Annotated in this window: 57 protein-coding genes; 21 read left to right on the top strand and 36 right to left on the bottom strand. The window is 40.1% G+C overall.

The features are described from left to right. Window positions 1-28: 28 nt before the first annotated feature. From H6G79_RS21440 to H6G79_RS21515, 16 genes are all read right to left on the bottom strand, one after another. Window positions 29-1504, bottom strand: a complete 1476-nt coding sequence (locus H6G79_RS21440) for an MBL fold metallo-hydrolase (RefSeq protein WP_190593127.1) — start codon at window positions 1502-1504, stop codon at window positions 29-31. A gap of 76 nt (window positions 1505-1580) precedes the next feature. Then, on the bottom strand, window positions 1581-4490 hold the full coding sequence (locus tag H6G79_RS21445) for an NHLP bacteriocin export ABC transporter permease/ATPase subunit (RefSeq protein ID WP_190593126.1): 2910 nt from the start codon (window positions 4488-4490) through the stop codon (window positions 1581-1583). Window positions 4491-4492: 2 nt separating this feature from the next. Beyond that, the gene (locus H6G79_RS21450; RefSeq protein ID WP_190593125.1) at window positions 4493-6889 is read right to left on the bottom strand and encodes an NHLP family bacteriocin export ABC transporter peptidase/permease/ATPase subunit; all 2397 of its coding nucleotides are present in this window, start codon (window positions 6887-6889) and stop codon (window positions 4493-4495) included. After that, the gene (locus H6G79_RS21455; protein ID WP_190593124.1) at window positions 6876-8324 is read right to left on the bottom strand and encodes an NHLP bacteriocin system secretion protein; all 1449 of its coding nucleotides are present in this window, start codon (window positions 8322-8324) and stop codon (window positions 6876-6878) included. The genes H6G79_RS21450 and H6G79_RS21455 overlap by 14 nt, the downstream gene beginning before the upstream one ends. A gap of 345 nt (window positions 8325-8669) precedes the next feature. Further along, complete coding sequence (locus H6G79_RS21460) at window positions 8670-8852, bottom strand: hypothetical protein (protein WP_190593151.1); 183 nt, start codon at window positions 8850-8852, stop codon at window positions 8670-8672. Then, entirely contained in the window at window positions 8849-10138 is a 1290-nt protein-coding gene (locus H6G79_RS21465) for a nif11-class peptide radical SAM maturase 3 (protein WP_190593123.1), read from the bottom strand. Before H6G79_RS21465 ends, H6G79_RS21460 begins: the two co-directional genes overlap by 4 nt. A gap of 105 nt (window positions 10139-10243) precedes the next feature. Beyond that, window positions 10244-10537, bottom strand: coding sequence for a Nif11-like leader peptide family natural product precursor (locus H6G79_RS21470; protein WP_190593122.1), 294 nt, complete (start codon window positions 10535-10537; stop codon window positions 10244-10246). A gap of 235 nt (window positions 10538-10772) precedes the next feature. Then, window positions 10773-11078: a Nif11-like leader peptide family natural product precursor gene (locus tag H6G79_RS21475; protein ID WP_190593121.1), complete on the bottom strand. Its 306-nt coding sequence runs from the start codon at window positions 11076-11078 to the stop codon at window positions 10773-10775. 370 nt (window positions 11079-11448) lie between these two features. Further along, on the bottom strand, window positions 11449-12543 hold the full coding sequence (locus H6G79_RS21480; protein WP_190593120.1) for a cyclic nucleotide-binding domain-containing protein: 1095 nt from the start codon (window positions 12541-12543) through the stop codon (window positions 11449-11451). A gap of 46 nt (window positions 12544-12589) precedes the next feature. Beyond that, a complete protein-coding gene (locus H6G79_RS21485; RefSeq protein ID WP_190593119.1) occupies window positions 12590-13741 on the bottom strand; it encodes a DUF7005 family protein in 1152 nt (383 codons plus the stop codon). A 6-nt stretch (window positions 13742-13747) separates the two neighbouring features. Further along, on the bottom strand, window positions 13748-14530 hold the full coding sequence (locus H6G79_RS21490) for a MinD/ParA family protein (RefSeq protein WP_190593118.1): 783 nt from the start codon (window positions 14528-14530) through the stop codon (window positions 13748-13750). 68 nt (window positions 14531-14598) lie between these two features. Next, the gene (locus tag H6G79_RS21495) at window positions 14599-17202 is read right to left on the bottom strand and encodes a hypothetical protein (protein WP_190593117.1); all 2604 of its coding nucleotides are present in this window, start codon (window positions 17200-17202) and stop codon (window positions 14599-14601) included. Window positions 17203-17267: 65 nt separating this feature from the next. Continuing rightward, window positions 17268-18713: a cache and HAMP domain-containing protein gene (locus H6G79_RS21500; RefSeq protein ID WP_242048495.1), complete on the bottom strand. Its 1446-nt coding sequence runs from the start codon at window positions 18711-18713 to the stop codon at window positions 17268-17270. Between the two features lie 704 nt (window positions 18714-19417). Beyond that, window positions 19418-20230, bottom strand: a complete 813-nt coding sequence (locus tag H6G79_RS21505; RefSeq protein ID WP_242048497.1) for a DUF928 domain-containing protein — start codon at window positions 20228-20230, stop codon at window positions 19418-19420. A 32-nt stretch (window positions 20231-20262) separates the two neighbouring features. Then, window positions 20263-22467 carry a CHASE2 domain-containing protein gene (locus H6G79_RS21510; protein WP_190593116.1) on the bottom strand — a complete coding sequence of 735 codons (2205 nt, stop codon included), beginning with the start codon at window positions 22465-22467 and terminating at the stop codon, window positions 20263-20265. Between the two features lie 45 nt (window positions 22468-22512). Next, the gene (locus H6G79_RS21515; protein ID WP_190593115.1) at window positions 22513-24186 is read right to left on the bottom strand and encodes an NB-ARC domain-containing protein; all 1674 of its coding nucleotides are present in this window, start codon (window positions 24184-24186) and stop codon (window positions 22513-22515) included. A gap of 715 nt (window positions 24187-24901) precedes the next feature. Here H6G79_RS21515 and H6G79_RS21520 point away from each other — a divergent pair. The 4 genes from H6G79_RS21520 (at window position 24902) to H6G79_RS21535 (ending at window position 34204) form a co-directional block, all read left to right on the top strand. Continuing rightward, entirely contained in the window at window positions 24902-25765 is an 864-nt protein-coding gene (locus H6G79_RS21520; protein ID WP_190593114.1) for an AraC family transcriptional regulator, read from the top strand. A 269-nt stretch (window positions 25766-26034) separates the two neighbouring features. Further along, a complete protein-coding gene (locus H6G79_RS21525) occupies window positions 26035-29103 on the top strand; it encodes an S-layer family protein (RefSeq protein WP_242048499.1) in 3069 nt (1022 codons plus the stop codon). A gap of 66 nt (window positions 29104-29169) precedes the next feature. After that, on the top strand, window positions 29170-31701 hold the full coding sequence (locus H6G79_RS21530) for a filamentous hemagglutinin N-terminal domain-containing protein (RefSeq protein ID WP_190593112.1): 2532 nt from the start codon (window positions 29170-29172) through the stop codon (window positions 31699-31701). Beyond that, window positions 31682-34204 (top strand): CHAT domain-containing protein, encoded by a 2523-nt coding sequence (locus H6G79_RS21535; protein ID WP_190593111.1) that lies wholly within the window; start codon window positions 31682-31684, stop codon window positions 34202-34204. Before H6G79_RS21530 ends, H6G79_RS21535 begins: the two co-directional genes overlap by 20 nt. A gap of 311 nt (window positions 34205-34515) precedes the next feature. Here H6G79_RS21535 and H6G79_RS21540 read toward each other — a convergent pair whose 3' ends face one another. From H6G79_RS21540 to H6G79_RS21570, 7 genes are all read right to left on the bottom strand, one after another. Then, on the bottom strand, window positions 34516-36114 hold the full coding sequence (locus H6G79_RS21540) for an Hsp70 family protein (protein WP_190593110.1): 1599 nt from the start codon (window positions 36112-36114) through the stop codon (window positions 34516-34518). A gap of 58 nt (window positions 36115-36172) precedes the next feature. Then, on the bottom strand, window positions 36173-37120 hold the full coding sequence (gene uvsE / locus H6G79_RS21545; protein WP_191049369.1) for a UV DNA damage repair endonuclease UvsE: 948 nt from the start codon (window positions 37118-37120) through the stop codon (window positions 36173-36175). Between the two features lie 523 nt (window positions 37121-37643). Further along, window positions 37644-38471, bottom strand: coding sequence for a type I methionyl aminopeptidase (map, locus tag H6G79_RS21550; RefSeq protein ID WP_190593962.1), 828 nt, complete (start codon window positions 38469-38471; stop codon window positions 37644-37646). Window positions 38472-38784: 313 nt separating this feature from the next. Next, complete coding sequence (locus tag H6G79_RS21555) at window positions 38785-39276, bottom strand: plastocyanin/azurin family copper-binding protein (protein WP_190593964.1); 492 nt, start codon at window positions 39274-39276, stop codon at window positions 38785-38787. A 127-nt stretch (window positions 39277-39403) separates the two neighbouring features. Continuing rightward, window positions 39404-42271 (bottom strand): pitrilysin family protein, encoded by a 2868-nt coding sequence (locus H6G79_RS21560; RefSeq protein ID WP_190593966.1) that lies wholly within the window; start codon window positions 42269-42271, stop codon window positions 39404-39406. Window positions 42272-42420: 149 nt separating this feature from the next. After that, window positions 42421-42864 carry a VOC family protein gene (locus H6G79_RS21565; RefSeq protein ID WP_190593968.1) on the bottom strand — a complete coding sequence of 148 codons (444 nt, stop codon included), beginning with the start codon at window positions 42862-42864 and terminating at the stop codon, window positions 42421-42423. Between the two features lie 78 nt (window positions 42865-42942). After that, window positions 42943-43455: a TIGR02652 family protein gene (locus tag H6G79_RS21570; RefSeq protein ID WP_199331560.1), complete on the bottom strand. Its 513-nt coding sequence runs from the start codon at window positions 43453-43455 to the stop codon at window positions 42943-42945. A gap of 241 nt (window positions 43456-43696) precedes the next feature. Between H6G79_RS21570 and H6G79_RS21575 the strand changes: the two genes are divergently transcribed. The 3 genes from H6G79_RS21575 to H6G79_RS21585 all read left to right on the top strand — a co-directional run bounded on the left by H6G79_RS21575 (window position 43697) and on the right by H6G79_RS21585 (window position 45934). Further along, on the top strand, window positions 43697-44224 hold the full coding sequence (locus H6G79_RS21575) for a gamma carbonic anhydrase family protein (protein WP_190593970.1): 528 nt from the start codon (window positions 43697-43699) through the stop codon (window positions 44222-44224). 176 nt (window positions 44225-44400) lie between these two features. Beyond that, window positions 44401-44526: a photosystem II protein Y gene (locus H6G79_RS21580; protein ID WP_096581838.1), complete on the top strand. Its 126-nt coding sequence runs from the start codon at window positions 44401-44403 to the stop codon at window positions 44524-44526. Window positions 44527-44671: 145 nt separating this feature from the next. After that, on the top strand, window positions 44672-45934 hold the full coding sequence (locus H6G79_RS21585; RefSeq protein ID WP_190593972.1) for a glutamate ligase domain-containing protein: 1263 nt from the start codon (window positions 44672-44674) through the stop codon (window positions 45932-45934). Between the two features lie 235 nt (window positions 45935-46169). On the opposite strand, the gene H6G79_RS21590 is transcribed toward H6G79_RS21585, so the two are convergent. Then, a complete protein-coding gene (locus H6G79_RS21590; RefSeq protein ID WP_190593974.1) occupies window positions 46170-47468 on the bottom strand; it encodes a sugar ABC transporter substrate-binding protein in 1299 nt (432 codons plus the stop codon). A 139-nt stretch (window positions 47469-47607) separates the two neighbouring features. Between H6G79_RS21590 and pilM the strand changes: the two genes are divergently transcribed. From pilM to H6G79_RS21610, 4 genes are read left to right on the top strand one after another with little or no spacing between them, the layout of a single operon-like run. Next, a complete protein-coding gene (gene pilM / locus H6G79_RS21595; RefSeq protein ID WP_190593976.1) occupies window positions 47608-48714 on the top strand; it encodes a type IV pilus assembly protein PilM in 1107 nt (368 codons plus the stop codon). Window positions 48715-48718: 4 nt separating this feature from the next. Next, a complete protein-coding gene (locus H6G79_RS21600) occupies window positions 48719-49483 on the top strand; it encodes a PilN domain-containing protein (protein ID WP_190593978.1) in 765 nt (254 codons plus the stop codon). After that, entirely contained in the window at window positions 49480-50241 is a 762-nt protein-coding gene (locus H6G79_RS21605) for a GspMb/PilO family protein (protein ID WP_190593980.1), read from the top strand. The genes H6G79_RS21600 and H6G79_RS21605 overlap by 4 nt, the downstream gene beginning before the upstream one ends. 57 nt (window positions 50242-50298) lie before the next feature. Continuing rightward, the gene (locus H6G79_RS21610; protein WP_190593982.1) at window positions 50299-52719 is read left to right on the top strand and encodes an AMIN domain-containing protein; all 2421 of its coding nucleotides are present in this window, start codon (window positions 50299-50301) and stop codon (window positions 52717-52719) included. Between the two features lie 352 nt (window positions 52720-53071). Here the strand turns inward: H6G79_RS21610 and H6G79_RS21615 are convergent, their stop codons facing one another. Genes H6G79_RS21615 through H6G79_RS21625 form a run of 3 tightly spaced genes read right to left on the bottom strand, consistent with a single transcriptional unit; the run spans window position 53072 to window position 56928 of the window. Next, complete coding sequence (locus tag H6G79_RS21615; RefSeq protein ID WP_190593984.1) at window positions 53072-53782, bottom strand: hypothetical protein; 711 nt, start codon at window positions 53780-53782, stop codon at window positions 53072-53074. Window positions 53783-53789: 7 nt separating this feature from the next. After that, window positions 53790-55103, bottom strand: coding sequence for a cytochrome P450 (locus tag H6G79_RS21620; RefSeq protein ID WP_190593986.1), 1314 nt, complete (start codon window positions 55101-55103; stop codon window positions 53790-53792). A 49-nt stretch (window positions 55104-55152) separates the two neighbouring features. Further along, window positions 55153-56928 carry a DUF3685 domain-containing protein gene (locus tag H6G79_RS21625; protein ID WP_190594026.1) on the bottom strand — a complete coding sequence of 592 codons (1776 nt, stop codon included), beginning with the start codon at window positions 56926-56928 and terminating at the stop codon, window positions 55153-55155. 103 nt (window positions 56929-57031) lie between these two features. On the opposite strand from H6G79_RS21625, the gene H6G79_RS21630 reads away from it, so the two are divergent. Then, window positions 57032-60133: a pentapeptide repeat-containing protein gene (locus H6G79_RS21630; protein WP_190593988.1), complete on the top strand. Its 3102-nt coding sequence runs from the start codon at window positions 57032-57034 to the stop codon at window positions 60131-60133. 254 nt (window positions 60134-60387) lie between these two features. On the opposite strand, the gene H6G79_RS21635 is transcribed toward H6G79_RS21630, so the two are convergent. Next, entirely contained in the window at window positions 60388-60837 is a 450-nt protein-coding gene (locus H6G79_RS21635) for a Fur family transcriptional regulator (RefSeq protein WP_190593990.1), read from the bottom strand. Between the two features lie 434 nt (window positions 60838-61271). Here H6G79_RS21635 and H6G79_RS21640 point away from each other — a divergent pair, with 434 nt between their 5' ends. Next, window positions 61272-61574, top strand: coding sequence for a hypothetical protein (locus H6G79_RS21640; protein WP_242048500.1), 303 nt, complete (start codon window positions 61272-61274; stop codon window positions 61572-61574). Between the two features lie 158 nt (window positions 61575-61732). Here H6G79_RS21640 and H6G79_RS21645 read toward each other — a convergent pair whose 3' ends face one another. Next, window positions 61733-62356, bottom strand: a complete 624-nt coding sequence (locus H6G79_RS21645; RefSeq protein ID WP_190593994.1) for an FMN-dependent NADH-azoreductase — start codon at window positions 62354-62356, stop codon at window positions 61733-61735. A gap of 23 nt (window positions 62357-62379) precedes the next feature. Here H6G79_RS21645 and H6G79_RS21650 point away from each other — a divergent pair, with 23 nt between their 5' ends. Beyond that, a complete protein-coding gene (locus H6G79_RS21650; RefSeq protein WP_190593996.1) occupies window positions 62380-62616 on the top strand; it encodes a hypothetical protein in 237 nt (78 codons plus the stop codon). A gap of 272 nt (window positions 62617-62888) precedes the next feature. Beyond that, window positions 62889-64580: a dihydroxy-acid dehydratase gene (gene ilvD / locus H6G79_RS21655; RefSeq protein ID WP_190593998.1), complete on the top strand. Its 1692-nt coding sequence runs from the start codon at window positions 62889-62891 to the stop codon at window positions 64578-64580. A 98-nt stretch (window positions 64581-64678) separates the two neighbouring features. Here ilvD and H6G79_RS21660 read toward each other — a convergent pair whose 3' ends face one another. Together H6G79_RS21660 and H6G79_RS21665 are read right to left on the bottom strand one after the other, a co-directional pair. Then, the gene (locus H6G79_RS21660) at window positions 64679-65113 is read right to left on the bottom strand and encodes a hypothetical protein (protein ID WP_190594000.1); all 435 of its coding nucleotides are present in this window, start codon (window positions 65111-65113) and stop codon (window positions 64679-64681) included. A gap of 782 nt (window positions 65114-65895) precedes the next feature. Next, on the bottom strand, window positions 65896-67230 hold the full coding sequence (locus tag H6G79_RS21665; RefSeq protein ID WP_190594002.1) for a phenylacetate--CoA ligase family protein: 1335 nt from the start codon (window positions 67228-67230) through the stop codon (window positions 65896-65898). A 336-nt stretch (window positions 67231-67566) separates the two neighbouring features. Between H6G79_RS21665 and H6G79_RS21670 the strand changes: the two genes are divergently transcribed. After that, a complete protein-coding gene (locus H6G79_RS21670; RefSeq protein ID WP_190594004.1) occupies window positions 67567-68595 on the top strand; it encodes a tRNA-dihydrouridine synthase in 1029 nt (342 codons plus the stop codon). A gap of 112 nt (window positions 68596-68707) precedes the next feature. Here the strand turns inward: H6G79_RS21670 and H6G79_RS21675 are convergent, their stop codons facing one another. Together H6G79_RS21675 and H6G79_RS21680 are read right to left on the bottom strand one after the other, a co-directional pair. After that, window positions 68708-69517 (bottom strand): SDR family oxidoreductase, encoded by an 810-nt coding sequence (locus tag H6G79_RS21675; RefSeq protein WP_190594006.1) that lies wholly within the window; start codon window positions 69515-69517, stop codon window positions 68708-68710. A gap of 99 nt (window positions 69518-69616) precedes the next feature. Next, the gene (locus H6G79_RS21680; RefSeq protein ID WP_190594008.1) at window positions 69617-70999 is read right to left on the bottom strand and encodes an ATP-binding protein; all 1383 of its coding nucleotides are present in this window, start codon (window positions 70997-70999) and stop codon (window positions 69617-69619) included. 86 nt (window positions 71000-71085) lie between these two features. Between H6G79_RS21680 and H6G79_RS21685 the strand changes: the two genes are divergently transcribed. The 3 genes from H6G79_RS21685 (at window position 71086) to H6G79_RS37425 (ending at window position 78603) form a co-directional block, all read left to right on the top strand. Next, a complete protein-coding gene (locus H6G79_RS21685) occupies window positions 71086-71778 on the top strand; it encodes a response regulator transcription factor (RefSeq protein ID WP_190594010.1) in 693 nt (230 codons plus the stop codon). A gap of 774 nt (window positions 71779-72552) precedes the next feature. Then, window positions 72553-74136: a heme peroxidase family protein gene (locus H6G79_RS21690; RefSeq protein WP_190594012.1), complete on the top strand. Its 1584-nt coding sequence runs from the start codon at window positions 72553-72555 to the stop codon at window positions 74134-74136. A 510-nt stretch (window positions 74137-74646) separates the two neighbouring features. Further along, window positions 74647-78603, top strand: coding sequence for an Ig-like domain-containing protein (locus H6G79_RS37425; protein ID WP_190594014.1), 3957 nt, complete (start codon window positions 74647-74649; stop codon window positions 78601-78603). Between the two features lie 88 nt (window positions 78604-78691). On the opposite strand, the gene H6G79_RS21700 is transcribed toward H6G79_RS37425, so the two are convergent. From H6G79_RS21700 to H6G79_RS21710, 3 genes are all read right to left on the bottom strand, one after another. After that, window positions 78692-79093 (bottom strand): DUF2809 domain-containing protein, encoded by a 402-nt coding sequence (locus H6G79_RS21700; RefSeq protein WP_190594016.1) that lies wholly within the window; start codon window positions 79091-79093, stop codon window positions 78692-78694. Between the two features lie 186 nt (window positions 79094-79279). Then, window positions 79280-80530, bottom strand: coding sequence for an FGGY-family carbohydrate kinase (locus tag H6G79_RS21705; protein WP_190594018.1), 1251 nt, complete (start codon window positions 80528-80530; stop codon window positions 79280-79282). Window positions 80531-80585: 55 nt separating this feature from the next. Continuing rightward, the gene (locus H6G79_RS21710; protein ID WP_190594020.1) at window positions 80586-80723 is read right to left on the bottom strand and encodes a hypothetical protein; all 138 of its coding nucleotides are present in this window, start codon (window positions 80721-80723) and stop codon (window positions 80586-80588) included. A gap of 283 nt (window positions 80724-81006) precedes the next feature. Here H6G79_RS21710 and psaM point away from each other — a divergent pair, with 283 nt between their 5' ends. Further along, the gene (psaM, locus tag H6G79_RS21715; protein ID WP_062295108.1) at window positions 81007-81102 is read left to right on the top strand and encodes a photosystem I reaction center subunit XII; all 96 of its coding nucleotides are present in this window, start codon (window positions 81007-81009) and stop codon (window positions 81100-81102) included. A 579-nt stretch (window positions 81103-81681) separates the two neighbouring features. After that, window positions 81682-81906, top strand: a complete 225-nt coding sequence (locus H6G79_RS21720) for a DUF3134 family protein (protein WP_190594022.1) — start codon at window positions 81682-81684, stop codon at window positions 81904-81906. The last annotated feature ends 225 nt before the right edge of the window (window positions 81907-82131 follow it).

Here is an 82131-nt window from a genome sequence, read left to right on the forward strand (position 1 = left end):
TTAGCTTAAAAATATTTCAAGATGCTATCTACACACTAGTTGTTATCAATTGTTGGTTATTGATATTTTTTGGATACATTCTAATAAAAGAATTACCTAGTTTCATGATTTTTGATTGATTTTCTCCAATAACTTGATTGTGTTGAGATTGTTTTGACCATTTTTCCACTTCTTTATCCAACACTTTTTTGAAAACTTCCTCATAAGGAAACTTTAAAGCTAAAGGAGAAATATTCAGTGATTTAATATCGGGACGTATAGCACCGTGAGTGCTGGCTATATATATTTTTTCAAATGCACGTAAATATCCGCTAGCAGCAGGATAATCCCAGGTTTTATAAGATTTTAAAACTGCATATAAGCTGGAGGCTGTGATGAAATTAAACACGTTAGCTAAAGCACTAGATCCTGTTCTGCACTGAATAGGATCTTCCGTAAAGTCAAAATACCATGTTTGAGAACCATCTGGAAATATTACTTCTAGTTGGTATCTGACTTCCCAATGGAAATATTGGGCAAATAAATCTTGTTTATGTTCCATGAAGAACTTAGGTAAGTTAACACAAACCTCTTCTTCAATTATTTTTTTCATTTCATGAATATCATAGTTGTTTGGGTTACTGTCAATCATTTCGCCATTTACTGTCACAGGCGAAAAAGATAAAATATCTCTATCATCTTTAACTGTTTTGACAAATTGTGATTGAGCAGGTAGATAGGTAGATGTGCCATTTTCAATTTCACAAATATCTCCTGGCTGAAGAGCAAAGATATTTTCTGTTGCTGGGCAAACTTTTTTTATGTCTTGACAAAATTGCTCTTGAGTGACTGGGAAGACAACTTTATTTAACCAAGCTGAACCATCTATAAACTTGAAGCCATTCGCACCAGGAGAAATAGCTCTTGGTTGAGTCAAGCCCATCAATTGGAGAGTATTACTATAACCAGAAAATGGGAATGAAAAGCTTTGATTATATTGATACTCAGTTTCTAACATTGGTTGCCAGCTTGCCAACAAAAAGTCTATTGTTGGGTATTGAGATTTGACAAAATTAATTGTATTTGCATTTACTAATGAGTCTACTTGATTCCAAAAAACTCCCGATGGGTCGGCAAATAATATCCCATATTCAGGTACGCGATTTTCTGAACGTGTAGCTAGGAGGTTAGTAGAACCAATCTTGACTTCACTAAAGTCACTTAAAGTATAGATGTGAGAATATCCTAATTGACGCAGACAATTTTCTACTAACTTATCTTTGGGAATAAAAACATCAATATTTTTAGGCAGATAAGCAAGAGAACGAATATCAAAGTGATCTAAATGTCTATGGGAAATTACTAGTACATCATACTCAGGAATTTGGTCGTAAATAACTTCTCGCTCAGGGCATATACTTGTTGTCACTTCACAAAATTTATCCCAAAGCACTGGGTCCATCATTACTTTGCAATCTTGTGTTTCTACAAATATGGAAGCATGACCAATCATTTGAATTTTCATTTTGCACCTCTATGTTTATTATTTATTAATTGTGTTTTTGAGCAAAACTTGTATCTGTCAGTGAATTAGCTTATTACTAAGCCATTTGGCGAGCCATTAATTGAGCAAATAGTCCTTCAATTGAAGCGAGTTCCTGAAAACTGCCTTGCTGTACAATTCGTCCTGCTTGGAGTACATAGATGCGATGAGCATTGCGAATTGTGCTGAGTCGGTGAGCAATAACTATTCTCGTCACCTGCATTTTGTCTAAGCTTTCACTCACAATTGCTTGGGTTCGGTTATCGAGTGCGCTAGTGGCTTCATCAAATAGCAGAATGCGAGGTTTTAATACTAAAGCGCGGGCTATGAGTAAGCGTTGGCGTTGTCCTCCAGAAAGATTACCACCGCCTTCACTTACTACGGTGTGCATTTCCATTGGCATAGCGGCTACATCGTCAGCGAAGCCAGACATCTTCGCAGCTTCCCAAGCTTCATCAAAGGTGATATTTGCACCACCGGCGATATTTTCAAAAATAGATCCTGCATTCAAACGGCCGTTTTGTAAGACAACACCTAATTGTCGGCGGACTGCTTCGACATCCAAGCCAGATAAGTCTTGTCCATCGTAGTAAATACCTCCACTTTCTGGAGTTTCAAACCCAAGCAATAATCGGAAGATTGTTGATTTACCACTTCCAGAACCTCCAACGAGGGCAATAAATTCTCCTGATTGTGCAGAGATACTTACATCATCTAAGATTAATGGCCCATCTGGACGATAACGAAACATTACATGGTCTACAACAATTTTGCCTACTAATTTTCCTGGGTCAGCTTTGCTTAAATCTACTTCGGGGACAGCTTGCAAAATGGGTTGAGTACGTTGCCAATGGGGAGTAATTTGGACAATTTCAGTGACTACATTACTGAGATTGGTAGTACCGTTCACAAATTGATCAAAAGCCGTGTTGAAGGCTAAGAAAGTGCCTATGGTAATAGCCATAGTGCCGGAAGTCTGCGCCGTTTTAAATTGGTTGATGGTTAACCAAAACAGGACTCCAGATGTAAATATGGGCATGACTGTATTAAAAAGAACTACAGCATCTTCTAACTGTTGTGTACTGAGAGTTAGCTTGAGTTGACGAGTGTAGTGTTTACTCCAAGAAGCAAAGGCGCGTTCTTCGGCTCCTGCAATATGTAGTTTAGAAATGCCATTAATGATTTGTACTGTTTGTCCAAAAATATTGCCCTGTAATTCTAGTAAAGGATGCACTTTACCAACGAGGAGGATACCAGAAAGGATGGTGACTGCGCTGGTAATGACGGCAACCGCAACCGCAAGTAAGGCTAACTGAAAGTTATAGTTAAATAATTGCCCTAAATAAAATAATGCAAAGAAACTGGTAATTAGTTTGATAATTGTATTAGCACTGAGTTGACGACTGATTTCACCAACAGATGAGGCTCTTGAATGTAGATCCCCTGTTGTATATTTGCGGAAAAAAGATACTGGTAAGTTCATCAGTCGATCCCATACAGCCACCTCTGTAGCGGTGGCGGCGGTGGTTTCAATGCGTAAAAGTGCAAAATTCTGAGTTATTTGAAATAAGACTGTGCCTAATGTTGCAACCAGTAGCCCCATTCCGACTTGGAGTAACAAACCGCGATCGCTATCGGGAATGGCATTATCCATAATAATAGCAGTGGCTTGGGGTGTGAGCATCCCTAACAGCGTCACAGCCACCCCTGTGAGTACGGTCAGGAAAACATCAAGCTTCCGTCCTTTCAGGGCAAACAAAATCACATTGTAGGTGTTGAGTACCTGATCGGGGAAAGAACGATAAAACATATAGGCGACAGGCGCAAGTGTCATCGCTATAGGTTCATCTACCTTGGTACGGGTATGGTTAACCGGATCAAATAATTCATAGCTAGTAGTAGAGACTGGTAATAAAGCTACTGGGCGATTATCTACCTCTGTATAGGCGACTAACGCCCCACAGTCCTTTTCCCACCAGTTGTCTCTTAATAAAACTCGGCGCATCCGAATCCGAGAAGCGCGGACAATAGCTTCTAAAGGTTCTTTGACTCGTTTGAGATTCTCGGAACGGGCGGGAGGCGAAATTTTTACACCGATCGCTTTCCCAACAGCCCCAGCCGCCACTAACAAGGGTGTACCTTCTAAGAAAAAGTCGCCATCTTGAGGATTGATAGTTGATGCTAACTCTCCTAATGCTTGAGAAGTTACTTGACGATTTAGACGCTGGCGATCGCGCAATCGCATCATTTCTGCTTCTGCTTCTTGTCGGTCAAAAAACTCCACACATTGCAGTAATTGAATGTGCATTGCTGACAAAGCAGCTAAGAGTTGGTCAGCATTCAAAAATTCATGGGTTTTCAGCGTGGTGAGTTGAACTTCCTCCACGGCTTCTAACCACATTTTGTCAGTCAGGGGAAAATAACCCATTGCAGGTGTCAGCGTGACTTCTGACAAACCTAATAAGCGAATAGTCCCTTGCTGAATCTTTACCCAACAGATAGCCCCGGCTTCCCCTTGGAAAGTTTGACCATCCAACAAAGAAAACCGCGTTTCTCCCTGAGATACCACCTCAATGACTGGGAGAGTTACCCCAGATAACACGCTACTAAGTTCCCACAGCCAAGATTCTACCCAGTCAAATGCTCTAGTATCGCCATGAGCAACTAATTCGGGAAAACCTTCTGGATGTAGTTGCAGTAATTCCACCTCTCCAATCGGTACAGCTAAAATTTGCTGTTGACCGTTCATGGCTTTAGTACCGAATAAGGCTTGTCCCTGAGAGAGACTAAATAAATAACGGCGAGTTCCTGCGATCACACCATCTTGAAGTGCGATCGCAAATAAGGCCATAGAGCCAGATTGAATTACCCAAACTCTAGCAGGATCATCTAATAGTATGGGTTCATTACCTTGCAATATATAGGTTTGACCATGTACGGCAAATTGATCGACTCTTTTTTGCTGCATCTTTATTCCTCCTCCAAGGCTTCCCCTTCTGTGCGGATTAACCGTGAGTACACACCTTCGGTTTGCCACAATTGCTGATGAGTACCTCGTTGCACTACCTTGCCTCGTTCTAGGACGATAATTTCATCGCAGTCTCGAATCGTACTTAATCGGTGTGCCACAATAATGCAGGTGCATCCCCGTCGCCGCAGATTTTCGTCAATAATCCGTTCTGTCTCTGCATCTAAGGCACTGGTGGCTTCATCCATAATCAGGATTGAGGGATTATTCACCAAAGCACGGGCAATTTCTAGGCGTTGGCGTTGACCACCGCTTAAATTCGCCGCACCTTCCATCAGTTCGGCATCGTATCCACCATTGAGAGCCAAAATCACATCATCAATGGCAGCATCTTGACAAGCTCGTTTTAAGTTTTTATCGGATATAGTATTGTCCCAAAGCGTTAAATTATCCCTAACTGTTCCACCAAATAACAAAATATCCTGTTCTACCATCGCCACAGAATTAGTTAATAATTGGTGGGGAATTTCTTCTGTTAATTGTTCGTCAAACAGAATTTCTCCCGCCCAAGGTTGGTAAAGTCCACTGACGAGTTTGGCAATGGTAGACTTACCCGAACCACTACCACCAACTAAAGCCACTCTTTGTCCTGGTTGGAGAGAAAGATTAAAATTTTCGATTAAAGGCGGTTCTAGGCGACTATAGCCAAAGGTGAGGTTGCGTAATTCTACATATCCTTGCAATCTGGGTGAGGCTGAAAAATAAGATGATGGTTCGATAACTTGAGAAGAGGCTGGGGGCTGGGGGCTGGGGGCTGGGGGAAATAAAGAGAGAAACCTAAGTAAGTTCCACTTTGGTAACACCCTTTGTGGGTGAAAGCTCCCTTGCTCCCTTGCTCCCTGCTCCCCTGCTTCTTCATGAGCTAAGTTTCTTTGGGCGATCGCTTTATCAGTCGGGTTATCTAAAACATCATCTAAACGAACCAAATTGCCTTCTAATTCTTGTAAGGTGCTACCAAAATTCAATAGGCTGGCGACTGGTGCTTGAAAACTCCCTACTAAGCCTTGAAAAGCTACCAGCATCCCAATACTGAGATGTCCATCCATGACTCGCAAACCACCAATTACTAACAATAACAAGCTAGAAATAGCCTCTAAAAGCGTAGGTAGAATGGAAAATAATTGGTTGGTGACATCCATTTGTTGTTGGCTATTGATGGCCTTGGTGTAATAGCCTGACCAGCGAGAAAAGAAATCAGATTCTAAGCCTGATGCTTTCAGGGTTTCGATGCCTTGGAGAGCCGCAATTGAAACCCCTTCAGCCTTGCCAAAATCTAGCATTAATTTTTGATTGAGGTCTACCCGTTGACGAGAGACTAAGCGCAGAGTGAAAATGTTGGCGATCGCTAAACTGATGACAATCAAAGTTAATAGCCAATCATATTGCAACATAATCAAGGCATAGAAAACCACCATCACAGCATCAATAATTGTGGTGGTCAACTGTCCCGAAAGCACATTAGCCACTTGGTCATTAAGACTCATCCGACTGGTAATTTCTCCGGCAAAACGTTGGGCATAAAACCCTACTGGTAGGCGTAACAAATGCCAGAGAAACCGGCTAGACATTCCCACGGACAATTTAATTTTTAAACGGCGTAAATATTGCAGGCGCAGTAATGTGAGAAAGCCTTGCAGAACAGCAGCCACAGCCATTCCCAAAAGCAAGGGATTAAGCCAATCTAATCTTTGTTCTACAAGAATTTCATCGACAAATATTTGGCTAAATACGGGTACAGCCATCCCCACTAAAGTTAAGAAAAATCCTGCCATTAAGCAGTAAAGTAAGGCACTGGTTGAACTCTGTAGCCTCTCCCACAAAGACCCAATCATACTAGGTTTACGTCCACCCTTTTGGAACTCACTTCCTGGTTCCATCACCAAGACTACACCCGTATAACCTTCGTCAAATTCTTGCAAAGATACAGTACGGGGGCCTGTAGCGGGGTCATTCAGATACACTCTCTGGTTGCGAAATCCTTCTACTACCAAAAAGTGATTAAAGTCCCAAAAGATAATATAAGGGGGATTTAAGTCTAGGAGTTTATCTAGTTCCTTTCGTAGACCCTTAGCCTCCAGACCATAATTTCTAGCAGCTTTCAACACATTTGATGCTTTACTACCATCGCGGGAAACACCACACTCTCGTCGCAATTCTGGCAACGGCACAATCCGACCAAAGTAACCTAAGATAATTCCTAAAGCCGCAGCACCACATTCAACTGCTTCCATTTGCAAAAGAGTTGGTGTTTTTACCCGCTTGCTTCTTTGAGGCAGTAGTTTTTGTAGATACCGCCAAAAATTCGTAGGTAGACCTATAGTTGGGTTAGTAGATGCCACTGAACGACCTCAAAATAGGTAATACAAACGTAATGGGAGCGCGTTCTTCGACCTGAACCCGCACAATGGTAGTAGTTCCAGAAGAAATCTTCATCTGTGGCCCTTTAGATGAAGACCATTTGTAACCACTGAAGGTTTGAGCATCATTTTGTATCTCAGAAAATACTTGGATGAATCCTTCGTTTTTTTGTGATACTAAACCTTCAACAACTTCGGAATTACCTATTTCATTAATTGCCGCTTCTTTGGTAGTGGGGAAATTGGAAATATTAATCACCTTCCCGACAATACCGCCAAATCTTTCTCGCTTCACCGTTTCAGGAGTGATTTGAATTGGCATTCCTGATTGAATTTTCTTGCCCTCTGCCACTGAAAAATAAGCTAAACTTACTAACTTGCTATCAGGGTTTTCCACTTCTATATTTGCTAAACGAGTACCAGCATTAATTACTTGTCCCTGCACCACTGTAGTTTCTAAAACTCGCCCATTATATTGGCTAATAATTTTGCTATTATCACCTACTTGTAGTTGCAGTTTAGCTATCTCTCGTTTAACTTCTTGAATTTCTTTTTTGCGATTATTAGTATTTTCTAGGTCTTGTTGTGCTTGAGAAGCTTGTTCACTATCTAGTTTCTTTAATTGGGCTTGTAAATCGGAAATAGTTGATATATTTTCACCATATTCTTTTTGTTTTTGAGTTTCTGTGACATCGAGTGCTTTTAATTGGGTTTCGATGTCAGAAATATTTTGCAAATTCTCTAGATATTCCTGTTCTGCTTGCAAAGCTTCATCGGCTGAAAATACGCCTTCTTGTTGAAATAACTTTTGGCGGATTTCCATTCTGCGCCGGAAAACTGGACTCAAGGCTTGGAAGCGTTGGAGGTTTTGTTTTAAACTTTTGCGCTGCTGTTCAAGAGAGGTATTATCTCTAGTTTTGAGAACAGGTGTAAGGGTTTGAAGTTCCTGAATGCGTTGTTGAAGATACTGACGTTGTTGTTGAATTGACTGTGCGTCCTGTGCTAAACGTTGTTTAAATATGGAGTTAGCTGCTTGGTCTTGTGATTCTAGTTGTGCTAGTTTAGCTTTCTGTTGTTCGAGTTGCTGACGTAGATCAGATTGGTCAATGATTGCTAATACCTGTCCTTTTTTAATCGAGTCACCAACTTTGAAGTTGACATTTGTTAATTGTCCTGAATTTTTCGATTGTAGAGGTACTACTTTACGCGGATAAATTAATACTCCTCGCCCTTCAATTGTGATCGGAATACGTCCATAAATACTCCAAACAATAGCTACTCCCACCAAAGAGCTTAAAGCTATCAGAGGTAGCCAACTTTTAGGGCTGACTACTTGCATAAGTTGGTCTAATCTTTCAGGAGAAGATAGACGCTCTACAGATTCTTGGCGAAATATGCGACGCTTCTGCTCTAACATTGGTATTTTTGTTAATCGAGAGATTTGGAACTAAAAATTATGATGTATTTTTTTAATGAAAAGACAGAATTTAGTTGGTATAGACCCAAGAATATAAAAAAGTCTTGCCTGAGCAAATGCACAATATTTAGATAGAACTCGCCATTTTTGTGAAGTCTTAGGAAAACAGATGTTACTGAATCAGAAAATGAAATTTGATGTGCTGAAACTTCAAACTCTTTATCCTCTCTGCGTCTCTGCGCCTCTGCGTGATACAAATCATGCCGCATTTATGCAATACCGCACAACAAATGGGTAACAGAAAAAACTCAGTTACCCATATTGCAATGACTTTTTTTGAGTCGTTCAATCAAATAAGCTACTGAATTCAGCAATATCTAACATTTTTTTAGTTTTCAGTAATAATCTTGCAAATACTTCGGTATTTTGCCAAGCAGAACGAGGTAACAAGGGAGACTCTACTAGGGTTTCTGTTGGTGAAACTATGGGAGTTAATAAGTTAACTGGATTTGACTCTGTAGTATTCATCTGAATGAAGCAAAACGCTGTGGGTATACTTGCCAACTATCTGACCACTGAATCGACTCAGGGGTAAAATGTAGAGGATCATTCTCTGGCCAAGGTGCATCTAGAGGCTCTTCAATCAAAGCAAATTCACCGTTATCAAAGGGTATTCCTGCGGCTTTGACTTTTAAATAAAATCTTTCCCGTAGCCCACGCTTGGCCATTTCCAAGGCGCGATGGTGACAGTAAGGATTATTACCGCGTTTATCGAAGAAAACGTGTGCTGTCCAATTACAGCCACCCCGACAGAGTTCTGCATACTGACAACTTTTGCAGAAACCCCACAGATGAGCTGTACCTTGGGGAGTGTCTGCGCCTAGATTAAAGCGTAACTGTTCTGATGTGGCAATGATTTCTTTGAGGGAGCGATCGCGGATATTCCCACCAGTATAAGCTGCTGTGGGTAATGAGGGACAGCCTTTGATTGCCCCGTCAGCTTCTAACCCAATGGAATTTAACCCAGCACTACAACCTTGCCAAAATGAATATGATGGATCTTCGTCAAAGTCAGCACGCAGAAGCCGTTCATAAGGGCCATAATAACCAATGTTATTTCCCGTTGCTAGTTGGACTTTACCTTCACGACGGGCGCGTTGAGCAACCCTAGCCAACATCGGATAAAGTGCTAACAACTCATAAGGTTGCAGTAATATCTCTGCGTTGTCTGCCGCATTACCCATCGGTACAGTCAACTGAATTTGCCAAGATATCGCCCCTAAATCCCGGATATGCTCATAAATCAGTGGAAATTCTGGGGCAGAAAGGCGGTTAATTTGGGTGTTACAACCAAAGGGAATACCCTCTTCTTTTAAAAAACCCATTGTGCGTGCGCCTGACTCCCAAGAGCCTTGGCGACCACGCAGACGGTCATGGGTGGCTTGTAAACCATCGGTAGAGACGGAAACAAAAGCAATATCGGCCGCTTTCATTTTTTTGACCATCTCACGGGAAATACCATAGCCCCCAGTAGTCATAGTGCAGAGCATACCAGCTTGGTTAATAGCGGCGGCAATTTCCAACCAATCAGCACGCATAAAGGCTTCTCCGCCAATCAGCGTCACCTCTTTGATTCCTACTTCTGCTAATTGTCGCACCAAGTCCAGAGCTTCTGCTGTTGAAAGTTCTTTTACGCGCTCTTCTCCTGCTCTTGAACCACAATGACTACAAGCAAGATTACATTTAAGAGTAATTTCCCATACAGCGTAAGTAATACGCCGATATTCTTCATATTCTTCGTGTAAATCTGGCATTGTTCTCCTGAAATATCAATGCAAAATTAGGATTTTCCAGCCTATTTTCTAGCAGGACTTAAACATTTACTTTTTATTTAAGTCCCACTAATTTCACATTTAAATCTATTTACGAGGTCTCCAAAATTTTTTGGGTGGTAAACTAGCACCGTAATGAAGGACAAGGCTATTACTACGTCCACCACTAACTTGTAATAGCTCTTCTTCATTCAATTCAATATCTTCTGTTCGAGAATTTTGAGCTAAGACTGTATTAAATTCTTCTGCACTAAAATCATAACCAGCAGCTAGAATAATTTCATAACGCTCTTCAGGACTAGCTGCATTCTCTACTTGTTCAAGAAAAGCATCATCTGTTTTCATTCTTGAGTAAAAAGCTTGCGCGTTTTCAATAGACATAATTATCTCCTTATGGAATCGTTTGAAAGGTCTTTTAATGCCATGATATTGGTGCGTTACGCCTAGATATCTTTGCTCACAAGCTTGAATCTTTACACAGCCGTAACACACCCTACTGGCGTGGCAAGGCTAAAGTAGTGCATTAGATTTGGATAAAAACGCAGATAAACGCTGATGAACACAGATAAAATCTATTTTTTAATGCAACATTTAAGGCTTGCCACGCCACTACTGGTTATTTACGTGGTCTCCAATAATTTCTGGGTGGTATACCAACGCCATAAAGAGGGCGAACAAGACCTGGACTTGCAAAACGAATTCCGCCACTAACTTGTAACAGTTCTGCTTCACTCAATTCACCAGCTTCTGGTTGAGCATTTTGAGCTAAGACTGTGTTAAATTCTTCTGCACTAAAATCATAACCAGCAGACTGAATAATTTCCAGACGATTTTCAGGACTAGCTGCATTTTCTACTTGATCAAGAAAAGCATCATCTGTTTTCATTCTTGAGTAAAAAGCTTGAGCATCTTGAATAGACATAATAATCTCCTTCTAGACTTGTGTTAGAGGTTTTCGATGCTAACAATAAATTTGTTTAGGACAATATTTATTGCTGGCTTATGTAATTATTTAAATGCTAATAAAGACGTAAAACAATATGTAATTGTTATTTCTCACTAGCTTATTTTTATATTTTATTTGTATGTGATTTCATTTTTTTAATTTATTGGAAGCGAAAATATGAGGTGATAAGATTTAAGAATATACAGATATAAATAGACTATGCTAGGATTTATAACTGTTCAAACCCTAGCAAAATTATTATGTATTGATTAAATTCACCTGGGATTAAATGAATACTGATAACCTAGTAGCTACCACGACTAAACATCCAAGTAGCAGGAGATATTTAAGCTATGCTCATACGCGAAATCATCCAATCAAACCTTTTACTAGCTATAGCCATTTTATCTAAGATGCTAATATTGATTTCATCCTCATATTCAACATTATTGCTGAGTGGAAGACCTGCGCTATAAACTCTCCTGCCGTAGCCGATTCTACTCAAAATTTCCTGTAATCTGTTGGCTGATAAAATAGAAATGACGCGGTAAAAGCGAGAGGAGAATCCTATATCTTGTTGTAATTTTACTGCTAATTGCTGTTTGGGGATTGCCAAAATTAGAGAATCTTCAATTACTTTCACTGTCGCCCAAGGGAGGCGACCATCAATAAACGGTGTTTCTCCTAATATTTCCCCTTTGGATAATTTGGCTATCTCTCGCCCAATGAGTTCTTTACCTTCAATCGCAGAAAAAGCACGTAATAAAGGATTGCGATCATCTTCCGAGACAGACATAGACATTTTTCCCCTCAAAATAATATATAGCGCATCGACAGGACTATTTTCATAAATGAGTGTTTGACCTGCTGCAACTTTTTGGGTGATACCACAAGCCATTAACCAATCAATGTCACTATCGTGTAATTCAGCTAAAACAAATAGTACGTCTTTTAAAGACTTGGCTTGTGTTAATTTGCGCCGACCAAGTTGAGTGATTAGTTTTTGCAGTCTGTCTGCATACATAATAGCGATCGCTCGATAAAAGCGAGCCGCAAAACTAGCATCTTGCTGCAATTTTGCGGCTAATTTTTCTTGAGGAATTGACATCACTAATGATTTTTCTAGAGCCTTAATTGTAGTGATGTTAGAACTTTGGCTTACAAAGGGAACTTCCCCGACTACTTCACCCCTAGATACTCTAAAAATTTCCCAATCTGAGTTGATATCACTATCAATAGCCGCAAAAGCTCGATGCAAAGGATTATTCTCAGATTGCGTAACGTTAACTGTCAATGTACCATCTAATAAGATATACAAAGAATCAACAGTCTTTCCCTGTGAAGTTAATAAACTATCAGGTAATAATTCCTGGCGATCGCTATTGGCAACTATCCAATTAATATCACTATTGCTCAACTCTTTTAGTAAAACTTCTGTCATAATTCAATTATCCTCTTGTGAAAAAAACAATCGGCAATTTTAAAAACTAGACTTTTTGTAACAGTTGTTTAATGAATGAATTAAATCCTGGATCAGCTAACTCTTCTAAAGTCAAACAAAATAATGAACATAACAGTTGTATTTGACATTCAGGCGTTTCTAAATCATTGATATATTCTGCATCAAAACGCTGTAAATTAAAGGCTGCTGCTTGCAACAATGACTGGAGAACTTTGAAAGCACCATCAGAAAGAGGCGGTTGTCCTCGATAGTTTTGCAGTCTACCTCCTTCTCGATATTCAGGAAATGATTCTAAGCCCATAAAATGTAAAAACCAGTCGGCTCGATAATATCCTATGGCAGCTACAATACCTCTATAATCAGCAATTAGTTCATCAAAGGCATTGTTTCGCATGGATTTAAATAAACGATTTGTTAAATAATGAGTACATTCGTGTTCCAAGCGAATTTTTAGAGATATATTTTGCCAAGTAGTTTCCTCTGCACCGATTTCTTGGGCTGTAATGTTGCTGTAAGGACTGTTACTCAAAATAATGAATCTATCTTGATACAGTTCTTTTTGGGGAATTAGGCGTTGAAACTCTAATGTCCAATCATGTTTTGAGCATTGATGAGGATTTTGCTGTTCCCATTTTTGGCGATAGCGGTGAATCCTATCCCAATTGTTAAACCCACCGACAATACAAGCTCCCATTGATGCAGGAATTTCTGTGGGTTCATTACGATGTGTTAAAGCTTGGACTAAAGTAACAAAATCCTCCCGATTTCCCGGTAGTAAAACAGGAATTTTCCCAGCCAAACTAGGATATATTTCTAAGCGCAGTTTTTCTGGTTGAGTCAACACTAAACCAGTCGCCTCTGCAAGATTATCGACAGATGTACCTTTACGGGTGGCATCTCTATATGCTGGAGTTGTGCTGATACCTTCAAGAATGGGGAATTGTAACTGCACTAATCGTTGCTGGAGAACTGCAAATACGCCAAGAGTTTTGGCTGCTGTTGCGTATTCTTCCCAAGTATTGATATGAGCTTCAGATGGTAAAGGAAATGTAAGAGGATGCTTTAATTTAGTTTGACAAAATACATTATGGTTGTATGCTAGTAACTCATCTATTTCTGAGCTACTAGCACCATAGGCAGCCAGTACATCGGCACGAAATTGCGTTTGGTTATTCATATTTAATTAAGCCGCAACATCAGCAATTTGGGCAGCAATTTTCTGCACAGTTTGACTAATAGGATGCTCAGGATACTGCACAGTGAAAATATCTTTACTCCCTAATTCCGCCATATCTTCAGAAAGAGGTAAAATCCCAGCTACGGAAACATTATAGATGCTCTCTACTTGCTGCTGTAAGTCTGGGAAATTCAAACTTGATAATGCTTTATTAATCACAAGTAACATTTTGGGGACGCGCAACTTACGAGCTACATCTACGGTGACAGCAGTACCTTGAAAATCTTGTTGATCTGGACGCAGGACAACGATCAATACATGAGAAATGCCGATAGAAATTAAGGTTTCTTCGTTCAATCCGGGATGGGTATCAATAAAAAGATAGTCTAAATTGAGACTGACGATAAGTTCTTGAAAGCCATCATTGAGTCTGACTACATCATATCCTTCACGGATAATCCTGGAAATTTCACCAGCTTTAATACTAGAAGGAACTAAGTATAAATTACCCTTGATTTGATTGGAAGATTGTTGTCTATTGATGAGAGTATGAGTCACATCATAGGCAGCATCTTTCATCTCACAGCGTCCCCATAAATAGTCATTGAGAGAATATTCAATTTTGTGTTCGTTGAGTCCGAATATGATGTGAACTCCAGGAGATTGGATATCTGTATCGATGATTGCTACCCGTTTTCCCTGGATGGCCATAGTAGCGGCGATATTAGCAATAGTATTTGATTTGCCTGTACCGCCACGGAAGGAATGAATTGATATAATCTTGGACATAATTTACCTTTTTTGTTTGTTTGGGAAGGGAACAGGGAATGAAATTAAAATATGAGTTGTATCGTTTGTTAAGATGGCGATCGCTCTGGGAATGTAAATTTCAACCAGCATTGATCGCTAATTAGCGGTAGCAAGACTTTGCCATTAGATAATTTCCAGTCAAACTGCATTTTTTTGTTACCACTCTCGACTTCTACAAATTTAGGCAAGTGCTGAGATTTATGTTCATCGTTATTTCCATCTGTCCAGACTTTCATTTCTTTTTCTCCCTTGGTGGAAAAGCAAAAGATGGCGTAGCGTAAAGATGAGAGTGAGGGAATATCGATTTTGGTGGCTTGTTGGTGTACTTCACCCTCTGCATATCCTAAAAGTACGTCTGCTATTTTTGGCTTACCACCAGCCGTAATCGTAAAGACTGAATTTCCTTGTGGTTGCTGTTCCTGTCGCAGTTCTACAACTACGCGGGAAGCAAAAGCACCATACAGTTGCATCACAATCGTTGCACCCAGTGATAGTAAGGCGATGCTGAATGCGCTGATTCGTGCCAGGGGATGTTGCCAGATGAATAAGCCGTGAATCAACAAAATACCCAGAAAAATGCTATATATGCTGACATTGAATAGGGGATGATTGAGAATCTTAAAGACTACAGCAGGTATCAGTTCTCCTTTTTTTCTGCTAGAAATCAACAACAAAATCGGGAAAATTCCACCAACAAGAGAGTTACCCAGTACGCCAGCAAAAGCGAGTATATTTGTGAAAGATTGCGTACCAGCGAGAAATAGCCACTCAGTCAAGACAAAAACTAAAATTAATGGACTGATGGATAATAACAAACGACGCTGGTTGAGGAGGTGTAACCAAAAGTGAGTTTTTGGTTTTCTGGCTATAGCTGTTGTGAGGTTGTGTTTCACATCCAAACTAGCTTCGTAGTTGAGGAGCATTGGCGAAGTAATTTGCAGATATACACGATCATGGTTAGCTGATTGGATATCAAACATCAGGCGAATATTTGACTGGTTGAGGTCTGGATATTGAGTAAATAACTCTTTGATGTCCCAATGCTCATTGACTGCAATTTCTACATGATAGATGTGGCCTTGTAACTGGATATCTATTTGAAACTTGGGTTGATTGTCTACAATTCCCAAATAGGTAATACCTATACAAGAAACTTCCGTAGAATTACCAGGAGGCTGGAATTTTAACATTCCTCCTTGGCGGGCTAACATCAAGACGGGAAGAGATGGGGTAGGTATCCATTCTTTGGCTAGGTTAACTAAAAGGCTGGAACTACGTAGCCAAGCCATTCCCAACAACAAGGTCACTAAAATTGCTCCCAAGATAGGAACAATGGAGCCGACTTGAATAGCTAGGGCTTCTAGAGCCGTTCCTGACTGTTGGGCTAACAATTCCGGTGCGATCGCGCCATTGACAACCAGCACCCAAAGGCAAAAAATTACAGTTAGAAATGCCGTTCCCCACACACTACCCCAAATTAACGATGAGGCACTAGGATCACGCGGTAGGACAACTTTGGCACATTCTCCCACATAGACATGACCAAAATACAACATCAAACCCACACCGAAAATTCTTTGTAATATCCAGGGTTGGAAAGGTTGATTATTCAAAAAAGGCAAGTTGACATATAACAGGTTGTCTAAATTGATGTGACGCAATGTCAACAGTGACAGTATCAAAAGTAACCCAATATTAATCGCTGCCAGAAATACCAACAGGGAGACTGTGAAATTTAAGGATTGACGAGATAGGAAGTATGAACCCGCCACAAATAGTAATACAGCCCAAATTTCTGGAGGGATTTGAGTCAGATTGGCCATGGTTGTTGACAAGCCAATATAACAAGCCAAGGCGATGAAAAATACCCGAATCCCAACTGCGAAGGAAAGTATAAATGAACCTGCTGCGCCTAAATAATTGGCGACTAATTGTTTGATGAAGGGATGACCATAACGAAAATCACTGCTACGACCGAAAGCTTCAGCCATACAAGCCATTGTGACAACGTTAATTGCACCGATAATTAACAAAAAGGCCACTGTCGGTAATGGCCCAATATCAACTACAGCAATGGGTAAGGCTAAAAAGGCTTGGGGTAAACCCAAGGCGATGGTGAGTAAAAAAGCCAGCCAGAAGGGTGGCACAGATTCAATTTTTTGTGATACATCTTTCAACCTCCAGCGCAATTCTTCGATAAATGTGGTGTGGGATGCAAAGATGTTTAATAGTGATGTTCTATACAGTCGAGAATAGGCTGTTTGTACGGCTTTTTCATCAAGACCTAAGACGGTGCGAATCTGCGGTATGGCTTGATAGGTAAAATTATACTTCTGTCCCAAGGCTTGGGCGATCGCTGCTTTGAGTCGGGGATTTGCTGGAACTAAAGAAGCCCATTCATGAGCGTAGCGTTCTAGTTGCTGAATAGTCGGGCGGATTGGTGGTGCATTACCTAAAGCAAATGCTTCTAGAAAGGCTAAATCGCGTTCATGGGCAGATTGGGGTGCTAAGGAAAATTCTACACGCGATCGCGCGGCAATTTGGGCTGTTCGGCTCTCAATTAAAAATAAAATTGTGTTGGCTCGTCTAGCAGGTAAACCCGCTAATACCTCTTCACGAGATATCAGTTCATCATCAAAATCAAATGTCATATCTATCACCCCCTGGTAAATATCTGAGATTTTTTATTTGATTGAGCAAAATAGAAGTTTCTCTGTTAATTAGGCAGTTTTTGAGTTATGTTTACAACTGTTCGCTGCTTGAGAGATTGCACCTGATTATGCAGGCGATCGTAGTAACCAATCTCAGTTTCACTAGCCACTAATGTGCCTTGTTTAATCTTGGCAATTTTTTTCTGGATATTTTCAAAATGTTCATTACCAGTAATTTCCTCCACATATCTAGTTCTTTTAGTTTCGTCGATTTCTATTCTTAGTTCTTTTACCTGCATTTTCAAATTCTGATTGCGCGTCCTAACAGTTTCAGCCATATTCATATAGACACGCACTAATTGACCGATATCATCGTGGCTATGAGCAGCTTGCACTAAAATATGATGTGCTTCCTGATTAAAGGTTTCTTTTTCTAGTGCTTGCGCTGCTGCTGTCAGTCCACGAATTGGGCGAGAAATTCGAGAACTTAACCACAAAGCCACAATTGTGGTAATTCCGCCCACAATGAATACACTACTAATATTAAATATTATGAGACGATATAAAGGAGCTTCAAACTGCTGTCTAGATTGACTTATGCCTAATACCCACGGCTCTATTTTCATGGGAGCAAAGCCAACAATCATTTGTTGATTTTCAATTGGGGAGTAATAACTAGTATGACCCGCATCTTTAGCTCTGACTATAGCTTTTAGTTCGGGAATATTCAGGCTATTTATCGACGGAAAAATATTTCCCAGATTAGATAATAATTGTTTAGATTTATCAGGCGAGATAGGAAAAATAGTATTATATAAAATGGATTTATCTGGATGGGAAATGATCATACCTTCCTTATCTATGAGGAAAGCATAGCTCTGATTTGCTGGCTTTAAGGAATTAACTATTGTCCAAATACCTTCTCCTTTAACTTTGAGTACCACAACTCCTAAAATCTTGCCCTTTTCTGATTTGACAGGAGCAGAAAAATATAAGCCTGGTCTTCTAGTTGTTTTTCCTATTAGGATACTAGATATATAGGTTTTTCCCTGGATAGCAGACTTATAGTATTGCCGAAAGGCATAGTTTTGACCGATGAATGTAGAATCTGTAGCAGCAATACATAAACCTTGACGATCTATAATATATGCAGCATCAAAATCTGGATTAGCATGATGAATATTTCTGAGAGTTTTTTGCAATCTGATGCCAAATTTTTTTCGCTTTTCAAGTGTGTCAGCAGATAAAAAATCCACGACATCGAGGTCGCCACTTACTTGAATTACCAGACGTTGAATATCAATGAGCATTTGATCGAGGCGACTGGCAGTATTATTAGCTAATAGCTCCAACTTACGATATTCAGCAGTTTCTACACGCTCTAAGCTCTCTCGTAGATTGTAATATGCTGTGAAGGTCATTGGGATAAAAACTGCGGATATTAAAGCCACAGAAATTTTAGTAGCGATTGTCCAGCCAGGTATGTAAAACAACCGATGAATTACTTTCATTGGAGAGATATAGTAAACTTTGTCAAATAATCATCTACTAATGAAGCTTCAGGATTTTTGATACTCTTAAAGGTTTGTCGTCAAAACTTCAGTTTTTAAGTAAGCAAAGACTCAAGTCCTGACTACGAATTAAATCCTACTAGAGGAATACGGTTTGATTCCTGAATCTAGTTGTGCGGTGCGCGTTCGCAAAGCGCGATAGGCAGGGAATAGGGAGTAGGGAATAGGAGTAGGAAAGAAGATTGATCTGGGTGTATTGTTTTTTTTTAGAAATCAAATATGAGTCCTATAATAAGTAATTTTTGATGAATATTTGCGGGTATTGCATCTTTACTAAAGAATATTGAGTGAGCTATTTTTTAGCATAAAATATGCCGATATTTATCTCAATATCAAATTTTTCTCTAAGACTCACATTTTTGTTGTTTCTCATAGAACTTAAACATTTTTGAGCAATAGACCTCTTGCAAAAGTAATGATTATAGTCCCGCACGGCGGAAATAAACATACCATCAGGAATTGCTAAAATGCTTGTAGGATAACTATTCTTTCTTTTGCCTTGTTGTACTAGCGTCTTTCTTTGCGTCTACCCTGCGGGAACGTCTGGCGGCGAATGCGTGAGGCAAAAAAAGATTTATGCAAACTCTCCTGAGCCAGGGAAATACAGTGAAGACAAGGGTAATTCTTCTCTACTTACCTGCTTTTCACTTTTGTGCTTCAGTGGATAAAACCTGTGCTTGAGCAATATCTGGTAAGTCTATTGATTTTAAAATTTCTACCCAATCAGCTTTTAGAGCATGATCTTGGGAATTAGTCTGGAGTGTTTTTCCTAAATCTGTGATGGCATCGTACCAGATTTTTTTCTCTAAATAGGTGAAATATTTGTGAGATTTGATATTTTTGAACTTGATGTCAAGCTCTTTAGTGAGAGCTATTCTTTCTATCCAGGCATCAACGTAAAAATATTTATCTGCTACATCTTCCTGTCCACAATAAATTTTAAAATACCAGTGATACTTCTGCCCTAATTTTAGAGAATATTGGGTTTCAGGTGGCAGATTAATGCTGATAACTCCTGATACTGAAGGAAGTTTTAAAGATTTTCGATAAATATCTTCTCCAGTTTCATTCTGTAAGATAAATTCTCCATTGCGAATATTACTAGGTAATTCAGGAATATATACCCAAAAGGTAGGATATTCGGAAATAGTTGCAGCTAAAAAAGATGTAGAGCCTTGAAAATCATCTAATGTTTCTTGGCCAGGAACAAGAGCAGTCAGGGGAATATTGAGTGCTGGACAGTCATTGCGACTAGTTCCGCCACGACGACGACCGACGGGCGCACCATTATCTGGTAACTTTGGGGGTGTGGATAGATTTTCCTGATTACTGGCATACAATGTTTGTAATTTCGTCATGGAGGCTTGTAGAGGTAAGGGGGATACCATACAAGCCATACCGAAAACAAGCAAGTATCTCAAACTGAGCAATGGTAGAGGCAATTTTGTTAAAGCCATAATCTCAACTCAAAATTTTTATTAAATAAGTATTAGCGATGTGTGGAATTCAACCAAACAACTATTGCTGGGACAGTAATGATTAAAATTGCGGGTGGAATGATTGGTATCCATCCAGCATTGATAAATGTGAGGTAGCAAATACTAAAAAGTAACAAAAGTGCGATCGCTATTGTTACTCCTAAGTATAAAGGGCGACGAATACACAAAGCTAGTATCCCGGCTAAGAATGACCAGCCGATCATCCATAATGCTTCTAGCCAAGTAGGCCACCACCAGATTAAGGGTCTATTGTCTAAAACAGCACTGAAAATCTGGGCGATCGCTTGAGCCTGAATGAATATTCCTGGTATATTTTTCTGAGAACGAATGGCCGTAGCACTGTAAGGAGTTTTCCACTGATCAACTGTACTAGGGGCAGTTACACCTATAAGCACGACACGATTTTTAAGCGCATTAATTAATTCTGGGGTAACACGATTTTCCAGAATGTCTCTCAGAGATAATTGCTGGGCAATATCTTGAGGAGAACGCAAAGAACGATAATTAAGTAGGATCTGATAACCAGAGGCATCAATATTTTGATAACCACTACTGTGGCTTTTTAATTGTGGGAAAACTACTTGGCCTATCTGTAGTTGTCCATCACTAGTTACATTGGTATTAATTCCTTGATTAGCTAGATAGTGCAGTGCTGTTTGTAAGCTAAAGGCATATTGTGCGGTGCAAGCGGAGTTAGCCGGAGGTGTTAAATATAACAGATGGCGGCGAGCTACTTCGTCATTATCGGCGACGAAATCACTAAAACCTAAACGGGATTCAGGGACTTCTGGTGGTGGTGGAACAGCATTTGGCGCATCATCTTTGGGTGCTGCTACTTTGCAAGGAGCAAAAAAGTTTGTGTCTGTGCGGAGATAATTTGCTAATTGGGGATAGTCAGAACTGACGGGGAAATCACGATAAATATCTAAACCGATGGTTCTGGGTTGATATGGCTCTAATTTTTCGATCAGTTGCAGCAGTGCTTGATCAGATAAAGACCATCGAATCTGCATTCCTAGACTGTTTTGATATTGAATATCTGCTTCATCAATAGTCACAAGCAGTAGGCGTGGATCTGGCTTTTCGATGGGGCGTATTGCCATCAGGCGATCGAAACTGTGTAATTCCCAGGGCTGGAGAATACCAAAATATCTAATACCGATAACGCAAAAAGCGATCGCTACACTTACCGCCATCACTTTACACAGATTGTGCCAAATATTAGTTAAATTATTAACCGCTAAAATTTTACCACCGGACAAGGAGAGATTTTTTTTGCCTGCACTTAATTCACTAATTTGCAGTTCTTGGCTTTGGTTACTGTGGATTTGTTCTAAGACCAACTGCGGGTTGAGAAGACGCTCATCGGGTGCAGGAATCATCAGGTTATCAATGAAATTAGCTAAACCTGAAGAAATTTGGGGTGCTTGCTCTCGCCAAATTATCCGGTTTGTGTGCGGTTCCTTTGGCAAATCGTTAGGGTGTATGCCTGTTAATAAATTAACAAAAGTCCGTCCTAGAGCAAAATAATCTGATTGATAACTAGCTTGACCTTGAATTTGCTCTGGTGCTGTGTATCCCAAGGAATAGACTCTAGTGATATCACCGCCATCCAGCTTTTCTGCATAAGTCATAGTCACTTGTCTGGCTGCCCCAAAGTCAATGAACAGCAATTTACCATCAGGACGAATCATTATATTTGATGGCTTAATATCTCGGTGTAAAACTTTTTCTTGATGCAGTTCCACTAATAATTTAGTTAGTTGCATCAACCAATTAATGGCTAATTCTTCAGATAATCTACCATTTTTATCTATCCAATGGGCTAGATTATCGCCTGGTATTTTCTCCATGACTAAGCAATACAATTGTTCATGTCTATCTTTAGGAGAAAAACAAAAACAAGTATCAATTTGAGGTACGCTTAAATATCTCAAATGTCTGAGAATACTAGCCTCTTGCTCAAACATTTCAATTAATCGTCGCCGATTGCTAGTTAAAACTTTGAGAACTTTAGTTTTACCTAAATTATCTATTTCAAATATTTCTGTATGGTGGTTTTGATTTAATTCTCGTAATGGCTTAATCACCCGATAACGCTCGTTGATGACTAAGGTAGAGCCACAACTCTGGCAAAATTCTTGATCGTCAGGATTTTCCCGATTAAGACACCAGGGATTGATACAGTAGCTCATATTTCAACATTTTATATTTAGTGTGAGTATTAACAGGGAACATTATTATCGATAACTGATGTTACTCAAATCAGATTTGAGTTCTAAAAGCAGATTATTAACATTACTTTTGGCATAGCCAACAAACAAGGGAGTTTTTCCTTGCAAAAGGGAAAGAATTTTGGTGAGGTATGATTCAATTAAACTTTCATCTTTGAATATTTTATATAGTTGGTTTTTAATGGGTTTTAGAACTAAGCGGACTTGCATTTCTTGAATAACTGCATCTTTTTGTTTCTGCTGCACTAAAGATAGGATTCGCAAAACCTCTATTGTTTCAATTTTTTGGTGTCTGCTAAATTCCCGAATCTCTTGACAAACACGCTCACAAATTTGATTAATCACATATTGAGAGACTACAGGTTGCTGGAGTGAAAACAGAACATCTTCTTCCACCACATTTCTTTCAATCAGCGATCGCCGCAAAAGTGATTCTATCGCTTCCATTAATTCTGCCTGGGTTACGGGGGCTACAATATCTCCACGTAATTGCGATAGAGAAATTGGTTGACACTCAATTGCTAACCAGTAGAGGATTTCCTGCTCTAAATCTGATAGGTACTCAAACTGCTCGTCTAAAATATCGTTCAGTTCACCAAAAACTATTGTCTCTTGTTTCAAAAAGGCAGAAACTTTACCCCCAAACAATTCTTGAATAGTATTAGCAACAATTTTCAAAGCTAAAGGATTACCTCTATAAAGCTGAATCAAGTCATCCCAAGTATCTGGATCTAATAACTTTTTCTTTTGAAATATTTCCTTGGCTGATGAGTCTAAACCTTGTAGAGATAAGGAACGCACCGGACAATTTTCTCCTGCCATCAAGGCAATTTCTTTGGGTTTCTCCCGCCCTATCCACATCACAGAACTACGATGATACTCTTGCCCTAATCTTTTTAAGAATTTACCGTAAATTTCAAAACCTTCTCGATAATGTCCAGCTGTATGACTACTTTGCTGAAGATTGGTGGTTGCATCTAAAATGACAAGACAACGATATTGACGGAGAAAATTAATAAATTCGGTAATTTGAGCATCAATATCTTGTGCAATTAGATAACTCTGCTGTGATTCTATAAGTCGGCTGATTTCCGTCAGCAATTGGCTCAGTAATGGATCTTGGCGTAAATCTCGCCAAATAATCAAATCAAATTCTGTTTGTATTTGTTGAACACATTTTGCGGCTAATGTTGTCTTGCCAACTCCCCCCATACCCACAACTGCTACTAGCCGACAATGTTGATTGACTAACCACTCTTTTAAGGTGGCAAGCTCTTGAGTGCGTCCATAGAAAACGCCGATTTCCGGTATTTCACCCCAATTTTCCGAGTTTTTTACGGGCGTTTCACTCAAAGATTCTCTGAATGCTGTCTGATTAATACTCGATGCAGACGAATATCGAATACTTTCTAATAGCTCTTCCCACAGGCGTTCCAGTATAAATCGGAAATTAGTTTTACTTATGTCCTCTCCCAAAACTTCTGATAATAATTTCCACAGCTTAGGAGCTGCCACTTGTTTGATGTAACCCAAACTGTAATCGCAAGTGTCTGCAATCTGTTCATAGGTTTTAGCTTGCCAAGCTCCTCTGAGGATTACAGATTCCACATCTTTTAGGTGTTGACCTGTATTAGTCAAAAGGATGTGATCTATGGTTTTTATGACTTCTTCCACATTCATTGAGACTTAAGAATATAAGCAAATACAAGATTTACAGATTAACTTTGATATTAACTTTGTTCAATAAGCCAGAGATTTTACTTCTATTACAATCCTAACATCTAAGCAAATCACCCACAATTAAGGTGGAATTGATCGCTATCAACTTAGATCATGTCATACAATTTCTAGATTACTCACATCTTGCAACAATAACAATTTATGTGATTTAATTATCTCAGTAAAAAGCTGAAATCCTTATTTTTAGATAAAAACTCATATAAATAAAGTATAATTTTTGCGTTTATTTTTACTTTGTATAGGATTATACGTAAAGACGGAAGAGATGATCATATAAACTTTTGTAAAGTTTTATCAAGTGATAAACTAGGCTTAATCTTGGATTATTAACATGTTGGTTAACTTAGTTAATAAAAAATAAAGTTAATGACTTAAACTACGACTACTTACGTATAATATTGATCATAAGCTGTTACGCCCATAAATTGCACAATTTCATTTGTCGATCGAAGCTGTAAACTCTCTCTTCCGCCCCCTACACGCCGCCCCCTTGCGAATATTAATGTGCAATTAAAGTAAACCAGCATAACTTCAATACACTACCTGACAAGGTGACATTACAAGTCTAAATTTTCACCATCAATACTCAACGTCTGTTTTTAGTGAGTGTTTCTCTATTTTCGATCAGTCTATATAGTTTCAATGAGGTTGAAATATGGTTGCTACCATTTGCATGGCTGAGTCCAGTAATCCTCCATTAAGACTAAAATTACAACAAGAAGAACTACGCTTTACTCAGTTTTTGATGGAGCGTGTACCAGAGCCAATTTTCTGGATAGAGCCAATTGCAAAACCCAACGCCAAAGTTTTATACGTTAATCAAGCTGTTTGTCATTTAGTCGGTAGTTCCCGTGAACAGTTGGTATCTATGGGTATACAAGACCTGAACCTAGATTTTTTACTTAATGTTTGGGCGAATTTTTGTAAAACTGATAAACAGCAGCATCATACATCTTTTAATACTCAATACCAAAGAAAAGACGGTTATAACCTGTCATTAGAAATCACTGTTACTGCCATAGAATCGGAGGGCAAAAAATATAGTTATCTATTGATCTGTCACATTAAGTCACAAACAGTTGCTTCAGGAACGTCACAACCTCAAGTATTCCAAAATATCTCTAGCCAGGAGGACAAACCAAAATATCCCTCATTAAAATTTCCTGGCAATACGCTATTAAATCAAGTATTTAACTTTATTGAGGGGAATTATCATCAACCGATTAGCTTGTGTGATGTAGCCACAGCAGTGGGTTACTGTCCGGCTTACTTAACTAACTTGGTACGTCGTCACACAGGAAAAACAGTTAATCATTGGATTGTTGAGCGCAGGATGTTAGCAGCACGTAATCTGCTTAAAGAAAGTGATTTGTCGGTAAGTCAGATTGCTGAAGCTGTAGGTTATCAACATGAAGGACATTTCTTCCGACAGTTTCGCCAGAATCATAAGACTACGCCCCAAGCTTGGAGGAAATCTCAGTTTATCTGCAATGGTACATCTTCAATGTTGCTGAATTAGGCAGATGATTTGAGTGCGAGCAAAAGGTATTATCTTTTTAAAGACTTTTATTCATCAACACCTGATTTTCCAAGATTTCTGGGCTTTATTTACCTAAATTTAACCTGAAGGGTTTTTTAACCATCATACAATCACAACAAAATAAAGTTTTTGAATTGCTCAACTTTCATCAAGTTTTAGCTTTTAGCATGACTCATAGTGGTTGGCATTGCCAGAAAAAGTTTCCATTAATGATCTGTCTGTCTATCATTGAAATGATAATCATTTTTATGGCAGAACGTACTCTAGCCCAGAGTCAGATTGTGCCAGATGATACCTTGGGAACAGAAAAATCCCAAATCATCAACAACTTCAACGGAGTTGCACAAGAAGGAATCACGGGTGGAAGTGTGCGAGGGATGAACCTGTTTCACAGTTTCCGAGAATTTAACGTGGGGGAAGCAAGAACTGTGTATTTTGCAAATCCTACGGGAATCGAAAACATTTTTGCGAGAGTAACAGGGAGTAGTCGTTCGGAAATATTGGGCAAGTTGGGAGTACTAGGCAATGCCAACCTATTTTTGCTCAATCCCAATGGCATTATCTTTGGCAGAGGTGCAAGTTTAGATATTAGTGGTTCATTTGTTGCCACATCAGCTAATAGTATTAAATTTGGCGAACAAGGATTTTTCAGTGCGTCATCACCACAACCAGTCCCACTGTTGACAGTGAAACCATCAGCCTTATTTTTTAATCAAATTCATGCAGCATCAATCGAAAATAGTTCAATAGCAGCAGCAGGAGTAAATCAAGTCAATAATCCTGTATTGGGGTTGAGAGTAGCTGATGGAAATAGCTTGCTGTTAGTGGGGGGAAATGTGCTGAATACAGGGCGATTAAATGCCTTGGGTGGACGGGTGGAGTTAGCTAGTGTAGCCAGTGTTGGGGAAGTCGGGTTAAGTATTGATGGTAAAAATCTGGCTTTGACATTGCCACAAGAACTGGTACGGGGTGATATCTCACTGAGGAATGGGGCTATTGTGAATGTAGCAGCTGATGGTGGTGGTGCGATCGCTCTGAGTGGTAGAAATATTGATATAAGTGAAGGCAGTTCTCTGAATGCAGGTATGACCACAAATTTAGGAACACCAGTAATAAGAGCAGGAGATATTACTTTAAACGCCACACAAGCCATATCGTTGAGTCAATCTAGTCGTATAATCAACCAAGTCGGTGTGAATGCGACAGGGAATAGTGGCAATATTAATATTCAGGCAGATTCAGTCAATTTAACTAATGGCAGTGATTTAATTACCTCTACCTTTGGAGAAGGAAGTTCTGGCGGCATTTTTATAGATGTCAAAGGTGCTGTTACCCTCGATGGTGAAGACAAAAATGGCGATCCCAGTAGAATTGTATCTCAAGTAAGAGAGTCAGCAATTGGAAATAGTGGCGATATTCAGATCACAGCAGACTCACTCAACCTGACGGGTGGTGGTTTGTTGACTAGTAGTACCTTCGGTAAGGGGAATGCTGGCAGAATTACTATAGATGTCAGAGGTGCTGTTAACCTGGATGGTGAAACTACAAATGGTACTGCTAGTAAAATTATATCTCAAGTAGTTAGCTCGGCAATTGGCAACGGTGGCAATATTGAGATCACAGCAGACTCCCTAAATCTTTCAAATGGCGCTTTTGTGAGTAATAGCACCTTTGGAATGGGGAATGGTGGTAGCATTACCATCGATGTGAAAGGTGCTGTTAACCTAGATGGTGAAAGCAATGATGGTATTCCTAGTGCAATTGTTAGTAACGCAGAAGAAACAGCAATTGGCAATGGTGGGGATATTAAGATTACAGCAGACTCCCTAACTCTCTTAAATGGCACTTTGTTTAGTAATAGTACCTTTGGAGTGGGAAATGGTGGTAGCATTACTATCGATGTGAAAGGTAGTGTTAAACTTGATGGTGAAAGCACCAATGGCGATCCTAGCGTAATTGGCTCTCAGGTAGGATGGTCGGCAATTGGAGATGGTGGAGATATTAAGATCACAGCAGATTCCCTAACTCTCTCCGAAGGAACTGCTTTAAGTAATGTTGCCTTTGGAAATGGGAATGCTGGTAGCATTTTTATAGATGTGAAAGGTGCTGTTAACCTGGATGGTGAAAGCCGAAACGGTATTATTAATACTACAATTATTACTCAAGTACAAGAGACAGCGATTGGAGATGGTGGAGATATTAAAATCAAAGCAGGCTCCCTGAATCTATTCAATGGTAGTTTTTTGAGTACCAATACTTTTGGAAAGGGGAATGCCGGAAACATTGTTATAGATGTGAAAGATGCCGTTAACCTTGATGGTAAAGGCACAAATGGCTTTTCTAGTGAAATCACCTCTAAAGCAGAAAACACAGCAATTGGAGATGGTGGCAATATTGATCTAAAAGCACATTCACTAAATTTAAACCAGGGAGCTAACCTGAGTGCGAGTACATTAGGGCAAGGAAAAGGTGGAAATATTCAAATAGAGACATCTGAGGTTGTCAATTTGAGTAATGATGCCGAAATTTCTGTGAATAGCCGAAGCCAAAGTGATGCAGGTGATTTGAGCATCAAAACTAACTCTCTGACTCTGCAAGGGCGATCGCGGTTATTGGCAGATACATTCAGCAGCGAAGGTGGTAATATTCAATTGCAGATAGGAGACTTACTGCTGCTCAGAGACAATAGCAGCATTTCCACCACCGCCGGACTGCAAGAAACAGGCGGTAATGGCGGCAATATTGACATTAACACCAAATTTTTAGTCGCTGTTCCCGATGAAAATAGCGATATTACTGCCAATGCTTTTTCAGGTAAAGGTGGCTTGATTCGGATTAATGCACAGGGAATTTTTGGCATCGAAACAAGTGAAACCCTAACTAAGCGCAGCGATATCACTGCCTTTTCCCAACAAAACCCCCTACTCAACGGTGAAATTATTATTAATACTCCAAATGCAGATATCAGCAATGAGTTAGCGGCTTTACCCACAAATGTGGTCGATGTTAGCAGGCTGATTGCTCAAGGGTGTGCAGCATCAACCGTGGCTAACAGACAGTCCCCAAGCCAATTTATCATTACAGGACGAGGAGGTATACCACCACAACCTAATCATGCTTTACGTGTTCCCGCGATCGCTGTTTCTGAAAATACTCTGACCACTAACACACCAAACAAACACTTAAATATTACTCCCATTTTTGAAGCCAATAGTTGGACTTTTGATCACCAAGGACAAGTGACGTTGAGTTTCAGTCCCACTGCTCACACTTCTACTTGGAGAATAAATGGTGGTAAATGTCAAAATAATTCCTAGAAGATGCAGCCAGCTTTATTTCTAATTTTATTAATCATCTTTATTAAAAAATATGGCGATTGAGTAATGAAATCAACCTTGGTTTTTTTAGGTTCAGTAAATGGTTTGCTGCTGATCTTAGAAACAATGCTTTTCTGGTCTAGCTGCGTTAAAGCACAGGTTGTTTCTGATGGTACACTCAATACAACTGTCAATTCTGCCAATGCTCAAAATTTCATCATTGAAAACGGCACTGTGGTAAATAACAATTTATTCCACAGTTTTAGTCAGTTTTCCATTCCTACAGGTGGATCTGCTACCTTTGATTTAGGAAATACACCCAATATATCAACAATTTTCAGTCGTGTGACTGGCGGTAGTATTTCTCATATCGATGGCTTGATTCAGAGCATCAATCACCAAAATCCCGTCAATTTATTCTTAATAAATCCTAGTGGCATTATTTTCGGAGGTAATGCACAGATTAATATTAATGGTTCCTTTATCGCTTCGACAGCATCGAGTATAAAATTCGCCGATGGTTCGCAATTTAGTACCAAAGAACCTACCGAGCCTCTGCTAACAGTTAGTATACCAATTGGACTACAAATTGGAGCTAATTCAGGTGCGATTCAAGTGCAAGGTTCGGGTCACAATATCACCAGAGTTGGTTTATCTTTACTCAATAGACGAGCAGCGAAACATACAGGTTTACAAGTTGCTCCTGGTCGGACTTTAGCTTTAGTAGCAGGAAACATCAGCCTTGATGGCGGTTTACTCATTGCTGACTCTGGTCAAATTGATTTAACAGCTTTGAGTAATGGTGAATGGATTCTGGGACAAGGGAATAAATTCTCAACCGTTAATACAACACCTAATACCCAATTTGGAAATATTCACCTGCAATCTGCGGCACTAGTAGATGTTAGTGGAATGAAGTCAGGTACAGTTCAGTTAAGGGGTAGAAACATCACTTTACAAGATGGCTCAATGATTGTGGGACAATCCCTGGGTGAACAAATCAGTGGGGATATACAAGTCATTGGAACTCAGTCATTAGTGATCAGTGGTACAAATCCAGCAGTTTCCAGTCGGATTGCTACTCAATCATTAGGTAATGGCAGAGGAGGGAATATTAACATTTCTGTACCTCGTTTGTTACTACATGATGGAGGTACGATTGTTGCCCAAACCTTTAGTGCAGCAGACAGTGGGGATATTAATATTCAAGCTAATGATTTTATTGGTATGAGGGGCAGTTCTGCTGTTGATGCTACTGATTTGAGTGCAATTACAACGGCAACCTTTAACACTGGCTCATCAGGAAAATTGACAGTATCAACTAATATTTTAGAAATTCGAGATGGCGCACAGATTACAAATTCCACATTAGGTAAAGGAAATGCCAGTCATCTGATTATCAATGCCAATAAATTAATTAATATTGAGGGTAATTCTAATGCGGCAATTTCTAATAGTGCAATTGTTTCCAACTCTTTTGGAGAGGGTAACGGAGGACAAATTCTTGTTAATACCCCTATCCTTCAACTCAAAAACGGCGGTGCAATTCTCTCTAGTGGATATTCTAGCGGTAATGCAGGTGACATCACAATTAATGCCAAAGAATCTGTTGAAATTATTAATTCCAGTACTTTCGATTTTAGTCCTGTCGGTACAACATTTCTCAATAGTCGAATTAGCTCTGATATTGTGACTCCGCCTGATTTTCTACAAGCTATTTTAGGACTGCCAACAATTGCCACAGGTAATTCTGGCTCAATTGTAATTAATACTCATCAGATAACATTAACTAATGGTGCTAGTGTGTCTGTTGCTAATACTGCTCCGAGAAAAAATGGACAGGCGAATGTAGGGGATTTAAAAATTACAACTAATTATCTAACTCTGCAAGGGCGATCGCGGTTATTGGCAGATACATTCAGCAGCGAAGGTGGTAATATTCAATTGCAGGTACGAGACTTACTGCTGCTCAGAGACAATAGCAGCATTTCCACCACCGCCGGACTGCAAGAAACAGGCGGTAATGGCGGCAATATTGACATTAACACCAAATTTTTAGTCGCTGTTCCCGATGAAAATAGCGATATTACTGCCAATGCTTTTTCAGGTAAAGGTGGCTTGATTCGGATTAATGCACAGGGAATTTTTGGCATCGAAACAAGTGAAACCCTAACTAAGCGCAGCGATATCACTGCCTTTTCCCAACAAAACCCCCTACTCAACGGTGAAATTATTATTAATACTCCAAATGCAGATATCAGCAATGAGTTAGCGGCTTTACCCACAAATGTGGTCGATGTTAGCAGGCTGATTACTCAAGGGTGTGCAGCATCAACCGTGGCTAGTAGGCAATCCCAAAGCCAATTTATCATTACAGGACGAGGAGGTATACCACCACAACCTAATCATGCTTTACGTGTTCCTGCGATCGCTGTTTCTGAAAATACTCTCACCACTAACACACCAAACAAACACTTAAATATTACTCCCATTTTTGAAGCCAATAGTTGGACTTTTGATCACCAAGGACAAGTGACGTTGAACTTTATCCCCAAGCCGCATATTGCTAATAAATGCTATGGTTCTGAGAAAAACTAATTGGCGCTACAGATTTTCCCAGCGACTAAAAATAGTTATCTTTTTTTTGTTAGGGATAATTTTATTTATCAATGTTTCAGGTCTATTATCTGATCTGGCAATTGCAACAACACCTGCAATCAACGCGGAAAAATTAGAATTTGAAGGAAAAGTCCTTTACGAAGCTGGACAATTTGACGCAGCTGTAAGCGTTTGGCAGCAGGCGGCTCATATTTACCAAAAAGCAGGTAATGAAGAAGGTAAACTGCGAAATTTAATTAATGTTGCCGAAGCTCTGCAAGCTAACGGGATGGATCTCAAAGCCTGCAATCAAATATTACAAGCTTTTGACATTAACCAGCCTGATTGCCGGAAATTAGCCCAAGAGCGTAACAGTTCACAAAGCAATTCATGGTTGTCAACCCTTGCATCGAGAAAAAATTCTCTGAGTACAGCCAATGGTTTGAAGAGTTTAGGCGATGTGTTGCAAAAACTCAATCGCCCAGATTTGTCAATCAAAGTATTAAACATCAGTTTACAAGTTGCTCAAAATTTATCATCACCAACGTTAGAAAGTTCAGCCTTGTTGAGTTTAGGCAATGCTCAACGAACTTTAGGAGAAAGAACACAAATTCAAAGAGGCAGAATTAATCAACAAAACTCTAGTCCTTTAAGTTGTGAAGAGCAAGCTAAGGATGAGGCTGAAATTTTATTTTATCAGCAAGCTAATTCGCTATATCAAAAAGCCGCAGCTAAATCCATATCTAGCCAAATTTGGACGCAAGCACAACTCAATTATCTGAGTCTGCTGCTAAAAATTAATCAGCTAACAATAGCACAAAATTTAGTTCCACAAATTGAGTCACAGCTAGAGGAATTACCTATTGAGCAAGCTACAGTTTTTAACCACATTAATTTTGCTCAAAGTTTAATTTGTTTTAATCAATTCTCCCCTATCAAAACTGTTGATGTGAAAGATATTGCTCAACAGTTGATCATAGCTTGGCGACAAGCAAAAAGCCTGGGTAATCAGCGTGCTGAATCTTATGCTATTGGCTATCTGGCTTGGCTTTATGAACAGAACCAGCAATACTCAGAAGCTTTAGCCCTGACGCAAAAAGCACTTATACAAGCGCAAACAATTTCGGCTAATGATATGTCCTATCAGTGGCAATGGCAACTCGGATATATTCTCAGAGAGCAGGGGAATATTCAAGAGGCGATCGCTGCTTATAATGCAGCTATTGAGACATTAAAATCTCTGCGGCTTGATCTGGCTGCTATCAACTCTCAGTTACAGTTTTCTTTTCGGGAAAAAGTTGAGCCAGTGTATCGTCAACTGGTTAATTTACTCTTATTAAATCAAGAGGCTTCTGAGTTAAACGCAAATAATAATCTCAAGCAAGCCCGAAATACAATAGAGTCATTACAGTTAGCCGAAATAGAAAACTTTTTGCAAGAGCCTTGTTTAAAACCTCGAATTGAAATTGATCAAATTATCGAAAAAAGCGATACCAAAGCAGCCGTTATTTATCCTATTATTCTAGAAAATAAATTAGCGATTATTTTAAAATTTCCCCAACAACAAGAACTGCGATATTATGCAACTTCCATATCCAAGGAAAATGTAGAAACAACTCTCAATAATTTACAAAAATATTTGCCTAATGTAACTAAAGCGTTTCAAGTAAAAATTTTATCTCAACAAGTTTATGATTGGTTAATTCGTCCTCTAGAAGCCGATTTAAAATCTAACAGCATAGAAACTTTGGTCTTTGTCTTAGATGGTAATCTGCGTAGTATTCCTATGTCAGTTTTATATGATAAAGAACAACAAAAATATCTAATCGAAAAGTATGCGATCGCCATAGCACCTACTTTACAACTTTTTGAGGCTAAACCTCTACGCAATTCGTCAATGAAAGTCTTAGCAGCAGGAGTTAGCGAAAAACGCTCTATTGCAGGTCAAGAATTTTCTCCTCTAACTAATGTTAAGAAAGAATTAGAGAATATCCAGACAAAAATACCCCAAAGTGAAAGTCTTCTCAATAATAAGTTTACGAGAATCAACATAGAAAACAAACTGCGATCATCAGATTTTTCTGTAGTTCATCTAGCCACCCACAGTCAATTTAGTTCTAACCCTGATCAAACCTTTATTCTCACTTGGGATAAACTACTCAAGATAGAAGATTTAGTTGACCTACTGCAACCAAGTAGTTTCAATGGCTCTAATTCTATTGAGTTGCTAGTTTTAAGCTCCTGCGAAACTGCTACAGGCGATCGCCAAGCAACGTTAGGATTAGCTGGAATCACCGTTAAAATAGGAGCAGAAAGCACTTTAGCAAGTCTATGGTCAATCGATGATTTTTCTACTAGTGAAATCATGAATTATTTTTATCAAGAATTAAAGAAAGGAACAAGCAGAGCTAAAGCACTCCAGCAGGCTCAATTAGCTTTATTAAAAAAAGAGAATCGTCCTTATTTTTGGTCAGGTTTTGTCTTAGTAGGCAATTGGCTTTAATATCAACAGGATTTACGTACACAGATTGTCTGTGGAGATTGGGTGTATGGGTGAAAGGGTATGGGGTGTAAGCTCAATTGATAGAGAAAGGAATAGGTCAATGTTTACCCTCAAATTCACTATAAAACAATACGGTTCAGTTAACGTTGTCAGCTTATCGATTTCAGAAGAACCAAGACTTGGGGGATTCTCCCCCAAACCCCCTCCAAAAAATAGTTCTGTTTTATGTGTAGCAGTTAATTTATTTTCTTAACTGAACCGTATTGCACTATAAAATCTTTATGCGGTAGGACAAACAATGCCTTATTACTTTAACTCAACTTTGCCACAAGCTGATTTTCTAACAAGGTGTCATTCGTCAACAAATCCTCAACGGTGATGCGTAAAAACCGTTGTTCATCAACTTGAAAGAGGATTTTTACCCGATCGCTCCCCGGATACCCTGGCGGTGTAAGTTGAGCAATGGTTCTTGCGCCTGCGCTATCATTCAACGGTTTGACGGTGGTTTCACCGCTATCGAGACGGCGAGTAATTAAGCGATCGCCATCAAAATAAACTTCGGTGTTGCCTGTATCTGCACCTAGTTCCCCAATAATTAACTCAATGCTGGGTTGATTCTCTACAGATGCGCCTAAGAATAATTCCACAGCTTGATTCATCGGGTAAGCTTGCCCTGATTTAATAATCGGATGCCAACTGTGGCGTTGGTTACGTCGATCCCAATAACGAATCCCGTAACTGTGGTAGAGAAAGTCTTTGATTTCCACGCCTTGAGATAACTGTAATGCACCTTGGGCGATCGCTTCAAAAGGCTTTTCACACCGGATTTTGTCTGGTGCAAAATACTGTTTTACCCATGTCTGCACTGCTGGTAGTTGGACAGTTCCCCCAACTAACAACACAGCATTAATATCTGCAAGTTCAATTCCCTGGCGGCGTGCTTGCTGCAACAGATTGGTCATTGATTCATCTAGTCGCTCAAAAAATCCCTGTTCTTTGAGGATATTATCTAAATTATCCCTGTCTAAATTTAATTCGTAACTTTCAAATGTTTCATCATCAAAATAAACTTCACTAGCTTGGTTTTGAGTTGATAGCTGAATTTTGACTTTTTCAGCTAATCTCGTTGTTAATGGACTCACCGCCAAATCTTGAGTTTTGGCGAAGTAATCAACTAACCAATTGTCAATATCTGTACCACCTAAATTTTGTCCAGCTTTTGCCAACACACGCGCCATTTTGACTTTTTGCTTGGAATCTTCTGCTAACGATTTGTTCCCCCACTTCAGCAAAAATCCGATGGGTTTAGTATTACCTTGTGCGCCTTTATCTAACTTAACTAAAGATAAATCTAAAGTCCCGCCACCAAAATCAATCACCAAAAGATTTTCTTGATCAGCCAAACCATAACCCAAGGCGGCGGCTGTGGGTTCATCCAACATCCGCACTTGTTCGACTGGGAGGCTTTGGCAAACTTTACCTAACCAGTGGCGGTAAGCTTCAAAACTATCGACGGGGACGGTTAATATCAGAGAGTCTAAGCCACCTTCTAAGGGTGCTAGTTTTTCAATTACTTGATTGAGAAACCATTGTCCAACTTGCTCAAAGGTGACGGCTTGTCCGTCTAATTCCGGTAAAAAGCCTTGAATTTCTGCGCCGATACCGCGCTTAAAACTACGGAAAAATCGAGATTCGCCTTTGAGATCCAAACCGCGATCGCGTACTTGCTGCCCTACTAAAACTTTACTCTGGGCTGCGTCTTCCACATATACCAAGCTGGGAATGAGTGGAGGATTGAGACTTTGTTGAATTGATAAACCAGGTAAACTCAAAGTCTCCGCCTGTTGGGTGACGGGATTCCAACGGGCAATGACTGTGTTGCTAGTACCAAAATCGATTGCGATCGCCATAGTCTCTTAATTATTCCATGCCAAGGCAAGGTAGCGCCAAATTTTCTCAACAAAAATATTATTGTCCCACAAGCCACCAACTACGCAAATGGGCGATCGCTTCTTCTTTGCGTTTGGCTTCTACTTCTATCCACGGTACTTGATGATAAATATCAGGCATAGCATGAATAAAATCACTGTGTTTTCTATCCTTAAAGGCTGTTTCACCGTTGGAAATATGAACTAATTGCCAATCTGGATTTGTCCAAGTTTCCCTAGCCGCCTCAAGCATAGTAGCCACACTCGGCTCATTGTAGCTGTCTAAATTTTCGTGGCAAATATGGTGATGCGCGTCAAACACCAAGGGAATTTTCGCGGCTTGGCACACTGCTAAAATTTCACTGGCACTATAGGCGTATTCGTCATTTTCTAAAGTTAACCGACTTTTAATCGCTTCTGGTAATTCTGAAATCACTTGTATCAACTTTTCGGCGCGTTGCGATTTACCGCCATGAATGTTCATCAACGACCAAGGCGAACGAGGTAAACCAAGTAAATCTAAGTCCCGCGCGTGTCTGGCTAAGATATTAATACTGGTTTGTATAATTTCTGGTGAATCGGAACTCAGCACCACAAATTGATCAGGATGTAATACCATTCTGATACCAAGGGCGACTGCACGTTGACCAATTTTGCCCAACTCATCAGCCATTTCTTCTAAGAGATTTTCGCCAATTTTGTCTTCTAAATCATTCATCGGAAATAAATTAGAAGTCATACGATAAAGGCGAATTTGATGCTGTTCACAAAAAGTCAACGCATCATGCAATCGCTGTAAGTTATGTTGATAAAGCTCTCGCAAGATACTTTCTCGTTCTTTTAGGGATAGTTTTAAATAGCGTGTGCGTGTGATTGTTTTAAAGCGGACTTTTTGAGAAATTGTAATACAAACTAAGCCTAAGTTTGGCAGAATAGTTTGAGGCGATCGCTGTTGATTCGCTAGATTTTGAAATTCAATGGTGGTCATGTTCGCCAATGCTAAAGTTTTACCTATTTCTTGATTGAACTCATTTCTAGTTTCTGTGTTCAGTTCCTCTAGGATGAATTTTCTAGATATTGAACTTAAATCAATAGGATTCAGATAAGAACAGGACTTACGTAAGTGTCACAATTGGTGGTTGGTGCGTGACGCTATAAATCTGATGACTACGTTCAAATTTTCTCGTTGCGTCACACACCCTACAGAAAAAATCTGCCAGTTGCGTAAGTCCTAAAGAACACTAAATTACAACAAAACTAATAAAAAACGAAAAAATGATTTTGGAGGGGGTTTGGGGCCCAATCGGGGGTTTGGGGGAGAATCCCCCAACTCTTACTCATTGTTTAATAGATTAGAGCAGAAATTGAGAAATCAACTCTCATCACCCTATTAGAACTTAAACAGCAAAAATTCATCCCAACATTAACTTATCAACTGTGCTGTTGGGATGAATTGCGATCGCCACGAAAGTCATAATATCAGGCAATATAAACGGCTTACCTATCACCTGCTATACTTTAGTGCGATCGGTCAAAATTTCATAACCAGTTTCCGTCACCAACACCGTATGCTCAAACTGTGCCGATAGAGAATTATCTACCGTTACCGCAGTCCAACGGTCAGCTAATGTGCGTGTATGTTTAGAACCTGCATTTAAAATTGGTTCAATTGCCAAAGTCATTCCCGCACGCAATTTTACATTTGGCATTTCTCTGGTGCGGAAGTTAAATACTGATGGTTCTTCGTGCAAATTCCGACCAACACCATGTCCAGTGAATTCTTCTACCACACTGTAACCATTGGCTTTTACATGGTCTTCTATAGCTCCAGCTAAGTCAAGCAGATATGCACCTGCTTTCACTTGTTCTATACCTTTGTATAAAGCTTCCTCAGCTACACGAATCAGTCTAGCGGCTTCTGGAGTGACTTCCTCCACCGCAATTGTAATGCAAGAATCGCCGTGAAAACCTTGGTAATAAGCACCCGTATCTACTTTTAATACATCCCCAGTACGAATAACTTTTTTAGGACTAGGAATACCATGTACTACTTCATTGTTGATACTGGCACAAATAGAGCCTTTAAAGCCGTGGTATCCTTTGAAACTCGGTGTTGCGTCCATTTCCCGGATGCGTTTTTCCGCGTAAGCATCCAAGTCGGCTGTTGTCATTCCTGGTTTGACCAGTTCAGAAATTTCTTTCAGCACCGTTGCGACAATTTTCGCAGATTGCCGCATAATTTCCACTTCACGCGGCGATTTGATTTCAATTCCCCGACGCTGTTTTGGTGACGGTGTGACTTTAACTGGTTGAGAAAGCAAGTTGCTAAATATGTTCATGTGCTGATAATAATTGCTGATGCTTTGTCGCTACGGATTCCGTGCTTTTTATAGAATAATTGAGAAACTATATCTATATTTAAGTTATAGCAGGTAATAGGTTTGAAAGTTTGTTAGTGTCTGTGCTTGGGGGATTAGAGGTAGCCAGAAAAATCATTAACCGCAGATAAACGCGGATAAATTTTAAGACAAAACAACTAATTTGCCAAAAGTAATCAGGACTTACGCAGAATCATGAAAAAACGAACCGCAAAGGGCGCAAAGGACACGAAGTTAAGAGGATTCGAGAGTGTTTTTGCGTAAGTACTAGTAATTATGAATTACTGATGATGATTTCTCCAGTCATTCCCGCTTCTGTGTGTCCTGGGATAGTACAGCGTAAGTTATATTTGCCGCTTTTTAAAGGGACAAAAACCCATTCAGCCTCAGCACTAGGTTTTAGTTCTAGTTCGTGAATAGCCCCTTTAATTTCTACTTTTCCCGCTTCTACTTTTTGCGTCCAAATACCATCAGCAAAATCTTTAGCAGTAAAATAATGCTTTAATTGGCTGGGATTTTTGAGTTGCAGTAGATAGCGTTTACCTGCAATAAACTCGAAATGATTGGGTTCAAATTTGAGTTCATTAGCCGCATTACCCAAGCTAACTGTAATTTCTGTAGCTGGTTGTTTGAGCAAATCGCTAGGAAGATTTGCTGCAATAGCTGATGGCGTAAAATTAACAAAACTCAGGCTAAGTAACAAATAGAATTGAAGTATGAAGTATAAACTCTGAAGTCTGATTGTTGTTACTAAAAATTTTTTCATTAGTTTTTTGACCCCTGTATAAAATTATCAATTACTCTCATCTAGCCTCTACACCCTAGTACAGGTTGGGCTTTTGGTATAAATATTCTTTCTTTTTACTTTTGCCTTGTTGTACTAGCCTCTCAAATCATTCATGATTTTTATCTGCAATTACAGCCGGGCCTGCGGTCACCACTACAATTTTATCTGGGTGGAGTAACTCACGAGCAGCTTGATTGACTTGAGCAAGAGAAACTTGTTTGATTTTATCAGCGAAGGAATTTATTTCTGTGATGTCCATTCCATACACCTGATTCATCAGCATTGTATGTGCTAATTCTTCAGGGTCAGCGAGGGAAATTTTGTAGTTACTAATTAAGGTGTTTTTAGCTGTTTCTACATCATTGGCTGTGACACCTTGCTGATGAATTGCTTGTAAAAGTTTGCGGGTACTCGCGATCGCTTTGTTGCTATCTTCAGGACTAGTTTGCATTTCTATCCAAAATGTCCCAGCATTTTTTTGCGCTTGCAAGTAACTATATATACCATAAGTCAACCCTTGGCGATCGCGTACTTCTGCACCTAAATAACTAGATAATGTATCGCCTCCCAAAATTTGATTTAAGACTAAAGCTGGGTAATAGCGTGGGTCTTGGCGGTTAATACCTGTGTTACCCATAAAAGTAATCGCTTGTGCTTTCCCTGCCATCACCGGGTTTACACGTAAGAGATTATCTGGTAATTTTACATTTGGATATTGGATTGTTGGTGGTTGACCACTCACTTGCCAATCGCCTAATGATTTTTCGATGAGCGATCGCACTTGGGTAGGTTCAAAATCTCCTACTATTACCAGCACCGTTGTATCTGGACGATAATATTTAGCTTTAAACGCAATTACATCCTCACGCTTAATTTGTTTCAGACTCTTTTCTGTGGGAAAAGTATGTAAAGGATGTTGTTTCGGATAAAGAGATTGGACAAAAATTCTTTTTGCGACTTCTGCTGGATCATCCAATTCTTGTTTCAAGTCAGTTAAAGCTTGCTGGCGATTTAATTCCAATTCTTTTTTCGGAAATGTACTGTTTTTCACCGCATCTCCTAAAGTCTCAATCAGAATTGGTAAGTCTACTGCTAAACCATCGCCTTCAATTCGCACACCTTCACGATAAGCAGTCAAATCCAACGATGCGCCTCTTTCTTCTAAAGCTTTCGCCAGATTTAAAGCATTTTTGCTTTTTGTCCCACTCATTAAGTTATCAGCCACCAAAGATGCTAATCCTGCTTGATGTTCTGCATCAAATTCTTTTCCGGCTTTGATGTGACCGTTTAAAGTTACAGTGGGTGTACTTTTATCAGGTAATAGTAATACTTTTAAACCATTAGCTAAACTAAATTGCTCTGGTAACGTCAGGTGAGAATTTTTTTGACTTGTGTTGTGAGAGACTTTTTTCACAACATCTGTTGTTTCTTCGAGGGGGGGTAAATATTTATCTATTTCTGACACAGCCAAAGGTGTAGCAGCCGCAGATAAATTTTCTGTAGTTTGATTTAAGTTTAATTTTTTACCCGTTTCCGTTACATTTTGTTCAGTCGGCTGAAATAATCCAACAACACGAGTTTCTGGTTGGAGATATTTTTTGGCTACATTGACAATATCCACTTCTGTGACTTGACTAACAGCCGCTAAATAACGGTCAGTATAACGATAGTCACCAGCAGTTATTTCATCGTTAGCTAATTGCATTGCTTGGCTGGTGATATCCCGATTACTCAAAATCACCCCAGCTTCTAACTGCATTTTTGCCCTGGTTAATTCTTCCGGCTTCACGCCTTTTTTTACTAAATTAGCGATCGCCCGATTGAGTACTGTTTCAATTTTCTTCAAATCTTGATGATCATCTGCTGTCACTAACAACTCATACCAGCCAGCCTCTTGCAAGCTAGAAACAGAAGCATTCACTTCACTGGCTAAACCAGATTCCACCAAAGCCTGATAAAGTCGTGAGTTCCTCCCCTCTGTCAAAATATAATCCATCACTTCCAAAGCCGGAATATCTGGGTGATGCAAATCAGGTAGTGGATAAACCACTTGCAGCATCGCTGCTGCTCCCTGTTCTCGTAGGATTAGGGGAGTGGGGAGTGGGGAGTGGGGAGTGGGGAGTGCTGAGTGCTGAGTAAAAGATTCTCCCCCTGCCTCCTGCCTCCTCGGCAATTTCCCAAATATTTCTTTAACAGTTTCTAGAGTTTTACTCGTTTGAAAATCTCCCACAATTACTAATACAGCATTATCAGGAGTGTAAAATTTACGATAATATTCCTTGACTTGCTCAACTTGAAATTTCTCAACATCTGCTTTGTTACCACCCACAGGTAATCCATAAGCATGATTAGGAAACAAAGCTTGCATAACAGCACGGTTGAGGCGATATTCAGCACTATTTTCGTAACCTTGTAGTTCTGAAATTACTACTCGTTTTTCCGTTGCTAGTTGCTCTGGTTCAATCAGAGAATTTTGCATTCTATCTGCTTCTAAAACTAGCAGTGCTTTGAGTTTCTCTCGTTCTACAGTGCCATAGTAAGCTGTTTGTTCATAACTTGTAAAAGCGTTGGAATCGCTACCTAAAGCACTAAATAATCTCGCAAACTGCACGGGACGATTTTTTGTACCTTTGAACATCATGTGTTCAAGTTGATGTGCAATCCCGTTTGTTCCTGGTGCTTCATAGCGTGAACCAACTTTGTACCAAATTTGTACACTAACAACTGGTGCGGTATGCACTTCTTTTGTTAAAACAGTTAGACCATTTTCTAATACTGTTTTACGGACATTGGCGGTAATTTTTGAGTTATTTATATGAGTTGCAATCAATTGTGTTTGAATATTGTTAGATTTGATTTTAGCCGTATACTTGCTGTCAGCAGGTTGATCACTTAAACAAAATACTGTGATTATCCACAGACTTAAAAATAAAAATGACCAACGATATCTATACCCTATAAAAAACGGAGCCATTTTTTGGTAGATGTGTTTATTAAATTAAAATACACATTTATAAACGCCATGAATAACAGTCTATTATTTCTTGGAGATTACTGAAATCAGCGACACTACCAAGGAAAAATTAGACCAATAACAAAAAGTATATAAAGAGATAAGCTGATTTAACCGAGTTTAGTTAAAGCCCGAATAAATTCTAAAGGTAAACCATCACTGTCTGCAATAAAGGCAACTTCCCAGATGCGATCGCCTATTTGCTGTTGTGTAGGTTCTAACAGGATTTTTAGGGGTGATAATTGTTCTGGCTGATTTTGTGCTGCTAATGCAAAGCTGGTTTTTAAGTTGATTAACCAGCTAGGTAAATCTGGTGTGACTGCTGTTAAATCAAAAGACAAATGATAATACCCCACATAATGCTCATCATCAAACGCATCAGGCGCAGGTTTTGGCTGGGGAATTTGAATCAGTTCAATGCGTCCACCCAAGCCTTCCATCCAACAAGCCAGAGTATAGCCTGTAGTAAAGCGTTCACATACGCTAAACCCCAACAATTCATAAAATGCGATCGCGCGATGAATATTCGCAGTGCGGATAGAGGCGTGGTGCATAATTCGTCATTCGTCCTTAGTCAATAGTCATTAGTCACTGGTAAATACAAATGACTAATGACCAATGACCAATGACATTTACTCAAACAACCTGAAATAAGGATAGCGCACAGGCACTCCCGGCTCTTTTTCCAAGTCGAAATTAATCACTTCCCAGGAGGGTTCTTCTGAGGAATCGGGACTAAATTCTACTGGTAAACCATAAAGTCGCGCCGATGTCGTCTCTGGCTGTCCAGAACGCCAAGGGGTACTGCGTTCTAAATAACCACTCATCAATTCCTGATAACGTCTGGCAATAATTACCTTTGTTGCTCGGTAGCCTTGGGTATACAGTTTGTCTAAAGCCTCGTGAATTTCAAACCGTATCCCATCAGGATGAGTGTGTTGTCTATACCATTCCCCATTCCATCTGCGCCAATGACGACCTGACTGTAGATGAATTAACTCCTCAGTCTTAGGGTTGGCCTCAAATGCGCCATGACGAGGACAAAGATAGGTATCTGTAAGTGTCAAAGCCGGAATAGTCTGCCGACAGTGGGGACACTGAATTTCGTGACCAAATATTGGGTACTGCAAACCTGGATTCATCATGAAGTGCGTACAAACATAATTTCTTCTTCACTAGCACCATTAGGTTCGATTTTACACTTCGGCTCCTCCACTTTAAGTTAATTGTTCGTAACTGCACGGAAACGTATTTGCAGTGTAGAACAATTGTAAACTGTGTTTTCCTCAGTGTAGAGGTTTAACAACATGATATTCTGGTTTTGAACCAGCTTCTCAAAGGTTGGAGTTTCTCCAGTGTTCCTGGGTACCATATTCCTATTCTATCGTGTCTACCGCTTCTTACTGGCCATCTCCTGATTTTTCTCCAGCAGCCTTCGTTGCAGACAACGCTGTGGTGATTGGTGCTGTAACAATCCAAGCCGGAGCCAGTATTTGGTATGGAGCAGTAGTCAGGGCAGATGTAGAGCGGATTGAGATTGGTGAATGCACCAATATCCAAGATGGAGCCATTCTGCACGGTGATCCTGGTTTGCCCACTATTTTAGAAGATCATGTGACTGTCGGACATCGCGCTGTGATACATTCTGCCCATATTGAGCGCGGCTGTTTAATTGGCATTGGGGCAGTCGTCTTAGATGGAGTCAGAGTAGGCACTGGCAGTATTATCGGTGCAGGCGCAGTTGTGACCAAAGATGTACCGCCTTTATCTTTAGTTGTCGGCGTTCCTGGCAAAGTGTTGCGTCAAATCAGCGCCACCGAAGCCGCCGAACTCATAGAACATGCTGAACGTTACAAAAAGTTAGCCTTGGTTCATGCGGGCAAAGGCAGTGATTTGGGTTTTGAGGCTGGGTGAAGGAGAGAGGAAGACAAGGGAGACAAGGGAGACAAGGGAGATGAACAAATGGTTCTTGACCCCACTGTAATCTTTCTTTACATACCTAGTTGGAAAAAATGCCCACTTGGGCTAAAAATAAAGATGAGAAGAGTTGATAAAACTTTAATTTCTACTTAACAGAGGGGTTCTAAATTATGGATATCGATTTTCGTGTAGCGATCGTTTTAGCGCCTATTGCTGTTGCTGCTGGCTGGGCTGTTTTTAACATCGGTGCAGCAGCTTTGAGACAAGTGCAAAACTTTTTGAATAGAGAAGCATAAACATAAATTTACATTATCACCTTACAACCGACTGTTTCTAGGAAATCTGGGCAGTCGGTTTTGTCAATGGTCATTTGTCATTTGTCATTAGTTAAACTCCTCTGCCCCCTGCCCCCTTACTTCCCCACTCCCCACTCCCCTTCCAGTGAATATCGATTCTGTACTTCAACCTTTGCAACATTTTGGTGTAAATCTGGGACTGTCGCGGATTGTCAAACTATTGGCAAACCTGGGCAACCCTCATGAACGCATCTCAGTCATTCACGTTGCTGGGACAAATGGGAAAGGTTCTGTCTGTGCTTATCTCTCTTCAGTACTTACCGCAGCTGGTTATCGGACAGGGCGTTACATTTCGCCCCATTTAATTGATTGGACAGAACGAATTTGTATCAATGAACAAGCAATTTCGGCTGAGGAATTAAGTCAGCTTTTACAAAAAGTCCAAGCGGCTGTTTCTGGTGATGACGAATATCCGACTCAGTTTGAAATTATTACTGCGGCTGCTTGGTTGTATTTTGCCCAGCAGCAAGTTGATATTGCCGTGATAGAAGTTGGGTTAGGGGGACGTTTAGATGCGACTAATGTTTGTTCTGAACCTTTGGTGACGGTGATTACTTCCATTAGCCGCGAACATTGGCAACAACTAGGCCCCACAGTAGCCGATATTGCTAGAGAAAAAGCCGGAATTATTAAGCCTGGGTGTCCGGTTGTCATGGGTTCCTTGCCAGCCGATGCCGAAAAAGTTGTGCGATCGCGTGCCGCAGAATTACAATGCCCAATATTTACACCCCAACCAGCACTGCAAATCTCTCCAAGCTGGGCAGAATATCAATCACTTCAATATCCTCCAAATTCAATTCAATACCCTCTACCATTACAAGGGCAAATTCAATTAGCTAACTCAGCTTTAGCTTTAGCAACCTTAGAAATTCTCCAACAACAAGGTTGGGAAATTCTGGAATCAGCCATTATCAATGGTATGGCAAACACCAAATGGCCAGGAAGAATGCAATGGCTAACTTGGAACAACCATAAATTATTAATTGACGGCGCACATAACCCCGCAGCAGCCCAAGTCTTACGTAATTACGTAGATAGTCTAAATCCCGAAAATGTAACTTGGATAATTGGTATGCTCTCCACAAAAGACCATACAGAAATTTTCCAAGCCCTACTACAAACAAACGATAAATTATATTTAGTACCAGTTCCAGATAACAATTCAGCCAATCCGCAAGAATTAGCAAATCTGGCTAATAATATTTGCCCTCAACTAAATTTGTGTCAAACATATCCAGATGTATCATCAACATTAACATCAGCTTTTACTAATACAAATAATTTAGTCGTTTTGTGTGGTTCTCTTTATCTAATCGGACACTTTTTAGGAACATTAAATCCTTCTTGAAGAAGAATTCAGAAGTCAGAATTCAGGAGTCAGAATCAATTAATGGGGGGTTTTAAATCCATTTATTCATCCATCAGCGATGCACTAAGCTTGCCGTTCGCGTAGCGTCTCCGCCAGGAGAAGTGTCACACAAAATTGAATTCTGAATTCTGGCTGCTGGCTACTGAATTCTGTTTTGATAAACAAAAAGATTCCCGACTTCTTGAAGAAGTCGGGAATCTGACACTTTCAAAATTTAGCGATTATTCCACTGTTGTGCCGCATCTTCAACAGCTTGATCAACATTTTTTTGACCTAACATCGCTGCTTGCAAATTTTCATAAATTGCCTTTTGCAATTTCTTGAAATCCTTTAACTTTGGAGTTAAAATCTCAGCTTGTTGTAATTGAGTTGCGCTAATAACTCTGGCTTTTTCAACCGTAGAAGCATTAGCTGGCATATCTTTAAAGTAACTATCAGATAATGCTTTAGTAGTTGAAGGTAAAACATTTGCTGCTTTCGCAAACGATAGTTGATTTGCGTCGTTTGTGACAAATAAAGCAAACTTAGTAGCAGCTTCAGGATGTTTGCTGGCGCGAGGAATAATTATATTCATCACTGCCACATTTTTCTTACCTGTATCTCCAGTAATTTGTGGTGCAATTGCAGAAGCTTGAGCAATTTTTGGGGCATTATTAGCTATTGTTTTAAGAAATTCTGGCCCTGAAGCTAAAAATGCAGTTTCACCCGATTGATATAAATCAATAGCATGACGATGACCTTGGGTTAACACTTCTTTTGGTAGTAGTCCTTTTTTGTACAAATCAACCCAATATTGAAATGCGGCTTTACCTTGTGGTGAATTAAAAGCAGCTTTACCATCAGCATCAATTAAAGTCACACCCATTTGTACCAAAGACTCCATCACCTCACCAGAATCTTGCGGTACAAAAGTAATAAAAAAGGCATATTTACCAGTTTTATCTTTGATTTGTTGTGCTACCTGTGCTAACTCTACGTAGGTAGTCGGTGGTTTACTGATACCTGCCTGTTTTAACAAATCAGTGTTATAAATAGTTAGCCTTGTTGTGAGATACCAGGGAATTCCGAAACTTTTGCCATTGAGTGTGCTGGCTTTCCAAATGTTTGGTAAGTAAGTCGATCGCACATCTTGAGGAATTGCTGTATCTAAGTCTAACCAAGCATTTCGTCCTGCTAGTTGGGAGGCAAAATCTGGATTTAGGTTAACAACATCAGGTGGCGTTTTTGCGGAGACAGCTGTTAGAATTTTGTTCTCCATAGCTGCCCAAGGCACATCAACCCAGTTAACTTTTACACCGGGATTTTTTGACTCAAAATCAGAAATTAAAGTTTTAAAGTAGTCAGTAAATTGAGGTTGGAGTTGCATTGTCCAAAACTCAATGTTGGCTGCTTCTGTCGTCCCTGGTTTTGGACTTGTGCCAACGTTACCTGTGCTGCAACTAACAATCCAACTAGTCAATAAACCAATTATTGCCCAAGCTGTTAGTTGCTTGAATTTTTGTAGTCTAGTCATTTTACCAGTATTTTCACCCTTGATAGAAATGAAAAGCTTATGGAGAATTAACGAGATTATAGGCTAAATCAATTACCCGTAAAGACGCAATATACTGCGTTGACAAATTAAATTTTCTATTTAGTAGTCCGGCGGAACTGTGGTGAAAAGCTTCAATAGTCTGTTTGGCAAATCTAATAAAGGGGTTGGCATCGAACTTGCATCAGAACGGGTAAATATCGTTCAGTTACGCAAGCAGCGCCAAGGTTTAAAATTAGAATCTTTTACATCTGTTCCAGTTCCCGAAGGTGTGGTGACAGATGGTCAAATTGCTGACCCCCCGACAATGGCGCAAATCATTCAGCAAGGATTAGCTGAAAGTAAAATCAAGGCTTCTCGTGTTGCTACCGGTGTACCTGGACGAGATTCTATCGTACGTCTGATTCCAGTGCCAGCTGAGTTAGATGACAAAGAATTACGGGACATGGTGTTGAATCATGAAGCTGGCTTGTATTTACCATATCCGCGTGAAGAAGCTGATGTAGATTACCAAAAACTTGGGTACTTTGTAGATGAGGACGGCATCGAAAAAGTACAGGTATTGTTAGTAGCCACCCGCAAGGAGATTACTGATACATATCTAAGTACTTTTGAGCAAGCTGGATTGCAAATCGATGTTTTAGAGATTAACAGTTTTGCGCTGATTCGGACAATCCGTGACCAACTGCGGCAATTTGGCCCACAGGAAGCGGTGGTACTGGTGGACATTGAGTTCGACAGTACAGAAATAGCCATCATTGTGAACGGAGTACCTCAATTTTCGCGGACTGTGCCAATTGGTACTTATCAAATGCAAGAAGCCTTAGCGAGGGCGATGAGTGTACCCATATCACGGGATATGGAACTTTTACGGGAAATGATTATTCCGGCAACTCCGATGGATGGTGGTCAAACTGGGGTGACAGGAATCAACCCAGGGATGGCGGCGATGATGAGAGTTGTGGGAGAACTCACGGATGAACTGCGCCGTTCTATCGATTTTTACTTAAATCAAAGTGAAAATTTGGAAATCGCGCAGATTTTATTGGCTGGGCCGGGTGGCGGACTGCAACAGCTAGATGAGTTTTTCACACAACGCTTAAGCTTGCCAACTGCACAAGTAGATCCGGTGGGGGGGTTGTCTTTGCAGGTTGATGAACAAAAATATCCAGCTTTGGAACGTTCTGGTTTAGCGATCGTACTTGGCTTGGGAATGCGGGAGGTGTAACCGGATGTACAGTTTAGATGTTAACTTTCTCAAAGACCGCCCAATTTACCAGAACAAAAGTGACAAAAAAGCTGGTAAAAAGCTTTCGGTTGGCGACCCGAAACCAATTTTTCTAGGGGTTGGGTTGGGTTTGTGTTTACCGGTTTTTGCTGGGGCTGGTTGGTGGATACTGCAAGGGAAGAACGGCGAACTAGAGCAGAACATAGCACAGTTACAGCAAGAAGTCACTAGATTAGATTCAGAAATAGGAAATGTTAACAAAATCAAGGAAGAAACGAATGCAGTTAAAGGGGAAACTCAAAGTTTAGTCACTGTATTTGACCAAATTCGACCTTGGTCAGCGATGTTACAAGATTTACGCGATCGCATTCCAGCTACAGTACAAATAGAAAACGTCAAGCAAATTCCACCCACGCCAGCCGCAGAAGGTCAGCCACCCACAAACCCGGCTGGTGGGATCGAAATCACCGGATTCGCGCGGACTTTTAACGATGTCAACGATTTCTTATTGAGTCTGCAACAGTCTCAATTTTTGAAAGCTTCCGACAGCAGAATTACTGGTGCAAACTTAGTAGATGCACCATTACCGCTAACTGCGAGTACATCGAAAGTTCCCATCAAACCACCACAAATAGTTAAATACACAATCCAATCGAGTTTAAGCGATGTTCCTGCTTCCGATTTAGTCCGGGAGTTAGAACAAAAAGGCACGGTAGGATTAGTAGCTCGAATTCGCACTATGCAACAAACAGGAGTCATCCCGAAATGACGCTGAGTGAAGATTTGAATTTTGCAGATCAGGGTGAGGAATTTGACTCAGGTGCATCGCCCCATCCAGTCGTCTTTGGTATTGCCTTCACTCCCCAAATTATTGGAGGTATAGCGGGGGTAGTAGGTCTTGCCGGAGCCTTATTTATAGTGCTGAACTTTGTCATGCCAGCATGGGATACCTATCAGCAGCAGCAGGCAAAAAGTGGGGAATTGCAAGGGCAAATTGACCAAAAAAAAGCCACTCTCAAACAGATTGACCAAGTAAAAAAAGATTTAGCTGATGCCAAACAGCAAAAAATTCAAGTATTAGGTTTGTTTGCTAATGAAAAAACTTTAGATACTCTGCTGTTAGATTTAAATCGGTTGATTGAGTCTGGTAATGCTCAAGTTCCCCCCAACGCAGTCAAAGCCAAACTCCAGAAGTTTGCCCCTGTTACTAGTAAAGCCGAACCAATCACAGATGATTCTTTGGGTGTAGCAGTCAACAACAAACTAAAACGCATCAGTATCAATGTCGAATTTGTTGGTACTTATGAACAAACTCAATCAATTCTGCGGAATATAGAGCGTTTACAGCCTTTGTTAATCGTTAGGGATTATCAGTCAGTGTTGGCTCCAGTACAAGCTACAACTCAAACAGGTAAAGCTATACGTCAAGTAGGGCCGCCACCTCTAACTACATCTTTCCAGTTGCAGGCTTTGATGCCACTTACACCAGAAGAAATAGCCGCAGCTGCTAAAGCACCGCCTAAATAGAAGTGCTTTTTCTCAACAATTTTTGCTTAAAAATGTTTATAAAGTGAGGAATGAACTGTGAAACAGCTTCACGGTAATAGCTTAATATTGGGTGCTGCTGCTTTAACATTTTTGGCAGCTCAACCAGGGTGGGCGCAGGTAACTCAAGTTAATGATGTTAAGTTAAATGCTGTTGATGGTGGCATTAACGTAGTTTTAAAAACATCTTCAACTTCTCGCCCCCAGGTTTTTACAACCAAAAGAGGTAAAACATTAGTTTCCGATGTGATTAATGCTCAACTACGATTACCAGGTGGTAATAACTTCCGTCAAGATAAACCTGCATCGGGAATCGCCTCTGTTGAAGTTGTACAGCTAGATGCTAATAGCATTCGAGTTATAGTCACTGGTGATAACGATGCACCCAGTGGTCAACCAGTACTACGCAAAGATGACAGAATCACCCTTGGTTTTACACCATCCACAGGTACAGTAGCTGCAACACCAACAACGCCAACAGCACCTACAACAAATGTGCCTGTGCAACCAAGCCAAAGGCCAGATGTTCTGGTTCCTAACCCAGAAATTAGTATTGATGGCAGACCAGCCCAAGCGGCTGGGCCTGGTCAACCTGTTAGCCAAGCACCGCCATTCTTACCCAGAGCCGTTGCGCCACCAGTCGGAGACATCGCCATTTCGGCCACAGATGCTTCTCCGAGTGTGATTGATTTAGGAACCCAAGAGCGTGTTCCTCGGCTGGTGTTGCGAGATGCACCAGTGCGGGAAGTATTATCACTTTTAGCCCGTGCGGCTAATTTGAATTTGGCTTATATCAGTGGTGATCCTGCTGGAGGTCAGCAAGGTGCTGCTCCTGCCAATGCTGCTCAAACAATCTCTTTAGATATAGAAAACGAGCCTGTGCAAGATGTGTTTAACTATGTCTTGCGTTTAAGCGGGTTAGAAGCGAATCGTAATGGTCGTACAGTGTTTGTAGGGGCAAAATTACCTAATTCCACTCGTGATGTGATTGTACGTAGTTTGCGACTGAATCAAGTCAATGTCGGAGTTGCTTTGAACTTTTTAGTGGGAATGGGGGCTGAAAGTGCTGTCACCAGAGAACGACAAGTTACTAATGTGACTGCTGTGCCTGTGGGTAGTAGTGCGGCTCCAGTAACTCAAAGTCAGACAACTACTGAAACAAGAATTGAACGTCTCACGCTGGCTGACTCTCAATACACAACACCTTTGCTACGGGGTTTACAAGCATTAGGGGATGAGCGGACAAATTCCATCACCTTGATTGGCCCTGCCAAGCAAATTAATATAGCAATTTCTCAACTAACTCAACTTGATGTTCGTCGCCGTCAAGTAGTAGTCAATGTCAAAATTATTGATGTTAACCTTTTAAACACTCATAACACTAACACTAGTTTTTCTTTTGGTGTTGGTAATAATTTCTTTGTCAATGATGGCGGTGCTGCATCTTTCAATTTTGGTGGTTCTAGACCCGCTACTAGTGCTGAAGCGGCAAGTAGTGTAACTAGTACACCAGTTATTACAAACCCAGTCCAAGGTACTCCCTTCGTAGATCCAAACACTGGTGTATCTATTCCAGGAACTAGCCCAGGTACAGTTGTAATAGATGCCAATGGTAACATCACTAGAGTTGCTAATCCAGGTTCTGCTACTTTCTATCAACCTATTGCGCCTACAGGAAACCCTCTACAACCAGGTTTTTCCAATATTACTCCAGCAACAGATACGGTAATTACAAGAAACGCTGATGGTACATCGACGGTTTCACGAGGAACTCTGGGTACAGCTACTACATCTTTGCCAACTTTATTTCAATTCCCCAAACGTTTCTTAGCTAGTTTGCAAGCTCAGGTGACAAGTGGTAATGCCAAGATTTTGACCGACCCGACATTGATTGTGCAAGAAGGTCAGACCGCTAATGTTAACCTGACGCAAGAAGTAGTAGGAAACATTAGGAATGAAATAACTCGTGGTAGTGATACTGCTGTACAAACTGTTACTGCTGAGAAAACAAGTGTGGGTTTAACACTAGCTGTCAAAGTTGACAGAATTGATGATAACGGTTTTGTGTCATTATCTGTCGCTCCTATTGTTAAGGCTCCTCAATCTTCCGCAGAAATTAATGTTGGTGGTAATACTCAAAGTATATTTTTAGTCTCGGAGCGATCGCTCAATTCTGGTTTGATTCGTTTACGTGATGGTCAAACATTAATTCTTTCAGGGATTATTCAAGACCAAGACCGCGTAACTGTTTCTAAAATACCCATTTTAGGAGATTTACCACTGATTGGTTCATTGTTTAGAAGAACCAACAAAACCAATCAACGTAATGAGGTAATTGTATTACTCACACCTCAAGTTATGGATGATTCGGAAAATTCTTCTTACGGCTACAATTACACACCTAGCCCAGAGGTACGAAATGTGCTTGAGCGTCGTGGATTTGGTGCGCCTAAGCGGTAAATTATTGTAGGTGATAGTGCCGATTTCAAACTCTTGATTGTTTGTCTGACTGCGTAAGTCATATATGTTATGGTATTGAAATGGGAAGTTGGCGAAACAATTATTGCTGATAATTTCAGTCATCTTTCTGTAACATAAACCTCAAGATTCATATACCAATGAGCTATCACATTCAAGGTGATAGCTTTTTATATATAGGAATCCGATTTGATTTCTGAATCTAGTTATGTAGGTAGGGAGTAGGGAGTAGGAAAAAAGCCTGACCTTGGCGTACTGATTTTTTTCATAAATCAAATATGAGTCCTATATTTTGAGGAAAATTAACCGTAGATAAACGCAGATAAAATATTGATTAAACAACATTAGTGTGATTTTTGCTAAATCTAATTTCTAGATTTGTGCTATCTGTAGCAATGATTTCAGCCGCTTCTTGTAAAAGTTGTTTTTGTTCTTGTTGGAGTGTTTCTAAACGAGAGGATATTTCGGCTAATCTTTGCTGTTTATCTGGATAAGGAGTTTGAATGGTATTTGTATTATCTATTGGTTGATGATGGCTGATTTTATTCCAAGTAAAACCAGTAAGTTTAGCTATACTAAGAAAAATAAATTTAATTAAAGCTTGTAATAATTTTAATGGTGCTTGTAAGAGAGAAAAACTGGCTGTTGTAAATAAGCGAATAATTGCATTCACCAGACCAAAAAGCAGCGCCAGACTCAAGAGGATAATGACTATACTAATAATTGGGTGATTCGCGGCCCAATTGAGTGCATGAAGTAGGCGTAACATTGTGGGATGTTGTGTTAGCCAGTCATTGATGGAAGAGGCGATCGCACGTTCAACTGCACCGGATGTTGTATTCTTAAATTGGTCAGCAGTTTGTAAACCTTGACCAATCGAAGATTTAGCTTGTTCTAAGGTTGTTGTAGCTGTTTCTTGCCAAGACTCGCCAACTTGTTGCAGAGAATTATTCACAGAGTGAACCCCTTGGTTGACAACGTTTTTCATACTTTGCCAACCTTGAGACACTCCTGACGGCAAACTGAGATTTATTTCAGGTGTCATAACAATTTCACCGAGGTTGAAATCGAACCCGCAACCCATCTTTAGGACGATTTGTAGGAATTCTGACTGAAGCCAAACTTTGGTTAGGTAAGATTTCCCAATCATAGCTGCGTAAAAGATGGGCAGCAACAATCTTCATTTCCATTTTGGCAAACGCCATCCCAATACACACACGCGGCCCGCCACCAAAACCAATTAAGCTGAAAGGATATTGTTTATGTTCTTGGCGCTGAGGGCTGAAACGTTCAGGGTCAAACCGTTCTGGTTCAGGATAAATTTCTGGTAGGTTGTGAGTCATTAAAATTGAATAATATAGTTGCCAACCAGCCGGGACATAGAAACCTTTGTATTCAAATTCTTTAATTACCCCACGAAATCCTGCGGCGGCTGGTGGATACAGTCGTTCAACTTCCCATAAAACTTGGTCTAAGTAGGGCATTTTTCCCAACTGCTCTATAGTTAAAGAACCAGATGCAGCAAGTTGTAACTGTTCTTCTCTGGCGCGTTGCAAAACTTCTGGGTGGCGTGCTAATTCGGTGACTAACCAAGTTAACATTGCAGTTGTGGTTTCATGTCCAGCAAAAAGTAACAGTACTGCTTGAGCGATAATTTCTGTTTCACTTAAGCTGTTACCCTCTTCATCTCTAGCTTGGATTAATAAACTTAAAGCATCTTTGGTAGGGTTTTGCTGGCGTGCTTTTACAACCTGAGCAACATGCTCTAAAATTTGATTGCGAGCGGCGATCGCTTTACTAAAGGTGGTAAAAGGTAAAGGTAAAGTATTCAGCGCAAAAAAACCATTGGTGAGGTTAGTAAATAAGTTACTTAAGCGGATAACTTCTACACTAGAACTTGTACCTAATAACAGTTGGCTGGCAATATCAAAGGTGAGTTTTTTAAACTCTTCAAACCAAGTAAATTCTTGTTTAACTGCCCATTCTTTAAGATAGCTACAAGTGATTTCTTCCATTGTGGCAAAATAGTTGACTAGTGCCGGGCCATGTAAAGCTGGCATAATCAAACGACGATTGCGACGATGTTCTTCACCATCTTGCACAAATAATGATTCACCTAACAATATTTTGAAATTTTCTGGCCAGCCTTCACGCCAAGAGAAATTTTCTATATGGCTAGAAAGGACAAACTCAACTGCTTCTGGCCCTATCATGGCTACTGTTGGTCTACCTAAAATATGGGTTTTAAAAATCGACCCATAACGCTGATAGCGTTTTTCTGCAAAGTTTACGTCTGCCAAAAAAGACAGGGTTTCGCCAACAACAGGTAAACCAAAGCTTCCGGGTGGTAGTTGCACTTTGTTCATAAAACTTGCGATCGCATCTCGTTCATTTTAATTAACTTTAATTTAAATATCACTTTTGTCTTTCGCTATTGCGGTTGAAATTTTTCTCTGAGAACGACACACTACCGATACCTTGGAGAATACCACGAGCGATTAAACCTAAACCACGACCAATAACTTGGGTTAAAACGAAGACAATACCACTGCCTAAAAAAGATAATAGCGATTGTAGGCGAGGAGCGATCGCATCCCAAAATTCTAGTCCCAGCGTTACAAATAACGGTACACCTGCAAGCTTGGCTAATTCTGCATTGCGCGGCGCGTAAACTGATGTTTTCGCAATTCCCCTTGGTGCTAATACAAATAACTCATAGCGACTTTCAAAAATTGCTTTAGCTTCATTCACATAATTATTTAAACGGTATTTCCAAGACAAATCATTTCTAAACCGTTCAATTTCCCGCGTCGAAATTAACTTGCGAGTATAAAAGTTTTTCTTAATTGCCTCCACATCTGCTAAATAATTTAACAGTGGTTGTAATACTCCATTACCCACTTGAATCAACAAATTTTCTAAAATCATTAATGACTGTGTTTTAGCAGCATCACTATCAGCTAAATAAGTCTGATTATCAATCTGAAAATCTGTTTGAAATAGTAAATAAGAGAGTAACTCTACTACAAAGGGAATTTTATTGAAGATGTCAGTTTGAATAATTCTGGGATTTTGCAGCAATACCTTGACAACTTCAATTTTTTGTCCCCCGATTGGCACTTGGGAAAATTTACCAAAAAAGTCTGTAACTGTAGCTTGCCATAAATCAAACAAAATAGTATTTTTAAATCCCTCTAACTGCTCAATGGTGATTTGAGAAGCACGTAAATCTTCAATTTGTTTGGCTAATTTTTGTAATATTAAATAAAGTAATTCCCGTTTCTTATCTTCCCTGAGAATATCAATTTCTAACGGGACATCTGAAATATTTTCCAAAGAAAATTGTAATTTATTTATACAAGTTGAAAATAAATCAAATTGCAAGGCACTAGGGTTGATTTCTGGGAGCAAAGTTAAAGGTGGCTCTACATTTGTTGGCACAATGACACTACTGGCTGAAGAAATCAATGGTAATTCTTCTGTCGGAGAAATCAATGGTGATTGTTCTGGGGCGGAAATTAACAAATGATGGAGTAGCCAACGCGCCGCTAACAGTTCTCGCCGTTGTCCCGCCAGCACAGCCCGGTCTAGTATTGGTAAGCCTGGGGTTTGTAGTTTGACTGTAATTGTTGCTAGGGAAGCGTTAATATAGCCGATTCCCGATAAACACTGATTTTGCCATAGCCGCAGCCAAGGTATTCGGGGAGGCGGCGAGATGGGAGCCGAAGGCGAGTTAGTATCTAATACCCAATGGGAAGCACCTGCGGCGACTTCTGAAATCACAGCAATAATTTGAGATGCAGGAGTACCTTTAGGGAGATAGCCATTCACCCCAATTGCCCTAATAGCAGCTAATATTTCTCGGTTTTGGACAGCACTCAGCAGTAAAATCGGTAAGTCTGGGTATGAAGTTTTTAGCAGGCGACAAAATTCTAAACCTTGCAACCGACTGTCAAAAGAGCGAAGCTCCAAAGGAGTCGTTTTGCGATCGCTTCCTAAGTCCAAAACCACTAAATTTACTGCTTCTGGGTCTTGATTAGTAAGTTCTGCTAGTATTTGCAAAGCTTCTGTCTCTGTTTCTACTTCTGCGACAACTTGCAAATTCAGCATTGCTTCCAAAGTTACCCGCAGTCCTAAACGGAAAATAGGGTCTTGGTCAACTAGTAATAATTTAAGAGGGCGATCGCTCATCATTGACTCAGATACTAAGCAGCTTCCTACTCATTGTTACCTGTTTTCGTCACCCAATAAATGAATCATAATGACATAGGCGGAGTCTTAGTTGTGTAATTAAATGAACCTCAGTATCAGGCAATGGTTGGCAGAACGCCAGATTGAAATCAGTCAAATTCGAGAATTTTCCCTTGGTCAATTGGCGGGTGTAGCCTACCGCATTGTCCAAGATATGGAAGTTAAAAGCCTTGCACCACTTGATGTCTGTACTTTAGCCGAGGTTTTAGAACTACCTCTGGGTTCTGTTTGGCAAGATATCAAGCTGATTGCGCGACTAACAGAAAGTTTGTTGCGTAGTCTCAGTGAAAAAAAGGCCTTAAAACGTAACGAAGGCACATGGCTGGCGTTTCACATTGCTTATCTCTATGCTTTACATCAAATCATTCAACAAGAAGTCAGTCTGAAAAAACCTTGGCTGAACCGAGCGATGATTTCCAGTCAAGGAGAAATTTTACAGGAAATTATTGGCAAACTCAGTCTGCAAGATGTACAACTCCAAGGATTATTAAAAACTTTAACCCAGGGAAAGTTAACTGATACCCAAGCAGAACAAGCCTTATCTGTAGTGGCGGATTCTTTATTAGTGCAACAAATGAATAATGCTACTATTGCTTGGTTAATTGCGAATGGTGCAGAAGATTTAGAAGCAAAATTATTAACCCAGCGTTTAACTCATTCCCTGAGTGGATATTTACTCAAAGTTGTGGCGGAAAATGCCCCACAACTGGCACAATTACAAAAATTTTTCCAATTAGGTTCTACAAGTAATATTGCTCTTTCTGAATCAGGTAATTTAGGCGCAGCTAAAAATTCATCTGTAGGGGATAAAATTGATTTATGTCGAGAAAATTATCGCGTATTTTTACTAAAAAATCTCAGCCAACCTTTATTTATCGAGTCTTTTGCCCTTAAGGATATTTATATTACCCTCAAAGGTTTAGTAGTAAATACTAATACTCCATCGGTTGATATCAAAAAATGGGCGCAAGAACAGTTAGCAGATAGTGAAAATATTGCTGTGATTGCGGCCGAACCAGGATATGGTAAAACTAGTTTCTGTCAAATTTGGGCAGCAGAAGTAGCCAGAGAACTTTATCCTAATTGGATGCCGGTGATTATTCGCTTGCGGGATATTAAATATGGTCAAACTTTAGCAGAAACTTTGAATTCTGGTTTTGCTTTGAATGCTCAAACTAACTTAAGTAATTGGTTAGAACAAGAACAACCGCGCTGTTTGTTACTGCTTGATGGTTTGGATGAATTACCTGCTGCTAATTTAGGGATAAGAGCCAAGACAATTTTTATGCAGCAGTTAATGGCGTTGCAAGCTAAAGGTAAACATAAAATTATTTTAACTAGTCGCAAAAATGCTTTAGAAGAAATTGAGCCAGATATCTTATCGCAGTTACCACAAATTATTATTCAACCATTAGAACAAGAACAATTAAAACAATGGTTTCAACAGTGGGCAATGTTACAGTCATTACCCGTTGCTCAAAATTTCTTTACCTTCTTAAAGCAATCTGGCTTATTTATCAGTAACTCCAAGTTTCCCGAACTTTCGGCTTTGGTGCGTCAACCATTGTTGCTGTATTTACTAGGGATTTTACATCGTGATGCACTTATAGATGATGAAATTTGGCAATTAGCGCAATCACCTAGTACTACTAAAGTAGTGTGGGAAATTTATCATCGCCTGAGTCGTTGGTTATTAGGTTATCCGGTGACTGGCGGGATTAAAACCATGCTATTGCGTTCTGGTTCGGCTCACATTCATCGTACACAAGAAGCGATCGCCAATTTACTTTCTGGTTGTCATCCCCAAGATTTATTAAACCAAATCCAGGCGATCGCTCTCCAAATTTTACACAGCGATCGCTATCAAATTCATCTCACAGAAACTTCCCCTCCCCCTACCTTACCCGCTTTCTACTTCAAAACTTCCCCCGCAGTACTCAGCGAGAAGTTGCGTGCGGGGGTTTCCCCCGTTGAGCAAACTTCGGTGACCCAACACTCAGCACCCAACACTCAGCACTCAGCACTCCTCACAGAATTTTCTCACCCCAAATTAGGCGAATATCTCTGTGCAGAAGCTATTGCTTATCAACTAAAAATTCTTACCCAGCAGCAAAAAGATGACTACGGAATATTAATTTTTGCTCTTGATTCGCCGCAGAGTGTTGCTCAACATTTATATAAACTTCTTGGTTATGGTGTCCTCACTACAGAAATTAAGCAACTGGTAATTGAAACGTTACTACACCAGCCTCAAAGTGATTTTTCTTTAGATTTATTATTACAACGTCTAGAATTATTTTGGCATGGTTATTGTCAAGGTCGTTGGTTAAATGAAGGAATAGCGCATCAAGCTTGGAATTATTTTCACACACTCGGCAATCCCATAAATGTTGAGCAAATTAATGCCAGTGTAGGCATAAATGTATTTTTATTATTATCTGCTGGTTATCGCTTTACTAAAGTTGCTTTTTCTCCTTGTGGCAATCCGCAAAATGTTGCTGAATTCTACCCAGAAGTTTTGACAATGCTAATGGGTAAAGCCGCGATTTTATCCCATTCTGTTTGGCTCAAACGCATTCTCCCCCAATCTTTAACTCAACTCAATCTCTCTGGCGCATCTTTGTTACAAGTGATGTTAGTTAAAGCCAATCTAGAGCAGACAAATTTGATTAATGCAAATTTAAGTTATGCCAATTTAACTAATGCAAATTTAAGTTATGCCAATTTAACTAATGCAAATTTAAGTTATGCCAATTTAACTAATGCTGATTTAAGTTATGCCAATTTAACTGGTGCTAACTTGACTGGTGCTAATCTTAGCAGCATTAATCTGGAAAATGTCAATCTTGTCAATGCCTGCTTATTTGATGCCATTCTAACTGCTGCTGACCGCGAAATTGCCACGATGAATGGTGCTGTATTCTCTTTAGAACAGTTCTACACCCTGAAAAAATTACTCTCACAGACATCTGTAATGAGTAGCAGCGACAGAGGCGATCAAACAGCAGCTTGGTTAAGCGATACCAACATCGGCACAATTGACGACTCACAAGCAGAACCAATTACTTCAGTTGGTTTATACGATGATGATGATGATGTAGAAGATGAAACGGTATTTAGTGTGAATCCCAGCGATTATGATTGATGTTAAAAAGTAAAAAGTAAAAAGGCAAAAGAAGTAAAAGAATAATGGTCACAAGCCCACGCTAGGGAAGCTCAATTTTACCGTTTACCTTTTTACAGCACTTTTGAATTAAGTGAGGCACAGCACAAATAATAAGTAATGAGTAATAAGTAGTGAATATTAAGTAAATTCTTGACTCATTATTCATTACTCATTACTTTTTTCAATCAGTTGCTGTACCTCATAAACATCAAATCTGCTGTAATTCTACATCTCTACACATCTTCTGATGGATGGCGATAGCCATAAAAGTTAATACTATATTCTGTAATTTTTACGCCCGTTTGTTGTTCAACTTGACGCAACAATTCTTCTGGCAATTCTATATGTACATCCAGAATTTGATTAGTATCGAGACAATTGACATGGCTGTGAGCATCGCTAATATTGCCATATAAGCGACCATCACAGTGTTCGATACATTCAATAATCCCTTGACTGGATAAAGCTTCTAGGTTTTGATATACAGAGGTATGACCAATGTCTTTGCCTTCTTGGTTGAGGCGATCGTAAATTTCTCTCGCAGATAGATGCTCATTTGCTTGCCACAGCAGTTCCAAAATAAAGCGGCGCTGGCGACTAACGCGCATACCCAGCGTTTGACACTGATCTAGCGCATCTTCTAGAGAGCGAATTGGTTTTTTAGCTATCGTTGGTTTTTCCATATTAGATTTCGCTAAGTATTCAGGGAAATTGTGATTTCCAGGTTTATTTTTGTTTTTTGATATAAAAAAATATTATATGATGCTTTTTCTTTCTAACTGTGTTGTGGTTAGCGATCGCTCAATAAATCTCACTCTCTAACTACGGTATTTACAGCTTGTTTAGGGTTGATTCATCGTCTTCCTCGCTAAAGCAAACTCATTACAACTTTAGCTTAAAATTCAAATTAATGTCTACCTTGGGATAGGAGCAGTTTATATGACGCAACATAATGCCGTTAAAGCGGACATCCTGCCCTATGTAAATAACTCATTTAGGTAAAATTTTTAATCTTCTTTTTGCAATTAAAATTGAGCTAAAAAAACTAGAAATCTTTCCTATATAAGGCTTTGAGCAATTACATAGACAAACATCGAAAAAAGAGCGAGTATAATCGATGACTGACAATTTAGTTATAGCTGAAAGGTTATCTATGTCAGATCAATTTACGTTTACCGTTACCAATCAAACCGACCTAGCCATTACAGAGTTGTGGGTGTCTGTTGATGAAGATGAGTGGCTACCATTCACCTTGAGTGAAGAGGGGATTCCATCTGGTGAAACCGCAACAATTGTTTGGGCTGAATATACCAATGATTCACCTTGTGAATGGTACATATCTGCTGTATTTGACGATGAATCAGAATCCGAATCAGCCTTATTTAACTTTTGTGAAGAACCAGATTTAACAATTGGTTGAAGAAGAATTCAGGAGTCAGAATCAATGAGTGAAGGAGAAAGACCTGACCTGATTGAGGTTTAGTGTAGTATTTCAGCATTTATTCGCATCTGCGTACATAATTTATGCTGAATTCTGACTCCTGACTCCTGAATTCTATTTTGATAAAACTTATACCTTTACCAACTAGCTACAGTCTGCGCGATCGCTTCTTTAGCAGCCGCTAATGATTGTTGACGAGCATCATCACCTAAGTTGAGGCTGTCAGCATGGATAAATGTGACATCAGTTAGACCAATAAAACCCAAAATAGTGCGGAGATAAGGTTCTTGATAGTCGTAAGCTGCAAAGGGTGTACCTGGGGGAAAAGTCCCGCCACGAGAGGTAATAATTAACACTTTTTTGCTGCTATCAACTAAGCCTTTATAGCCGTTCGCATCAATTCCAAAGGTACGACCGACACGCACAATTTGGTCAATATAAGCCTTGAAAGTAGAAGGAATATTCAAGTTATACATTGGTATACCAAAAACATAGCGATCAGCAGCCAAAAACTCATCAATTAAACTATCCGAAAGCTGAATCGCCTCCACTAGTTCGGGTGTGCGTGCATCAGGTGGTGTAAAAGCTGCTGCTATCCATAATTCATCTACATGGGGGACAGGATAATGACCCAAATCCCGGTAGGTAACTGTATCACCAGGGTGAGAATCTTTCCAGGATGTCACGAACTCATAAGAGAGCGATCGCGAAATCGAACGTTCACCACGAGGACTAGAATCAATGTGTAGGATGTTTGCCATAAATAAAGCCTAAAAATTATTTGTTGTACAAAGCAGATGCTAACAACAATGTAGTTGAAAGCAATGAAAACAATAATATTGTTGCTAAAGCGATCGCACTCCAGAATAGTTTTAGTTCAATGAATGGTTATGGTTTGATTAATGCAGCCGCAGCCGTCGCTCAAACGTTAGGTCAAACGAGCTTTGCAGATGTACCTGACTTGAGAGGTCGCAATTGGGGTACAGACCTGATCAAAGCATTACTAAAACTAATCTGGTAATCGCCGCAGTTATCCAGGTGATCAAACCTCCTCTTCGAGTTAGAAACATGCTGAATCGTTTAGTTGGTGTAAGGTTGACGCAGGCGTATATTACCAACCACAGAGGCTAATTACCAATATATTTGGTAATAAAATCTTGACAAAACACTGTGGTGGAAATTCGGAAATAAATAAATGATCAACACTGAGGTTAATACTCTTGTGTGCTGCGTTGGCATGAGAAAATCAGATAATACGATCGCAATACAAGCGATAAAGTCAAAGGAAGAAAGATGTCGGATAATTTGAGAAGCCGGGTTGTAACACAGGGTGTACAGCGATCGCCAAATCGAGCGATGCTCCGGGCTGTTGGGTTTGAAGATGCCGATTTTAACAAGGCAATTGTCGGTATTGCCAATGGTTACAGCACTATTACCCCTTGCAATATGGGGATAAACAAATTGGCACAAAGGGCAGAAGCTGGTATTAAAATTGCTGGAGCAATGCCGCAAATTTTCGGAACAATTACCATCAGTGATGGCATTTCGATGGGAACGGAAGGGATGAAATATTCCCTGGTGTCAAGAGAAGTGATTGCCGATTCCATTGAAACTGCTTGTACTGGACAAAGCATGGATGGCGTATTGGCCATTGGTGGTTGTGATAAAAATATGCCAGGGGCAATGCTGGCGATCGCCCGGATGAATATTCCCGCGATTTTTGTCTACGGTGGTACAATCAAACCCGGACATTACAACGGTCGTGATTTAACTGTAGTCAGTTCCTTTGAAGCGGTGGGACAATACAGTGCTGGCAAAATTGACGAAGCTGAGTTAACAGCCGTTGAACAAAATGCTTGTCCGGGTGCGGGTTCCTGCGGCGGGATGTACACAGCTAACACCATGTCTTCGGCATTTGAAGCAATGGGGATGAGTTTACCTTATTCTTCCACAATGGCAGCCGAAGATGCCGAAAAAGCCGACAGTACAGAAAAATCTGCGTTGGTGTTAGTCGAAGCAATTCGCAAGCAATTATTACCACGCCAGATTATCACCCGTAAATCTATAGAAAATGCTATTGCGGTAATTATGGCAGTTGGCGGTTCCACTAATGCAGTATTGCATTTTTTGGCGATCGCTAGTGCGGCTGGTGTGGAATTGACCATCGATGACTTTGAAACTATCCGTGGTCGAGTACCTGTGCTGTGCGATTTAAAACCCAGTGGTAGATACGTCGCTACAGATTTACACAAAGCTGGCGGTATTCCTCAAGTCATGAAAATGCTGCTGGTAAATGATTTGCTACATGGTGACTGTATTACCATCACAGGTCAAACCATTGCCGAAGTTCTTGCCGATGTGCCGAATGAACCAAGCCCTGACCAAGATGTGATTCGTCCTTGGGATAAGCCGATGTATGCTCAAGGTCACTTGGCAGTTCTCAAAGGTAATCTGGCTACGGAAGGCGCTGTGGCGAAAATTACCGGGGTGAAAAAACCAGTCATTACCGGCCCAGCTAGAGTATTTGAATCGGAAGAATCTTGCTTAGATGCAATTCTGGCAGGCAAAATTAAAGCTGGTGACGTGATTGTGATTCGTTACGAAGGCCCCAAAGGCGGGCCAGGAATGCGGGAAATGTTGGCTCCCACCTCGGCAATTATTGGTGCTGGCTTGGGTGATGCTGTCGGATTAATTACCGATGGCAGATTCTCCGGGGGGACTTACGGGATGGTAGTTGGTCACGTTGCACCAGAAGCAGCTGTAGGAGGAGCGATCGCCTTAGTCGAAGAAGGTGATACTATCACCATTGATGCACCATCACGGCTATTGCAGTTGAATATTTCTGATGAAGAATTAGCCAGTCGCCGTGCTAATTGGCAACCCCGCCCACCTCGTTACACTAAAGGCGTATTGGCGAAATATGCCAAGTTGGTATCTTCCAGCAGCCTTGGTGCAGTGACAGACTTAGGCTTATTTGATAGTTAATCAACCGCAGATAGACGCAGATAAATAAACATAATCTCTGCGTCTCTGCAAAATTGGATGAACGAGCTTAATTCTGATAGATATTGATATGTGCGCCTTTAAATTGTTTCAGCAAGCCAATTACTATAATCGGCATAATGTTGGTAGAGGTTATCTATATTATTGATGTCAAAACTGTTGAAAGCCTTACCATCAGTCCCATGTAATCGTTGAACAAACTCGATAAAAGAACCATAGGGATTACTAGGAGCAACAAACATCTGCTTGAGTAACGCACCAGACTCATCACTGTATGATAATACTGGTGTCATAAACTTCCACCCTAATTCTGCCATTTGGTGATGTAGTTCCTCCATATCAGCTTCTGGATCGATGTTGTAAGCAGTATGCTGAATCCCTTCACCATAGAGATTGATAAACTTATTAATTGGTGAATTAGGATCTTCACTTACCGATAATCCAGTCATAGTTGCCCACGGATACTCGGCACTGATGCCACTAACTAAGGCAATGTGAGTAGCGGGAAAACACACAGTCTTAAGCCTCATATGTTCATTGAAACCAAGCAAACTCCATTTTGAGAGGAACCTTTGTTCATCTTCAAATGACGCAACATAAGTAATATGGTCAATATGTCGAATACTTTGAAGGATATCACTTGTATTCTTTTCAGGTAAAACAACTGAGTTTGGTATCATAATTCCAATTTTCTGCTAACACTCTTAATTTGCCTAATATCAAATTTTTCCTATCTATTAAAAGCTAGAACAAGTAACAAAGGCTTGATTAATTATTTCTGATATTTGCTACTGCTTATAGATAGAAATTATGCTGTTTTGTTTTCGTCTTTGTTACTCTAAATTTTTTAGAGCTTATAACCTCATACTTGATATTTTTTAAACTCTCAAACTTTTAATAACGATGCAAGGAAAGTTAAGACAGTTAAGAAATTTTGTATCAAAGCATAAAAGCAATTTATATATTTTTTAGAATTTATAGTTTTTACTTATTAAAATAAATTAATTAGGACTGACGCATAAAAACGAAAAATCAAGAGTTTTGGCGAGGGTGCAAGGGTACAGGGTATAGGGGTGTATATATCTAAAACCCTTACGCCACAAACCCTTACACCCAATCTTCATAGACAATCTTTGTGCGTAAGTCCTGTTAATAAAAAATAGCTTACTCAATTAAGCCTGGCAAACAACAGTTAACTAACATTCAATTAGCCATTTTTTAACTGAAAAATCGGTAAAAATCTTAAACCATAAATTAGGCACTAACTAAGTTATGGTTTAAATGCTTAAGCTCTGGTTTAAAGTCCTGTATTAACTTGACTTCTCTTAACTAAACGCTTGGCTTTTCCTTCACTACGAGGTAAGCTCTGTGGTGGCATCAACTTGACTTTAGCAGTTATCCCTAAACGATGTTCAATGTTAAATATTAATTGCTGCTCTAGCTCAAAAAGTAAAGTTTGTTCTTGCGAAATTGAATTACAAACTTCAACCCAAATTTCAATATCATCAATTAAATTGATATTATCGTCAATCACAATCTGGTAATGAGGTATAATCCCAGGTAATCTCAATAAGACATCCTCAATTTCCGCAGGAAATAAAGTTTTATCTTTTATTCTAATTAAATCGTTAATACGACCCTTAACACGATCCATCCGGGTCAGAGTTCGACCACAAGCACAAGGTTGATAAAATAGGCGTGTAATATCACCAGTTCGGTAGCGAATTAGGGGTGTAGCCTCTTTAGTAATGGTTGTTAATACAAGCTCTCCATATCTTCCTTCTTCCATTTGTTCCCCTGTTTCTGGGTTAATAATTTCTGGAATAAAGTGATCTTCGTAAATATGCAACCCAACTCGATGAGGACACTCATGAGCCACCCCAGGGCCAATTACTTCGCTTAGTCCATAAGTATTATAAGCTACTATATTCCAACGTTTTTCAATGTCATCTCGTAATGCTTCACTCCATGATTCAGCACCAAAAATCCCCGCAGCCACAGACAATGAACGTAAATCAATACCTTCTTTTTCTGCCACTTCACCGATAGTGTATATGTAGCTAGGAGTACTCAATATAATGCCACTGCTAAAATCTTGTAAAAGTGTTAAATTCCGTTGCGGTGAGGAGCCAGAAGCCGGAACTACTGTAGCACCGATGCGTTCAATACCGTAATGAAAACCTAACCCACCAGTGGCAAGACTGTAACCGTAAGTGTTCTGGACGATAATCCCTGGTTCTGCACCACTAGCGGCTAATGCTCGTGCCGTTAGTTCCGACCATAGGTTTAAATCGTTATGAGTATAACCAACTACTGTGGGTTTGCCAGTAGTACCAGACGAGGCATGAAGTCGAATAATTGAATCCATTTGGACTGCAAACATTCCAAATGGATACTGTTTGCGTAAATCAGCCTTAGTCGTAAAAGGAAGCAGGGAAATATTTTCTACAGACCGAATATGACCAGGATGTATGCCAATAGCATCAAGCTTTTGTTTGTAAAAGGGTATGTTTTCATAAGCTCTTTCTACACATTTTATTAGTCGGTTTTTCTGTACTTCATATAATTCTTCCCGTGGCATGGATTCATACTTGCGATTCCAGATGTATGGTTCAAGAACTAATTTATTCATTGTCCTTAGAAAATGTTTTAACAGTCAAACTTGGAATATCATTTTCGTAAGAAAAAAGACAAGGACAGTTAAGACAGTTAAGGAAATATTTCACAGTTTTTTTAAATGTTCAGTAAGTCGATGCAATAAAACCAAACTATAAGACTCATATTTGATTTATGAAAAAAATCAGTACACCCAGATCAGCCGTCTTTCCTACTCCCTACCTACATAACTAGATTCAGAAATCAAATCGGATTCCTATATATAAATAAAAGTAAATAAGGCTCAAACCCTTTCTCCCCCTGCTCCCTGCCTTATTCTAATAATAATTATTTACACCGACCTACTTAATATATGTTCCAGGTATCGCTTCCCCAATCCCTCCACTCAGATTTACCTCTCACTGCCCTTGCACCCATGCAAGATGTGACAAATCTCAAGTTTATGAAGGTCATTGCTCATTACGGCAAACCTGACTACTTCTTCACTGAATATTTTCGCGTCAATGAAACATCACGGCTTAATCCCAAGATTCTGGCATCTATCACAGAAAACGATACTGGTTGCCCTGTTTTTGCTCAAATGATTGGTGAAAGCATTCCTGATTTAGTCCGAACAGCAAAGGAACTCTGTGGTTATAATATCGCTGGAGTTGACTTAAACATGGGTTGTCCCGCACCGAGAATCTACCGTAAACAAGCTGGAGGTGGATTACTACTTGTGCCAGAAAAAGTAGATCGCATTTTGGCTGAACTCAGACAAGCAGTTAATGATCGACCTTTGAGTGTCAAAATGCGCTTGGGCTTTGAAAATAGCGATACTTTTTTCCAAATTCTAGATATCATCAATCGCCACAGTATTGATTTGTTGAGTTTACATGGTCGCACGGTAAAAGACAGATACCAAGGCCGGGTAAATTACGCCTTGATTGCCCAAGCGGTCAGACACGTCAATTGTCCCGTCCTGGCTAACGGAAACATCTACTCGGCAGCACAAGCAATGTCGGTGCTTGACCAAACAGGTGCGGTTGGTGTGATGGTAGGCCGTTGGGCAATTGGTAATCCCTGGATTTTTCATCAAATTCGCCAAGCATTGCGCTCTGAGCCAATTACGCCTGTTCCTTTAACAGAAGTACGCCACTACATTGACCGTTTATACCAAACTCCAGAAGCACCCAATATCCCAGAACGAGCGCGTATCGGCTACCTCAAACTATTTCTCAACTACATTGCTCTCAGTGTTGACAGCCAAGGTCATTTCCTGCGGCTAATGCGACAAGCGCAGACCGAAGTTGAACTTTTTCAGATATGCGATCGCTTTTTGTTGGCTGACCCTGCACAGACTTTAGCCTTAGCTCCTTTAATAACCAAAGACTTAACCTGACTGTTCAAGATAGGGATTAGGAAATTGTATTTGAGGAGCTTAAAGAATGGAAACCTTCTGGTGACAAGAAACGGTCGAATCTAAAACATACATTACTCATTACTCATTACTTTTAAGTGGCAGTTGTTTTGCGAATAGTAGCAGCAGTAATACGATCAACCAATCCTGGCACAATTAGCCTTGCCCAAGGTAGTATCTTACCCTTCAAAGTCATGATATGTTCTCGTTTACGGCGCTCCATTGCCCAGATAATTTGACGCACACACTCTTCCACGGGCATATTGCCTTGGCTTTCATCACGCGGACTTTTACCTAATGGTTTTCCATCTGCGCCCAAGGCGCGTTGGCGAATATCTGTGGCGACAAAACCCGGCGAAATAACCACTACATCTACTCCTGTTTGCTGCAATTCCATCCGCAATGTATCAAAGAAACCTTGCATAGCATGTTTACTAGCAACGTAACCTGTACGAGTGGGTACACCTGTTTTGCCGCAAATGGAAGAAATTGCCACCAATAGTCCTCGACTGGCTTTCAAGTGGGGCAGGGCATAATGAGTACAGTAGACAGCACCCAAATAGTTAACCTGCATTACCCGTTCAAAAATTGAAAGATCAGTCACTTCATCAAAGCAAGTCAGCATTCCAATGCCGGCATTGTTGATTAAGATATCAATCTTTCCAAACTTAGCGATCGCTTTTTCCATCAACTGCTGACAAGCTTCTGGTTGAGTGACATCTGTTGGTACTGCAATCACCTCCGCAGAATAATTTGTACAAGCACTCAGCGTTTGTTCTAATCCTTCTTGATTGCGAGCAGCCAAAACTAAATTTGCACCCTGTTGGGCTAATGTAATTGCCAGCGTTCTGCCAATTCCAGCCGATGCACCCGTGAGAACAATGGTTTTGTTAGCAAATATCACTTTGTGTCCTTTGCGGTTTGATAAATTAAGCTTTTCGGGAATTTTTGCTCAGTACTCAGCACTTGCAAACTGGGAGTATAATTTCACCATCTGACATCCTTATGTGTTTTCTTGAGGAATCATGATCGTAAATGTCGTACCTGTACCTACTTTACTTTCTACGATAATTTCTCCTTGATGTAGCTCTACACATTTTTTGACAACTGCTAACCCTAACCCTGTTCCAGCAATATTTTCAACATTTTGGCATCGGTAAAAAGGCTCATATATTTTATGTTGCTCTGCTAATGGAATCCCAATTCCTTGATCAATAACTTGAAAAGTGATCAATTCCGCCTCAGATTTTAATTTTAAATAAATTGCGGTTTCGTTATTTGAATATTTGATAGCATTTAATAACAAATTACTGAGAATAGAATACAAGAGCTTTTCATCAATATTGGCTTTAAAAATAGAACCCCTTTTTTGAAATCGGATCATATTTGCCTTTTTAGCAAAAATCTGTAAATCTTCTACTAAATTTAAACAAAAATTTTCTAAATTTATCACTTGCAATTTAAAATCCAATTGACCTGCTTCGGCTCGCGTTAAAATTAATATATCCGTTAATATGTGATTCATGATTTTAGCAGAAGATTGAATACGAAAAATATTCTTTAAATGCTGTTCATCTACTAAAGTTTCGAGACTTTCTTTTAATAACTGTGATGAAAGTAAAATTATACTTAAGGGTGTCCGAAATTCATGAGAAATCATAGAAAATAATTGAATCTTTAAATCACCTATTTTCTTTTCTTGAGCTAAAGAAAATTCTAAGGCTCTAATTTGCTCACGTTTAATCCATTGCTTTTCCAGAATTATACATAAGCCAAGAATTATGATTAAAATTAAAAATGTTGTAAAAATTTCTATAAGAATTCGGAAATAAATACTTTGTTTTGATTGTTCTAACGAATCTTGGAGATGAGTTTGTTCTTCTGCTTTAATCTCTGCCATGACCTGCAAGATTTTTTCTCGAATCTGAACACTTCTAACGGTAATATTATTTTGGATTAACATTGACTTTTTATCTTTTTGGTAAAGTTCTATAGATTGCTCCAACAGAGATAATCTTTGATTGACTAATAAATTTAAACTTACCAATCGTTTTTCTTGACTCCCATAAGAATGTATTTGTTTTTGTAATATTTGCAGTTGAGAGCGCATATCTGCCTTTGCGTGATAATAACGCTGCAAATCCTGACTACTACCTAAAAAAATATATCCTCGTCTAGCTGATTCTGCGGCGGTCATTGCGCCATAGAAATTTGTCAAAGCATTGAGAGTTTGATATGTCTGCTGCACCCTGTTAGCTCCAGATTTGATTTCATCTGTGTTTTTCAACGAAACAAAACAGATAATTACCATCAGCAACAGGGTTAAACCAAAACCTCCCGTAATCCATTTTCCTGGGAAAGTCCATTTGATCAATTGCTGAGTCATAGATTGAGTTAAACAATAGTTACTTATACATGATAAATTTAAGGCATTGCTGATATATTTGCCTGTTACTCAATAAAAGATCAAATATGCGGATTTTAGTAGTTGAAGATGATATTCAACTCGCAGAAGTACTAGCAGAAGCACTCAACAGACGACAATATGTGGTGGATATTGCCAAAGATGGAGAAGCCGCTTGGAACTCTACACAATCCATGAAATATGATTTAATAGTCCTGGATATCACCTTGCCTAAGCTAGATGGAATTAAGTTTTGTCACCAATTACGTACTGTCGGCATAAACAATGCTGCACATCGTAATGCAACTATACCAGTGTTAATGTTAACAGCCCGTGACACCGTAGCTGACAAGATTGCTGGGTTAGATGCTGGTGCAGATGATTATGTAGCCAAACCATTTGATTTAGAAGAGTTAATGGCTAGAATTCGTGCGTTACTTAGACGGGGTAGTTCCAGCAGCACAGTAAGTCTGTTATGGGAAAAATTATACCTCAATCCCAGCACCTATGAAGCTACTTACGATGGCTATCCCTTATCATTAACTCTCAAAGAATATGCAATTTTAGAATTACTGGTTGCTAATGGTAGACGAGTACTAAGTCGTTCTAGCATTATTGAACAAGTTTGGTCAGTTGATGAATCTCCTGTTGAAGAAACAATCAGATCCCATATTCGGTGCATTCGACAAAAGCTGAAGGCGTTAGGTGCAGCAGAAAACTTCATTGAAACTGTTCATGGACTAGGATATCGCTTGAAATAGTCATCATGATGCTCATCTCATCAGCAGCGTTGAAAATTTAGCCATGATTATCTACACGAATTATACACAAACTCTACACGAGGGTTGCACATCAATATAATATTATGATGTTTGACCTTAAAAAGATAAATATCAAATTCAATTGTTAAGTATTGAATTTGGTATTCAATTGTTTCTATTTAATCATTTATCAGGGTTCATAAAATTTACGTGATTTGGAGTCATTAAATAAAACTGAGTTGACTAAGCTTATGAATAAATGTGACCGTGGTAGTGGTAGATATTACAATCGGATTTTAATTAATTGAGCTTTGTTCATCTATTACTTTCCGAAATTTTTAAATAAGCTAATAAAAACCTCTATTTTCTCTGTAAGAATAATTACCACTATCCTGTAAGTTTGCTGTTGTTATAAATTTTAGTTGGCAAATTTAGTACAGCTTAGTGTTTGATTAGCTTGCAAAGATAAAGGTTTAGTAAGTAGTTAAACATAATTAATTACACAAAGTCATTGCGAATGGAGCGAAGCGAAGCAATCGCAAGGGCTGGGATTGCTTCGCTTCGCTCGCAATGACTGTAATTAATTTTGCGTGTTTACTTATTGCCTTTAGGTTTTTATTATTTTTGTGTTTTCCCTTATTTTTAAAAGTAAAATCCAAGATTACTTCTGTGTTTTACAAGGACTGTGGCTGAGGTAAATGGATAGAGTCAGTTTTGTGCAGATGTCATAACTGCACATACTTGTTTTTTTGTTAAATAGTCTTAATGAAAATTATGAATAGCCCAAAAGTTAAAGGCTCGAAAGATAAAGCACTCTTAAAAAAGAAAATCCTTTCTATTTTAGCGATCGCTATTACTGCTATTTTTTCTATCGGTGTGATAGTTGGTGGTTTTCTTGACAGAGAAGTGAAAGCACAGTCTGTTGATGCAACTCTACCCAGTAGATTCGGCCGGATGTTTCGTAATCTACCACCCTTTGCGCCACCCAGCCCGATTGTTAAAAATGCTCTGATGGAAATGGGTAAACCAGGGGGTATCTTAGATGCTAAAGACAATTTAGCCGCAGGGCCAATAGCTCTCATTACTGATCCTACTCTCAACGTTAACAATCCCAACAACCCTACCCATACAGCTGGTACAACCTTTATGTCCCAGTTTTTGGATCTTGACATAACCTTTGATACGACATCTCGACTAGGCCAAGTAACACCTCCAGTCTCGGCAACAAACTCTCGAACCGCAGCCTTTGACCTTGATAATATCTACGGTTCTGGGCCGATAGGTTCGCCAAATCTATACGACCCTCAAGATCCAAGTAAACTGAAACTTGAAAGTGGCGGTTTGTTTGAAGATTTACCGAGAGATGCAAACAATCGAGCGATTATTGCCGACCCACGCGGTGATCAGCATCTCATTATCAGTGGATTGGTAACTGCGTTCTATAGCTTTCACAATCATCTGGTGGATTTAGTTAGATCCCAGTCTCCTAATATCTCGAACGATGATGTTTTTCGTCAGGCTCGTCAATTGACCACATGGCACTACCAATGGACAATTCTCCATGAATTTTTGCCCCTGGTAGTTGGTCAAGATATGGTGAATGACATCTTAAAAAATGGGCGTAAATTTTATAATCCCTTGCCAAATAGAGGATTTATCCCGGTTGAGTTTCAAATTGGTTATCGTATCGGTCACAGCATGATCCGGCCTTCTTACCGAGCTAACTTGGCTGGTGACAATGGCAAGCCCTTCTTTGCATTCATTTTCGATCCTTCTCAAGAGGGAAAACCTGATCCAGATGACCTCCGTGGTCGAGCAAGAGCAGCACGACGCTTTATTGGCTGGCAGACATTTTTCGACTTTGGAGATAATCAAGTCAGACCGAATAAATTAATCGATACGAAAATTTCTAGCCCACTGTTTAACTTGCCACTTCAGACTATTGGTTCCGGTACTCCTCCGACTTCACTTATCCAACGTAACCTGCTCCGACACCTGACTTGGCTACTACCATCTGGTCAAAGCATCGCGCAGAAGATGGGTGTACCTGTACTTAGTAAGTACGACTTGGCAGAACTGCGGAGTATTTACCCTACCTTCGACACCTCCACACCGCTTTGGTACTACATCCTCAAAGAAGCTGAACTGAAAGAAAAAGGCTTGCATCTAGGCCAAGTTGGCGGTCGGATTGTTGGTGAGGTAATTATCGGTCTGCTTCAGGTTGACCCAAATTCTTATCTCAATGTAAATCCGTCTTGGGTACCGACTTTACCCACCAAAACTGGTAAACCTCAAGATTTTCGGATGACTGATCTCTTAACTTTTGCTGGTGTAGATCCGGCTAGTCGTGGTCAGTGATGTTATTCAGGACTGACGTAAATGTCACAATTGCTGGTTGGTGCGTGACGCTATAAATCTGATGACTACGTTCAAATCTTCTCGTTGTGTCACACACCCTACAGAAAAAATATGCCAGTTGCGTAAGTCCTATTATTATTTGACTTTTAATAACATAGTTTGGTTTATTTCCACCGACCTCACTACAACTGAGCAGCTTGATAAAATATCCAAACAGTAAAGAAAGCAAGTGAGCATAACTCACCTGCTTTTTGCTTTTTTATAAAAATTCTCTAAATTTACCTGTTCCTAGTATTTCCTTAACCTTGATTCAGTAAATTTTCGAGGACGATTTACACAGAAAAATTAGTCTCTACTTAATTTGCAGTATATACAAAAACACTCAATGCAGTCGCATAGAACTTGTTTTATCGGGACTGCCTAATTGAAACCTAATTCTATGTTTACGAGCGATAGACAGACTTCTTTCGCTCTAAATTTCATGAGCTATACATCTGAGGAAAAATAGTAATGTCAATTCAATTTAATGGCTCTTATTCTGAGAACTTTGATAGTTTGGCATCTTCTGGGAACAGTAATGTAGTTCCTACTGGTTGGGCATTGTTGGAAACTGGAACCAGTGCAAATGTAAACGGACAGTACACGGCTGGTACTGGCTCTAATACCGCAGGCGATACATACAGTTTCGGTGCAACAGGTTCTAGTGAGAGAGCTTTTGGAACCTTGCTTTCAGGTACGATAACTCCCACAATCGGCGCAAACTTTACAAATACAACAGGTAGCACAATTACAACATTGAATTTGTCCTATAGAGGTGAACAATGGCGTTTGGGTGCAACTGGTAGGGCTGATCGCTTGGATTTTCAGTACAGTCTAGATGCAACATCTTTAAATACAGGAACTTGGGTAGATGTTGATAATTTAGATTTCAGTTCCCCTGTAACTACTGGAACTGTAGGGGCGCTGGATGGAAATGCGAATAGCAGCCAAATCACCACAACAATTACAGGGCTAAATATCCCCGTTGGAGCCACTTTTTGGTTCCGTTGGCTGGATTTTAACGCCTCCGGTTCAGATGATGGCTTGGGGATTGATGATTTTTCCTTTTCTACTGGAGTCACGTCGCCTGCGGTTCCCACAGTGGCGATCGCAGCTACCGATGCAACCGCCGCCGAATCTGGAACAGAACCAGGAACTTTCCGCATCACCCGCACAGGCGATACAACCAATGCGTTGACTGTTAATTACACTGTCGCTGGTGGTGCAAATCAGACAGACTACACACCAAACCTGACGGGTAGTGTGATCATCCCTGCTGGACAGTCCTTTGTGGATGTCACAATTACACCCGTGGATGACTCGCTGGTGGAAGGGAATGAAACAGTTACGCTGACGCTGGTGGATGCTGCTGATTATGATTTAGGTGCAACTGCCACAGCTACAGTCACAATTACCGATAATGATGTTGCGCCTGGGGCAGTTCGTATTCATGATATTCAAGGCACAGCACATATTTCACCACTCAATGGCCAAGGTGTGGTGAATGTCGCCGGGATTGTTACAGCGATCGCTTCTAACGGCTTCTACATCCAAGACCCGAATCCCGATAATAATGATGCAACCTCCGAAGGGATTTTTATCTTCACTGGTACTACTTCGGCTATTCTCAGCGCCCGTACTGTCGGCGAAGCAGTTTTAGTTAGTGGTACGGTATCAGAGTTTCGTCCTGGTGGTAGCTCTAACAACCTGACTATTACCCAAATCGGTAATAACAACAGCGTACAGAGTTTGAGTGTGAGTGCTTGGACAACTGCACCAACTACCACTATTACCCCAACAATACTAGGCAATGGCGGACGGACGATACCCACCCAGGTAATCAATGATGATACTAATGGGAATGTAGAAACAGGTGGAGATTTCGATCCGGTAAATGAAGGTATCGATTTTTACGAAAGTGTAGAAGGAATGTTGGTGCAAATCAATAACGCGATCGCCACATCTCCAACCTCCAACTTTGGTACTTCTGAAGAAATCTGGGTGCTGGCAGATAACGGTGCTAATGCCACAAGTATTACTGAGCGCGGTGGCAGCTTGATTACAGCCACGGACTACAATCCAGAACGGATTCAAATTGATGATTTAATCAATGGCTCAATCACATTGCCTGATGTAAATGTCGGCGCTCAACTCAGTACAATTACAGGTGTGGTCAGCTATGATTTCAACAATTATGAAGTCCTGGTTCCATCTGCACCGACGGTAGTACAGGCATCTACTTTACAAAGAGAAGTTACAAACTTAACAGGCACTGCTGATCAATTGACAGTTGCTACTTTCAACGTGGAAAATCTTGATCCTGGTGATGGTGCAACTCAGTTTGCTAACTTGGCTAACAGAATTGTGAATAACTTGCGATCGCCTGACATTATTTCTCTAGAAGAAATTCAGGATAATAATGGGGCGATTAATGACAGTGTAGTTGATGCCAGTGTAACTTTTCAGACATTGATAGATGCGATCGCTCAAGCTGGTGGCCCTACCTACGAATATCGTCAAATTAACCCAGTGGATGATACCAACGGTGGTGAACCTGGGGGTAATATTCGTGTCGGCTTCTTGTTTAACCCCAATCGCGTCAGCTTTGTTGACCGTCCTGGTGGTGGTTCCACTACGAACATTTCCGTCACTAATGTTGATGGTAATCCCACCCTTTCTACCAGTCCTGGGTTAATTGACCCGACAAACCCCGCTTTCAGCAGCAGCCGTAAACCTTTAGTTGGTGAGTTTATCTTTAACGGTCAAAGTGTTTATCTCATTGGTAATCACTTTAACTCTAAAGGTGGCGACCAACCTTTATTCGGGCCAAATCAACCGCCAGTTCTTAGCAGTGAAGCGCAACGCCAGCAACAAGCCACAATTGTTAGAAACTTTGTGCAAGAGGTTTTGACAATTGACCCCAACGCAAATGTAATTGTGCTGGGTGACTTGAATGATTTTGAGTTTTCTAATCCCCTCACCACATTAGAAAGTGCGGGACTGACTTCTTTAATTGAAACGCTACCAGCAAACGAGCGTTACACCTATAACTTTCAAGGTAACGCCCAGGTACTTGACCATATTTTGGCAAGTCAGAACTTGGTGAATAACTTAGATGGCTATGATGTTGTTCATATCAACTCAGAGTTTTTTGATCAAGACAGCGACCATGATCCTGTTGTAGCGAGGTTTAATTTACCACCAGCCAACCAAGCACCAACGGCGGTGACATTTAATAATACTGTTACCAGTATCAACGAAAATACCAACACAACTAACCGCATCAAAGTTGCAGATATATCTATTACCGATGATGGACGAGGTACAAATAACCTGAGTTTGACTGGTGCAGATGCGAGTTTATTTGAAATCGATAATTCTGTATTGTATCTGCGGGCTAACACTAACTTAGATTTTGAAACCCGTTCTAACTACAGTGTGACGGTGGCTGTTGATGATCCGACAGTTGGTAATACTCCCGATGCTACTGCTAATTTCTCCTTAGCTGTCAATAACATCAACGAAACACCAATTGCGAATAATGACAGCGCCACTACCACTGATATTCAACCAGTAATTATTAATGTCTTAGCTAATGATAGCGACCCAGATAGTAATCCCCTGACTATCAACAGCTTTACCAATTCTACAACAGGTACTGTAGTCAGAAATAACGACAACACCTTTACCTACACACCGGAAATTGGCTTTACTGGGACTGACAGTTTTACTTACACCGTTAGCGATGGTAATTTAACCACCACCGCTACAGTTAATCTCACCGTTACCCTTGGTAGTAACCAGATTAACGGCACTAACGGCAGTAATATACTTTTGGGAACTAGCAGAATCGATATTATCCGAGGTTTGGGGGGTAACGATATTATTAGCGGCTTAGGTAATAACGATGTCATCTATGGTGGAGATGGCAAGGACATGATAGATGGTGGCGCTGGTAATGACAGTCTCTATGGTGAGAATGGCAATGATATTCTGACTGGTGGAGATGGCAATGACACCTTGAATGGTGGTGCGGGTGACGATATGCTGCTTGGGAATGGTGGTAATGACATCCTCATCGGTGGCTTAGGTCGAGATATTCTGACTGGTGGCAATGGGAGAGATAGCTTTTATCTGAATAATGGGGCTGGAAATGCGGATATCATCACTGACTTTGTATCGGGCGTTGATAGCTTTGTGATTTCGCAGTCAGAGTTTGCGTTTAACCAGGTAATAGGTACACTAGAGCCTAGTTTATTCCGTCTGGGTACAAGTGCCACCGCAGCCAGCGATCGCTTTATCTACGACAGAAGTAGCGGTAAACTATTCTTTGATCAAGATGGTATTGGTAGTGTCGCCAAAGTCCAAATAGCGCAAATATCTAATCGACCAACTCTGAGCAGTACTGATTTTAATGTGATTGCATAACGGAGTAATATCTAAGACTTACATAGGGGTGTATCTAACTCTTACACCCCTACACCCAATCTTCACACGCCAGTTTACTCAAGTCGCATTATTTTAATTTTGCTCCCCGAACTATCAGCCGCAACCACAGCCACCCTAACCCACTGCCAATAAAATAATAGGGGAAATCTACCCAAGTGAAAGCTGTACCCATTAACATTCTTCCCCACCAAAATGAACGCACCCAATTTAAAAAAGGTGGATGCCATAACTGCATAAATTCTAATAAACAAGTAATGGCTAATACCCATAAAGGGATTTGCCAAACTGCCTTACGAGTCGGAATAAATAGAAATGCCAACAAGCACCAAAATATTTCATAAAAAATTCCTCCTACTTCTTGGTTCAACCACCCAAGAGAATAGCGATAGTGGCTGTATAAAAGTCCAACAGGCAGAACAATAATTAGTGAAAGAATGGTGCGCCAGCGAATGTTTGTCAGTGATAACATTGAGCATTTCCGAATTATAGGGGGGAAAAGGTAGACAAGGGAGACAAGGGGGACAAGGGAGAGAGATATAACAGTTGAAGAAGTATAGGTGAGTAAATTTAAAAGGCATACATGCTAGGTATAGTCAGACTTTTACCTTCTACCTCATCTCGACTGCGCTCGGCGACCTTCTGCCACATTTATAAATCATTGAGGATTGCGATATTTTGTTTTAGCTAAAAGTGCTGTCCCGTAAGCGGCTTCGGTGTAAACTGAAGCAACGACAGGTACTCTTAAATGTCGTTGACGAATAGCAGTCCAAGTAGAATTTGCTGCACCGCCACCTGCTGTATATACTCGTTGTACTTGATTTGCGCCCAAGCTTTGTAATAGTTCATATCCCCTGGCTTCTATCCGCGCAATACTTTCTAGTAAACCGTGTAAAAATTCTTTTGGTGTTTCTGGGCGGGGTGTCAGTCGTGGTGGTAATTTGGGGTCATTGATTGGAAAGCGATCGCCTGGTTGTAACAAGGGATAATAATCTAAGTTGCTGACTTTGGCTGGATCAATTTCTCTACTCAAATTTTCTAACTCTGCATTCGTAAAAAATTCTCGCAACACTGCACCACCCGTATTAGACGCACCGCCAGTCAACCACAAATCACCAAACCGATGACTGTAAATTCCATATCTGGCATCTTCTATCCGAGTATGGCTCAATAATTTCAGTACCAAGGTTGAACCCAGCGATGTCACAGCTTCTCCTGGTAATTCTGCACCACTGGCAATAAAAGCAGCAATACTATCAGTTGTACCCGCACATACTAAGCAATCGCGGCGAAAACGAAATTGCATTGCAATATCTGGGCGAATTTCGGCGATGGGTGTCCCTGGTGCTAAAACTTGCGGTAACTGAATCGGTATTGCTAGTTGGTTTAACCATTCTGGATATTGCAAAGCTTCCACGTCATAGCCTAGCTTTAAAGCATTGTGGTAATCACTAATACCCAATTGTCCATGCAACAAAAAAGCTAACCAATCGGCTTGGTGGAAGAAATAGCGAGCTTCTGCAAAAAATTGTTGCTGTGACATCCACAGAAGTTTGGCAAGGCTAGAAGTAGCACTTAATACTGTATGGTTTGGTGGTGCAATTTCTCTTAGCTGCTCTAGTACCACCGCCCCCCGTGCATCGTTGTAAAGTAAAGGCTCATCTACAGGCTTACCAGCCCCATCACAAAGCAAAACAGTAGAGGAAGTACCATTAATAGCGATCGCTTTGATTTGTTGTCGCAATGGCTCAGGAATCTCGGCTAACAAACTCCATAAAGCCCGACTCCAATGGTCAGCATCCTTCTTCTGCCAAGGATAGCGCACCTCTGTTTGCACATTGCCTTGCTCATCAATTACCACCGCCCTTGCACCAGAGGTTCCATAATCAATCCCTAAATACAAATCCATATTTTTATAAATTTTTATTGATCGAGAGTAAAACCCTATCCCCTTGTGGGTGGGGTTATAAGCGAGCCAGGAACTCTGGTACATTAGGATTATCTACCTGAGACATGACATTTCTTAAATGCAACGCCAGTTGTTGAGGAATAAGAAAAAGTGGTTTGTCCGTGATGGTAGAAACAATTGAATCTGTATTCACTGTTGTGAAATAGATTCAAATTCTTCTCCCTACAAGCAGCTTGGCTGTGCCGGGGAGACAGGGTACAGTCAATTATCCGTATGTTTCGACCGATTATTTCGGTTAGTTACAAGCCGCATCCCTTTGTGGGTGGGGCAGTTGACAATGAAAGATAACTATAGACTACTGATTCACCAGGGCTATTGTTGCATCTTGTAACAAGATATTCCCCAAAATCGGCAAAACAAGGAAAAGTAGTAAACGAACTGTCGAAAATCGATTTAAGTTTAGGAGGTTTTCAACAATGACCATCTCAGATACCCAAGTTTATATTGCTCTAGTTGTGGCGCTAATTCCAGGCGTTTTGGCTTGGCGTTTAGCGACAGAACTTTACAAGTAAGCCCTTGCTCTGAATTTCTTAAGCAGAGCTTCACAGTAAGTGCCACACCCTTACACAACAATCAGGCTTTGCTTGGTTGTTGTGTTTGTGTTTAGGGAGGGAACAGGGAAAGTTAAATAGGAAGTTGACAGATATAGCAGTTTGTCTACATTGCACGCATCAAGAGTGATCAAATTATGTGTAGGACTCATACTTGATTTATGAAAAAAATCAGTACACCCAGATCAGCCGTCTTTCCTACTCCCTGCTTATACCAATTCTGTATGAAGATGTACTAAATTAAAGAACGAACCACAAAGGGCGCAAAGGACACAAAGAAAGAAAAGATAAAAGATTAAATGCAGCCTCACATAGAATTGGTATTACACAACTAGATTCAGGAATCAAACCGTATTCCTATAGGCGATCGCACACAAAAAATTTACTTCGCAAATTAACCGCAAATCGTTCTTGTGGAGAGAAGAACATCTGCCAAAAGTCAGAGGTTTTTGAAATTACACAAAGCAAACTGTTAATCATACCCAGTTGCAACTGCTCAAGGCAATTTGGGATACAGATAGATTCTTCGGGGGTAAAAAGATGGTTAAGCTATCTAACCCTGCTCTCCACGAAGAACCCCGTTATCAGTCAACAGCGATTATTGCGCTGAGACAAGAACAATCTTTGCTTGATTGGTTAGCAAGTACTGGTCGATTAGAACCTTATGTATTTGTGGAACACTATTACGAAGATGAGGAAGACGACGAGGAAGAAGTGGTTGAGCAGTGTGAATATGAAACAGGGGAAATAGACCATTTAGCTTAATCAAAAAGAAGCCCCACATCTGACCCGAAGGGCAGTGTGGGATGAATTTTTGGCTGACGACGAATTGACCCACAACCAATTCAATCCGCTTTCCTTGACAGGACAGGGGGTAGGTGAGGAGTCAGCATTGTTTATGCTTGGTAACGAGTCAATAAGCTCATCTATCACTTGAGTCATTGTTTTGTCAGCATACTCTGCGTATTCTTTGAGCTTACTGAATCTGCG

Source organism: Anabaena sp. FACHB-83 (assembly GCF_014697485.1).
GTDB lineage: Bacteria > Cyanobacteriota > Cyanobacteriia > Cyanobacteriales > Nostocaceae > Nostoc_B.

What these genes read in the sequence shown, in the direction of transcription:
- H6G79_RS21720 (WP_190594022.1), top strand. Translation starts at nt 81,682, where the DNA reads ATGGTTAAGCTATCTAACCCTGCTCTCCACGAAGAACCCCGTTATCAG.
- H6G79_RS21445 (WP_190593126.1), bottom strand. Translation starts at nt 4,490, where the DNA reads ATGCAGCAAAAAAGAGTCGATCAATTTGCCGTACATGGTCAAACCTAT.
- H6G79_RS21640 (WP_242048500.1), top strand. Translation starts at nt 61,272, where the DNA reads ATGACTGACAATTTAGTTATAGCTGAAAGGTTATCTATGTCAGATCAA.
- H6G79_RS21615 (WP_190593984.1), bottom strand. Translation starts at nt 53,782, where the DNA reads ATGACACCTGAAATAAATCTCAGTTTGCCGTCAGGAGTGTCTCAAGGT.
- H6G79_RS21490 (WP_190593118.1), bottom strand. Translation starts at nt 14,530, where the DNA reads ATGTCCAAGATTATATCAATTCATTCCTTCCGTGGCGGTACAGGCAAA.
- H6G79_RS21700 (WP_190594016.1), bottom strand. Translation starts at nt 79,093, where the DNA reads ATGTTATCACTGACAAACATTCGCTGGCGCACCATTCTTTCACTAATT.
- H6G79_RS21705 (WP_190594018.1), bottom strand. Translation starts at nt 80,530, where the DNA reads ATGGATTTGTATTTAGGGATTGATTATGGAACCTCTGGTGCAAGGGCG.
- H6G79_RS21465 (WP_190593123.1), bottom strand. Translation starts at nt 10,138, where the DNA reads ATGCCAGATTTACACGAAGAATATGAAGAATATCGGCGTATTACTTAC.
- H6G79_RS21455 (WP_190593124.1), bottom strand. Translation starts at nt 8,324, where the DNA reads ATGTTAGAGCAGAAGCGTCGCATATTTCGCCAAGAATCTGTAGAGCGT.
- H6G79_RS21485 (WP_190593119.1), bottom strand. Translation starts at nt 13,741, where the DNA reads ATGAATAACCAAACGCAATTTCGTGCCGATGTACTGGCTGCCTATGGT.
- H6G79_RS21560 (WP_190593966.1), bottom strand. Translation starts at nt 42,271, where the DNA reads ATGGCTCCGTTTTTTATAGGGTATAGATATCGTTGGTCATTTTTATTT.
- H6G79_RS21530 (WP_190593112.1), top strand. Translation starts at nt 29,170, where the DNA reads ATGAAATCAACCTTGGTTTTTTTAGGTTCAGTAAATGGTTTGCTGCTG.
- H6G79_RS21620 (WP_190593986.1), bottom strand. Translation starts at nt 55,103, where the DNA reads ATGAACAAAGTGCAACTACCACCCGGAAGCTTTGGTTTACCTGTTGTT.
- H6G79_RS21635 (WP_190593990.1), bottom strand. Translation starts at nt 60,837, where the DNA reads ATGGAAAAACCAACGATAGCTAAAAAACCAATTCGCTCTCTAGAAGAT.
- H6G79_RS21505 (WP_242048497.1), bottom strand. Translation starts at nt 20,230, where the DNA reads ATGGCTTTAACAAAATTGCCTCTACCATTGCTCAGTTTGAGATACTTG.
- H6G79_RS21470 (WP_190593122.1), bottom strand. Translation starts at nt 10,537, where the DNA reads ATGTCTATTGAAAACGCGCAAGCTTTTTACTCAAGAATGAAAACAGAT.
- H6G79_RS21680 (WP_190594008.1), bottom strand. Translation starts at nt 70,999, where the DNA reads ATGACTCAGCAATTGATCAAATGGACTTTCCCAGGAAAATGGATTACG.
- ilvD (WP_190593998.1), top strand. Translation starts at nt 62,889, where the DNA reads ATGTCGGATAATTTGAGAAGCCGGGTTGTAACACAGGGTGTACAGCGA.
- H6G79_RS21565 (WP_190593968.1), bottom strand. Translation starts at nt 42,864, where the DNA reads ATGCACCACGCCTCTATCCGCACTGCGAATATTCATCGCGCGATCGCA.
- H6G79_RS21525 (WP_242048499.1), top strand. Translation starts at nt 26,035, where the DNA reads ATGGCAGAACGTACTCTAGCCCAGAGTCAGATTGTGCCAGATGATACC.
- H6G79_RS21600 (WP_190593978.1), top strand. Translation starts at nt 48,719, where the DNA reads ATGTACAGTTTAGATGTTAACTTTCTCAAAGACCGCCCAATTTACCAG.
- H6G79_RS21605 (WP_190593980.1), top strand. Translation starts at nt 49,480, where the DNA reads ATGACGCTGAGTGAAGATTTGAATTTTGCAGATCAGGGTGAGGAATTT.
- H6G79_RS21475 (WP_190593121.1), bottom strand. Translation starts at nt 11,078, where the DNA reads ATGTCTATTCAAGATGCTCAAGCTTTTTACTCAAGAATGAAAACAGAT.
- H6G79_RS21480 (WP_190593120.1), bottom strand. Translation starts at nt 12,543, where the DNA reads ATGACAGAAGTTTTACTAAAAGAGTTGAGCAATAGTGATATTAATTGG.
- H6G79_RS21645 (WP_190593994.1), bottom strand. Translation starts at nt 62,356, where the DNA reads ATGGCAAACATCCTACACATTGATTCTAGTCCTCGTGGTGAACGTTCG.
- H6G79_RS21515 (WP_190593115.1), bottom strand. Translation starts at nt 24,186, where the DNA reads ATGAATGTGGAAGAAGTCATAAAAACCATAGATCACATCCTTTTGACT.
- H6G79_RS21630 (WP_190593988.1), top strand. Translation starts at nt 57,032, where the DNA reads ATGAACCTCAGTATCAGGCAATGGTTGGCAGAACGCCAGATTGAAATC.
- H6G79_RS21510 (WP_190593116.1), bottom strand. Translation starts at nt 22,467, where the DNA reads ATGAGCTACTGTATCAATCCCTGGTGTCTTAATCGGGAAAATCCTGAC.
- H6G79_RS21570 (WP_199331560.1), bottom strand. Translation starts at nt 43,455, where the DNA reads ATGATGAATCCAGGTTTGCAGTACCCAATATTTGGTCACGAAATTCAG.
- H6G79_RS21540 (WP_190593110.1), bottom strand. Translation starts at nt 36,114, where the DNA reads ATGGCGATCGCAATCGATTTTGGTACTAGCAACACAGTCATTGCCCGT.
- H6G79_RS21580 (WP_096581838.1), top strand. Translation starts at nt 44,401, where the DNA reads ATGGATATCGATTTTCGTGTAGCGATCGTTTTAGCGCCTATTGCTGTT.
- H6G79_RS21665 (WP_190594002.1), bottom strand. Translation starts at nt 67,230, where the DNA reads ATGAATAAATTAGTTCTTGAACCATACATCTGGAATCGCAAGTATGAA.
- map (WP_190593962.1), bottom strand. Translation starts at nt 38,471, where the DNA reads ATGAACATATTTAGCAACTTGCTTTCTCAACCAGTTAAAGTCACACCG.
- H6G79_RS21495 (WP_190593117.1), bottom strand. Translation starts at nt 17,202, where the DNA reads ATGACATTTGATTTTGATGATGAACTGATATCTCGTGAAGAGGTATTA.
- H6G79_RS21670 (WP_190594004.1), top strand. Translation starts at nt 67,567, where the DNA reads ATGTTCCAGGTATCGCTTCCCCAATCCCTCCACTCAGATTTACCTCTC.
- H6G79_RS21520 (WP_190593114.1), top strand. Translation starts at nt 24,902, where the DNA reads ATGGTTGCTACCATTTGCATGGCTGAGTCCAGTAATCCTCCATTAAGA.
- H6G79_RS21555 (WP_190593964.1), bottom strand. Translation starts at nt 39,276, where the DNA reads ATGAAAAAATTTTTAGTAACAACAATCAGACTTCAGAGTTTATACTTC.
- H6G79_RS21460 (WP_190593151.1), bottom strand. Translation starts at nt 8,852, where the DNA reads ATGAATACTACAGAGTCAAATCCAGTTAACTTATTAACTCCCATAGTT.
- H6G79_RS21625 (WP_190594026.1), bottom strand. Translation starts at nt 56,928, where the DNA reads ATGAGCGATCGCCCTCTTAAATTATTACTAGTTGACCAAGACCCTATT.
- H6G79_RS21535 (WP_190593111.1), top strand. Translation starts at nt 31,682, where the DNA reads ATGGTTCTGAGAAAAACTAATTGGCGCTACAGATTTTCCCAGCGACTA.
- H6G79_RS37425 (WP_190594014.1), top strand. Translation starts at nt 74,647, where the DNA reads ATGTCAATTCAATTTAATGGCTCTTATTCTGAGAACTTTGATAGTTTG.
- H6G79_RS21685 (WP_190594010.1), top strand. Translation starts at nt 71,086, where the DNA reads ATGCGGATTTTAGTAGTTGAAGATGATATTCAACTCGCAGAAGTACTA.
- H6G79_RS21440 (WP_190593127.1), bottom strand. Translation starts at nt 1,504, where the DNA reads ATGAAAATTCAAATGATTGGTCATGCTTCCATATTTGTAGAAACACAA.
- psaM (WP_062295108.1), top strand. Translation starts at nt 81,007, where the DNA reads ATGACCATCTCAGATACCCAAGTTTATATTGCTCTAGTTGTGGCGCTA.
- H6G79_RS21690 (WP_190594012.1), top strand. Translation starts at nt 72,553, where the DNA reads ATGAATAGCCCAAAAGTTAAAGGCTCGAAAGATAAAGCACTCTTAAAA.
- H6G79_RS21500 (WP_242048495.1), bottom strand. Translation starts at nt 18,713, where the DNA reads ATGAAAGTAATTCATCGGTTGTTTTACATACCTGGCTGGACAATCGCT.
- H6G79_RS21590 (WP_190593974.1), bottom strand. Translation starts at nt 47,468, where the DNA reads ATGACTAGACTACAAAAATTCAAGCAACTAACAGCTTGGGCAATAATT.
- uvsE (WP_191049369.1), bottom strand. Translation starts at nt 37,120, where the DNA reads ATGACCACCATTGAATTTCAAAATCTAGCGAATCAACAGCGATCGCCT.